The organism is Arthrobacter sp. R3-55, from assembly GCF_054161505.1.
Genome location: NZ_CP096423.1, coordinates 3,436,912 through 3,552,254, shown reverse-complemented (window position 1 = coordinate 3,552,254; position 115,343 = coordinate 3,436,912). Strand labels below are relative to the sequence as shown.

91 protein-coding genes, 3 pseudogenes and 1 riboswitch (2 of these 95 only partly in view) are annotated in these 115,343 nt (G+C 61.7%); of the genes and pseudogenes, 47 read left to right on the top strand and 47 right to left on the bottom strand.

Annotated elements, in window-relative coordinates; all coding sequences use genetic code 11:
* From M1D51_RS16215 to M1D51_RS16175, 9 genes and pseudogenes are all read right to left on the bottom strand, one after another.
* Window positions 1-2,320, bottom strand: partial view of a sigma-70 family RNA polymerase sigma factor gene (locus M1D51_RS16215; RefSeq protein WP_458107214.1) — the 5' portion only. It extends 191 nt beyond the left edge of the window; the window shows 2,320 of its 2,511 coding nt (coding positions 1-2,320); its start codon is at window positions 2,318-2,320; its stop codon lies off the left edge, out of view.
* 85 nt (window positions 2,321-2,405) lie between these two features.
* Window positions 2,406-4,094, bottom strand: coding sequence for an NERD domain-containing protein (locus M1D51_RS16210; protein ID WP_458107213.1), 1,689 nt, complete (start codon window positions 4,092-4,094; stop codon window positions 2,406-2,408).
* Window positions 4,095-4,098: 4 nt separating this feature from the next.
* Window positions 4,099-7,290: a UvrD-helicase domain-containing protein gene (locus M1D51_RS16205; protein WP_458107212.1), complete on the bottom strand. Its 3,192-nt coding sequence runs from the start codon at window positions 7,288-7,290 to the stop codon at window positions 4,099-4,101.
* On the bottom strand, window positions 7,287-9,929 hold the full coding sequence (locus M1D51_RS16200; protein ID WP_458107211.1) for a RecB family exonuclease: 2,643 nt from the start codon (window positions 9,927-9,929) through the stop codon (window positions 7,287-7,289). Before M1D51_RS16200 ends, M1D51_RS16205 begins: the two co-directional genes overlap by 4 nt.
* A 96-nt stretch (window positions 9,930-10,025) precedes the next feature.
* On the bottom strand, window positions 10,026-11,255 hold the full coding sequence (locus M1D51_RS16195) for a hypothetical protein (protein WP_458107210.1): 1,230 nt from the start codon (window positions 11,253-11,255) through the stop codon (window positions 10,026-10,028).
* Between the two features lie 221 nt (window positions 11,256-11,476).
* Entirely contained in the window at window positions 11,477-13,000 is a 1,524-nt protein-coding gene (locus M1D51_RS16190) for a TY-Chap domain-containing protein (protein WP_458107209.1), read from the bottom strand.
* A 5-nt stretch (window positions 13,001-13,005) separates the two neighbouring features.
* Window positions 13,006-14,007, bottom strand: coding sequence for a sigma factor-like helix-turn-helix DNA-binding protein (locus M1D51_RS16185; protein WP_458107208.1), 1,002 nt, complete (start codon window positions 14,005-14,007; stop codon window positions 13,006-13,008).
* A gap of 13 nt (window positions 14,008-14,020) precedes the next feature.
* Window positions 14,021-15,559, bottom strand: a pseudogene (locus tag M1D51_RS16180) (ADP-ribosylglycohydrolase family protein).
* 224 nt (window positions 15,560-15,783) lie between these two features.
* The gene (locus tag M1D51_RS16175) at window positions 15,784-16,506 is read right to left on the bottom strand and encodes an ARPP-1 family domain-containing protein (RefSeq protein WP_458107207.1); all 723 of its coding nucleotides are present in this window, start codon (window positions 16,504-16,506) and stop codon (window positions 15,784-15,786) included.
* A 50-nt stretch (window positions 16,507-16,556) separates the two neighbouring features.
* On the opposite strand from M1D51_RS16175, the pseudogene M1D51_RS16170 reads away from it, so the two are divergent.
* The 4 genes and pseudogenes from M1D51_RS16170 to M1D51_RS16155 form a co-directional block, all read left to right on the top strand.
* Window positions 16,557-16,838 (top strand): annotated as a pseudogene (locus M1D51_RS16170) (NUDIX domain-containing protein); the annotation flags it as partial.
* Between the two features lie 3 nt (window positions 16,839-16,841).
* Window positions 16,842-17,273: an NrtR DNA-binding winged helix domain-containing protein gene (locus M1D51_RS16165; protein ID WP_458109601.1), complete on the top strand. Its 432-nt coding sequence runs from the start codon at window positions 16,842-16,844 to the stop codon at window positions 17,271-17,273.
* A 70-nt stretch (window positions 17,274-17,343) separates the two neighbouring features.
* Window positions 17,344-18,552, top strand: coding sequence for a hypothetical protein (locus M1D51_RS16160; protein ID WP_458107206.1), 1,209 nt, complete (start codon window positions 17,344-17,346; stop codon window positions 18,550-18,552).
* Window positions 18,553-18,594: 42 nt separating this feature from the next.
* Entirely contained in the window at window positions 18,595-19,716 is a 1,122-nt protein-coding gene (locus tag M1D51_RS16155; protein ID WP_458107205.1) for an HNH endonuclease, read from the top strand.
* A 242-nt stretch (window positions 19,717-19,958) separates the two neighbouring features.
* Here M1D51_RS16155 and M1D51_RS16150 read toward each other — a convergent pair whose 3' ends face one another.
* From M1D51_RS16150 to M1D51_RS16140, 3 genes are read right to left on the bottom strand one after another with little or no spacing between them, the layout of a single operon-like run.
* Window positions 19,959-22,955: a restriction endonuclease gene (locus tag M1D51_RS16150; RefSeq protein ID WP_458107204.1), complete on the bottom strand. Its 2,997-nt coding sequence runs from the start codon at window positions 22,953-22,955 to the stop codon at window positions 19,959-19,961.
* Between the two features lie 2 nt (window positions 22,956-22,957).
* Window positions 22,958-24,865, bottom strand: coding sequence for a site-specific DNA-methyltransferase (locus M1D51_RS16145; protein WP_458107203.1), 1,908 nt, complete (start codon window positions 24,863-24,865; stop codon window positions 22,958-22,960).
* A gap of 55 nt (window positions 24,866-24,920) precedes the next feature.
* Entirely contained in the window at window positions 24,921-27,821 is a 2,901-nt protein-coding gene (locus tag M1D51_RS16140) for an SNF2-related protein (RefSeq protein ID WP_458107202.1), read from the bottom strand.
* Between the two features lie 566 nt (window positions 27,822-28,387).
* Between M1D51_RS16140 and M1D51_RS16135 the strand changes: the two genes are divergently transcribed.
* From M1D51_RS16135 to M1D51_RS16125, 3 genes are read left to right on the top strand one after another with little or no spacing between them, the layout of a single operon-like run.
* On the top strand, window positions 28,388-31,309 hold the full coding sequence (locus tag M1D51_RS16135; protein WP_458107201.1) for an McrB family protein: 2,922 nt from the start codon (window positions 28,388-28,390) through the stop codon (window positions 31,307-31,309).
* Between the two features lie 5 nt (window positions 31,310-31,314).
* The gene (locus tag M1D51_RS16130; RefSeq protein WP_458107200.1) at window positions 31,315-32,517 is read left to right on the top strand and encodes an McrC family protein; all 1,203 of its coding nucleotides are present in this window, start codon (window positions 31,315-31,317) and stop codon (window positions 32,515-32,517) included.
* A 58-nt stretch (window positions 32,518-32,575) separates the two neighbouring features.
* On the top strand, window positions 32,576-33,532 hold the full coding sequence (locus tag M1D51_RS16125) for a GIY-YIG nuclease family protein (RefSeq protein WP_458107199.1): 957 nt from the start codon (window positions 32,576-32,578) through the stop codon (window positions 33,530-33,532).
* Between the two features lie 16 nt (window positions 33,533-33,548).
* Here M1D51_RS16125 and M1D51_RS16120 read toward each other — a convergent pair whose 3' ends face one another.
* Entirely contained in the window at window positions 33,549-33,818 is a 270-nt protein-coding gene (locus M1D51_RS16120) for an HNH endonuclease (protein ID WP_458109600.1), read from the bottom strand.
* A gap of 720 nt (window positions 33,819-34,538) precedes the next feature.
* Here M1D51_RS16120 and M1D51_RS16115 point away from each other — a divergent pair.
* The 3 genes from M1D51_RS16115 to M1D51_RS16105 all read left to right on the top strand — a co-directional run bounded on the left by M1D51_RS16115 (window position 34,539) and on the right by M1D51_RS16105 (window position 36,239).
* Window positions 34,539-35,564, top strand: a complete 1,026-nt coding sequence (locus M1D51_RS16115; protein ID WP_458107198.1) for an APC family permease — start codon at window positions 34,539-34,541, stop codon at window positions 35,562-35,564.
* 7 nt (window positions 35,565-35,571) lie between these two features.
* Complete coding sequence (locus M1D51_RS16110) at window positions 35,572-35,910, top strand: hypothetical protein (RefSeq protein ID WP_458107197.1); 339 nt, start codon at window positions 35,572-35,574, stop codon at window positions 35,908-35,910.
* 128 nt (window positions 35,911-36,038) lie between these two features.
* Window positions 36,039-36,239, top strand: a complete 201-nt coding sequence (locus M1D51_RS16105) for a hypothetical protein (protein ID WP_458107196.1) — start codon at window positions 36,039-36,041, stop codon at window positions 36,237-36,239.
* A 12-nt stretch (window positions 36,240-36,251) separates the two neighbouring features.
* On the opposite strand, the gene M1D51_RS16100 is transcribed toward M1D51_RS16105, so the two are convergent.
* On the bottom strand, window positions 36,252-37,496 hold the full coding sequence (locus M1D51_RS16100) for a flavin-containing monooxygenase (RefSeq protein ID WP_458107195.1): 1,245 nt from the start codon (window positions 37,494-37,496) through the stop codon (window positions 36,252-36,254).
* Window positions 37,497-37,667: 171 nt separating this feature from the next.
* Between M1D51_RS16100 and M1D51_RS16095 the strand changes: the two genes are divergently transcribed.
* Window positions 37,668-37,874, top strand: a complete 207-nt coding sequence (locus M1D51_RS16095) for a hypothetical protein (RefSeq protein WP_458107194.1) — start codon at window positions 37,668-37,670, stop codon at window positions 37,872-37,874.
* 299 nt (window positions 37,875-38,173) lie between these two features.
* Window positions 38,174-38,377, top strand: a complete 204-nt coding sequence (gene cspE / locus M1D51_RS16090; protein WP_011773907.1) for a transcription antiterminator/RNA stability regulator CspE — start codon at window positions 38,174-38,176, stop codon at window positions 38,375-38,377.
* 76 nt (window positions 38,378-38,453) lie between these two features.
* Here cspE and M1D51_RS16085 read toward each other — a convergent pair whose 3' ends face one another.
* Both M1D51_RS16085 and M1D51_RS16080 read right to left on the bottom strand, forming a co-directional pair.
* Window positions 38,454-39,395, bottom strand: coding sequence for a hypothetical protein (locus M1D51_RS16085; RefSeq protein WP_458107193.1), 942 nt, complete (start codon window positions 39,393-39,395; stop codon window positions 38,454-38,456).
* Window positions 39,392-40,015, bottom strand: coding sequence for an ABC transporter ATP-binding protein (locus M1D51_RS16080; RefSeq protein ID WP_458107192.1), 624 nt, complete (start codon window positions 40,013-40,015; stop codon window positions 39,392-39,394). The genes M1D51_RS16085 and M1D51_RS16080 overlap by 4 nt, the downstream gene beginning before the upstream one ends.
* Window positions 40,016-40,498: 483 nt before the next feature.
* Between M1D51_RS16080 and M1D51_RS16075 the strand changes: the two genes are divergently transcribed.
* On the top strand, window positions 40,499-43,066 hold the full coding sequence (locus tag M1D51_RS16075; protein ID WP_458107191.1) for a LuxR C-terminal-related transcriptional regulator: 2,568 nt from the start codon (window positions 40,499-40,501) through the stop codon (window positions 43,064-43,066).
* Window positions 43,067-43,135: 69 nt separating this feature from the next.
* Complete coding sequence (locus M1D51_RS16070) at window positions 43,136-44,389, top strand: APC family permease (protein WP_458107190.1); 1,254 nt, start codon at window positions 43,136-43,138, stop codon at window positions 44,387-44,389.
* Here M1D51_RS16070 and M1D51_RS16065 read toward each other — a convergent pair.
* Window positions 44,386-45,657, bottom strand: coding sequence for an MFS transporter (locus M1D51_RS16065; RefSeq protein ID WP_458107189.1), 1,272 nt, complete (start codon window positions 45,655-45,657; stop codon window positions 44,386-44,388). The genes M1D51_RS16070 and M1D51_RS16065 overlap by 4 nt on opposite strands.
* Window positions 45,658-45,966: 309 nt before the next feature.
* On the bottom strand, window positions 45,967-46,380 hold the full coding sequence (locus tag M1D51_RS16060; protein WP_458107188.1) for a hypothetical protein: 414 nt from the start codon (window positions 46,378-46,380) through the stop codon (window positions 45,967-45,969).
* A gap of 104 nt (window positions 46,381-46,484) precedes the next feature.
* Here M1D51_RS16060 and M1D51_RS16055 point away from each other — a divergent pair, with 104 nt between their 5' ends.
* The gene (locus M1D51_RS16055; RefSeq protein WP_458107187.1) at window positions 46,485-47,735 is read left to right on the top strand and encodes a plasmid pRiA4b ORF-3 family protein; all 1,251 of its coding nucleotides are present in this window, start codon (window positions 46,485-46,487) and stop codon (window positions 47,733-47,735) included.
* Here the strand turns inward: M1D51_RS16055 and M1D51_RS16050 are convergent.
* The 3 genes and pseudogenes from M1D51_RS16050 to M1D51_RS16040 all read right to left on the bottom strand — a co-directional run bounded on the left by M1D51_RS16050 (window position 47,698) and on the right by M1D51_RS16040 (window position 51,085).
* A pseudogene (locus tag M1D51_RS16050) lies at window positions 47,698-48,480 on the bottom strand (tyrosine-protein phosphatase). The gene M1D51_RS16055 and the pseudogene M1D51_RS16050 overlap by 38 nt on opposite strands.
* Before the next feature lie 23 nt (window positions 48,481-48,503).
* Window positions 48,504-49,922: a UDP-glucose dehydrogenase family protein gene (locus tag M1D51_RS16045; RefSeq protein ID WP_458107186.1), complete on the bottom strand. Its 1,419-nt coding sequence runs from the start codon at window positions 49,920-49,922 to the stop codon at window positions 48,504-48,506.
* A complete protein-coding gene (locus M1D51_RS16040) occupies window positions 49,919-51,085 on the bottom strand; it encodes a glycosyltransferase family 4 protein (protein WP_458107185.1) in 1,167 nt (388 codons plus the stop codon). The genes M1D51_RS16045 and M1D51_RS16040 overlap by 4 nt, the downstream gene beginning before the upstream one ends.
* Before the next feature lie 157 nt (window positions 51,086-51,242).
* Here M1D51_RS16040 and M1D51_RS16035 point away from each other — a divergent pair, with 157 nt between their 5' ends.
* From M1D51_RS16035 to M1D51_RS16025, 3 genes are all read left to right on the top strand, one after another.
* The gene (locus M1D51_RS16035) at window positions 51,243-53,138 is read left to right on the top strand and encodes an FG-GAP-like repeat-containing protein (RefSeq protein ID WP_458107184.1); all 1,896 of its coding nucleotides are present in this window, start codon (window positions 51,243-51,245) and stop codon (window positions 53,136-53,138) included.
* A 94-nt stretch (window positions 53,139-53,232) separates the two neighbouring features.
* Complete coding sequence (locus M1D51_RS16030; protein WP_458107183.1) at window positions 53,233-55,104, top strand: FG-GAP-like repeat-containing protein; 1,872 nt, start codon at window positions 53,233-53,235, stop codon at window positions 55,102-55,104.
* Window positions 55,105-55,377: 273 nt separating this feature from the next.
* Window positions 55,378-56,007, top strand: coding sequence for an excalibur calcium-binding domain-containing protein (locus M1D51_RS16025; protein WP_458107182.1), 630 nt, complete (start codon window positions 55,378-55,380; stop codon window positions 56,005-56,007).
* Window positions 56,008-56,207: 200 nt separating this feature from the next.
* On the opposite strand, the gene M1D51_RS16020 is transcribed toward M1D51_RS16025, so the two are convergent.
* A complete protein-coding gene (locus tag M1D51_RS16020) occupies window positions 56,208-56,645 on the bottom strand; it encodes a MerR family transcriptional regulator (protein WP_458107181.1) in 438 nt (145 codons plus the stop codon).
* Window positions 56,646-56,787: 142 nt separating this feature from the next.
* Between M1D51_RS16020 and M1D51_RS16015 the strand changes: the two genes are divergently transcribed.
* The 4 genes from M1D51_RS16015 to M1D51_RS16000 all read left to right on the top strand — a co-directional run bounded on the left by M1D51_RS16015 (window position 56,788) and on the right by M1D51_RS16000 (window position 60,319).
* Window positions 56,788-57,210 (top strand): Hsp20/alpha crystallin family protein, encoded by a 423-nt coding sequence (locus M1D51_RS16015; RefSeq protein WP_458107180.1) that lies wholly within the window; start codon window positions 56,788-56,790, stop codon window positions 57,208-57,210.
* 32 nt (window positions 57,211-57,242) lie between these two features.
* Window positions 57,243-57,857, top strand: a complete 615-nt coding sequence (locus M1D51_RS16010) for a DnaJ domain-containing protein (RefSeq protein ID WP_458107179.1) — start codon at window positions 57,243-57,245, stop codon at window positions 57,855-57,857.
* A complete protein-coding gene (locus M1D51_RS16005) occupies window positions 57,854-58,231 on the top strand; it encodes a hypothetical protein (RefSeq protein WP_026547546.1) in 378 nt (125 codons plus the stop codon). Before M1D51_RS16010 ends, M1D51_RS16005 begins: the two co-directional genes overlap by 4 nt.
* A gap of 756 nt (window positions 58,232-58,987) precedes the next feature.
* Window positions 58,988-60,319, top strand: a complete 1,332-nt coding sequence (locus M1D51_RS16000; RefSeq protein ID WP_172324735.1) for a cell division protein PerM — start codon at window positions 58,988-58,990, stop codon at window positions 60,317-60,319.
* Window positions 60,320-60,376: 57 nt separating this feature from the next.
* Here the strand turns inward: M1D51_RS16000 and M1D51_RS15995 are convergent, their stop codons facing one another.
* Entirely contained in the window at window positions 60,377-60,826 is a 450-nt protein-coding gene (locus M1D51_RS15995) for a hypothetical protein (RefSeq protein ID WP_172324737.1), read from the bottom strand.
* An 11-nt stretch (window positions 60,827-60,837) separates the two neighbouring features.
* Here M1D51_RS15995 and purN point away from each other — a divergent pair, with 11 nt between their 5' ends.
* Window positions 60,838-61,407, top strand: coding sequence for a phosphoribosylglycinamide formyltransferase (gene purN / locus M1D51_RS15990; protein ID WP_458107178.1), 570 nt, complete (start codon window positions 60,838-60,840; stop codon window positions 61,405-61,407).
* 115 nt (window positions 61,408-61,522) lie between these two features.
* On the opposite strand, the gene M1D51_RS15985 is transcribed toward purN, so the two are convergent.
* From M1D51_RS15985 to M1D51_RS15975, 3 genes are read right to left on the bottom strand one after another with little or no spacing between them, the layout of a single operon-like run.
* A complete protein-coding gene (locus M1D51_RS15985; protein ID WP_458107177.1) occupies window positions 61,523-62,875 on the bottom strand; it encodes an MFS transporter in 1,353 nt (450 codons plus the stop codon).
* Window positions 62,876-62,926: 51 nt separating this feature from the next.
* Entirely contained in the window at window positions 62,927-63,877 is a 951-nt protein-coding gene (murQ, locus tag M1D51_RS15980; protein ID WP_458107176.1) for an N-acetylmuramic acid 6-phosphate etherase, read from the bottom strand.
* Window positions 63,852-64,796, bottom strand: coding sequence for an N-acetylglucosamine kinase (locus tag M1D51_RS15975; RefSeq protein ID WP_458107175.1), 945 nt, complete (start codon window positions 64,794-64,796; stop codon window positions 63,852-63,854). Before M1D51_RS15975 ends, murQ begins: the two co-directional genes overlap by 26 nt.
* A gap of 306 nt (window positions 64,797-65,102) precedes the next feature.
* On the opposite strand from M1D51_RS15975, the gene M1D51_RS15970 reads away from it, so the two are divergent.
* Window positions 65,103-66,032 (top strand): endonuclease domain-containing protein, encoded by a 930-nt coding sequence (locus tag M1D51_RS15970; RefSeq protein WP_458107174.1) that lies wholly within the window; start codon window positions 65,103-65,105, stop codon window positions 66,030-66,032.
* Window positions 66,033-66,390: 358 nt separating this feature from the next.
* The gene (gene purH, locus M1D51_RS15965; RefSeq protein ID WP_458107173.1) at window positions 66,391-68,061 is read left to right on the top strand and encodes a bifunctional phosphoribosylaminoimidazolecarboxamide formyltransferase/IMP cyclohydrolase; all 1,671 of its coding nucleotides are present in this window, start codon (window positions 66,391-66,393) and stop codon (window positions 68,059-68,061) included.
* Between the two features lie 109 nt (window positions 68,062-68,170).
* On the opposite strand, the gene M1D51_RS15960 is transcribed toward purH, so the two are convergent.
* The gene (locus tag M1D51_RS15960; RefSeq protein WP_172323262.1) at window positions 68,171-69,175 is read right to left on the bottom strand and encodes a trypsin-like serine peptidase; all 1,005 of its coding nucleotides are present in this window, start codon (window positions 69,173-69,175) and stop codon (window positions 68,171-68,173) included.
* A gap of 234 nt (window positions 69,176-69,409) precedes the next feature.
* Between M1D51_RS15960 and M1D51_RS15955 the strand changes: the two genes are divergently transcribed.
* From M1D51_RS15955 to M1D51_RS15945, 3 genes are all read left to right on the top strand, one after another.
* Window positions 69,410-69,964 (top strand): DUF2243 domain-containing protein, encoded by a 555-nt coding sequence (locus M1D51_RS15955; RefSeq protein ID WP_458107172.1) that lies wholly within the window; start codon window positions 69,410-69,412, stop codon window positions 69,962-69,964.
* Between the two features lie 3 nt (window positions 69,965-69,967).
* Window positions 69,968-70,828, top strand: a complete 861-nt coding sequence (locus M1D51_RS15950) for a cytochrome c oxidase assembly protein (protein ID WP_216659819.1) — start codon at window positions 69,968-69,970, stop codon at window positions 70,826-70,828.
* Window positions 70,829-70,943: 115 nt separating this feature from the next.
* On the top strand, window positions 70,944-73,166 hold the full coding sequence (locus M1D51_RS15945) for an NADP-dependent isocitrate dehydrogenase (RefSeq protein WP_458107171.1): 2,223 nt from the start codon (window positions 70,944-70,946) through the stop codon (window positions 73,164-73,166).
* A gap of 103 nt (window positions 73,167-73,269) precedes the next feature.
* Here M1D51_RS15945 and M1D51_RS15940 read toward each other — a convergent pair whose 3' ends face one another.
* The 5 genes from M1D51_RS15940 to M1D51_RS15920 all read right to left on the bottom strand — a co-directional run bounded on the left by M1D51_RS15940 (window position 73,270) and on the right by M1D51_RS15920 (window position 78,446).
* Window positions 73,270-74,379, bottom strand: a complete 1,110-nt coding sequence (locus M1D51_RS15940; RefSeq protein WP_458107170.1) for an FAD-dependent oxidoreductase — start codon at window positions 74,377-74,379, stop codon at window positions 73,270-73,272.
* A 166-nt stretch (window positions 74,380-74,545) separates the two neighbouring features.
* On the bottom strand, window positions 74,546-75,400 hold the full coding sequence (gene phnE, locus M1D51_RS15935) for a phosphonate ABC transporter, permease protein PhnE (protein ID WP_172323270.1): 855 nt from the start codon (window positions 75,398-75,400) through the stop codon (window positions 74,546-74,548).
* Window positions 75,397-76,260 (bottom strand): phosphonate ABC transporter ATP-binding protein, encoded by an 864-nt coding sequence (locus tag M1D51_RS15930; protein WP_458107169.1) that lies wholly within the window; start codon window positions 76,258-76,260, stop codon window positions 75,397-75,399. The genes phnE and M1D51_RS15930 overlap by 4 nt, the downstream gene beginning before the upstream one ends.
* Window positions 76,260-77,174, bottom strand: a complete 915-nt coding sequence (locus tag M1D51_RS15925; RefSeq protein WP_458107168.1) for a phosphate/phosphite/phosphonate ABC transporter substrate-binding protein — start codon at window positions 77,172-77,174, stop codon at window positions 76,260-76,262. The genes M1D51_RS15930 and M1D51_RS15925 overlap by 1 nt, the downstream gene beginning before the upstream one ends.
* Before the next feature lie 54 nt (window positions 77,175-77,228).
* Window positions 77,229-78,446, bottom strand: coding sequence for a TIGR03364 family FAD-dependent oxidoreductase (locus M1D51_RS15920; RefSeq protein WP_458107167.1), 1,218 nt, complete (start codon window positions 78,444-78,446; stop codon window positions 77,229-77,231).
* A gap of 163 nt (window positions 78,447-78,609) precedes the next feature.
* On the opposite strand from M1D51_RS15920, the gene M1D51_RS15915 reads away from it, so the two are divergent.
* From M1D51_RS15915 to M1D51_RS15905, 3 genes are all read left to right on the top strand, one after another.
* Entirely contained in the window at window positions 78,610-79,377 is a 768-nt protein-coding gene (locus tag M1D51_RS15915; RefSeq protein ID WP_458107166.1) for a GntR family transcriptional regulator, read from the top strand.
* Window positions 79,374-80,045, top strand: coding sequence for a phosphonatase-like hydrolase (locus M1D51_RS15910; protein ID WP_458107165.1), 672 nt, complete (start codon window positions 79,374-79,376; stop codon window positions 80,043-80,045). Before M1D51_RS15915 ends, M1D51_RS15910 begins: the two co-directional genes overlap by 4 nt.
* A gap of 68 nt (window positions 80,046-80,113) precedes the next feature.
* A complete protein-coding gene (locus tag M1D51_RS15905; RefSeq protein ID WP_458107164.1) occupies window positions 80,114-80,554 on the top strand; it encodes a DoxX family protein in 441 nt (146 codons plus the stop codon).
* A gap of 101 nt (window positions 80,555-80,655) precedes the next feature.
* Here the strand turns inward: M1D51_RS15905 and M1D51_RS15900 are convergent, their stop codons facing one another.
* Window positions 80,656-81,726 carry a Gfo/Idh/MocA family protein gene (locus M1D51_RS15900; protein WP_458107163.1) on the bottom strand — a complete coding sequence of 357 codons (1,071 nt, stop codon included), beginning with the start codon at window positions 81,724-81,726 and terminating at the stop codon, window positions 80,656-80,658.
* A 1,353-nt stretch (window positions 81,727-83,079) separates the two neighbouring features.
* Here M1D51_RS15900 and M1D51_RS15895 point away from each other — a divergent pair.
* Window positions 83,080-83,211 (top strand): hypothetical protein, encoded by a 132-nt coding sequence (locus M1D51_RS15895; RefSeq protein WP_458107162.1) that lies wholly within the window; start codon window positions 83,080-83,082, stop codon window positions 83,209-83,211.
* A gap of 87 nt (window positions 83,212-83,298) precedes the next feature.
* Here M1D51_RS15895 and M1D51_RS15890 read toward each other — a convergent pair whose 3' ends face one another.
* The 4 genes from M1D51_RS15890 to M1D51_RS15875 form a co-directional block, all read right to left on the bottom strand.
* Entirely contained in the window at window positions 83,299-84,396 is a 1,098-nt protein-coding gene (locus tag M1D51_RS15890; protein ID WP_172323286.1) for a substrate-binding domain-containing protein, read from the bottom strand.
* A 54-nt stretch (window positions 84,397-84,450) separates the two neighbouring features.
* The gene (gene mmsB, locus M1D51_RS15885) at window positions 84,451-85,719 is read right to left on the bottom strand and encodes a multiple monosaccharide ABC transporter permease (RefSeq protein ID WP_172323288.1); all 1,269 of its coding nucleotides are present in this window, start codon (window positions 85,717-85,719) and stop codon (window positions 84,451-84,453) included.
* Window positions 85,720-85,764: 45 nt separating this feature from the next.
* A complete protein-coding gene (mmsA, locus tag M1D51_RS15880; RefSeq protein WP_172323290.1) occupies window positions 85,765-87,321 on the bottom strand; it encodes a multiple monosaccharide ABC transporter ATP-binding protein in 1,557 nt (518 codons plus the stop codon).
* A 130-nt stretch (window positions 87,322-87,451) separates the two neighbouring features.
* Window positions 87,452-88,642 (bottom strand): ROK family transcriptional regulator, encoded by a 1,191-nt coding sequence (locus M1D51_RS15875; RefSeq protein ID WP_311213084.1) that lies wholly within the window; start codon window positions 88,640-88,642, stop codon window positions 87,452-87,454.
* Window positions 88,643-88,952: 310 nt separating this feature from the next.
* Here M1D51_RS15875 and M1D51_RS15870 point away from each other — a divergent pair, with 310 nt between their 5' ends.
* Window positions 88,953-89,756 carry a carbon-nitrogen hydrolase family protein gene (locus M1D51_RS15870; RefSeq protein ID WP_458107161.1) on the top strand — a complete coding sequence of 268 codons (804 nt, stop codon included), beginning with the start codon at window positions 88,953-88,955 and terminating at the stop codon, window positions 89,754-89,756.
* On the opposite strand, the gene M1D51_RS15865 is transcribed toward M1D51_RS15870, so the two are convergent.
* Together M1D51_RS15865 and alr are read right to left on the bottom strand one after the other, a co-directional pair.
* Window positions 89,753-91,363 carry a PucR family transcriptional regulator gene (locus M1D51_RS15865; RefSeq protein ID WP_458107160.1) on the bottom strand — a complete coding sequence of 537 codons (1,611 nt, stop codon included), beginning with the start codon at window positions 91,361-91,363 and terminating at the stop codon, window positions 89,753-89,755. The two genes, M1D51_RS15870 and M1D51_RS15865, sit on opposite strands and share 4 nt — an antisense overlap.
* Window positions 91,353-92,600: an alanine racemase gene (alr, locus tag M1D51_RS15860; RefSeq protein WP_458107159.1), complete on the bottom strand. Its 1,248-nt coding sequence runs from the start codon at window positions 92,598-92,600 to the stop codon at window positions 91,353-91,355. The genes M1D51_RS15865 and alr overlap by 11 nt, the downstream gene beginning before the upstream one ends.
* A 194-nt stretch (window positions 92,601-92,794) precedes the next feature.
* Between alr and M1D51_RS15855 the strand changes: the two genes are divergently transcribed.
* Window positions 92,795-94,225, top strand: coding sequence for an amino acid permease (locus M1D51_RS15855; protein WP_458109599.1), 1,431 nt, complete (start codon window positions 92,795-92,797; stop codon window positions 94,223-94,225).
* The gene (locus M1D51_RS15850) at window positions 94,222-95,925 is read left to right on the top strand and encodes a flavin monoamine oxidase family protein (protein ID WP_172325720.1); all 1,704 of its coding nucleotides are present in this window, start codon (window positions 94,222-94,224) and stop codon (window positions 95,923-95,925) included. Before M1D51_RS15855 ends, M1D51_RS15850 begins: the two co-directional genes overlap by 4 nt.
* A gap of 74 nt (window positions 95,926-95,999) precedes the next feature.
* Here M1D51_RS15850 and M1D51_RS15845 read toward each other — a convergent pair whose 3' ends face one another.
* From M1D51_RS15845 to purU, 3 genes are read right to left on the bottom strand one after another with little or no spacing between them, the layout of a single operon-like run.
* Window positions 96,000-96,518 (bottom strand): gamma carbonic anhydrase family protein, encoded by a 519-nt coding sequence (locus M1D51_RS15845; protein WP_458107158.1) that lies wholly within the window; start codon window positions 96,516-96,518, stop codon window positions 96,000-96,002.
* A gap of 41 nt (window positions 96,519-96,559) precedes the next feature.
* Window positions 96,560-97,258 carry a class I SAM-dependent methyltransferase gene (locus tag M1D51_RS15840; protein WP_458107157.1) on the bottom strand — a complete coding sequence of 233 codons (699 nt, stop codon included), beginning with the start codon at window positions 97,256-97,258 and terminating at the stop codon, window positions 96,560-96,562.
* Between the two features lie 21 nt (window positions 97,259-97,279).
* Window positions 97,280-98,131 carry a formyltetrahydrofolate deformylase gene (purU, locus tag M1D51_RS15835; RefSeq protein WP_458107156.1) on the bottom strand — a complete coding sequence of 284 codons (852 nt, stop codon included), beginning with the start codon at window positions 98,129-98,131 and terminating at the stop codon, window positions 97,280-97,282.
* Between the two features lie 35 nt (window positions 98,132-98,166).
* Window positions 98,167-98,252: riboswitch (ZMP/ZTP riboswitch) on the top strand.
* A gap of 128 nt (window positions 98,253-98,380) precedes the next feature.
* On the opposite strand from purU, the gene glyA reads away from it, so the two are divergent.
* The 11 genes from glyA to M1D51_RS15780 all read left to right on the top strand — a co-directional run bounded on the left by glyA (window position 98,381) and on the right by M1D51_RS15780 (window position 108,050).
* Window positions 98,381-99,676, top strand: coding sequence for a serine hydroxymethyltransferase (gene glyA / locus M1D51_RS15830; RefSeq protein WP_172325265.1), 1,296 nt, complete (start codon window positions 98,381-98,383; stop codon window positions 99,674-99,676).
* Between the two features lie 150 nt (window positions 99,677-99,826).
* The gene (locus M1D51_RS15825; protein ID WP_458107155.1) at window positions 99,827-100,720 is read left to right on the top strand and encodes a bifunctional methylenetetrahydrofolate dehydrogenase/methenyltetrahydrofolate cyclohydrolase; all 894 of its coding nucleotides are present in this window, start codon (window positions 99,827-99,829) and stop codon (window positions 100,718-100,720) included.
* 171 nt (window positions 100,721-100,891) lie between these two features.
* A complete protein-coding gene (locus M1D51_RS15820; protein ID WP_458107154.1) occupies window positions 100,892-101,821 on the top strand; it encodes an ABC transporter ATP-binding protein in 930 nt (309 codons plus the stop codon).
* Window positions 101,814-102,668 carry an ABC transporter permease gene (locus M1D51_RS15815; RefSeq protein ID WP_172325268.1) on the top strand — a complete coding sequence of 285 codons (855 nt, stop codon included), beginning with the start codon at window positions 101,814-101,816 and terminating at the stop codon, window positions 102,666-102,668. The genes M1D51_RS15820 and M1D51_RS15815 overlap by 8 nt, the downstream gene beginning before the upstream one ends.
* Window positions 102,665-103,498, top strand: a complete 834-nt coding sequence (locus tag M1D51_RS15810; RefSeq protein ID WP_458107153.1) for an ABC transporter permease — start codon at window positions 102,665-102,667, stop codon at window positions 103,496-103,498. The genes M1D51_RS15815 and M1D51_RS15810 overlap by 4 nt, the downstream gene beginning before the upstream one ends.
* A 139-nt stretch (window positions 103,499-103,637) precedes the next feature.
* Window positions 103,638-104,204 carry a hypothetical protein gene (locus M1D51_RS15805; RefSeq protein WP_458107152.1) on the top strand — a complete coding sequence of 189 codons (567 nt, stop codon included), beginning with the start codon at window positions 103,638-103,640 and terminating at the stop codon, window positions 104,202-104,204.
* A 10-nt stretch (window positions 104,205-104,214) separates the two neighbouring features.
* Window positions 104,215-105,048 (top strand): exodeoxyribonuclease III, encoded by an 834-nt coding sequence (locus tag M1D51_RS15800; RefSeq protein ID WP_458107151.1) that lies wholly within the window; start codon window positions 104,215-104,217, stop codon window positions 105,046-105,048.
* Between the two features lie 20 nt (window positions 105,049-105,068).
* Window positions 105,069-106,178 (top strand): tryptophan--tRNA ligase, encoded by a 1,110-nt coding sequence (trpS, locus tag M1D51_RS15795; RefSeq protein ID WP_458107150.1) that lies wholly within the window; start codon window positions 105,069-105,071, stop codon window positions 106,176-106,178.
* Between the two features lie 4 nt (window positions 106,179-106,182).
* Window positions 106,183-106,860: a 2'-5' RNA ligase family protein gene (locus tag M1D51_RS15790; RefSeq protein ID WP_172325273.1), complete on the top strand. Its 678-nt coding sequence runs from the start codon at window positions 106,183-106,185 to the stop codon at window positions 106,858-106,860.
* Window positions 106,787-107,872: a YihY/virulence factor BrkB family protein gene (locus M1D51_RS15785; protein WP_458107149.1), complete on the top strand. Its 1,086-nt coding sequence runs from the start codon at window positions 106,787-106,789 to the stop codon at window positions 107,870-107,872. The genes M1D51_RS15790 and M1D51_RS15785 overlap by 74 nt, the downstream gene beginning before the upstream one ends.
* A 25-nt stretch (window positions 107,873-107,897) precedes the next feature.
* Window positions 107,898-108,050 carry a glycine zipper domain-containing protein gene (locus M1D51_RS15780; RefSeq protein ID WP_172323851.1) on the top strand — a complete coding sequence of 51 codons (153 nt, stop codon included), beginning with the start codon at window positions 107,898-107,900 and terminating at the stop codon, window positions 108,048-108,050.
* Here M1D51_RS15780 and M1D51_RS15775 read toward each other — a convergent pair.
* Together M1D51_RS15775 and M1D51_RS15770 are read right to left on the bottom strand one after the other, a co-directional pair.
* Entirely contained in the window at window positions 108,047-110,263 is a 2,217-nt protein-coding gene (locus M1D51_RS15775; protein ID WP_458107148.1) for a hypothetical protein, read from the bottom strand. The two genes, M1D51_RS15780 and M1D51_RS15775, sit on opposite strands and share 4 nt — an antisense overlap.
* Window positions 110,260-111,183, bottom strand: coding sequence for a glycoside hydrolase family 43 protein (locus tag M1D51_RS15770; RefSeq protein WP_458107147.1), 924 nt, complete (start codon window positions 111,181-111,183; stop codon window positions 110,260-110,262). Before M1D51_RS15770 ends, M1D51_RS15775 begins: the two co-directional genes overlap by 4 nt.
* A gap of 110 nt (window positions 111,184-111,293) precedes the next feature.
* Here M1D51_RS15770 and M1D51_RS15765 point away from each other — a divergent pair, with 110 nt between their 5' ends.
* Complete coding sequence (locus M1D51_RS15765) at window positions 111,294-112,595, top strand: ABC transporter substrate-binding protein (RefSeq protein WP_172323853.1); 1,302 nt, start codon at window positions 111,294-111,296, stop codon at window positions 112,593-112,595.
* Window positions 112,596-112,673: 78 nt separating this feature from the next.
* Here M1D51_RS15765 and M1D51_RS15760 read toward each other — a convergent pair whose 3' ends face one another.
* From M1D51_RS15760 to sdhA, 3 genes are all read right to left on the bottom strand, one after another.
* Window positions 112,674-113,450 carry an alpha/beta hydrolase gene (locus M1D51_RS15760; protein ID WP_172323854.1) on the bottom strand — a complete coding sequence of 259 codons (777 nt, stop codon included), beginning with the start codon at window positions 113,448-113,450 and terminating at the stop codon, window positions 112,674-112,676.
* Window positions 113,451-113,564: 114 nt separating this feature from the next.
* Window positions 113,565-114,347, bottom strand: coding sequence for a succinate dehydrogenase iron-sulfur subunit (locus M1D51_RS15755; protein WP_026542862.1), 783 nt, complete (start codon window positions 114,345-114,347; stop codon window positions 113,565-113,567).
* Window positions 114,347-115,343: the 3' portion of a succinate dehydrogenase flavoprotein subunit gene (gene sdhA / locus M1D51_RS15750; RefSeq protein WP_026547511.1), read on the bottom strand. It continues 803 nt past the right edge of the window; 997 of the gene's 1,800 nt are visible here — the last part of the coding sequence; the start codon falls outside the window, past its right edge; the stop codon is at window positions 114,347-114,349. The genes M1D51_RS15755 and sdhA overlap by 1 nt, the downstream gene beginning before the upstream one ends.

Below are 115,343 nucleotides of genomic sequence, written 5' to 3'. Positions count from 1 at the left end.
AGCGCAAGGCCATTACCCCAGCCTCGCGCTCCGTCAGTGTGTCCAAAAGGGCATAAATTTCCTCTGTCAATTGTTCCGCGGCGATGGCTTCAACAACGTCCAACGGACAAGGATCAATCAGCTGGTTAGCAAGGCTCTCCATCCCGCCTCTGCCGTCCGGGACTAGAAAGTCCAAGGAGAGAACTGACCTGGACACGGTGAGAAGGTGCTCTACTTTTTCGACAGTGTTGTCCGAAAGCTTCGCAAGCTCCGCTACGTGATGTTTGATCCCGGCGCGGTCTGCTTCCCGAAGGATTCCCTGAATCTTGTTGACCTGCTCCACGATGTGGACCGGAAGCCTGATGAGGCGTGCCTGATCAGCCAAAGCCCGCGTAATTGCCTGGCGTATCCACCACGTGGCATAGGTAGAGAACTTGAAGCCAAGTGAGTAATCGAACTTACAGGCCGCACGATGCAGGCCGATGTTGCCTTCTTGTATGAGATCAAGGAAGTCCATGCCTTGTCCGGTGTGGCGCTTTGCTATGGAAACAACAAGACGGAGGTTGGCGCTGATGAGGGAGTGCATGGCGCTTTCCCCGAGCCGTGCGATTTGAGTTAGCTCGCGGGAGAGCTTCCTGCTGCGCCAAGCCGTATCGTCTAGTAAGTGCTGAGCGTAGAGACCGGCTTCGATCTCACGTGCGAGTTCAACCTCTTGCTGTGCTGTAAGCAAATCTGCTTGCGAGGCCCGCTTCAGGTAGTCCGCGACGCTGTCGTCGCTGTAGCCCGAGATGTCTCCGAGTCCTTCGAGCCAACCGTCATCTTGAAGATCGAACGCGGTGGGTGCATCTGATTCGGGCTCCATGGGGACAGCGGGGACAGTTGATGCAGTTTCTGCCACAGAAGTCCGTGGCTCAAAAACTGCCTGGCCCTCGGAAGCAATAGGGGCCGATACTTGCACCTTTGGACGAAGGAAGTCCTTCAGTTGGTCAAGTTCGTGCTTGATATCGAAGAACTCCACGTGATCAGCAAAGGGCAGGACTTTCCCTAGGAACTCTTCGCCCTGAATGTCAGGGTCTTCCACGGTGCCCTTTGAATAGAGGACGACGAGGCGGCCGGCGCGATTATTTGCCTTCTTGCGGATGACGCGGCCGAGCCGCTGCACCATCTGACGTTGACTTCGGTTGGCGGCGACGATGATGCCAAGGTCTGCTTCCGGGACGTCTATACCTTCGTCGAGGAGCCTTGGTGCCGCAAGAATCTGGGAGGCCCCGCTTCGGAAATCGTCCATCCCTTGACGCCGGTCCTCCTTTGCCATTCCGCTGAACAGCGCAGAGGCCGTCGAGCCCAAGGCCGTATAGAGCTCTTGAGCGCGCTTCGCAGAATCCTGTGTCTGAGTGAACACGAGTGTGCCGTTTGAGGAGTCAACGATCTCCTTGATGGCAGCGAGCGCATGATATTTGGTCTTTGCATCCGCCAGCAGGGTTAGCCTGGACGCCATGGCCCGCATGTACTTCCGCGACAGAGTTGCCTCGCGGCTCGGGGACTCTGACGCGGCCAATGAGGCGACCGCCGCAACGAACCTGTGAAATGGTCGGCGGGGGATACCGGCATACGATTCGAGATGTCTGGAGGTTTCAGACATCGTGTTTGAAAGGTCATCGTAGTTGACCTGTTCGCTTGGAGTCAGTTCCACACCGACAAGCGCGATATCGAAGGGGGCAATGACCTCGTCAGCCAGTGCGCGGTCGTACCAGAGGTTGTAGACGACCCCGCCAAAGTATGGAGTCAGCAGATTCTCGTGCTCGCCGTCAGCACGTTCGTAGGTTGCCGTCAGCCCAAGACGCCACGCGTAGCCTTCCTGCAACGCTCCGGTAAACATAGGGGCGGCGTACCGGTGGCATTCATCGGCGATGATCAAACCGGCCTTGTGGCTACGCAGCGTTATTCGATTGGAAGCCGAATGAACGATGGCGACGAGGACATCAACGTCGTCCAAGGTGTCGGTTCGACCATCGCCAAGAGCGCCTCGTCGGGCGGCGGGGAGGTCACGCTTGAGGGAGGACAACCACTGGCGCTGAAGTTCAGCGGTGGGCACAAGAATCAGCACTTTGATGCCCTGCCGAATCGCCTCGAAAGCTGCGGCGATTCCTACTCGTGTCTTGCCGGCACCAGTGACGGCCTCAACAACGCCGCGGCGGGCGTGGGAGTGCCAGGCTTTGAGTGCCTCTTGCTGCCAGGCGTACAAGAAGGCGTAGTCATAGGATGTGGAAACTGAGACCTGGTCAGTGTGGAGAGGCCTCTGAACTCGATCTGTCATTCCGTTCGACTCCGCGTCGACCAACTCCGGCATTTCATCCCCCATCGGACTGTGTGGTGCTTCCTTACTGAAGGCTAATGGAAGGCCCGGACAATATTGCTTGCGATGCTCATCCGGGCACCGCCAGCGAGTAGTCCCAAGCCTCAGCGCGCGCAAGGGAGTGCTTCAGTTCCCGTCCGCCCGCTTCTTCCAGGAGCTCCGAATCACCCACGACGACCAGCAAGCTCCGTGCCCGGGACAACCCGACGTAGAGCTGTTCGGCGGCTCGGGCCATGTCCTTAAAGCCGTTGACACAGAGTATGACGACGGATCTTTCAAGTCCCTTGAACCCCAAGACATGGCCGTAAAACTCCGCATCACCCGCATGAAATTCGCGCCAGTATTCCTCGGTGGCACCACGGTCAAAGTAGTCCAGATGAACGGGGTGCCTTTCCTTGGTGGTCAGTAGGGCTATCTGGTTATTTGCCCACCCTTCATCAATAAGCGCTTCTACACAGTCCCCCGCGACGTCGAGGGCTTCGTCGGTGGAGCAGTGGACCCTACGAACGGGTAGTCCGGTGCTGCCCCGCGGCGTGAAATGCTCGCCGGCAAACGGTTTGAAGGTTTCCGCAATTTTTCGGGTGTTCCGCAGATTCTCGTCGATGTGGATGGGGACAAAGGTTGCTGTAGGTCCCTGGTTGAGGTCGGCCGTGAGCCCGCCCCATCTTTTGTAAACGTCCTGGCGGTCGTCCATGAAGGCATAAACTTCGCCGTTCTCTGGGTCAGCAGTGCATGCCAGCAATGCTTCCCACCATAAAGGGGCGAAGTCCTGTGCTTCGTCCACGATCACCGCATCCAGTCGCTGGTGTGCAGGCATAGTGCCGGCCATTTCCCGGAGAAGCCGTGGCATCTCCACATCGAAGTAGTCCTGCCCCTTGCCATCAGGCACCCCAAGCCGGCGAACGTAGTCATGGAATTCACCTGTGAAGACGGGCTTTGCCTGGCGCCATGAGGAGACGCGGTTTTGCAAGTATTGCCCTAGTCCCTTGTTATAGCAGAAGAGACCGACGCGCTTCCCCTGTTTACTCAACATTCGAGCTTTCTCGACAGCAAGCCACGTCTTCCCACTGCCCGCCCCACCGGTAAAGCGAACGCGGGTAAGGGAACGCGTTGCCTGGAGCAAGACTGCTTGGCGCTCAGTTAGATGGTCTTGGGTGTCCTCGTCCTCCCTTGGACTCACGGGGGCGCCGGTACCGCTATCAAGTGACCCGGCAAGCTGTCGTTCGATACGTTCCATGAACGCGGTCGCCAGTGGTGAGGCACCGCCACCCTCTGTTTCTATGGCCCTCCGGACGAGTTCAGCCGGCGACTCGCATTGTCTGTCGTCCAGAAACAAAGTGCGGGGGCACCCGGCCATGCCCCACTCCTTTGGAACGGAGGTGTAGGGGAACGCGACCATGTAGGCGAAGCGACTGGTCAGCGGTGTACCGAGCTGCCGCCCCAGCCAGTTCTTCAGGGCGTGGTGAGAACTTTGAGACTGCACTACCGGGCTCTGAATCTTGTGGCTTCCGCCCCTGTCGGACTGTAACCATTGACCATTTTCCACGGAGATTCGGCCACCTTTGACTTCGATCGCCGCCATGCCCACCCCCGGCCAGAGGACCAAAATGTCGATCTCATGTTCTGCCCTGCCATCCCGCAGCTGAACGGAGTGGGCTAGCACAGCATCGTCCGGGAGGGTTCGATTGAGGGCTTCCCACACTGAACGTTCTGCACTCTGGCCCTCAGTGAAATGCGGTTCTTCGGGTATGAATCTCATTTACTCAGCCTTCCGTGGTGGGCTGGGCGGCTTCGGAAACGGGTAGTACTTCATAGATTTGGCCCAAAGCAGGAAGATGCATGAGCGTGCGGATCACGGGCATCCCGGCGGCCGCCAATGCATCACGGTAGGCTGCCATCTGGCCGAGGTATTTGTCTCGGATATGGCCCTCAGGGTCATTCCCGGGATAGGTCTTGTGATCGATGAGGACGCATCCCTCAGGTCCCTCGAGCAGAAGGTCTATCCACCCTTGCATCACTCTGTTCTCAGTCCGCCATCCAATGGCCGCCTCGCGATGGTATGTCCATCCCGGGTACTCCGTTTGCAGATACGTTTCGAGTCGGGCACCGGAGTCGATCAGCAGTTCCGGAGCTACTACATGACCTACTTTCCATCGCTCGATGATTGTCTCTGCAAGCTGAAGCTGGTCGGCGGAAGTAAGCGTTGAGTATTGCGTCCCCAAGTACGCGTGAACGGCGCTTCCCACTGCACCCCACTCTTCAGAACCGCGTGCAGCCAGTCTGGGACCGAGCTCTGTAGCCAGCAGGACTTTCACGTCATAGTCGGAGGATGATTCGGAGCTCGCGGTGAGTCGAGCCGGAGGGTAGACGGGCAGTGGCTGCAAGCTAGCTGGGTCTCTGAACTGGGCAGCGTTAACTGTCTGGTCGGTCCTGGTTTCTTGCACGTCAAACGAGGTAATTCGGGCGGGCAGGGGAGAACTTCCCGCGATGTTCAGCAATCCATCTTCATCCTCTCCTGACCAGGATATGAGCGAGGGGATCCCCAACAGGTTGAGGAGCTGTGGCTGATTCGACTTCGCAGTCAGGATGGTGGTTTCTTTGGCACGAGTCATCCCCACGTACATGAGCCGGCTCGTGTTGTTGCGCTCCCGAAGCTCCGCGTCTACGGCGACCTGGCTGGTCTGGCCGGCCGCGTCGAGCGGCGAAGCCTTATAGGGGAACGGACTTGGCCAGAATCTTATCCATCGGTCCTTGAGCGGCTGTTCCAGATCCAGCTCTCCGTCCTGTTCAACGGCAGTGCCGAAAGCGGCGAAGCGGACGTCCTTATCCAGGGCTTCCATAACGACCACGGGCCATTCCAAACCTTTGGCCTTGTGATAAGTCATTACATTGACGACGTCGGGGCCCGTGTTTTCCGCTGATTGGTGATTATCGGAAGCGAAAAATGTCAGGAAGCCGCGCAGTGTTCCGGGCGCCCGGAGTGCCCTGCAGTGCTCATAGTAATCTTCGATTGTGCCTCTCATGGCGTCGAGATTCCGGAGACGGGTTTCGGGAGACGTCCAAGACTTTATGTGATTTGTCAGCCCGACGGCGCCGATGACGGCCTCAAAAATCTCAAGTGGCGTTGCTGTGCCAGCGAGGTCACGGACCCGGGTCAAAGCACGTACCTGAGGCTGCTGGGCCCAGCTGGTGTGGACGGTTTCGGGCTCGACGGCGGATAACAGCTCCCGCTGCCAAGTTCCATTGGAGGGATGGCCAGGATGCAACGCCACCAACTCGGTGAGGGCAATGGTGTCTCGATCATCAGCAACATATGCCATGGCTGCGCGAGCAAGCTGAACTTCCCGGGCTTCATTAAGCTTGCGTGGATTTCGTGTTGCCCGAATACCCAAACCGTCCAGTGCAGCGGAGATGGCGTCAACGTCCTTGTTTGAGCGCGTCAGAACGGCGATGTCGCCGGGCTTCACGTTCCTACGACGGTTAAGGAGGTCGGCTACCCCGGCAGCTGTGGCCAGCAGCCGGTCGCCGTCGTTCTTCTGTGGACGGGCCCACGCTTCCAAGCTTCCCTTTGGCCAGTCCTTGTGTGCTTCCGGCATATCGAGCCGAACTGACGCAGCGGGCATCCCTAATGTTCCGAAAACAGGCTCAAAGACAGCGTTGGACAATGCGATGACAGACGAGCACGATCTCCAGGATTCTGAAAGCTGGCGCTTGTTCTCCACCTGATCCACAACGGTTTGCATGAGGTCAGGGTCTGTTCCACGGAACTCGTAGATCGCTTGCTTAGGATCGCCGACCCATACGGCTTCTTTGACCAAACCGCTCAGTTGCAGGAAAAGCTCAAGCTGGAGGGGACTCGTGTCCTGGAATTCGTCCACTACCAGGAAGCTGATCCTCCGAGAGAAGGAAGAGCGAAACGCATCGCTGGTGCGTGCCAAATCGAGGACGAGGGTCTCTTGATCGACGAAGTCCATCAAGCCATGGAGGCGCTTAAATTCAGCGTAGGTTTCCAGGCATTCTGCCGCGCAGGCAAATATCTTACGAATGTACTGTTCAATGTCCGAGTGAAATGCCGGATTGGACAATAGTCCTTCGTGTATCCGCGTCCGGAGATCCAGGAAGATTTGAGCTATTGGCGCAGCGGGTTTCGATGCTACGAAACCCCGCCATATCTCCCATGGGGTCTCATCCGGCGTCGTTGCGGAGTCAATTTTCTGGATGACCTTCGGATACTGTTCGACGAACACTCCAGTAGTGATCTTTGCTTGTCTGCCGGCGGCGTCGAGTCCTGTCTTGGCCAGTTCCTCCAGCTCTGCTCGCCCTGCGCGCATATCGCTCAGCCAAACGGGACGTTCATCCTCGGCGGGATCGTCGAGCAGCTCGCGGATGCCTGCCCACGATCTGTCTGCACAGGCTGTCAAGTCACTTGAGCGGAGCAGGTTGGTTCTGGCCGCATCGACAATTGACCGGACGGTATCCTGCCAAGTTTGCGAGTCATAGGGCGAGTCTTCGTCGGTTCCCATACGGCGGGCAATCGGTAGAATCCCCGTCGCATGGTCGGCCAAGACGGAATCGACGGCAAGGTGGAAGATACTCCTGAGTTGTTCTTCGGGGATGACCTCAAGTGCAGGAGATAGACCAGCGTCTATTGCGTACTCCTGCAGCAGTTGACCACAGACACTGTTAACAGTGCCAATAAGACTTGCTGGAAGTTGTTGAGCAGCAAGCTGTAGTGAACGGGCATGCGGACCGTCGGCAGCCCCGGCATGTTCCAATAGCCGAGCGCTGATTCGTTCCTGGAGCTCAGCAGCGGCTTTCTTAGTGAAAGTTGTGGCCATGATCTGGGTTGCCGTCAGTCCGGACTGGATGCGATCCGTGATCTCTGAGGTCAAATGGTACGTCTTGCCAGTGCCGGCGCTTGCCGAAACCATCGTCACATTGTCGAGGTTGGTCATGAAAAGTCACCTTTCAACCCGCAAAGCACTCCCAATGCACAGAAACGGCAGGGTGGCTTGATGTAGTGGAGGCCTCTGTCCCGCCATTCGCTTTCGCGGCCCGGTTCAGTCTCGGCCCGATTGTCCTCGACCACTTGGGTGGCGGTGACACGGCCGTTAACTACTTCGTCGATGCTGAATGTGATCGCCTTTTTCGCGCTGTCCCAGAGGTCGGTTGGCTTCACCGCGCTCTGAAGTGGCTGGCCGAAATGCGAGTCAGCAGAGATAAAAGATCCCTGCTTGAGCATGTAGTAGGCAGTGGGATCGTCAGTAGTGTCCGCACCCTCGTGCAGTGCCCATTGATACAGGGCAAGCTGTAGCGCGGTGCCGCCAGCAACTTCCTCCCGACGATACTTAGCATGGTTGGTCCACTTCAGGTCGATGACAACCCGTCGCCCATCGCCGTCAACCCCGACGGCGTCGGCGCTTCCACGAACTGTTACTAGGTAATTGTCCTGTGAACCGACAAGTTCAAGATTCTTCTCAAATTCCTGTTCAACCTCGTGAAGGGTGACTCCGCCCTTTGACAGTTGGCTGAAGAAGGCGTGAACCGAGTCAATCAGGATACCGACGATCGCGTCCCGACGTCGCTGCTGGCCAGGTAGCAACAGTTCTGCCGCGTACTGGGGCAGGACTGCACGAATGCAGCGGTGGATTTCTTCCTTTTCGGGAATGGCCCTGTTTTCGGCTCTGAGCTGGTGGTGGAGAACCTCCACCACCTTGTGAGAAAAGATGCCGAGCAACGTGTTGTCAGCGGGAATCAGGGCAGCGTCGGTGGCGTGCACATTCGACTTCTTCTCCAGCACCCAAGCGAAAGAACAACCGAGCAGCTTTGAGAGCTGCGAGAAGGACAATTGCTTCGGCTTCAACGACGGGTTTGCGCCGACGTCGTAAATTGCAGCCGGGTGAGTGGGCGACAGCTGGGGAGCGGCATCGAGCTTAGCCGAGCGGCCGGCAAAATCCCAGAGTCCATCAGCGGTTGTGAGTTGCTCCGGCACGGATCTCAGTTCACGCACACGGTCCGTCAGCGGCTTTGTCGCGTCTTCCGGATTTGTTGAGGGCTGCGCGGAAACAAGGGCTTCGAGCAACCCCTGTCCCTCCGTTCGTGCACCGTGTGCCTGCTCTACCTCGATAAGGATGAGGTTCTTACAGTGGGCGGCAGATGCCAGGGTCTGCTGGATGGCAAGAGCGGCTGCGTCCTCTGGAGCGGGCAACCTGATTCCGACCTTCTCCAGTGTTGCCACATCATGCGCTTCCCACCGTCGCCCGGGCGTAAGGGTTGCATTCTTGAAACCCCACCACAGGACATAATCGACGTCGTCGGAAAGCTCGCTGAGGTGAGCCAGCCGCATCCATGCGCTCGCTTCCTGAGCGACAATGGAGCTCGATTGCGGTGTGATGACCGAACTGACGATTCGTCGCACGTCCCGCCTCGATAATTCCGGGACAGTAGATAGAAGGTCAATGACCTGCAGGAGCTGTTCCACTGTCGGCAGGAGAGCAGACTTTTTCTTTGCGAGGCGACGAAGCTGTGCCGTCAGCCAGACCGCTTTTTCCACAAGGACGGACCCGGGTGCCGTGTCCCCGACAATGAGGTTTGTATTGAACAGCTGGTCGAGGTCAGAGGCCCACGAAGGACCCAAATCCTGATGATCTGCGATCTTATTCAGGGCCTCAAACCACGCCTCACTGCCCGTGCCGGGAGCTTGCTTGAGTGCTTGAAGCAGATACCCGGCGGCCACGTGCTTCACCGGAGTTCCAGGCAAAGAGAGAAACTCCGCCAGCAGCCGGACGTTGATTGGACCCCAGATCACCTCGAAAAACAGGGGGATGATTTGGTCATTGGCACGCCAACTGGAGCTTGCCCCGACACCCAAACGCGGAAGCCCTCTATCAGCGAGATAGTGGTCGAGGACAGACGTGTGGTCTGAGCACACAACTGCAGTTTTCGTATTGTCGCCGCAAGCCAACCAGCGAGCGACGTTTTCCGCGGCTTCCCACTCCGTTTCCGCCGTCAGAACGTGAAGCTGTGGTTGTGCGCCATTCACCACTTTCTCACTGACCAGAATTCCCCGCCCCCTAAGAAGCATAAAGATGTCCTGCCAGATTTTCGGAAAACTAAATTCAGCATGTTGAAGAATGACTTGATCGATCCCCAATGGCAGCGGTGAGAGCAGCGCAGCCGGCAAGCCCCGGATGTCATCGGCCAAAGCTGGAGAAACATCTCCGTTGGCGGTTTCGACCGCGGCCAATGTTTGCAGCAGAGGGGAGACCTTGGCTCCGGGCGTGGCGTCCACAGGCAGAACTCCGGACCACCCATTGCTCACGGCGTCGTCGCGGGCCTCCAGAAGTTCTGCAGCTGTGGACCACGGGTCAACTGCAAGTGAGCTGTGGAACCATTTGTCTTCGGAATCGATGGACAGCAGACGTTGCAAGTATTGCCCCACACGATCAGCGTGTGTGGTGTCCGGCCGCGTGAGTCCGAGCCTGGTCAAGAGAAGGTTGGTAAAACCCTTGCGTCCAACTCGAACCCGGTTCAGTCCCGGATTGCTGAATGCCCACGGCGCACGGTCCAGGAACCAGCCGAACTCGACGATCAATGTTGCCCCCATTTTGCTTGTTTGGTTGTTGTATCACGCTTTTGGATATCCGGCCCGGTTCGTCCACCTAGTGGGCTAACTGTCCTGAGACGCGTGTCAATCTGCATCCGAACGGATCGTCTGCCAGTGAATCTCGCCAGGTGTACGTAATCCGAAACCCACTCGGAGCGCGACAAGAATTTCATGGCCAGCGTTCATCGGATCTCCAAGGTTGTTTAACAAGTTGGATGTTGTGCAGTTCGATGCTCGCCAACCGCGACGTCCCAAACTTGGTTCGTCGGATATTTGCTCGCCTGCGAAGCCCCAGGCTGGCCTGATTTCACATAGCACGTCGCCCTTGACGATGCTGGCTTGAGCACGGAGAGGTGGGCCTTCCAAGGTCTCTTTCCCGGATTCGATCATCAGGGTCCAACCTTCGAACAGGTCAGCCAAAGCCTCATTGAGCTCTTCCCCAACGGACGCCCACTTCTGCTCCAAGCGGTTTTCAGCACGGAATTGATTCGAGAGACTGCGCACCTCATCGTCATCGGTGAAATACGCAGCTGAGATGACTTCTTCCCACGTATTGAAATGTCTCCTCATCTCGATGGGAGAAGGTCGCTCACGTCCCGCCGCTGCTTCGTTGATGACCCAGGTGTCGTAGGTGGAAACGTCTTTAGGAAAGAACGGCGACTCGTGATCCGAGCAGGCTTCCTTGAAGTCTTCAGCGGCTGCGTCGAAATCCGCGGCTTCAAACCTTGCTGCCGCCCCGTTCATGCTGAGGCCAACCGCGCGAAGAGTTTGTTCCCACGAGCCTTTACCTACCCGGCGTCGAAGATTCCGGGCGGAATAGGGCCACATCGTGCTGAGTTCAGCAGGTGAGGCCAGTGCTTGCAGAGCGTCGCCGTAAGCCGTAATGGAAGGACCATTGACCTTGTCGGCTTGGACCCTAAGGGTAGTAGCTTCGACGATGGCCAGTATCTCAGCTACGCGGGCGCTGCTGAGGAATGAGCCCAGATTGTCCCGGATTTCTTGAATGTCGCCCGGAGCCATGTTGGCTAACGCGGCCTTGTAGTCGGGTTCAACCCGGAGATGCACGCCCGCTATGTACAGCAGGCTGAACCGGTCCAGAATAGCGATGGGCCTGGCTGGCGTTGTCCGCTCCGAGTTGTTCGCCAGCCAGCGCCGATTGCAGAGCAGTGCCACGGCGATTTCACTGTCGACGGGAGTGCCCAAAGCCTTAAGGACTTTAGGGATCTCGGAGTGGTGTATTCCAGCAGACAGAAGCTGCTGGATCGTATTTCGCTGTTCAGCCAAGAGATGGGCCGTCTTCTGACTGCGCGCCATGAGTGACCGTGAACGTTCCAGTTCTCCGCGTTCGGCGATTCTGGGGCCCAGCTTTCGGAGCAGTTCATACCCACTGGCACTGGTCTCTTCAGCTATCGCGGACAGTGGTCTACCTGCCCGGTACGCTGCGGCCGCCTTGGCCTCGGGAGTAGGACCCATGCGCCTTAAGGGGAGCCTCATGGCGTGCTCTGAGTACGCTCCGTCGACGTTCATCTCAGGTTTCAACTCGCGTTCCTCAGGGTTTGAACCGCACCATTTAGCGCATCATCCAGGGTTACTCCTCCGTCAGGTCCGGGGCCCGGGGGGAACTCTCCTGTGGACCAGCGAAACTCCGTAACGTCAGCACACTTTCTGCCGTATCTCAAGGCTGAGACAATCTGATGCCCGGCATCGCGTGGTGAGACCTGGGATTTCCACCAGTTGGGAAAATCGGCGTCCGGTTCCGACCAGTCGTTACTTGCCAAGAATTCCCGGTCGATTGGCCAATCTGTGGCAGGCAAGAACTCCTCCGAAACGACCTCGCACCAGACTCCGTCCGCGCTAGGTGTTGCTTGTGCATAGGGGTTGGTGCCGTTGGTTCTCGTCCCTGCATACTCCACTCTTAGGAAGCTGTTCCAAGGCATTTGTGCGAGTAGGTCGCTGATGAGAACTCCCGCCCGGTGCCAATCGTGGTCGATAGGCTCCCCATCGCCGTCGGCGTCTATTGCGTGCTCATCACGGAGCGCTTGCAGCAAGAACTTTGATTGAAGCGGTGTGGCTGATATTTCGGTCACGTAACTGCCAAATACTTGATCAATGAGCTCGTCCCAAGAAACACCAAAGTGCCGCATGATTTCGTTCGCGGATGGTCGCTCGATCAGCATTCCCGCTTGCGAAAAGCCCCAGAGGTCGTAAGATTCTTTGCTCATTGCGTAGCCGCACAGTTCGCACTCATCGAGAAACGAGTCGAGGGCGTCTTGGTGTTCTTTCGTCCCGAATCGCCCCTCAGGTGTGCCCACGTTCAGTCGGATGGTGTCCAAAGCTCCCTGCCAACTGCCACCACCGTAGCGGCTGACGAGGTTGGCTATAGGTACTGGCCACGGGTCCTTCTCGTCGCGGGAAACTCTTCCCAGTCGCCGCGAGATCTGTTGGGCCATTTCGTCGTACTCGGAGTAAGTGAGGGTAGCAATCGACTTGGCATGTATGGCCAAGGCAGTGGTTTCAGCGACCGCCAGAATCTCTGCCAAGCGAGTGTAAGTAACCTCGGGCTTCACGAGCTCCCGAAAGGCAGCAACGGCATCCAACGGCATCTTTGCAAGTGCAAGCTGGTAGTCGGGTTCAATGCCGTGATGCTTCCCGACGACGTAGAGTAGGCTCAACCTATCGCTCAGCAGTTTAGGAGCGGGCTCCGCGGGTGCTTCGTCAGGAATGCCAAGGAATTTCAGAATAGCTACGGCTACATCCACGTCAATGTCGTTCCCGAGCGCACCGATCACCTTCGGGGTGTCCAACAGTGGGATGCCGGCATCATCCAACCGGCTGACCATTTCCACGTTGTTCCAAAGAGCGCTCATAGCTTTGACCGCTCGGCTGCCCACCGACCGGGCTCGCGCAAGTTCGTCGCTGGGCTTATCAGCAATAGCATCGAAAATGTCGCCGGCATCGACACTGTGCGCTGACGTTATTGTTTCCAGCGGATCTCCGCGACGGTATGCTTCCCGAATCACCGCGGCACGTGTTTCGCTGTCCTTGTCGTCCCCCATCATGATTTCTACTCCTGGACTGCCCGCACAGCGTCAAGCCAGGTGCCGTAGATGTTCCTGACTGCGGCACCTGAGGGCCGGGAATTGCCGGCATGAATCTCTTGCTTGACCCATGCGTCGTAACCTGCGAATGTCGGCTTGACTCCGCTGGACAGGGCGAATCTGTTGAAATTGCGCACGGCGTCTTCGTAGTCGGCCTGGGTGAACTTCAGGAGCCCTTTCGGCCGTCCTTTCGCAGCTGTTCCGATCCCCATTGCTTCGAGGCCCTCGTTCCACCCGCCGAAACGCTTGGTCACGGTCTGACGAGTAGGGGGCCACGGAAATGCTCCTTGGCGAGAGACGAGGCCCAGCGCCGGCACGAGTTCGTCGCGAAGATGCTCATATCGCTGTCCGGTGATACTGGTCTCGGGATTCTCTTGGAGGTATTTTTGCGCAGCTCCGATAACTCCCAGAATGGTGGAGACATCCTCGACGTCGGCTTCGGCAGACTCCAAGGCGGCTCGGAGCTCGTTCATCAGAGACAGCTCGATATTGACAGCGGCCCATTGACGGTCCGGAGCAAGCCCAAGGTTGGACCCCAACAGGTACCAGACACCTGCCGCCACCGCTTCTTTAGAGAAGATGTCTTCCATCTGTGACTTGTCGAAAACGATCGACGACGTCCGCAGGGCATCCTCGGCAAGCTCAGCGTCCATCGCGGGAAATAGTGCCTTCAGTTTGTCGATCGCATCAGGCTTGGTAACTCCGCGCCGGGCCATTTGGCGAGCCAAGTCGCCGTACGCCGCCATGAAGGCGTTGCGGGCGACCGTCGCTGCGGCTTCCTTTGAAGCAAGTCGGCTTTTGCGGGACTCTTCAGCGCTTGTGCCGCCAACTTTTGCAATGATCTGGCGGACTCGTTCGCGGGTGATGCCGAAGCTCTGGCCGATGGCATCTAGAGTCTCACCATCGGCATAGCGCTCCACCATTGCAGCGTCGCGCTCTTCCCGACTGAGTTCAGGAGTTGTGGTCATGGTCATATACCTATCAGGCGGTTCGGACATTATGAGGAAGGCCGCCGCGAGCCGAGGGTTTGTGACGGCCCGCGGCACAGCGGCCGGAACGTACGATGTCCAGGAACAGAGGATTCGGTGAGGCGTTGGGCAGTACATTCAGGACGTCGTCCAGTGCTGTTTCAGCGTCAATCCCCAACGAAGCAGCACTGTACAAAGCGGCAACAGTCGGGGTCCTGGACTCAGCTCTCACGCAGTGGAGCAGCACCGTCTTCCCTTCAGAACGGAACTGCTCGACGGCGGCAGCCGCTTCAGCGAGGACAAACGCCGCGTCAGCATTGTCGGATGGGTCCGGCGAATCGATAACCCAGAATGATGCATGATCTGACACCGCGATAGTGGACAGGTCAGAGGTGCCCAGGCGGCAAAGGGAAACAACTGCGTCGATCCCCAAAGCTTCCATCCGCCCCAGGGAACCGGCGCCACCCAACCACACACCGTCGTCGTGCGGGTGCTGTACCAGCACATCGGTGCGGCTCCACATGCTGTAGTCCTGATGCGCTGCGCCCGGCCAGGACTGTTCCCGTGTGCCTTCTCCGCGGGCGAGCTCCATTCCCAGTGTCATGAGGTCGCGGGTGCGTAGTCCGGGCCACCCATGCAAATGCCGTCGCCACTCGAAGGGCACCGAAGTGAAGCCGTAGGCCGCGCCCAGAAGTCCGCCGGCAATTGCCGCGACAGTATCGGTATCGCCGCCTCCCCGGACGGCTTCTTCCAGAGCCTCGCGGAGGTGTTCCGGCCCACGGGTTGCAGACACTGTGGAGTACATGGCGCTCCAAGCACCTTGGAACGCTTCCACAACCCACCCGTTCCGGTGAAAGTCCCGTGCACGTGACTGCTCAGCGGACTCGATGCGCGATAGCCAAACTGCGCTGCGGTCAGGGGGCAGCAGTGCCAGCCCCGCCCGCACGTTCAGCTTCCCGGTCAGGACCGCCTCCCTTATGGCAACGCACCAGAGACCGCATGCCTCCAAGGCGTCGGGATCCACGTGAGTCAGCGCGCTCACGCTGGCTGCCGCCGCCGTCAGCTCACCAGGCTCGCGATCGAGATAGGCGAGGGCAAGGGGAGCAGTGCGCATGAGTGAACCATTTCCGGCGCTGCGTCTAGTGCGACGGTGGAACGCTTTGGCGGCAGCTGTGAAGTCCGTGGCGGTCACCGGCCTCCCAGCGGAAGTTGCTGCATGGGTTGCGGCGGCAATGACCGCGCTGGTCTGGGCGCCGACATCTTTGGCGCCAGCAGCCCAGGCACTCCACTCGCGCACAACTCTGGTCAGCGCCGCGTCAGAGGCAAGTTCAGGTCCGGACTAGACAAGCGCTCTTGCTATGGGAACGGCCATGGATGTGTCGTCGGTCCACTCGGCGGGATTGAATCCGAAGGGACCGCCGCCTTTCATCAACACCGGCGTTTCGTCTGGCAGCGGTGGGCCGAATTCGTAAGCGGCGCCGAGAGCGTCTCCGGCCGCAAGCGCCACCAGAACGCCGGCCGCGCGGTCGTTTTGCAAAGGATTGAGTTTCATGCGATCTCCATCAGGGGGTGTTTGGTGTTCCAAACGGTCAGGTGCGCAAGCTCTGGGTTGCGGTGTGGAAGCTCGACGGCGATGCCGGCACCTTCCAGCCCGGCCTGGAGAGAGCTGACTGAACGGCTACGGAGGGGGCCGTGGCTTCGAACTCCGGCGAGTGGACCGCCGTCGAACGCTCCGAAATCCAGCCCCTGGGCAACCGCAGCGAAGTCCCGGGCCTGTTACCCTGACATCCGGCCGGATGCCATGACCATGGCCGGAAGCAGCTCCAGGTCCAGCAGGGCCGCGCGAATGAGCTGATGGTAGTGGCGTCGGAACATTGTGTGGGTGCCAAAAATCTCCAACACCAGCGGCTTTGTACCAATCCCGAACAGGACTCCGCGCTGGCCGTCGATTGGGGGTGGAGCGTCATTAGGGTCGAAGCTCGGGGCCAGTGTCTGGCGGTCAAGGTGGTCGACGAGTGAGCTGGTGGCTGAGACGCCACGGGCGGCGTCCAAACGGCGCACTCTTTCCCAGATACGGCCTTGACGGCTGTTTGAGTCCGAGGCCCCAGCGCGGGATGCCAGCTCTGCCCGGACGTTGAGGGGAGCGCGGCGACTCTGCCGCCGATGACTGCTCATGCCGGCTTCCCAGCGCCCTTCCTCAACACAGTAGGTCCCGATGGTTCGGGTCTCGCCTGCGCCGAGGATGACGTCGCGGGCGCAGGTTCGGTGTTGCTTCCCGCCTTCCAGGAGTTCGCCTTCCAAGAGGAGTGCGGGACGGGGACCGTTGTTGCTGACAGTCAGCTTGCCAACCTGGGCGCCGTCAGGCAGTTCGTTGACGGCGACGTTGGCATGGGCACCGGTGCTAATGGCCAAGTCACCATGGCCTGAGGTCCAGATCGGGAAGATGCTGAGTGGGCCCAAAGCGGTGCCAACGCCCAGATGTAGTTGTGGGACTTGCATTCGTGCCTCCTGATTCGATTTAGCTCACTTTTGCGCTAATTGAGTTCAGTATGCAGCGATTGCTTCTTTTGCGCAAGTCTGCGATAAATGATGATGTGAATGCTTCCCGAGGTCCCAGGCCACGCACACTGCTGGACTATCCGAGACCCTCAGTTGCAGTAGATGCGGCGGTCCTTACCGTGTCGGAAGGCGCGCTGAGTGTGCTGCTGGTTCGGCGTGCAAGCGGTGATAGGGCGGGGGAGTGGGCGCTCCCTGGGACCTTCCTCAGAGAGCGTGAGCTTCTTTCCGATGCGGTGCTCCGCTGTCTTCGCGAGAAAGCCGGGATCACTGGCCGCGTGCCTCAACAGCTGCACGTCTTCGATGATCCGGATCGTGACGACCGCGGCTGGGTCCTCTCAGTTGCGCACGTCGACATGGTGCCTCTTGCTGCGCTTGAGTCTGCGTTGACGTCCGACGGCGTCATGCTGGCTTCGGTATCGGCGGAACCGGACGTTGTGTCACGGTTGCCGTACGGCCACGCTGACATCGTGGCCAACGCTGTGGGAAGAATGCGCTTGGCCTACGCAGAGGCGCCGGATCCAGGGGCACTTCTTGAGGAGCCATTCACGCTCAAGGACTTGCGTGATCTCCACGAAGCAGTAGCCGGCGAAACGCTCATGAGGGATACCTTTCGGCGATTCATGGAGCCGAAGCTGGTGGGAACGGGAAAGATGTCGGATGGGACGCGGGGGAGGCCTTCGCGGTTGTGGGTGCGGACGAAATCTTGAATCGACTAACCTGCGCATTCGCTGATCCTTGCCTTTCATACGCACACAAACGCCGGACTGGAGAACGCAGATGACGGACCTTGTCTTCGAGGCGCGTGTCGCTTTGAGATTGGCTTTGCTGAAGCCAGAAGATGTCGCCACCCTGCGAGCCCTCGTTGATGGATTGCCGGTTGTGAGGGACCAGGTCGGAAGGCATGCCACAAGTCCGGCGAGTCACGTCTTTTGGGGCAAGCTTGATCGCTTCATATGTGAAACGATGTCGCCAGGCAATGCGCCGAAACTCTCTTCGGAGGAATGGGTGGTCCTGCGTCAGGAGCCAGCGCCGAATGCGGCCATGGTCTTGCGCGGTCTATCTGCCATGACTCAAACGAATTTGAGTAAGGATCCGATAAGTTCCGGGGCGCTGAACCTTCTCGGGTCCCTGTTGAAACGACTACAGAAAATTGCCGAGTCAATCCATGAGCCAAGGCGCACAAACGATCTTGGGTGGCAGTGGAATGATTTCAATGCGGGGTGGGCGTCAGGTCTAGCTAATTCAGAATATGACTTGTCCTCTGTGCTGAAGGCTGTAACTCAGCCACAAGGAGATTGGCTTCCCCCGCTAAATCCCATAGGGTCAGGGATCCTTCCGCCCTTCATCACTTATTGGTTCTCGATGTCGGCGGTCGTACTTGGCCACTTGGCATGGTCGGATCCTGTCCGGGGTGTGACCATGTGGGTTAATCTCGGAATGCCACCTGATGGAGCCGTCCTAACGAGTATGAAGCGGCTATTTGGGGCCGATTCTGCGGCGCTCATCCTCAATCACAACGTATCGGGAATTGCAGATCTTCTGTCAGGAACGCCTGATGACCTCCCTTCCAAGCAGGACCTTGCATGGCACTTGCGCCAGAACTTCGTTGGAGATAACGCTCCAGCTGCTCCGCAGATCGAATGGATTGACTCGTGGGCAGCGATGCTGTTCGGCGGCACAGATTCGCTGCATCTTGGCGTCCATTTGGAACAGATGCTGATGCATCCCAAACCACCACGCCCGAACATGACTTTTGCTCGCGAATCTGGTCCTGAGGTTCCTGCGCATCTGCACCTGCCCACCAGCTACGGCTGGTACGAAGCGTTGACACGCGCGGCGGCCGGTTTGCCTGAGCGCACCGACGGCCGCTCTTGGCGAGTTGACGTGACCACCGAAGACGTTGGGTTCATAGGCAGGTTCCGCATGTCTCGCGCAACCGGTCGATGGTTCTCGGGCAAGCATTCCTCCCACATGTTGGGCAACTAAAGGCTGAAGACTTGTAACCTCGCGGTCTTATATCCTGGCGAGATGACCCCTGTATTTCCCGCCGCCCCCGTGGTCAACGGACCCCACCTCAGCACTCGTGAAGCCGCGGAAATCATCGGTGTACATCAGAGGACCGTCATTGACTGGGTGCAAACAGGTAAATTCGCCAACGTCTACATTCAGTCGGGGGTAGGTGCGCACGGCGCCTTCAAGATCCCCGAAGCCGATGTGGCTGGTTTTATGGCCAGTAAGTCTGTGTCTTGGGATGAGCGAGTTCGGCAGGCAGCGCAGGAATGGTTGGCTGCGCGCACAAATGATGGCGAGGAGGCCGTCCACTATCTTGACCTTGAAGATTTCCATCTCGAGAATGAGCGAATTCCACTCAAGAGCAGACAGCGGGGCATCTGGAAGCCGCGATCGCTCGACGCGGCGTTGTCGATCACCACTACCTTTCGACGGGTCGGGAAGGAGCGACCCTATGAAGACGAAGTTGGTTCTGATGGCATGCTTCGTTACAAATGGCAGGGCGACGACGTGGATGCAGCTGACAACCGAGCCTTGCGGCGTGCCATGACCGATCATCTTCCTCTCATTTGGTTCTTCGGGATCGCACCAGGCGTTTACCAGCCCGTGTTTCCCGTCTACCTTATATCCGAAGAGCACGAGCATCAGCAATTTGTCGTTGACATAGATCCCCAACTTGGCGTGCTAAACGGTGATCACCTGGATCCTCAGGAACTCAAGATCGCTAAGCGGTACGGGACTCGGCTCGCCAGAACGCGATTACATCAGCGCCTGTTTCGTTCCAGCGTTATCAAGGCCTACGACACTCGATGTGCCGTGTGCAATCTGAAGCATCGGCAGTTGTTAGATGCCGCCCATATCATCCCTGATTCAGACGAAAATGGCATGCCCATTGTTTCCAATGGAATGGCAATGTGTAAAATCCACCACGCCGCCTTTGACGCCGGTATTCTCGGCATCCGCCCTGATCTGATTGTGCAAATTAGGAGCGATATCTTGGCAGAGGTTGACGGGCCAATGCTGAAATACGGGCTGCAGGAGCGACACAACAAGAAGCTCATGAGCGTCCCCTCGCGTCGGGCGAATCAACCAGATGAACACGCCCTTCGAACGGCTTATTCCCGTTTCACAAGTGCGTAGCGGTTGTCTAGACTGAGTCCTCCTTCATTGTTTCCTGTGGCTAGGAGGGGCAACTTTAATCCGACGGGCGCCGCAAAACCTGTACGTTTGTGCAGCTCAAGTTTGTGCATCCCCAGACGCCTCCTTATCGAAAACTATGAGCGTATCAAACGGTGGGGATTTTTTTAGTTCAAGTGCTGTGTATCAGAAGTTCAGGCCGCGCTTGGAGAACCCTCTCAGACTCTCCAAACGCAGTCCGAGTACTACAGATGCCAACTGCCGGGTGCTGCCCTCGCATAGTCCTCGACGCCAATTGCCGAGAAATGGCGCTTTGCTGCCTTGATCTTTGCAAGCTCCGTTGGCCGCAGCTTCGAATCATCCAGAGTACTCTTAGTCTCGCGGACCATATAGATTCGATCCTCGCCGTCCTCCTGTTTGATGATGGCCCAGTCTGGGTTGTATGGGCCCACAGGGGTGTCGATCTTGAACTTGGAGGGAAGCTTTGTGAACAGCTTGATGTCTTCCCGAGAATCGAGTAGCTCGGCGTACTGGCGCTCAACGTCGGAGTCGAACACGACGTAGTCGAAGTCCGTCTTCTGGGTGTGCTGCACCTTGTACATTTGGTCCAGGAAGCGCTCCTTCTCCTCCTCACCGTCCTTTTGCAGTTCACGAAGTTCGTAGACCGATCCCGCGATCTTCTCGTATTGGATGCCCTCGACCACGATCTTGGCCAGTTCTCCCTGGAGCGCACGCTTGACCATTGCGATGAAGTCGTTCGGATTGCCGATAAACTCGCCCAATCGACCACTGCCGATCAGTACGTCGACGATGGTCTTGCGTGTTAACGAGGTCGCCTCCTGGAGCTCCGTTATGATGTCAGGCAGGTCGTAGCTGCCCTTGAGATCGGCCGAGCGAGTGCCAAGTTCCTGACCCTTGGCGCCGCCTCGAAGGACCTTGACACCGGCGCGTGTGACTTGGATCCGCAGCGCATCGATGGCGGGAGCATCCTTAATCGCGGCGACCGCATTCTCGATGATCTCGTCGCGCCCGACGCGCACGCTGTAACTGGTCTTCTGGCTGATTTTCTCCCAAAACTCCTCGAACACTGGTGTTGCGTACAGCTGCTTATTGAACGCTCGCGGCTGGCGCTTGCTGACCGGCTTGACGTACTTGCCGATGTTTGCGCGGTCGACCAGCTCGATGATGATCGGCTCCGCCCAGACAAAGTCAACCGGCAGGTCGAGGCAGAAACCGAGCTGACTAGGTTGGAACTTTGAGGTGACGGCACCGTCGTTGTCGATGAAGCCTTTGTCCTTCAGATGCTCCCACACCAATATGGAGCGCTGGTAGCCGAACTGGTCATCTGTGAGTGCACCCGTCTCGTCCTGCAGCGTAATCTTAGAGAACTCAGCCCTCCGTACCCGCCCGATCTCGACCCCGGCGTCCTTGTACTCCTTCTGGAGCGCATCCGCGAACTTCGTGTACGACTCGTTTGCCACCACCGTCAGCGTAGCGACGCCACGGTCCGCGACACGGGCGTAGCCGTCATTGGTCTTTGCGACCGGGAGGCGCAAGCCGCGTCCAAGGGTCTGTCGACGTTCGGTGTCCGCGCCCATCTCGCGGAGGGTGCAGATTTGAAACACGTTCGGGTTGTCCCAGCCCTCGCGCAAGGCGGAGTGGCTGAAGATAAACCTTACGGGCTCGTTCGCGTCGAGCAGCCGTTCCTTCTGCTGCATGATCAGCTCGTAGGCGTCGTCATCTGCCTTCGTCGTACCGGACGAGTCCTGGAAGGTGGTCGTCTTTCCGCGCTTGATCTGGGAGAAATAGGCCCGACGAAGCTCACTGGGCTCCTGCGGCAGCAACTCTTGGTAGCGCGCGGACCTCGCGCGCTCCTCGAGGAAGACCTCATCGAACCACCGCACGAATTCACCGTTCGCGCCCTCGTTGTTCGTGCCGTCGCCCAAGAAGCTGGCGACCTTGTCGACAAAGAAGAGGCTGAGCACCTTGATACCCTTCGTGTGGAGCATCGATTCCTTGCGCAGATGTTCACGGACAGTCTCGCGGATCATCTCCTTATAGATCGCCCCTGCGGAGGCGCCGGTGCTCTCGCCCTCGTACAGGAAGCCATGGGTGGTGAGGTCGACGTAGGCGGGCTCGATGCTCATCTCGTTTATGCGCCAACCCTCGTAGATCGGGTTGTTCGTCAGACGCGCATCCGACAGCTCCTGGTGCTGCTTCACGCTCACGACCCGACGCTCAAGCGAGCCATCGGCTTTGCGGCAGGAAAGTTCCAGCCTGGCTGACCACGACGGTTCACGCCTCACCTCGACCAGCTTGATATACGGCGTCGCGTCTGCGCCCTGCTGGGCCACCTCGGCCACGACGATCTGCTTCACCAGACCGAGATCGTGGGCGTCGACCGGGTCGAGCCGGTAGACGACGTTGCGCTGCTTTTTGTGCGTCGCGCTGTAGCGCAGGGTGAATACGGGATCGAGTTCACCGACCGCCGACTGAGAGAGCTGCGACTCCATGTTCTGCGGCTCGTCCATGATGACAACCGGATGGGTCGCCTTCAGGTAGTCGATCGGTCGCAGCCCGTTCAGCTTGTCGCGCGTCTGGTGGATGATGCGGGTGTTCGCGTTGCCACGGATGGAGTCGATCGTCATGATCAGGATCTGCACGTTTGTGGACGTTGCGAACGACTGCACCTCCTCAGCGCTCTTGCCGCTGTAGATCGAGGCATCGAAGGTGATACCCTGCGGCTTGTAGAGGGTCTCGAAGTGCTCGCGCATGAGCCGGATGCTCGTGCTGACACCCTCACGGATCGCCACGCTCGGCACGAGGATCACGAACTTCGTGAAGTTGTACCTGACAGCCAGATCGAAGATCGTGCGCAGGTAGACGTAGGTCTTACCAGTACCGGTCTCCATCTCGATATCGAAGTCGAGCGCGTCGCCCGTGAGCGACGACGCAACCTCGAGGCCATTCCTATCCTGCACGCGCTGGAGGTTCGCGAGGATCAGGTCTCGATCGAGCACGAGGCTGTTGCCGACCGCACCGACCTCCTGAGTGAGATCGATGTCGAGCGCCGCCTGATCTGAGCTGGGAAGCACTGCAGCACCGCGCAGTGTCGTGACGAACTTCTCCGCATCCTTCGGCTGCCCGTCGAGGAGGTCAACAACGGAAGCGATCGCATCCAGCTGGTACGGCTGACTGGCGTCGAACTGGAACCCTGATCCGCTGGCTGTTCTGTTCTTCATACTCACGCCGTCCAGAGCTCAATGCCCTTGCTCTTTGCGAGCTGGGCCAGGTTGGTCTTGAGTTCGTCGTCGCCCTGGAAGGCGTCCTCGAGCACGATGATACGAGCCGAGGACTCGTCCACAAGCGCGCGGAGCTGCTCGAGCGTCGGCTTCGTGTGCTCGTTCAGGTACGCCAGCACAGCGACATCGCCGTCACTGTCGCGTACTAACCGAACGTCGAGCCCAGCGACCTCGGCAGGCGAGACAGCCTCGCTCAGCGAATAGCCCTGTTTGAGCAGGATCTCGGTTAGTAGTTCATCGACCGTAGCATCGTCGGTCGCGCTGTCTCGAAGACTGAGCAGGTGCTGCTGCAGCGCGCCTTCCTCAACATCGCTCGACACCCGCCACTTGGCGAAGTTGGTGTCGCCTAGTATGTACGCGCGGAAGCCAAGATCAGTCGGAGCATCATCAAGACCCTTTAGACCATCCGCTACCCGTCGAATCCGCTCACGGCTCACGGACGAGATGGTTGGATATCCAGCTCGTCCTGGCTCAGAATTATCACCTGTCGGTTCCGGCAGCTGCACCATAACGAAACGCCGCCGGCCACCATCTTCGGCATTCCTCTCAAGCACTGCATGCGCGGTTGTCGCTGAACCAGAGAAGAAGTCGAGAACGATATCGTCGGCGTCGGCCCTTGTCGCAAGGTCGAGGATGCGCTTAACCAACGACACAGGCTTTGGAGTTGAGAACGCGTCAAAGTCCGGGAACAGCTTGCGGATCCCACGCCTCGCTTGCTGATTGTCTCCCGCAAAGTCTCGCGTCCACCAGGTCGAGGGCGTAACGCCGTCATCAATCTCACTACGGAAGCGCTTCTGTCGTGGGAATCCCTCGTCGTTCCGACCGAACCATATGCGGTTCTCGTCGATCAGTCTCTGCATAGAAAAGCGTTCGTAGCGCCAAACCGTTTCACGGTTCGGCAGAATCTCACGCCCCGTAGCCGGGTTGACCACCGGGTAGTACAGGTTGGGTCGTTCCGATGCGTTCTTGTTCGAGGTCAGGTCAATGGATATCCACGGCCCTCTTGGATCCTCGTCGACGTTCTTGAACTTCTCCTCTTGCGCTGCTGTGCGCGCTAGCTTGTTCATCGCGAAGCCCTCGGGGTCAGACTTGTCTACCTTGCTCCGGCGCGCGTAGACCAGGACATAGTCGTGCATGGCTGACATATACGTGGCGTCGTTCTGAGGCGACTGCTTCTTCTGCCACACAATTTGTGCGATGAAATTGGCCTCACCGAAGATCTCGTTGCACAGCTTTCGAAGATTGTCTTGTTCATTATCGTCAATCGAAATGAAGATAACGCCGTCATCCGTGAGCAGGTTCCGCGCGAGCTTGAGGCGAGGGTACATCATGTTGAGCCAGTTCGAGTGGTAGCGACCCTCCGTTTCGGCGTTGGTCGTGATTTTCTTGCCTTCGTCGTTGACCTGGCGCGTCCACTCGAGGTAGGTATCGAGACCCTCTTTGTAGTTGTCCGGATAAACGAAGTCCTTTCCGGTGTTATACGGGGGGTCGATGTAGATCAACTTGATCTTGGCGTGGTAATGCTTCTGCAGGATCTTGAGCACTTCAAGGTTGTCGCCCTCAATGAAGACGTTCTGCGTCGTATCCCAGTCCTTCGAGTTCTCGAAGTCTGGGCGAAGCGTGGCCGTGCTCGGCTCCTGTGCCGCTCGGAGTGCGCGTTTCTTGCCAGGCCAGAACAATCCGAACCGCTCGCTGCTGTCGGCCACGTCGCCGTCGAGCAGTTCCTTGAGCTTCTCGACATCCACTTTGCCGTCAGCTATGGCCTCGGGAATCAGATCGGCAAGCTGCGCTGCCAGCTCGGTCTGGAAATTTGGCGTAGTGGATGGTGTTTCATAGATGTCGTCAGTCATTCGGGTGAATCTCTTTCATGTTTCTTCAAGGTGTGCGTCGGGTGTGGCCCATGATCTACGAGGCTATCCGCCAGCGAATTGTGAACAGGTGCTCGGTCTCCTGGGTTCCCTGTAGTGACTGCTCGATCAACTCTAGGTACTTGTCGGCTTCGGCGCGAAGCTTCTTGCGTGTCTCGCGGAAGTCCTCGTCGGCCACCTCGGCGCGCTGCTCCCACTTGCGGGCTTCCTTCTTGAGCCGCAGCTGCTCCATCGGGTCGTCGGCCTGTCGGGCTAGTCTGCGGGCTTCCTTCTCCTTAGCACGGTAGTCGCGTATGGCACCCTCATGCTCGGCCTTCCGGTCCTGCTGGTTGCGGTAGAGCAGTTCCTCTTGTTGGTCGTAGTAGCGCGAGTTACGGCCCTGGACTTCCTTCTGCAGCTCGGCCCGACGCGCATCGAGGTGCGGTGTGAAGCGGCTCTCTTTGATCGTCACTGGTTGTCTACCGACCTCGGTACAGGCCAGCTCGAGGATGTCCGCGACGTATTCCTCGTCGAGCCACTGGCCGTCGTCGGTCAGTGCCCCGGCGAGCATGTAGGACTCGGAGACGTCTTCGTCGCGCGCCTTCATGCGGAAGGTCGCGAGGCTAACGGACAGCTCGCCGTTAGTGCCCCCCAGTTCTCGGATCGCGCTGGTGACTCTCTCGGACTGCCCGAGTGAGAACGTCAATTCACGCGTCGGGGTGTCATGGGTTTTTGAAGTGTCGACGACGTACTGGGCGAGCGGGCCTGCGTAGCGGTACTGGTGGGCGTTATCCATTTGTTGGGACTTGAAGAAGTAGCGCCCGGTCGGCACACCGCCTACCGGCGACTCGTTGAGGACGAAAGTGCGTCCTTCGCCCTCGAAGGTGGCGAACCGGTCCAGTTCATGTCGTGTCACTGCGAGCAGCAGACGCTCGAACTTGTTCAGCACCTCACCGGTTTGCGTGTCGTACGCCTTGAGCCGATCTTGCACGTGTGGGTCGAGGTTATCGAATACCTTTGCCTTGGCGCTGGCCATCTCGTGGGAGATCTCACCCGCATATTGCGTCTCCAGCTCCTTGAATGCCAAGTCGAGTTCGTCGGCTGTCTTGCAGCGGGTGAGAATGTCGCTGATCGTCTTTTCGAAGTCCAGTCCATCTTCAATCGCGCCGAGCACCTCGTCGCTGGCGCCGAACACACTGGAGAACAGCTGGAACTTGTTCGTTAGGAGCTCAAGGATACGCTGCTCCGCGATGTTGCCCTTGTTTGAGAAGTTCACGACTACGACGTTGTGCTTCTGCCCGAAGCGGTGCACGCGGCCGATGCGCTGCTCGACGCGCTGTGGGTTCCAGGGCAGGTCGTAGTTGACGAGCATTGAGCAGAACTGCAGGTTGATGCCCTCGGCTGCCGCCTCGGTCGCGATCATGATAGTGCCCTCGGCGCGGAAGTAGTCCACGAGTGCTTTGCGTCGATCCACGGGAGCAATACCTGTGACCAGGTCGCCGTCTTTGTTCTTCGCCAGCCAAGCCTGGTAGATCGCCGTCTGCTCCGCCGAGTTGTTCGAGCCGTTGAACAAGACGAGCCCCTCCTCACGACCGGCCTCACGAAGCGTGCGGGCGATGTACTCTTGCGTTTTGGTCGAATCGGTGAAGATGATGGCTTTCTCTGGAGCGTTCAGCTCGCGAAGCCGCTCGAAGCCAAGGTCAAGCGCCTCGCCGAGTTTGACGGCCTTCTGATTCTCGGTGATCGAGCGGGCGAGCGCTGCATACTCACGCAGTTCGGCAACCTCGGCGCGCATCGCCTCTAACAGCGAGTCATCCAGTGGCAGCAGCGACGGGTGGGCGCCGCTGCCCGTTCCGTCGATCTCCGCGGCCTCCTCCAGCTCCTCGGTGGTGATCTCGTCATCAATCGCGAAGTCCGCGGCCACCAGACCCCCACGACCGTCTCGGCGCTGTCCGGCGGACACCTCGTCCGCCAGACGTGCGGCGATGTTCCCGAGCGTGCTGGCCACTGCATACGTCGATGATCCGAGTCGCTTTCTGATGATGAGGGCAGACAGGTGCCGCTGGCTGCCCGCGAAGGCGAAGAGATTATCGCGTTGCAGGTAGTCATTCACCAGGTCGTAGAGGCGCACCTCATCCGGCGAAGGGGTGAACTCGACCGTCAGCGGCAGACGCTTGGTGAAATGGATGTACTTGTCTGCGTCACGGCGCAAGGTCCGCTTCGAGACAGTCGCGACGCGCTCGACTAAGTCATCGTCGCCTCCGATGTCACGGTTCTTGACGTACCGCTCCCGGAAAGCGTCGAGGGAGTAGAAGTATCCAGGGTCGAAGATCGACACCAGCCCATATAGCTCCTCGAGCTTGTTCTGCAGCGGCGTCGCCGTCAGCAACACCGTCTTATGGGCACCCCGAACGATGTGTGCGACTGCCTCGGCGGCCTTCGTCTTACCTGTCCAGTAGTTCCGCAGCCGGTGCGCCTCATCCGCAACAACGAGGTCCCAAGCCTTGAGCAGGTACGCCTCGTGGCGGCGGGCGAACTCGTATGAGCAGATCAGGACTTGCGCTGAGTGTGGTCCAGATTGCGCAACTAATGCGTCCTTGGACTTCGGATCGAGGATCCTCGAAGGGATAAGAAATTTTTCGTGCAGTTCCTGCTGCCACTGCTGCCGCAGGCTGGACGGCGCCACGATCAAGATACTTCGTTTCCGTTCCGCCCAGTACTGCGAGATAACGATGCCCGCTTCGATCGTTTTGCCAAGACCCACCTCGTCAGCGAGGATTACGCCTTGGAGGAAAGGCGTCTGCAACGCGAATAGGGCAGCATCGATCTGGTGTGGCTTTGGCTCGACCTGCGCATCGAACAATAGGCCGGCCAGCTTGCCAACGTGGTCATTCGCATAGCTGCGATGCAGCTCATGTGCGTAGTACTTGGCCTGGTAGGGCGTAAGGGAGCTGTTCATAACGCGTCATTGCATAGCAAGCTCAAGGGCATCTCCAGTTGACGTTCTTTCTCAGGCGTGCTTATAGGCTGTTGGCATCGTTAGCTGCGCTCGCTTCGCCGGGCAAAAGGCGCGACTACGCAGGCTAATTCCGTGCTCTACCGTACAGCTGGCCACCCAGACTTCAGTAATTGCCGCGCCGAGAATTGAACAGGAGCGTCGAACCTGATCTGCCGGTCGAGGCGGCCGGACAGGAGAATCAATTTTGGAGAATTCATGAGGTTGGTCAGTCGCTGCCCGCGGCGCTGAGACATCGGAACACTGACGGGTGCGGTAATGCCCTCGATGTCAGTTGGAACCAAACTGTTCCAACTGACAGACCGACATATTGGCGCCGGGTTTGTGTCGTCTGCGGTTTTGCTCATCAGCGGTGCAAGATATAGAGGTGTCGTGGGCGCTGCGCAGAAACAGCCCGCGGGAGTCCGCGACCACGGCAGATTTGGGTTGGACTTACTGAACAGAGCACGGAGTTCGTAGATGGGTTGTGTTGATGGCAGATCTGTGGCGTTGTTTGTGAGGGCAAGGTCGTGAGCGATCCTCGATGGAAGCAATTTATGGAGTTTGGCGGACTGTTCGTCAAGACGGTAGACCTGGACGCCGACGAGTACAAATACAAGCTTGCAGTGGCCGAGAAGCTTCGAAGGACCAGGGAGATTTTCCTTCAGCACAACAACGGATGGTTCGAAGCTCTTCGCAGAGACATCGCCTCGTCGAATCTCATGAATCGATACTTCATGATGCGGCTTATCGACGTTGGCCGGTCCTCACCAGACGACCTCTGGAAAGTGGTTGCTTTGCTGTGGGAAGGCGACGTGGATGCCCGTCGCATTGACGACTTCACAGTCGCTCTCCGCCCACACAATCAGGAGCAGTTCTCGGTTGGCGGCATAATCGGATTTGCTTCACTCCTACTCATGGGTCGAGACCCCCTTCGTTTCCCACCGTATCGAGCCCAAGCAGCGAAGAAGTTCCTCAAACTTGTGGGATGGGACAGCAAAGGAGCTAGCGGGGAACCAGCTCGCCGATATGAACTTCTGCTGGAGGCGCTCGATGAAATCATTCGTCTGGCTCCCGAACATGGCATTCCACTTCGCGACCGCTTGGACGCGCAGGGACTGATGTGGACTGTCATGAATGTGGACCCGACTGATGAATGGAGCCCTGAAGACCGTGCTGCATTCCGGGCATGGAGGGGTGACAAAGTGAATGCAGCACCTCTTGATACGGTGCAGGCCGAGACTCCGGCCCAGCTGATCATTAGAAGCGGTCTCCGTGGCGAGCCTTCGCCCATGGACGGCCGCACGTACACCTGGACGTCGGAAACGGCCAAGGATCTTGCTAATCGGAGCAAGAACACCGACGTCGGTCCGGGCTCGTTCATGGCCAAGTTGGAGCGACAGCTGGCAGACGCCCAAAGGGAGACCGTCCTTCTCGCTGCCGAGCTGGTTTACCTACAGGTATTTCCGCTGGAGAACGTTACGCCGGCAACGAAGATCGCCCGGGTGGAGAAAGTCCTATCGTGGGTGCCCGAGGCCGATGCCGAGTTGCCGACGGTGCTCCGCCAAGGACTTCAAGCTAAAGGCTCCTTCAACGGGGGAGTAGGCTTCAACATCCAAGTCGCAGACCACGTCGGTTGGCTCAGCCGCTTCGTGGAGCATGTGACGGGGCAGCCTGCGAGCGTAATCAACGTGGCTCTGGAGGACCCGTGGGCATTTATGGCACTGACGCAGGCGGTACCCAAGGACTGGCCAACAATCCGTTACTGCATCGATTTTCTGGCGTGGCCCGATCACCTGCAGCCTATAGTCAGCCGTGATCATCGGATCAAAATCCGCAACGCGTTCGCGGGAATTATCGGGGGACCGAACGGGGATTCCGATCTCGATATTGCCAAGGACCTGCTCAATATCCGTGAGGCTCAGCAGGGCGATTCGGACGACTATGTCGAGTGGTATGCCGAACCGTACCTCAGCGAGTGGCAACCGTCGGATAATTCGGGGCGACGGGCCTGGCTGGTTCGTCAAAATCAGGGCGGCGTTGGGATGGTCGGTTCCTGGTTTGGAAATGACTTCGTCTCACTCAGGGCTCAGCACCTAGGCTCCCCTTCTCCTCGAAGCAATTTTGATGAGGTACAGGCCGCGGTAAATGCTGGATATCAGCACATCGACTACGCGGAACGTAAAGTCCGGGCCCAAGAGTTCTACCGATTCCTCAGCCAGATGAAGGTGGACGATTTCGTCCTGACAGCCTTCGAAAGAAACCTCTACCTGGGCGTTATCACCGGCGAAGCGGAGTACGTGGACGACGAGACATCCCGTTTGCGTAGGCAAGTCTCGTGGCGCCGCGAACCCATAGCCAATGATGATCTCCCGGCGCCGATGCCGCGGTTGTTGGAGGAACAGGGCTCCGTCGTCGACCTCACGGATGCGCTCTCCATCATCAGCGCGTGGTCCTCGGCCGAACCAGTGGTGGACGGCACCACACCGGGCCCGACCGCACCGCCGCAGCCCGCCGTCGTACCTCAACTGCGCGAGGCGACCGTTGATCTCGCAACCAAGTTGCACGTCCAGCGCGAGGACATTCAGGAAGTCATCCGTCTGCTGCAGACACGTCAGCAGATCGTTTTCTACGGTCCGCCTGGGACCGGCAAGACGTACCTGGCGGGCAAGATCGCACGGTTCCTTGCGGGGGGGGAACACGGAGATCACGTCAAGACGGTACAGTTCCACCCTTCGTACGCGTACGAGGACTTCTTTGAGGGCTATCGTCCCGCGAAGTCCGACGGCGGGGACGTTGGCTTCAGCCTGGAACCCGGACCTCTGCGGCGAATCGCCGCAGAGGCTTCGCTGGACGGGAACCGTGACAAGCCGTATTTCCTGATCATCGATGAGATGAACCGCGGGAATCTGGCCAAGATCTTCGGTGAGCTGTATTTCCTGTTGGAGTACCGTGACCAAGGAATCAACCTGCAGTACAACCCGCACCAGACATTCGTGCTGCCACCGAATCTGTTCATCATCGGCACGATGAATACGGCTGACCGCTCAATTGCCATGGTGGACGCCGCGATTCGACGCCGGTTCGCGTTTGTGGAGCTTCATCCGCAGGAAGGCATGATCTCGGGCATGCTTGAGCGCTTCCTGGAGACGACCGGGCAGCCGGCCCTGCGCGCCGACCTTCTGAATGCACTGAATAGCGAACTAGGCGACACGAAGCGCGACGTGATGATAGGGCCTTCATACTTCATGAAGGAGCATGCGGAAACTGACCAAGGCCTGGCCGAGATCTGGAAGTACGAGTTGTTGCCGTTGCTCGAGGAACACTATTTCGGACAAATGAGTCGGGAAAAGATCCGTGAGAAGTTCGGCCTCGCCGCCATTCGGCGCAAGGCGAGTGGCGACGTCGGCCCGAATGGGGATGTTTCGGACCCCGGCAACGCCCGAGACTAATGACGATGCAGATCATCCTCGACGAGCTTCAGGGCTACCCGGAGCCCGTCGTGCTGGAAGGCGATGTGGCGGCCACCCTGCGGGATACGGGTTTGGTTTCCGTTGTCCCGGCGCATCACGGTGCTTGGACAATTCTGCCTTCTGGCAAGGTTGGCGCCGTCCAGATCGATGACCTTCTGGTCAGGGTGAACCCTAAGGAAAAGGTGGGTCTCAGCAGGCTGCTCTTCCTGCTGGGCTATGCCGCCGACCCTGGGTTCAGGCCGGACAACGTGGCTGCGGAAGAGGACGAGGATCTCTTTGCTGTGCTGGGTGAATCGCTTGCACGGCACGGTGAACGGGCACTCGAACGGGGCCCTCTCAACGGCTACGTGCACGTGGAGGAATCACTGCGGACAGTCAGGGGGCGCATCCGCGTTGGCGATCAGATGACCCGCCGGCCCGGGATGCTCTTGCCATTGGAAGTGTCGTATGACGACTACACCTCGGACGTAGCGGAAAACCAGATTCTTCGCGCGGCCGTTCGGATGATGCTCCATGTTCCGCGGTTGACTGACTCGCTTGTTGTGCGCCTTGCGCATCTGGATTCAAAGCTCGACGGCGTTTCGGCCTTGAACCATGGAGCTCCGCTGCCGTCTTGGAGCGAATCTCGTATCAACGGGCATTACGTGCCGGCGTTGAGGTTGTCCGAGATCATCCTTCAGACCATGTCCGCCGAAGCTGGAATGGGTCACCGCGCAGTTGCGTCCTTTGTGGTGAATATGGCCACCGTGTTTGAGGACTTTGTTGCGACCGCGCTTCGGGAGGCGCTGGAGCCATACCCGGGGCTAACGGAGTGGCAATACGAAGCGTTCATGGACGAAGCAGAGCCCGGGTATACGAGCAGCGACAGAGTACGGATGTATGTGGACGTGGTCCATTCCGTGCGAGGACGACCGGCGATGATCTTTGATGCCAAGTACAAGGCTGCGTCAGCCAGCGGCTCCTACCCAAATGCGGACCACTACCAAATGTTGGCTTACTGCACCGCGCTTGGTGTGCCGCGCGCCTGGCTTGTTTATGCTGGTGCCGGAGACCCTCGTGTTCGTCGGATCCGAAACACGGGTGTGTCAGTAGTTGAATTCCCACTGGACCTTTCGCTGGAGCCGGAAGCGTTGTTGGCACGGGTGTGGAAGCTGGCCGAGCGGGCTTACGAATGCGTAGCCACATGACCTTGCATAAAGGCGGATAAGTTTCTTCAATGGCAGCGGCATAGGAGTTGAGCGCGAGATGGCACTTGGCAAACAAGTAAGATTGTTCTTGGTGGATGGAACACCTGGTGGGATGCTGACCGCCGAAATTATGAACTGGACAGGCCACATCATCGCCGCCGGCCGGTCGGACCTGCCAGAACTCCTAAAACGAGACGAGGTCAAAAGAACAGGTGTTTATCTACTCTTGGGCGATGACCCTAAAGAATCATATTCTACTGCCATATATATCGGTGAAGCAGACGAAGTAGGAGAACGTCTAAGAATTCACAACAGGTCAGAGGACAAAGGTGGCAAGGACTTCTGGAATCGTGCAATAGTCCTGACGAGCAAAGATGCTAATCTCACGAAAGCGCACGCAAGGTATCTCGAGAGTCGTTTGATTTCGATTGCCAAGAGCGTCGGACGTTCCAACGTGACGAACGGTACTGCCCCGACCCCACTTCCGCTTCCGGAAGCCGATGTCTCCGACATGGAGCAGTTCCTCGATCAGGCGCGCATCGTGTTGCCAGTACTCGGCGTGGACGCTATGCGCGCAGTCCCAACGCAAAGAACTGCCGAGCAGTCGCCATCCGCCCGCATTTCAACTTCCCCAATGTTCGAAATGACAGTGGACCGAGAGGGTATCTTTGCAAGGGCTCAGGAAACCGACGGCGAGTTCGTTGTTTTGGCTGGCTCTGGTGCCCGCGGAAACTGGGTTGGTGTTGGCCAGGGTTACTCGAAACTGCATGAGAGGCTGATTTCGGAACAAGTTTTGGTACCGACGGGGGCCAACGCCTCGTTCTCCAAGGATTATGTTTTCAAAAGTCCCAGTGCAGCTGCGGCGGTGATCACGGGGCGCGCCACCAACGGCCGGACGACGTGGAAGGACCCTGCTACCGGGCTTACCTACGGACAGTGGCAGGAACAAGGCGTTGAAGACGTCGCGACCACGGAGGATATCGCTTCGAAAGGCACGTCAATGGTGCCGGGATGAAACAACGACTACTCTCTCATTTTATGCGTCGCCGTTCGCCAACGGCAATATGCTCCGCCGTCACCACGTAACCTTTCCGCCTTCGCTCCAGCCGCAATTGCTCACCAGGGCTCGGAATGCGCGCGCCCTTCGACCGATTGCATCGGCTGCAAGCCGCAACCAAGTTCTTTAGCGAGGTCGCTCCACCTTTGGACCATGGGTAGAAATGATCTCCATGTTCTGCTGAGCGGGTGCAACGACTCCGTTGACGCGACTCGTGCTCACATTGCCCGTCTGCACGTAGCATTCCTTCGCGTATCTGGTAGCGGGTGAAGCGACGCCTGGGATCACGTCGAACATCGCTTATTCGCAATACGATAGCTACTGATAGCAGCACCGCAATGAATCCTGCGGGCGGTCCGGTGGTAATCCAGAAGCCACCGGATGAGTCTTTAAGGAAGATATCGATTGAGGCCCCATCGGCGACGGGACGGCCCTGCATTTCCTGAATGAATAGGTACACAGCCCATAGCAGCCATGCGCCTGCGACGACGACGAGGCGTCGAAGAGATTGGTGAATCCAATATATGCGGCGCAATGTAGTGCGAAATGACTGGACTCTGTCATGATGTGACCTTAGCAGCGATGTAGTCCAATAATTGTTAGGCATTCCGGGAGGTAGTCGCTCAAGATGATGTCGCAATTGTCGACGATTTCCGCGTCGCCGTAGGCAGGGGCATGCCATGGCAGCCGCGGCGGCGGAATTGGATGCTGTGGAGGTCGTCTGCGCAGGAGCCTCCAGAAGTGCCCGTCACATATTGACTGTGACGCGCCTCACCAGCACACTAAATGAACGCTATTCATTTCACGTTCCCAAGACCAGAGGCGTCCACCACGCGCCCCTGAGCCACCCCAGCACTTCAGGATCCCGGCCATCCCGTTAGATCCCGTTGCCGCTCGAAGTTCTGCTGCGTCGCAGCTTCCAAGCGCACGTCAGTACGACCACCAAGGATCCCCAAGGACCCCCATGTTTGAAACTGATACACCGGCAGGCGAGAAGCCTGTGGGGCCGGCTTCCGCGCAGGCGCCCTCCCAAGGTTGGCGCCGTGTCCTCGGCGTTCCATCCTTGGTCCTGCTGGGTTTGGTCTATATGGTCCCGCTGACCATCTTCAGCACCTACGGCATCGTGGTCGAACTGACCGGTGGGCGGCTCTCGGCTGCCTATGCCGTGACCCTGGTGGTGGTGCTGTTCACGGCCCGCTCGTATGGCCGGATGTCGCAGGCGTTCCCGTTCGGCGGATCCGCGTACACCTATGCAACCCGATCATTCGGGCCGGGCCTTGGCTTCATGGCCGGGTGGTCGCTCCTGCTGGACTATCTGCTGCTGCCGATGATCAACTACCTACTGACCGGCATCTATATGAATGCGGCCTTCTCGGCGGTGCCCTCGTGGGTGTTCATGATCGTCTCGATTGTGGCCGTGACCGTGCTGAACATCCTCGGCATCACTGCGATTGCCAAGGCCAACTTTGTGGTGGTGGGTCTACAAGCCCTCTTCATCGTGTTGTTTGTGGCCCTGGGGCTTTCCTTCATTACAGGTGCAGGCAATGTTGATCTTCTGGCGCCCTTCACCGGGGCCGAAGGTGCAGAGGGACTTTCGCCCGTCTTCGCCGGATCGGCAATTCTCTGCCTCTCTTATCTGGGGTTCGACGCCGTCTCAACCTTCGCGGAGGAAACAAAGGACCCGAAGCGGAGTCTGCCCCGCGCCCATCATGATCACCACCATCCTGGCCGGCATGATCTTCCTGGGGCTCGCGTACATCAGCCACTTGGTTCTCCCCGTCAGCACCTTCAACGACGTGGACTCGGCGGCCATAGAGGTCATTGGCGCAGCCGGCGGCGAGCTGCTGGTGGCCTTCTTCACGGCCGCCTACATTGCCGGCAGTCTCGGATCAGCGTTGACCTCCCAGGCCTCGGTCTCGAGGATTATTCATTCGATGGGCCGCAGCGGAGTGTTCCCTGCAGCGGTGGGACGGCTGCACGCCCGCTTTAGTACCCCCGTGTTGCCCATTCTGTTGACCTCTGCGGTGTCTCTACTGGCCTTCGTTCTGGACTTGCTGACGATTTCCTCGCTGATCAGCTTCGGTGCCCTGGTGGCGTTCTCTGTGGTCAACCTGGCCGTGATCAAGCACTACTACTTCGGCCAAAAGGCCCGCGGTGCTCGCGGCGCGATCCACAACCTCGTGCTTCCGGGTATTGGGTTTGTGCTAACGATCTGGCTGTGGACCAGCCTGAGTGGTTTGTCGTGCACCTTCGGCTTGATTTGGGCAGGCTCGGGATTGGCCTACCTGGCATTCCTGACGCGAGGGTTCCGGAACCGGCGCCACAGCTGGACCTGAAGGAGGCGTAGGCCCCTGAGCGGAAGCTCAGAGGATCTTCGCCAGCCGGGTGCATTCCTCCCAGAGCCACTCTGGGACCGGAGCCGTTAGGCTTCTTGGACGACATCGTAAGGGGAACGATTCTGGAGATGACTACTGCACGTAAGCTCCGCATCTTGAACATTGCATCCACAGTCCTGTTGATGACCGTCGTAATCCTGCAATCCACCCAACTGATCAGCATGTTCTGGGGCATGGCGCTCCTGGTACTCATCGGGGTCCCGACGACGGTCGTTTGGGTGATCCTTGAGCGGCGCCAGGGCGCCGAGAAGATGAGGGACGGGGCGTAACTGGTCAGACTGTCACGTTGCGGCGACCGTCCCGGCCACGTACTCCGAGTCCAGTCCAACTCCGCCGACTATTGCTGAGTAGTGCCTCGTCAGCCATGGCAGGCCCACCACGTATAGCCCTGGGATTTCCATGACGCCTCGCGAGTGCGTTGGATAGCCCCACTCATCTATCACTGACGTGTCAATGAAGCTGAAGTCGAGTTTGTACCCGCTGGCCCATATGACGGACGTGATGTTCGAGCCTGCCAGGTTCAGCTGAGCCGGCCCTGATGGGAGCCATTCATCGGCAGCTATGGGTTCCTGCTCTGGCGCGTCAATCCCCGCCGCCGAAATGTAAGCATCGATTGCCTTTCCTGATCGTTGCGCGAAGATCGACTCAACCATGGCGAGGCGGTCGGCGAGGTCATCGCTGAAGGTAATGTCGCCGTCGTCGATTGATTCCAGGTGGCCGTGCAAGTGCATGCCGCGGCGGCCGAGTTCGCGGAGGTGGATGGCGTGACCGCCGTCGGTACCCGAGAGCAGGGGGTTCGGCGCGAAACGGGCGGCGGGGGAGGGGAGCGCTTCCCGGGTGAGGGCGTTGACGCCGAACTCGGGGCCGTGCTTGCCGGTTTCGAGCATCCAGTAGATGAGGTCCTGGCCGCGGTATCTGCGGGGCGCTTCGGGGACGATTGAGACGGAGAGGTGGACTTCGCGGCCGGCGGCGTGGAGCTCCTCGGCGATCTGGCCGCCTGACTGGCCCGTGCCGACGATGAGCACGGCGCCGTCGGGCAGCTGCTCAGGATTGCGGTAATCGTGCGTGTGGAGTTGTGTCACGCCGGCGGGGAGCATGGCGGACAGGGCAGGGATCTTGGGGACTTGGTACGCACCGGTCGCGAGGACCACGTTCTTGGCCCGCAGGTTTCCGAGCGATGTCTCAAGGTTGAAGGCACCGTTCGGCGCGGGGGATAACCGGGCCACGTCCACGCCCGTGTGGACCGGAGCGGCAATGAGCTCTGCGTAGCGCCTGAACACGTTGACGACAGCGATGCGTGAGATGAAGGCGTCCCGATCGTCGCCGTCGCACGGCATGCCGGGGAGGTCCAGCGCAAGGTTCGGGGTGTTCATGTAGAAGCTGTCCCAGCGGTCCTGGAAGGTGCCGCCCAGGGAATCGCGTCGCTCCAGCAGCTGATGCTCGACACCGAATTGCGTGAGCCAGAAGCTCGTCGTGAGGCCGGCTTGGCCTGCGCCGATGATGACCGTATCCAGGGTCGGTCCCATGGGGTGAACTGTACGCTTCGGAGGCCTATAAGGGGATGGACGAAGACGGATTTCTACTGGCTGAGCACCTGAAACGGTTGCCTCTGGAACGACCCCGATGCGAGGTCGAGGATGCCGCGTGTGTCCAAAAGACATAGGCTTTCGGAACGTATCTAGGGGGATGATTCGCACATGTCGACAACAAAATTGATTAGGCTTCTCGACATCACAACGTGGGTGGTGATTGCGGTTAGCCTGTTTCTGCTCGTCAGCGGCCTATTGGACAACTTCTGGGCGACGGCGTGCCTTATAGCGACCGCTGCTCCGTCGATTGCCAGTTGGGTGATCAAAGACAGGCTCAATGCCACGACCAACGGTGACGAGCCGCGGCAGCGGTAGCGAGCTGTCTGTCCGGAGCCTGGAATCTGCTGAGGTGGACTCCGCTGCCCGGTAAAGAGTGGGCACTGAAGGCCTGTTTTCGGGCCTGCGGAAAACATCCACTGGATAAATATTTCCCAGCACTAGCTATCTGCTCAGAACTCTGTAGACTTGACGGTGTTGTTGTGTTTGGCATTTGGTAGTTCAGGCAGTCCCCACGGTCCCTCTGGATCGTGACCTTCTGAAGTAACGGTGGAGAACACCCCACACCGGAGACCCGAAAGTCGGGAGCATCTCCACCTTCAGTAAGGACTGAAAAAATGGCTACAGGTACCGTGAAATGGTTCAACTCCGAAAAGGGCTTCGGCTTCATCTCTCCTGAAGATGGCAGCCAGGACGTTTTCGCTCACTACTCTGCGATCAACTCCTCGGGCTACCGCTCCCTCGAAGAGAACCAGAAGGTTTCCTTCGACGTCGAGCAGGGCCCCAAGGGTCCCCAGGCAGTAAACATCCAGGCTATCTAGTCTTCGGGTAACAAAGAAGCAGGGCCGGTCATTGACCGGCCCTGCTTTTGTTTGCCCTCCCTCTGGTGTGTCCGGGCTAAACGAACTTCGACATCCGCGACCAGACCGCCGTCGAGACCAGAGCCACCAGCACCACGGCCGCTACGGACAGCAAGACCCCGAGTTCAGTCCACCCTGGAAAAGGCGCACGTGGGTTAAATCCGCCCCAGTAGTTGAAGACGCCTTCCGCTGCAGCCGTAAGGATGTTGCGGGGATCGTAGGGACCCGCGAAGGGTAGCAGCAGGAGCAATGCGCCGGCGGCCAAGCAAGGGATCAGCATGCTCCTGACCACGATTCCGACAAAGAGCCCTAACAAACCAAATCCGACGGCTACAGCACTGGCGAACGCGATCTGAATGATGGGGTTGCCAGCACCGGCGTCGTTGACTGAATAGATGAACTGCTGGCTACTGGCCTGTAGGAAGAGCGCCCTCAGTACTGGCGCTGCACCCAGGCTCAGCATTGCGCTGAGGACAACCGCCGCCACCGAAACAAGGGTGATAGTGGCCAGCTTCCCGGCCACGTAGGCCGCAGCGCCCTGAGCAACAATTCGATCCTTCAGAATCCGCCGGCGAACATCGCCCACGGCTGTCACGCATCCATAGATGAAGAAGAGCAGCGGGACGACCAGGAACGTGATCATCTCCAGTCCTGTGCCGATGGCATGAGTTCCCTCCATGGCGCGGTCGGCGAAGTAGGCGGCTTCGTAGTCAAAGCGGAGGGGATTGTCCACGATACGTTGGGCGCCTTGGATGAGGACGTTGTTGGGTTGTTCCATGGCTGCGCCTAAAGACAGGCCATTTTCCGCAGCGTGTGCCTCCGAGGTCTGCAGCCTCGACGATGTCGCCGTGACGTTGCTGATGCTCCCGACGAAGGCGAAGACCAGCGACGCTGCCAAACCGCCGATGGGCAAAACCGCGGCTTTGCTCCAGAGCTGGTAACGCAGTTCTGTTCTCAGGGATCGCAGATACTTGTTCATCGAACGAGTGCCCCTGGTTCCCGGTCGAGGCGGACTTTCCCTCTGTTGATGGTGAAGCTGGAAGAGGCAAGATCTCCGCAAGGGGAGTAGTCATGATCAAAGACCATGACACAAGTACTCGCTTCAACGGATTCGAGCGCTTGGCGAAGCGCACGCCTCCCATGCTCATCAAGGCCTGCGTTTGGCTCGTCCAGCAGGATGCATGGACGGCCACTCGCGAAAGCCGCTGCCAGCTTAAGCGTCTTTCGCTGCCCCAACGAGTAGGTGGACGATCTCCGATTCAGCAGATCGCGGCTGAGGAATGTCCTGATGGTGGGATGGGCAACGGCCTGACGCCGGGGGATGTCCAGGAGGACGCTCAGATTCTGCAGTCCCGTGAGGCGCTCATGAAGGGCGGAGTCAGCGAAGGCTGCAGTGACATAGTCGCGGAGGTCGCTTTTGTGCCAGGTCGCCTCTCCGGTGAACCGCTCCAGCCCCGCGAGGCACTTGAGGAGAGTGGTTTTGCCGGTTCCGTTTTCACCCCGGATGAGATGGATTCCGGTCGACGGAACTAGGAGATTGACGGTGTTGACCACGCGATGGCGGCCATAGCTCTTGGACAGGTTGGTGATGCGCAGCATTGATCCTCATTTGTCCCCCCACAATGGAATGCCCGAGAACCACCCCTTCACGCTGACGGATCCGGGGTGACTGAGCAACACTCTCATCCTGGGAGCTGGCCCGTGTCAAATGCGACGCGACGGCGGTGCCGTCCGTTGCTGGCCTGGGATGACCTGGTTAGAACATCTTTACTAGTCAAGAAAAGATAGTTCGAATACATATCCACATAGCAAATTACACCCATGTAACTCTCGCTCAGCCCTCCGTAGCGTGGGAGGTAATCCACCCACAGAGCTGAGGGAGCACCCCATGGATCACCTGACTACCGAACAGCCCCACCACCTAGACGAGTCCCGCCACCACCTAGATTTGCCCAAATCGCCACCTAGACGGTCCCAAATCGGCCTGTGCAAGGCCGTTTTGCCACCTAGTCCCGTTTTCTCGATCTAGCCTGCGAAGTGAGCCGCATGTCGGGCATCCACAGAAACAGAAGGTTGGGTCGAGTGTTCGATTCTGAGGTTCAGCGAATCCTCGACTACGTCGCACGCGGGATCGGCGTGAGGGTCGTCGGCGCACCGGGCAGCGGCAAGACGTCCGTAGTCCGCAGTGTCATGAGCAATTTGGAAAAGACCGGCGTAGCCGTCCACTTCATCACCGGACTCCGCACGCACCGCACCATCCCGTACGCGGCCATCAAAGGACTCGGGCTGGACTTGAGGCCTGGCCGCAGCGGCGTCTTCGACATCGCGGATGTCTTGACCAGCCAACTGGCCACCAACGGGAAGCACCTTCTCGTCGTCGACGATCTCCACTTGGTCGACAGCGAATCACTGGCAGTTCTGGAGGCGGTTCGACGCCGATCCACCTGCCCCATGGTGGCCACGGCCCCCGAAACCTGGGCCTTTTCCAAAGGGCAACTGGCCATCCTCAACAACGGCCGCGAAGCCCACCTGCAGCTCGACCCGCTCCACTACGAGCAGGTTCACATGCTGATCGCACATGTCCTCGGTGCCCCGGCAGATGCGGACACCACCGCTCGGATACTCACCAAATCTGCCGGCAACCCGCGCCTCATCGTGCGGATCGCCGAGACCGCGTCCCTCAGCAACCTGCTGGTCATGAAGGACAAGCAGTGGGGGATGACCAGCAACACTCTCTGGAACGAGCACCTGCGGGGCACACTCGAGTCGCTCCTGGCAGAGCTCAGCGCCGACGAATTCACGGCCCTACACACAATGGCTATCCTCGGAACCGCCCGTGTGGACGTCCTGCAGAAAGTCATCCAGCCCGAGGCCCTGGAAGGCCTCGAACGCAGGGGCTTCCTCTCCGTCATGGACGATCACCACAACGGCTCCATCGCCGCCATCAGCCCACCCGTCATCGCAGACTACTTCAGCGGAAACAAGAACCTCAGGGACCGGAAACTCCTGCGCCGAAAGATCGCCGGCGTACTGGAAGCCGTGCCGGGCGCAGAGCACGAGAACCGGACAACGGCAGACTGCCTCGCTCGGGTCCTGGCTACCTTGCGGGCAGAAAGGGGCGACGGCGACGCCGTCACCGCCCGCCACTTCCACGACCACAGCTCCGCAAGGGAACGTATCCGCTTCGAGCGGTGGGAAGCCAACAAGAACGCTGCCAACGCCGCGTCCGTGCTCCGGATCTATTGGGGTGCCCCTGTGGACGTCCGGCGGGTGGCCCGCATCTGTGACGAAACAACAACGTCCGACGCCGATCCCAAAGACCTCCTGTTCGTCACCATCACGCGGGCGATGCTCGCGGTGCACACAGGACTTGGTCCAGGCGCCGCCGTCGAGATTCTCCAAAGCTTCTCAGCCGATTACCCGCACCTTGCCGAAGAAGTTGACCACGCGATCACTTTCCTCAGTGCCTCGCACGGCCGGGTTCCTGCGGCCACACCACTCAATGCCTTGGAGCCTCAAACTTCCGGGATGGGCAGTTTGGTCCACGGGCTGTTGGAGCTCTACCGCTTCAGGCCCGCTGCAGCTTACGAAGCCGTCGAAGGCCAGAATGATGACGACGCCTTCTCCCACCTCCGGCCGTTCATCCGCGGCTTCGCTATGTTCGCTTCCGGACGCGTTGAGGAATCCCTTGTCTTCGCTCTGGACTGGCGGACCGAAGCACGCAAGAACCTGGACCAATTCGGCGTGATCACCAGCAGCTACATCGCCGCCCACGGACTGCTGTATCGCGGGCACTTTGAAGAAGCCGAATACCTCATGAGCAGCGTCTTCGCGATGGGCAGGCCTGGCTTCGTGGTCGATGCCCTTTACGATGCGATGCTGCGCCTCGCCGGCCTACGCCACGCAACCACTGCCACGCCGCCGGCCCTCTCAATTGCCGCGCAGGCGCGGACTGAAGTGCCCGACGTCGGACCCTTACCTGGTGTTGGAAAGGGCGCCTATGAGCTGGTTGCCCACAACAGCGCTCAGCCGTCCACGTTTGACCGCAAGGCCGCGAAGCTCGTCAGGCGCCAGCTGAAGAGTGGCTACGTTCTGGAAGCCCTGATGACGGCGCTGCTGTGCACTTGCCTGAACCCGGGGCGTCCGGTCCTGGATCTGTTGCAGAAGATCCTGCGGGACAGCGGCGTCACGATTCACGATCAACTCATCGGCATCGCAACCGCCGTGGTGGAAGGGGATCACAAGCTCCTCAGTCTTCTGCTGATGCATTACGAACCTGATATCGACACCTATCAAGTGGGAATGCTTCTCCGTGGCGCACTCAAGAGGCACGTCATAGAAGGGGACACTGCCGCTGCCGACGCCATGGCGCAGGCTTCGTCCATGTTCGCCGTCAGGTTCCCGGCAGCCAACGAGCAACTCTCCTTCAACTCGTTCAGGACCACACCGCTCACAGAACGGGAGATCGAGGTGGCCGTGCTGGCAGGACACCGCACCAACGTGGAGATTGCCGAACACCTGGGCATCAGCGCCAGGACCGTGGAGAACCACATCTCCAACGCGTTACGCAAGACCGGCGCAACGTCCCGCAACGGACTCTTCATGCTCGTCGGGAATTCACTTCCGCCGCGAGGAGCCGGGATAAGCTGAAAGCAATTCTCCCAACGCCGGTCTTGGACGCCATGCCCTGAGCCCGGTCCCTCAGCGTGAAGGGTTTCAGTGAATAACTCCCCGGCCTTGGCCCGTCGACTCGGCACGTTCGATGCCTCCCTCATTGGCTTGGGCTCCATGATCGGTGCGGGGGTGTTCGCAGCCTTCACGCCGGCCGCTGCTGCCGCAGGATCCGGGCTGCTCATCGGCTTGGTGGTGGCTGCCTTCGTCGCCTTCTGCAATGCGACGTCCTCAGCCCAACTCGCGGCCAGATACCCGACGTCGGGCGGTACCTACGTCTACGGGCGGGAACGGCTGGGAGCCTGGGCCGGGTTCCTTGCCGGGTGGGGCTTCATCATTGGCAAGACCGCCAGCGCTGCGGCCATGGCCATGACCTTCGCCGCCTACGCCGCACCGCAAGGTTGGGAACGCCCGGTGGCGATTGCCGCCGTCGTACTTTTGACCGCGGTGAACTATCACGGGGTGACCCGCACCGCAGGGCTGACGCGAGTCCTGGTGATTGCGGTTCTAGCTGCCCTGGCGATTGCCGTCACCGCAGCGTGGGGCGGGTCCGGTCCTGACTTCGGCGATTTCCTGGGCGAGGGTTTGCTGGCCGAAGGCTGGTACGGGATCCTGCAATCCGCCGGGCTCTTGTTCTTCGCGTTCGCCGGGTATGCGCGAATCGCGACCATGGGCGAGGAAGTCCGTGAGCCCCAGCGCACCATTCCCCGGGCCATCGGGATCGCGTTGGGCATCACGATCCTCATCTACGCCGTCATAGCCGTGACCTTGCTGGCTGCTCTTGGGCCCCAGGGTGTCGCCGGTACGCCGACACCGCTGGCCGATGCCGTCGGCGCAGGAACGCTGGCGTGGGCAGAACCTGTTGTCCGTATCGGAGCCGCTGTCGCCTCGCTGGGAGCACTGCTGGCACTGGTAGCAGGACTCGGCCGCACCAGCCTGGCAATGGCCCGCGAACACGACCTGCCGCACTGGCTCTCCGCTGTCCACCCCAAGTACAAGGTTCCCCACAGGGCCGAGGTGACACTTGCTGTGGTGATCTGCCTGATCATCGCCGTGGCCGATCTTCGCGGTGCCATCGGATTCTCGTCCTTCGGCGTGCTGCTCTACTACTTGGTGGCGAATATCGCCGCTTACACCCAGCCATGCGAGGACCGGCGATACCCGAAGTTCCTGCAGGTGGCTGGAGCGATTGCGTGTGTTGTTCTCGTCGCGACGCTGCCGCCGTTGTCAGTGGGGCTGGGCGTGCTGATGTTCGTGGTGGGTATCGCGTACAGGCTCATCCGGCTGCGGGTAGGCCGCTAGGCCACTGCCCGGGCCGGCACTGGGAGGAATCGGCGGATCGCAACCGCCGAGACTACCGCGATAACGCCAGTGAACAGCCACGGCGAGGCGGCCGCCGTCGAGGTTTGGTCAGCAAACTCGTAAAGCGGCGCCATAGCCGTGTTGCCGATCAGCACCATCGCGCCGCCGCAGCTGGCGAGGAGACCGTAATAGGCGCCGGTGGGTCGGCCGCCGGCGAAGTCGAGAACCAGCCGCATCGCTGTGGGATTCGCACACATGTTGCCCAGGCAGAGGCCCGTGACGAGAGCCAGAGCAGGTAACGCCGGGAGTGACGCAATGGGTGGCTGGGTGGCCAGTATTGCCACGGTTGTGAATCCTGCGGCTTTCAGGCTGAGGCCCAAGGTCAGGGCGTTGCGCTCGCCGAATCGGCGCATGAGCTTGGCGATGGGCCACTGCAACGAAACCGTCAACAAGGACGCGTACGCGAAGACGAAACCCAGCGCGCCGGCGTCGAGGCCGCTGCGTCGAAGTTCCACCGGAAGCCCGAAATACAGCTGATTGTGTGCCAGCAAGCTGACGCTGAAGAAGCAGGCGAACGCGACGAAGCGCTTGTCCCGAAGGCAGGCCAGAAGTTGGTGCTTGGGGACCGCTGCGTCTGTTGGATGTCCGCGGCGGTCGGCGCGCGGCAGGAACCGCCAGAAGACGAAGGCCATCACCGCGAAGATCCCAGAGGCGACGTAGAGAGATACTTCAAAGCCGAAACCCAGAAGCAGGCTGCCGAGCAACGGGCCTGCCACGGCCCCGAATTCTCCCACGATAACCAGCGAAGCGAACAAGGTTGGCCGGTGCTTTCCGGATGGTTCCCGCCGTTCCTCGGCTGCGGCCACCAGGCTTTCGAGGGCCGGTGAGAACAACGCACCACCGATGCCCGTGACGATGGCTCCCGCGAGGAAGAGGCTGAAGTTGTCGGCCGCGGCCAAGAGTAAATAGCCGCTGACCCGGACGATGCAGCCGGCGACCATTGTGTAGCGGGCACCCCAGCGATCGGAGATGGCGCCGCCCACCAGGAACATCCCTTGCTGGGCGAACGTCCGAGCTCCCAGGACAACTCCGATGGCTACCGCGCTCATGGCGAAGTCGTTGGCCATGGTGAGCGCGATGAACGGCACCACAGAGTAGAACCCGATATTGAAAATGAGTTGGCTTGAGAGCAGGAGCTTCGGGTTGGGGGTGGCTGGCCGTTCCCCGGTATGGCGTGCTGTCTGGGCGGAGCTGGTGGCGGGTTTCATGAACGGCTTTCCTTGGCGGCAGGCACGTTCGAGACTATCAATAATCGTTCTCGTGTACTCCTGTGACGGCTCACGGAGTCTCTGGCTGGGCACGACTCCACCTGGGGGTAGACGGGTGGAGCCGTGCCGCAGTGCCTCCTACGCCAAAGCGGGTGGGGCTCCCGCCGGACACCGGGACTCCCGCTTCGAAGGCACAACAGGAGACTATGGCCCGTTTTCCTGCACTAGGTGGCAAAAAGGGGCAACTAGGTGCCGTATCCGGAGAAATTAGGTATTGGTGCGGAAGAAATAGGTGGTGAGGGTGAGCGCCTAGGTGTTGGCCCGCCGTCGTGCGTTCCGTCGTTCCACCGACTCCATGTAGGTGACGATGCTCGCGATGGTCAGCGCGACCGAGAAAATCACAGCCAGCAAAGTGGAAGTGTCCTGGAAGGGAACCACTATCAAGGGGCTCAGCATCATGGCATTGCCGAACCCGGCTGCAGCAAAGACGCCCGCTTTGAGAAGCAGGCACTTGAGGGAGTCGACCATCAGCACGGCTATCGGCGCCACGACTCCCAGCGCCATGGTCAGGACGACGGCGATTGCCCTCAAATCTGCGGGGTCCAGGACGTCGAGGCCATCAGGAGGGGGCGCCGTACCAAGCAGGGTTGCCGACACAGCCGAGCAAACAGCGACGACGCACGTGATGATGCGAAGAGCCGCCGGGTAGAAATGCGTGATCACTGGTAAGTCCTTGTCCTCGTTGAGTTCGACCCCCTACATAGAGGTAGTGAGCGGAACTGGCAGCGAGTGACGCGGGATCGGGGGTGACTGGCAGAATTGCCGTTATGGATTCGCCTCAAACCGTTCCGGCGGTCGAGCTTCGCCTTTCGATCAGTGGCACGGAGCCCCTGATCTGGCGTCAGCTTGTCCTCCCGGAAAGTGCCACCCTCGCCGAGTTGCACGGTGCCATCCAGTGCGCGTTTGGGTGGAGGAATTCCCACCTTTACGCCGTAGCGGGCCACGACCGATCGGGTAAAAAGCGACTCTTCATGGACGTCGACGACGACGACGGTCCAGAAGGTGCCGAAAACCCGGCCGCCGCGCGGCTGCTGGAGTTGTTTGACCCTCAGAAGCCAGGAGTATCAGACCTCCTGTACGAGTACGACTTCGGCGACAGCTGGACACATGACATCGAGGTTGTTGGCCCGGCCGTGTTGCACGAGAACACCATTGTCTGTCTCGACGGAGCCATGAGGGGACCCCTTGAGGATTCCGGCGGAGTGGGTGGCTACGCGAACGTGGTTGCTGTTGTCTCCAACCCCAAGCACCCCGAGCATAGGGAAGCCGTTGAGTGGCTTGAATTCGTGACGCAGGAGAGTTTCTTGAAATTCGATCCGAAAGCTTTTGATCTGGTGGCAGTCAGCGGACAGTTGCGCAGTTTGGCGCAGCGGCTCTGGCCAGGCGAGGTGACGGTTGCGGACTACGAGGACGTTCTGGGCCCGATCCTATGGTTTCTCCAGGAAGCCCAGCACGACGGTCTGCCGTTGACCTCTGCCGGATACTTGAAGCCGTCCTTCGTCAAGCACGCCATGACCGAGCTTGGCTGGGACGACGAATGGATCTCGGCTGGACGGGTCGAGGTGAGCACGTTGCCCATCCGGAATCTTCGGGAGCAGTTGCAGGAGTGGAAACTTCTGCGGAAGCTCAAGGACAAACTGCTCCTCACGCCCAGGGGACGGAAACTGGCCGGGGATCCCGAAGCCCTGTGGGATTTCCTGGCAGACCAGTTCGCGAACCCAGGCAGCGATGCGGAACGCTTGGCAACGCCGCTGTTCGTTCATTGGGAGCTGACTGGCGACGAGCCGCCCTACAATCTTCGGGACCAAGTGATCCAGGCCGCCCTTCACCACAGCGGTTTGACAACCCGGACGGGTGGCGAGATTCCTCTGTCTTGGGCGAGCGACCTCTACTACGACGTCACACGTAACCTGCACCGACTGGAGCTATGGGAACGCCCAGGTTGGGTGCGGATGAATGAGAAGTTGTCCGACGCAGGGGTCAAGTTTCTCTTGGAGGTTCAGAGCCGGATGGACTGACTCCGGTCTCTACGACGCTGCCGCGCCAGCTGAACAGTGCGTCGCGGTCACTTTCGGGGAGGCCAGCTGCCTTGATGAAGCCGGGGAGGTCGAAGCCGGCCAAAGCCGTTCGGAAGGCACCTTCCGTGGTGGTTCCGTGGCGCTCGCAGAGCTCGTTGAGCAAGGATTCGGCACTGTTTCTGTTGCTGCTGGCTGCGCTGATGTCGCCCAGCCGCACGGTTTCGAGGTAGTCATCTACGATTTCCTCGGTACCGGCGTTCACGGCCGACAGCAGAATCATGGCAATAATTCCGGTCCTGTCCCTGCCACCCATGCAATGAAAAAGGACGCCGCCCGGCGGTGCATTGAGTATGGCTGAGATAGCAGCACCGGCTCGTTCGGGCATCTCATTGAGGTGGGGCAGGAAGTACAGAGCGGTGCCCACCAAACCGTTATCCCAGTAGCCGGTCCAGAAATCCGTGTTCTCAAGGCCATCGAGGTCCACGTTGATGGTGGTGAGTCAGGTTGGACGTTTCTGGGTATCCTTCTGCCGTTCACCCGGTTGGCGAAGATCTACGACGGTACGGATCCCGGCCTCGTGCACTTGCTGCCATCCGTCGGGGCTGATCCGGTCCACGTTGTCGCTGCGGAAGAACACTCCGCTCGGCGTCAGCGTTCCGTCAACGCGTTCCAATCCGCCGAGATCGCGCGCGTTGACCGTACCCTCGACTCTGAGGGCACGGTCCTTTCTTCCAGGCTCTTCCATGTTCCCAGTAAAGCAAAGGGGGCCTACGCCCGCGCGTGCTTCTTCCCACCGGCACGCCCGGCGCCGCCCGAACGCCCCGCCACAGCAACCCCAGCCCCGCCACCCTCGCCAGCCACAACCGATGCCCCCGCCCCCAACCCGCGGACCGTCCACCCCGCACTCCGCCAGGCCTCAGCGTCTAGGACGTTCCGAGCGTCCAGCACCATCCGGCGTCGTACGAGGCCTCCCACAACCGAGGGCGACAGCGCGACGTATTCGTCCCATTCGGTGAGCAGCAGCACCAGTTCGGCGCCTTCGAGGGCGCGTTTGGTGTCGGCTTCGAAGCGGATTTGCGGGTAGCGGATCCAGGCGTTGTTGATGGCTTTGGGGTCGGTGACGGTGACGTGAGCGCCTGCCGCAGCGAGTTGCTGGGCGACGTCCAGGGCGGGGGAGTCGCGGATGTCATCGGTGTCGGGCTTGAAGGCTGCGCCGAGGATGGTCACCGTGCGGCCGGACAGGAAGCCGCGGCACATCTCGCGGGCCACCTCCACGGCGCGGGACCGTTGGTCCAGGTTCACCGAATCAACCAAGGCCATCCACTCATCCACGGACGGCACCGAAAGTTCGCGTGCCTGTGCGCGGAACGACCGGATGTCCTTGGGCAGGCAGCCACCGCCGAACCCCAACCCGGCGTGCAGGTACCGGTTGCCGATGCGCGGATCCAAGCCCATCGCCTCGCTGAGTTCGCTCACGTCAGCGCCCGACGCGTCGCAAAGCTCAGCCATCGCGTTGATGAAGCTGACCTTCGTGGCCAGGAACGCGTTCGACGCCGACTTGATCAGTTCCGCCGTCGCGAAGTTGCAGACGAGCCGCGGGATGCCGGCGCTGATCAGCGGCTCGTACACCGCATCCAGCACGGCAGTAACCGGAGCGCCGGCCGCCGCACCCTTGCCACCCGGGACGCCATAAACCAGCCGGTCAGGGACCAGCGAATCCTTCACCGCTGTGCCCTGGCGCAGGAACTCAGGGTTCCAACCGAGCAGCACGTCCGAACGTCGGGCCAGAATCGCGCGGAGCGTTTCCACCGTGCCTACCGGCACCGTCGATTTACCCACGACGGCGGCACCCTTGGCTAGGTGGGGTAGGAGGCTCTTCGTGGCGCCCATGAGGTAAGAGAGGTCGGCCGTGTCCGACGTCTTGGACTGCGGGGTACCCACGCAGAGGAAGTGCACCTGCGCATCAGCTGCAGCGGAGAAATCCGTGGTGAACACGAGCCGGCCGGTGGTGCGGCCGTCCTGGAGGAGCTCGTCCAGGCCGGGCTCGTGGAAGGGGGCCACAGCCTTGTTGAGCTGTTCCACCTTGGAGGAATCGACGTCGATACCCACCACGTTGTGGCCCATCGAAGCGAGCGTTGCTGCGTGAACTGCGCCGAGGTAGCCGCAGCCGATCACGGAAATCTTCATGAGGAGGGTCCTTTGCTTGAGGTGAGTTCTGTGGGCCCGTTTTCACGGGAGAAGGAAGCGATGACTTCGGTGTAATGCCGCACCAGGTCGGCGCTGAGCACAGGCCACGTCCGCCCCTGGACCGAGGCGGTTGCTGCCGTGGCGAACGCGCGGCGCTTGGCGTCGTCGCCCGTCAGGTCCTGGACGTAGCCGCGCAACTGGCTGAGGTTCCCGGGCTCGTACAGCCAGCCGGTGCGGGAGTTTTCTACGAGATCCAAGGGGCCACCACGGCCGGTCGCCACCACCGGAACGCCCGAGGCCATGGCTTCCTGAATGGTCTGGCAGAAGGTCTCAAACTCGCCGGGATGAACAAACAGGTCAAAGCTCGCAACAGCCTCCGCGAGTGCATCCCCGCCAAGGAATCCGGCAAAGTGCGCGTTGGGGAGCTGCGCTTCGAGGGCCGCGCGCTGCGGGCCGTCACCCACAATCACCAGCTTCGTGTCGGGCAGGTCTGCCAGCACGGCAAGATCCTCAACCTGCTTCTCCACGGCGAGCCGGCCGACGTAGCCGATGATTCGGTGACCGTCGGGCGCTACCGAGCTACGCCACGCCGTCGAACGTTTAGCGGGGTTGAAACGGGCGGTATCCACACCGCGCCGCCACATGTCCACGCGCAGGATGCCGCGTCCACGCAACTGGTTCAGCGCGAACGTGGACGGCACAAGGGTTCGGGTTGCCAGCAGGTGGATGTTGTCCACGCGGTTCCAGGCCCAGTTCTCCAGGAACGGCACGCCATAACGGGCGGCATAGCTGGGAACTTCGGTTTGGTAGATCGCCACAGTCGGGATGCCGAGTTGGTGGGCGGCCTGCACGGCGCGCCAGCCGAGGACGAACGGGGAAGCGAGATGAACGACGTCGGGGGAGAAATCGGCAAGGATTCGCTTGACCCGATTCACACCACCCAACGCAACCCGCACATTCGTGTAACCGGCCAGCGGCACCGACGGAAGCCGGTGCACATACGCACCCTTCTCGACGCTCGAAACATCAGTGTCCGACGTCGACGGCGCGATCACCATCACCTCATCCCCGCGCACCTGCAGATGCTCCAGCACCCGCAGTATCGAGTGGGTTACCCCATTCATCAATGGCAGGAATGATTCGGCGACGATTGCGATCCTCACGCCTTCCACGGTGGTCGCGGCGGTTGGCGTGGCGGGTTCGATCCGGTGGCCTGTGGAGGAAGAGTTGGTTAACAGGTGGTTCTCTGTTTTGTCTCAGCGTCCGCGTAGACTTCCGGTATCCGACGTGCTGGGCGTCGAAAGTTCTGGGGGTCTTGCCATGGTTGCTGCTGGGGATAGTTCGCGCGCGCTTGGGGGAGTAAACGCACGACGACGGCGCCGGGCAGCGGCGGGTATGGTCGCCGTCGGCTTGGGGTTGGCTTTGGTGTCCGGGCCTTTCGGTCCGATCGTTACGCCGGCTGTTGCTGATGCCGTAACGGATTTTGTTCCGGTGGGCGAACGCCCGGGAAATATCGCCGTCAACCCGGTGACCAACAAGGCCTACGTGGCTTCCTTCGAAGGCGTTTCCGTCATCAACGGCGTTAGTGCCAGCGGAACCATAAACACCGGTGACATGCCCTGGGACGTCGACGTCAACACCGTCACCAACACTGTCTATGCAAGCCTGATCGGCGGAACGGTAGCAGTGGTGGACGGGGCCACGGAGCTTGTCAAAGCGTCAGTGACAGTGGGCAACGAGCCCTACACTGTGACCGTCAATGAGACGACTAACAAGATCTACGTAAGCGTCAAAGGTGGCGTCACCATCATTGACGGAGCCACCCTGGCCACCACGTTTGTACCGCTGGCCGGCGGAGCGCAGGACATCGTGGTGAACCCTGTGACCGGCAAGGCCTACGTCATCTCCGACGGAACCATCAAGGTCATTGGAGCAGGCGGCTTCGTGACGGGAACCATCGCCCCGAGCGGGAGCCCCGTCCTCAACGTGGCTGTAAACACCGTGACCAATAAGGTCTATGCGAGCACAGGGGCCACCTCGGGTGCCAAACTCCTGGTCATCGACGGAGCCAGCGACACTATCGACGCAACTCTTGCATCGTCCAGCCAACTCGGCCTCGTTGCTGTTAACACCGCCACCAACCGGATTTATGTTGCCGTGGACGGGCCGTCAACTGCTGGTGGCGTGAAGGTCTTCAACGGCTCAACCAACGCCGAGATCGCCACCATCGGGACCACTACCCGCGTGAACGAGCTAGTGGTCAACCCCACCAACAACAAGATCTACGCCGGCACCTACAGCGGCGGCACTACCGTCATCAACGGGCAGAACAACACCCATTACACCGTGTACACAGGCAACGAGCCCGTGGCCGCAGGGGTTAACACCACCACTGATAGGGTCTACGTGGTCAGCTACCTGCGGGCATCCGTGGGCATCATTGACGCAAACGTTGAGCCGCCGGTCAAGAACGACTTCAACGGTGACGGCTTTGCTGATGTCCTGGCCCGGGAAGCTTCGGGCGTGCTGTGGCTCTACCCGGGCAACGGCTCAGGTGGTTGGCTGCCGCGTATCCAGGTGGGCCAAGGGTGGAACGTCATGAATGCCCTGATTGCTCCCGGCGACTTCAACGGTGATGGCAACGCCGACGTCCTGGCCCGCGACACCGGCGGGCTGCTCTGGCTCTACCCGGGCAACGGTTCAGGTGGCTGGCTTTCCCGCGTTCAGGTCGGCACAGGCTGGTCCGGTATGACCGCCATCGAATCCGCAGGGGACTTCAACGGTGACTCCCATGTGGACATCGCAGCCCGAACCGCCTCAGGCGTGCTGATGGTGTACCGCGGCAACGGAGCCGGTGGCTGGCTGTCAGCCATCCAAGTGGGCACGGGCTGGAACGGCATGTCCGAGATCACCGGAGTGGGCGACTTCAACACTGACGGTGTCTCCGACCTTGTTGCCCGCGATAGCTCCGGCGCCCTCTGGCTCTACCCGCCCAACGGATACGGAAGCTGGCAGCAGCAGCGCGTCATCGGGCAGGGCTGGAACGTCATGAACTCCCTTGTTGGTCCGGGCGACTTCAACGGCGACGGCAATGCCGACATCCTGGCCCGGAACTCCGCCGGCGAGCTTTGGCTCTACGCCGGCAGCGGGGGAGCGGCGTGGCCCATGGCTTCCCGCGTTGGTACGGGGTGGGGCGGGATGACGGCGATTCTGTAGTTCACGTCACAGGCTGTAGACTCCGCTCATCGACGCGGCAGTCGCGTCTCATTTTCTGGGGGTCCCCTTGGGTTCTGTCGCGTCTGGTTCTACTGTGTCCGGATTGAAAAAGTTGGGTCGAAAGCGGACGACGGCGGCTCTTGCCGTTGTGGGTGCGATGGCCGTTTCGCTGTTGGTTGGGTCACCGGCGAAGGCTGACTCGACGTCGTTTGATATTGCCGTAGGCAAGGCCCCGCATGACATTGCAGTGTCAGGCAATGGGGACGTCTATGTGGCCACCGACAGCGGAGTCTCCGTCATCGATGCGGAAACCCGAAAAGTGACGACAGTTGACGTGGGTGGCGTCGCTCAGGGTGTTGCGACCTTGGGAAGCAGCACTGCCTACGTCAGCGTTGCAGGCAAAGCGGGTGCTGCAGGGTCCGTGGTCATCATGAATGAGGCCACGGTCGCGGGAAGGGTCAAAACAGGAGCCAACCCGCGAACAGTGGCCATTAACCAGGTCACCCGGAAAGTGTATGTTTCCTACAGTTACGGGATCACCGTCATTGACCCTTGGGCTGAACATGCGACGGTCGATATCCCCTACTACAACTCAACTCCGCGGAGCATGGTTGTCGATTCATCGCGAAACAGGGTGTTTGTCCCCACAGGCGGTGGCGTTCTCACTGTCATCGACGGACAGACGAACTTCAAGAACGTTTATGTGTTGGGCGGCGGCGATGCGATTGGTCATGCCGTCAACACCCGGACCAACGAGGTCTTTCAAACCCTTGCAGGAAGTTATCTAGGCCGTCCGCAAAGCGATTTGGGAATCGTTGAAGACTCCCCCCATGCGAGCTTTTTGTACCGGCAGGATGAGACTTTCGGGAAGGTGGCTGTGGATTCCTGGACCGGAAATGTTTCTGTCGAGTCCACGAATGCTGGTGGCAGTTCGTCGATTGTGCTGGTGAATCCAGCTACGGCGCAGAAGATCGCCCAGATTAGCGTTCCGAGCGAGCCGACCGCATTGGCCGTCGATTCCACGCGCCACAGAACATATGCTCCCTTGAGCCGTGGGGGTGTCGCCGTCATCGATTCATCCAACACCTCGTCAGTTGTTCGAACCGGAGTTCAACCTGTAGCCGTTGCGGTCCACGAGTACACGGGCGCAACGTACGTGGCGAATCAGGGAAGTGCCTCGGTGACGGTTGTGCAGTCCGCCGATCCCAGACCCGTGAAGAACGATTTCAACAATGATCGAAATGCAGACGTTTTAGCGCGTGACGGCTCCGGCATCCTCTGGCTCTACCCGGGGGATGGTGCTGGCGATTGGCTCGACAGGCGCCAAGTCGGCCAAGGCTGGAACGTCATGACGTCTATGGTTACTCCTGGCGATTTCAACGTTGACGGCTATTCAGATGTCCTTGCCCGCGACTCATCCGGCGTGCTGTGGCTCTACGGCGGGAACGGTTCTGCAGGTTGGTTGCCACGCGTGCAGATTGGCACGGGTTGGAGCGGCATGACCGCAATTACCTCTGCTGGTGATTTCAACGGCGACGGCAACCTGGATGTTGCGGCACGGGACGGTAGTGGCGTCCTGTGGTTGTACCCAGGAAATGGCAAGGGCGGGTGGCTGGCCAGGGTCCAGATCGGTTCTGGCTGGTCATCCATGGCGGACATCGTGGGCGTGGGTGACTTCAACACCGACGGCTCATCTGACGTGATGGCACGGGATTCCGGCGGTCGGCTCTGGCTCTACCCCGGAAACGGTGCAGGCGGCTGGTTGCCTCAGGTGCAATACGGCCAGGGATGGAATGGCATGACGGCGCTCTTCGCGACTGGTGACTTCAGCGGTGATCGAAAAGCGGACATCATGGCTCGCGATTCGTATGGCGCATTGTGGCTCTTCTCCGGCAGTGGCGGCGCAAAGTGGCCCATCGGAAGTGTCATCGGTCAGGGCTGGAACGGTATGACCGCGATTCTCTAAAGTGATGAAACGCCAAAACCCCCGGATGCAGTTCATGCAGTCGGGGGTTTTGGGTTTTGACGTTCCATGTCTAGACCTCGCTCCGAGAGCAGGGTGGGCAGTTAATAGTGGTTCGTAGCGCAGTCTCTGGGCGACGTGAGGCTGAAATTGTCACAATCAGAACCATTCAAATGTTGCATCGCTAGCGCTGATATCTTGTCTGCTAGCGAGCCCTCCGGAATTTGGCACTCAGGCCCTTCCAGAGTTTCGGCGTCGCTTCAAAAAGGGGACATTTTGAAGAAATTACTTGCACTTGTTGTGCTCACTGGAATTGCGTTGACCGGCTGCGGAAAGGCATCTTCTGCGCAACCTGTGGCCAGCACTACCGTAGCCGCTGAACAGAACATCGCGGTGCCGAACGTTGTTGGACTCACGCTCGACAAAGCTACTGATCAGCTCAAGGATCTCGGGCTCAAAGTTGAAGCCGAGGATGTGAACGACGGTAAGACCATCCTTTCCAAGAAGAACTGGGAAGTAGTCAGCCAAGATCCAAAGCCCGCAGCCCAGGTTGAAAAAGACTCTAAGATAAAGCTCGGAGTGCGACACCTCACCGACGAAACTGCGACGCCGACTCCCACGCCTACCCCCACGCAGGCAGTAGTCCCATTAGTGGCACCGCCCGCCCCGCCAGTCGTCGAGACTCCGGCGGTTGTTGTGCCGCCGCCGGTAGTTGAGGCACCACCAGTTGCTCCGGCCGCGCCTGCCAAACCACCTGTCCAACAGGCTCCACCCGCGGCCCCGGCGCCCTACTACAAAAACTGCGCGGCTGTCAGGGCTGCTGGTGCTGCCCCGATCCATATCAGCCAGCCTGGCTACGGAAGTCACTTGGACAAAGACGGAGACGGGTGGGGCTGCGACAAATAGTCGAGTCGGATCACCAGTAGTGACAGGTGCGGCCCTCCCCTATGTGAGGGCCGCACCTTATTGCGGACCAACTTCGAGGCAGTCGGAGCGGGGGATCGGGCACAACCTGAGGGCTTGCGAATCCACGGAACGGTCTTCGATACCTGCTCAGGCATCGAACCCTTTGCTTGAGGGCGCGTAGGGTAGGGACTTCAGTTCCTCTACTGCTCCCCACCCCGCGCCCGCTTCAGATCCTTCCGCAGCCCCCGGTTATCGGCCCGGAGTTCCCGGTTGTCATCAGCAAGCCCCCGGTTGTCCTCGCTCAACCCCCGGTTCTCAGCCTCCAACTCCAGCACCATTTTCACGCCGGCGAGGTTGAGCCCCTCATCCAACAAAACCCCGATCCTGCGAAGCGTCACCAGGTCGTCCTCGCTGTAGCGGCGTGTGCCGCCGTCGGTCCTGTCCGGAGTGACCAGGCCCTTGCGCTCGTACTGCCTGATGTTCTGTTGCCCCGTGCCAACAAGCTCCGCCGCCACAGAGATCGCGTAGACCCCGCGCGCGTCACGGTCGTCAGCAGAAGCGGGCGTGCCGTTTGCCGCGGAAGCAGCCGGGCCGCCGTCGTACTCTTCAGCGGCAGTCGTGCCATCCGGAGCTGCCATCAAAGACCTCCAAAAATCTACCGATGAACTACTTGCATCCACTCTCTCACCAGTGCTATAAAAAATCTATACCAGCTGATACAGATCAAGAGGCTGGCATGGACAACAAAATCAGCATCAAGATCTAAGGAGTGAGAACCAAATGCTGATGCGCACTGACCCGTTCCGCGAATTCGACAGGTTCGCCCAACAGGTTTTTGGCACAACAGCACGCCCGGCCGGAATGCCGATGGATGCATGGCAGGAGGACGGACAATTCGTTGTTGCCTTCGACTTGCCAGGGGTTGATCCGGAGACCGTGGATCTGGATGTTGAACGGAACGTCCTCACGGTCAAGGCCGAGCGCAAGTCGCCCGCGGGCGAGAACACCGAGATGCTCGCCGCCGAACGCCCCCAGGGCGTTTTCAGCCGCCAGCTCATCCTCGGCGACACCCTCGATACCGACGGCATCCAAGCCAACTACGACGCCGGCGTCCTGACACTCCGGATCCCGGTGGCAGAGAAGGCCAAGCCGCGGCGCATCGAAATTACTTCCAGCGGGCAGAGGCAGGAAATCAACGCATAACCCGTACGCTCCGCTGGAAGGCTCACCCGGGGGTGGCCCGCCAGCGGAGCGCCGGCCGGGAACGACGGAAGCGGCCGCATCGGATTAGTTGGGCGCAGGCTTCGCGCCACGTCACAGCGTTTTTTAGCGCACATGAAAGCGACCCCCGATGTCGTCTCCCGAGTGATGGCCCCCGGTTCAGCCGGGGGCCATCTCCAACTCCGCGGCAGAAACCGGAATCAGCAGTGAGTACCCAACCTGACCACTACGCGACTCTTCACGTGTCGCCGGACGCGACGACCCGTGAGATCACGCGCGCCTACCGCACGCTACTTCGGACCCATCACCCGGACACCCGCCAAAAGGTCGACGACGGCGACGCCACCACCGCGGCCGACCTCCAGGAACTGCACGCCATCATGCAGGCGTACGTCGTTTTGTCGGACCCAAGCAAGCGGGCGGCTTACGATCATTCGCGGTCCGGCACACCCGGCCCCCGGGGCGGAAGTTCGTCCGGAACCGAGGGTACGCCGGTGAAAATCCGGGTGCATCGTAATGAGACTTCACCCAAACCCGCCGGGAGCGCTCAGGAGTCACCGCTGACTTTTGGGCCGCCCCGCTGGGAGCCATCTGTCCGCAACTTGAGATCACCAAGGAGTCATTCATGAGCGCCTGGCGTCCGTACGACGGCCACATCATTCCTGCGTTCTACGAACGGTTCGAGAAACGCTGGGGGAGGGGAACCGCGCCCTTCCTTGACCCCGAAGTCCACGAACAGCCGATGCCCCGTGCCCAGTGGATCAATCCGGACACCGGCGCTGCGGTTGCCGTGGTGCCCATCTGGACCGACGACCCCGAGCACCGCTCCTTCGGCGTGTTCTACCTTCCGCCGGCCGGTGACATTTGGATGCTCCGGCCCGGACCCACGACTTTTCTGGAACCCAATGGGGGAGCCAGCAGGGAGCAAGTGACGCTCCGCAACGACGCCTTCAAGAAGGCCGTCAATCACGCCAAGGAGTTCATCTACGGGCCGCAGCTTTAGCGGGCGCCCGTGAGGGGTGAGCTCTCGGGAGTACGTGTGGGCTTCAAAGTGCTGAGATGTCGCCCCTCGGCGGGGGGTGGGGTGTGCGCTTGGGCTGGCTGGCCGCCGTCGTGCGTTCCTTCATTGAGGGGTGAGCTCTCGGCAGTAAGTGGGCTTCAAAGTGCTGAGATGTCGCCCCTCGGCGGGGTGGGGTGTGCGCTTGAGTTAGCCGGCCGCCGTCGTGCGTTCCTTGGGTGAGGGGTGAGCTCTCGGGAGTACGTGTGGGCTTCAAAGTGCTGAGATGTCGCCCCTCGGCGGTGGGGTGAGGTGAGGTGTGGTGGGGTGCGCACTTGGGCTGGCCGACCGGCGTTGTGGGTTGGTTAGCTCTCGGCAGTATGTGTGGGCTTCAAAGTGCTGAGATGTCGCCCCTCGGCGGGCTGGAGGTGGGGTACAGGAGACGCAAGGAGGGGGACAAAAAGAAGGCTGGTGCAGCCTATGGAGAGAATCCGTTGGCGGCTGCACCAGCTGCTAGTACGACTTTCTGTTATGAGTTGTGACACCTATCCATTGGCCGCTCCTAGTTCCCGGCTTCGTTTGTTTCCGGGCCTTGCAAAGTTTGTGCAGGTGGGGGCGGAGCTGAGGTGGTCGGTGAGGGCTCCGTGCCCCGGGAGAACACCTCCCATTTTACGGCCGCCGTAGGGAAAAAGCGCTGGAATTCGCGGTATTTCAGGGGCGCCTGCGGAGTGGGGGCGGCCTGCCGTGGCACGATAGATCACGATGAAACTGCGCGCTGATCAGACCGGAAACCGTGGCCTCCCGATGCCCCTTTGGCTCCAGGGTGGTTTGGAAGCGGCGCAGGCGGCGTTCATTTCGGCCATCGTGGTGGTGTTGCCGCTGGTGGGCGTGTGGGCAACCGATGGTTTCCAAGACCGCAACGTCGACTCCCTGGCCCGCTTGGGCGGACAGGCTTGGCTGCTGATCCACGGTGTTCCGCTGGAGCTGGCGCAGGTCAACATCGGTACTGCGGCCCAGCCGGGGTCTGGTCTGCTTTCCCTCATTCCGCTCGGGTTAACGCTCATCCCGTTCCTGCTGGCGTGGCGCGCGGGTCGTCGGCTCGCCAGGGCCTCCTACACCGACCAACTGTGGCAGGCATTCCTTGGCGCCTTCGTGGTGTACGCCGCGTTCGGGGCCGCCACCGGGTTCGTGTGCCGCACCCCTGAAGTGGTCATCAACCTCTGGTTTGCCATGACCATTCCGCTGATTTCATTCGGCCTGGGCATGATCGTGGGCGCCCGACGGGAGGCCGGTTCCTGGAGCCGACTCATCGGCGTCGATGCCGTTGCCTGGCTCGCGAAAACCAGCCAGCACTCGCGCTGGGCTGGCTCGTACGTTGGCTCGGCGTTGAAGGCGGGGTTCGTTGCGGCCATGGCTTCGGTCTGTTTGGCCGCACTGCTTTTGGCGGTGACCATCGTGTGGCATTGGACGGACATCATCGCCGTTTACGAAGGCATCCAAGCCGGCGCCCTCGGCGGCGCCGTCCTCACCATTGCGCAGCTGGGGTTCCTGCCGAACCTCGTCATTTTCGCTCTCTCCTGGTCCACGGGCGCGGGCTTCTCCCTGGGTGTAGGGTCCACCGCCGGTCCACTGGGCACGGCGGTCGGACCGCTCCCCGCAGTCCCGGTTCTCGGCGCCCTCCCCGCAGGACAGCTCGACGCCGGGGCCATGGCACTTGCGCTGCCCGTCATTGCAGGGATACTGGCCGGGTGGTGGTTCCTCCGCGAAGGCGAGAACCATTTTGACGAGTGGCTCTCCATCAAGATCAAGTCCCGCTGGTTCACGGCCACCGTTTCAACCTTGTTCCTGGGCGCCTTCGTTGGTGCCGTTGCGGGGGTCCTTGGCGGTGCTCTGGCTTGGATCGCCCGCGGCTCGGCCGGCATTGGGCGGCTCACCGAAATCGGACCCCACCCGCTGTGGACGGCAGTCTGGCTGGCCGCGGAAGTGGGTATCGGCGTCGTGATTGGCTACGCAGTGGGGCCATGGCTGGAACGCAGCCAGAAGCAGCGCGAAGCGAATCTCGACGAAGCAACGTACGACGACGAACACGCCTGAGCGGCTCGGCTCCCGTTAACGCCGGGCTGCTAACGCCGAGCTGCTCCGGCGAGGGATTTAGCGCAGCGGTCCCGGCATGGAGTTCTCGAGCTGCGTGAGGCACTGGGTTTTGGCGGATTCCGTCAGTGCCCCGCGGGAGCAATCCTGGTACGTGCTTACTTGGTTGAAGAAGAGCACCGACGTCAGGATGAGCAGGCACATCACGGCCGTAACAACCAGGCCGGAAATTGTCCCGAAAAGAATCAGCCGCGGGTGCTTGTACTTCAGCGTGCGCACCAGAACGACGATCCCCAACACCAAACCCGCGAGCGTCAAAATGGCGCTCAACCACACGTAGTTCACGTTCAGGGAGAACACGAAGAACGCGCCCAAAGCCGTCAAGAGGAATGCGCGGAACAGGATCTGGGTCACGCCGAGGGCGGACTTTTCGGCCTCGGAGCGGGGTTGCTGGCTCGGCTTGGGACCGACGTCGGGATTCATGTTTTCCAGCCTACGCGAGCCGCCCATAAGCTAGTGCAATGCGCATTGTTGTCCTCGTCTCCGGTACCGGTTCCAATCTTCAGGCAGTCATCGACGCCGTGAAGTCGGGTGAACTGGATGTCGAGATCGCCGCTGTGGGCGCCGACCGTCCCGATACTTACGGTGTGGAGCGCTCCGACGAAGCCGGCATCGAGACCTTCGTGGTGAACTTCAACTCGTTCGAAACCCGTGCTGAATGGGACGCCGCCCTGCGCGACAAGGTCCTGTCCTACGCGCCGGACGTCGTGGTGTCCTCCGGTTTCATGAGGATCGTCAGCGAAGACTTCATCAACGCCTTTGACGGCAAGTACGTCAACACACATCCCGCCTTGCTGCCGTCCTTCCCGGGCGCCCACGGAGTTCGCGACGCCATAGCCTACGGCGTGAAGGTCACAGGCTGCACCGTTCACTGGGCCGACGCCGGCGTGGACACCGGGCCCATCATTGCCCAGGAAGCCGTGACGGTGCTGCCGGAAGATTCCGAGGAATCCCTGCACGAGCGCATCAAAGTAGTGGAGCGCCGCCTGCTGGTCCAGACCCTCGCAGACCTCGCGGCCACCCCCGTGTAGCTCAGCTCCCGCGAGGCCCACACCGCATAGGCCCACGTCCAAGTACGTCGCAGATCAGGTGGTTCCCAGCCCCGGGAACCACCTGATCTGCGTATTAGTCGGGTGAAGCGGCGGTTTAGGAGAGTTCGCGCTGCTTCGTCTCCGGGGCGAAGAACGCCATCCACAGCACGGACAGCAGCACCAAGCCTCCAGCCATCGCGAACGACTGCGCCAACCCAAACTCGGGCCAGAAGAACGAGGCAAACACCAAGGGGCCAAAGCCTGCCCCGATCCTGGAGAACGTCGAAGCCCAGCCGAAGCCCGAGCCTCGAAGCTCCGTGGGGTACAACTCGGACACGTACGCATACAGGACCGGGATGGCCACCTGAACCACGAACCCGAACACCAGCAGCCAGAACACAGCAGCCGAGGGCACATCCACCACGAACGCCACGATCACCAGCGTCAACGCGGACAACGGGCCGGTGATGGCGAGGATCCACTTGCGGCCCACGCGCTCCACCAGCACCGCGGCAACCACCACGCCCAGAAGTCCGACGGCGGCCATGCTCGCCGTCGTGACGAACGCCTTGTACTCCTCGAATCCGGCGCCGATGAGAATGCGCGGCATCCACGTCAGCGACAAGTAATAGACCAACAGGATGCTGAAGAACAGGGCCCAGGCTGCGGTGGTGATCTTCCAGTTGAACTGCCAGATCCCTCGCAGCTGCGCCCACGCGCTGCCGGGGGAGAGGCGCGGCGCGGCCTGCGGTTCGGGCAGGCTGTAGGCCCGCGGCGTGGCGCCAGTGGCCTCCACCAAACCATCAATTACCGCCGCAGCCTCGGCACGGCGGCCCGCACGAATAAGGAACAGCGGCGACTCGGGAACCGAACGGCGCACCCAGAAAACGAGCAGAGCCGGCAGCACCATGATCAGCATCGTGAGCCGCCAATCACCGAAGGCAGCAACCAGGCCGGCGGAGACGAAACCACAGAGCGCAGCACCGATCGGCCACCACCCATCCATGGCCGTGAGCACCTTGCCCCGTTGCTTCCGCGGAGTGAACTCGCCCACCAACGCGTAATCCACGGGGATGCAGCCGCCCAAGCCGAAGCCGGCCATGAAGCGGAAGATGCAGAACCACACAATGTCCGGGGCGAACGCGCCCAGGACTGTGAAGATGCTGAAAATCAGGAGGGTGGCTGTGAACGCCTTTTTGCGGCCGATGGTGTCGGCAATCGTGCCCCAAGCGAACGCGCCCACGGCCATGCCAATAAGGTTGGCCGTGCCGATCCACGCCGCATCAGCAGCTTGCAGCGACCAGTGCTTGGACAGCAGCGGAATCAGGATGCCGTTGAGCGTGACATCCCAGGCATCGAACATGAATCCGAGCCCGCCGATCACGAAAATCCGTCCCTGGACCTTCCACCGCCAGGGCAGTTCCTGCACAACTTGCTCGCCGCTGGGCACGGCTGTGTATGTATTCATTGGGCCTCCTGCATGCAACTTTATGCGCTGTGCACGGAGCGGAAGTCCGCGTTACTTCTGGTTCTCGATGGCCCGCCGCAGGAAACCACCGGCCTCTTCCAAAGCACCCTTGGCCTGACCATCCTCGATACCTGTCAGGAGCACCAAAATGGCCGCCTTTACCGAACCACCCACGGAGTCCAACGCCGCGGCAGCTTCCTCGGCGGAGACCCCGGTGGCGTGTTGGACGGTGCGTTGCGAACGGGCCTGCAGCTTCTCATTCGTGGCGCGCAGGTCCACCATGAGGTTCCCGTACGTCTTGCCGAGCTTCACCATCACCAACGTGCTGATCATGTTGAGGACAAGTTTCTGGGCCGTCCCCGAGTTCAGCCGCGTGGAGCCCGCAATGAACTCCGGACCCACAACAACCTCAATAGCGGCGTCCGCGACGTGACTTACGGCCGAGCCCTTGTTGCACGCCAGCGATGCCGTGAACGCCCCCCTCTTCCGGGCCTCCTCCAGCGCGCCGATCACGTACGGCGTCCTGCCGGAGGCGGTAATACCCACGACGGCGTCCGCTTCAGTGACGTTGATATCGTGCAGGTCCCGCGCACCGGCAGTTGCGTTGTCCTCGGCGTACTCCACCGGGTGCTGGATAGCTTTGGTACCGCCTGCAATGAGTCCGACGACGAGTCCCGGCGGGGTGCCGAACGTCGGCGGGCACTCGCTCGCATCCAGCACACCGAGACGCCCGGCTGTTCCTGCTCCCACATACAAAAGGCGGCCACCGCGCTGGAGCCGCTCCGCAACGGCGTCGACCGTTTGAACAATTGCGGGACTCGCAGCCTCAACAGCAGCGTGTACTCCTGCACTGTGGGCAAGCATCGCGGCGACGAGTTCTTCAGTGCCAAGGATGTCCAAGTTGTCCAGGCCCTCGGCCGTGGCCTCGGTGGCCAGGCCGGCGAGTTCCGTGCGCAGGCCCGCAAGTTTGTCGGCGCTAGTCGGGCCAGTTTGTTCCGTCACGGTGGATGTACCTTTCCTGGATGAGCCCGCGGCGCGTCGCAGCGAGGGCAGCGCCGTCCAAGCCATCGCCGAGCGGTGCAACCACCTCAATCCCAGCCGAAGCGAGGGACTTGCGCAAGAGCGACGCGAAGAAGTCCGATCCCACCACTCCTCCCAGGAGCGCCACACGGGACGAACCGGACTCACTGCCGCTGGCAAGCTTCACGGTGTTGGTCAGGATGCGGCATGCCTCGCCGATGATGTCATGCGCGACGCCGTCACCCGCCTCCGCAGCGTGCAGAACCAGCGGCGCGAACCGGGCCATCGCACGGTAGGGGTTTTCGCTAGCGGCGAGCCAGCCTGGGAGCATTTCGGGCGACTCCACCAGAGCGCCGGCTGCGGCGGACAAGGACGTGGCAGGGCCGCCGTCGTGCGCTTCAAGAACAGCCTGCAGACCCTGCTGGCCGATCCAACGCCCACTGCCGCGATCGCCAAGATAGGGGCCCCAGCCGTCGGCACGGTGCAGGACTCCGGCTTCATCGAAACGGAAGGCCACGGCGCCGGTGCCCACAATGAGCGTGGTTCCCGGGGCGCCCTGGAGAGCGCCGAGCTGGGCTGCAGTGGCGTCGGAAAGGACGGCGGCGGGGACACTGAATCTTTGAGACAACATGGTGGCGAGTTCCTGCGACTTCTCCGCGGACGCCTCAACGCCGGCCACGGCGGCGCCAACGCTGGTAATGCTGCCAACGGGAAGCCCCGAGGGGAGCAGGCTGACCGTCTCGAGGAAGAGCTCGAACGCCAGCGTGGGTCCGTTGTCCACGTGCACCCCGGGGAAGCCGTGCTGATCGGCCGCGCCCAGCAACTCCGAACCGCTGCGCAACTCAACGCGGCAACGGCTCTTCCCAACATCGGCAACAAGAACAACCTCGGTGGCTTCCATGGATCAACCCTATGTTGTGGGGCCTGTTCTGCGTGCCTCGCGCCAGGGATGGAACGCAGAGTGGGCCTCGCAACGGGTGGGCCCCGCGTTGTGGGGCCTGTTATGCGTGCCTTGCGCCGGGGATGGAACGCAGAGTGGGCCTCGCAAAGGGTGGGCCCTGCGTTGTGGGGCCTGTTCTGCGTGCCTTGCGCCGGGGATGGAACGCAGAGTGGGCGCAACGCCTGTGGAGGAATAGCCAGAAGCGTCCTGACTGCGATTTCTGTGGATAACCGGATGCGAGCCATCATTTCCCGCAAGCATGGTCCCATGCGGAAACCCACTCCTTTGCCAACGGACGTCGATCCTCAAGGCTTCCTCGTCGCCGATGCCTACGCTGCCGGTGTACCGCGATGGCGACTCCAGGTAAGTGAATTGGAGACGCCGAGTCGTGGCATTCGTATCGCCAGGGCAAACGAACGCGACCTCGAACTGCTCGGCCGGCTGTACACAGCTGTCACTCCGCGGTGCGCGGTCAGTCATGTCACGGCAGCGTTGCTGTGGTCGATGCCGCTTCCTCTATATCTTGAGGAGGAGGGGGCCAGCGGTCAGATTCATGTAACGCGTCGGCAAGAGATCGGCAGGGTCAAACGTCGCGGGGTAGCCGGGCATCGGGCGCCGCTCTTGGCCCGGGATGTACGTGTGTTAAATGGAGTCCAGTTGACGTCACCCGAATGGACGTGGGTTGATTTGTCCCGGCATATGGGACGGTCTTCGCTTGTTGCAGCCGGGGATTTTCTGTTGGCGCGGGAGAATCCGCTGTCCTCGATGGAGGCGATCCAGGAAGTCATTGACCGGCGACCCAAAGTCAAGGGAATCAGGATGGCCCGGGAGATACTGCCGTTGCTGCGCGTTGGGGTGGACTCGCCCCAGGAATCCCGGCTGCGGTTAAAAATCGTCGACGCCGGTCTGCCGGAGCCAGCTGTCACCCAACCGGTCTTCGATGAACACGGTAGGTACATTTCCACGCCGGACCTCCAGTACAAGGAGTACAAAATTGCCATGGAGTATGAGGGTGACCATCATCGCTCCGACCCCGTGCAGTGGGGCAAAGACATCGAACGTGACGACCGGCTTCGAGCTATGGGCTGGATCGTGCTCAAGTTCTCCGACGTCCAGATGAAAAGTGGATGGGCCAACGCGGAACGTAAGGTGCGCGATGCGTTGGTGTCGCGCGGGTGGCGAGGTCCGGCGTCGTAGTTTGTCTTGGCCTCGCAACGCAAGGGGGGTGAGGTTGTGGGGCCTGGTGTGCGGGGTTTGCGTTGGGGTTGGAGCGCAGAGTGGGCCTCGCAATGCAGGGGGTGGGTTTGTGGGGCCTGGTGTGCGGGGTTTGCGTTGGGGTTGGAGCGCAGAGTGGGCCTCGCAACGCAAGGGGGGTGAGGTTGTGGGGCCTGGTGTGCGGGGTTTGCGTTGGGGTTGGAGCGCAGAGTGGGCCCCGCAACGCAGGGGGAGGGCAAAGACGCAAAACGGGCCCAACGTCGAAACGCGATAAACTCTCCGTATCCCACCACCCGCGAGACTACCCGCGACTTCTACGCGAACTAAGACGGAGACTTTTGTGAGCTTGACGCAGCTTGACCGTGTTCCCATCCGCCGTGCACTGATCTCGGTTTACGACAAGACGGGACTGGAGGAGCTCGCGAAGGGCCTGCACGCAGCCGGCGTCGCCATTGTTTCCACCGGCTCCACCGCCAAGAAGATCGCCGCCGCAGGCATCCCGGTCAAGGAAGTCGAAGAAGTCACCGGCTCCCCGGAAATGCTGGACGGCCGCGTCAAGACCCTGCACCCGCGCGTCCATGGCGGCATCCTGGCCGATCGTCGCGTCCCGGCCCACATGGACACCCTGGCCGGCATGGAGATCGAGACTTTCGACCTCGTGGTGGTGAACCTGTACCCGTTCGTCGAGACCGTGAAGTCCGGTGCGCCCCAGGACGACGTTGTTGAGCAGATCGACATCGGAGGCCCCGCCATGGTGCGTTCGGCCGCGAAGAACCACGCCGCCGTCGCCATTGTCACGGACCCGAACTTCTACGGCGCAGTGGTCGAAGCCGCAGCACAGGGCGGGTTCGACCTCAACACCCGTCGCCGCCTGGCCGCCAAGGCCTTCGCGCACACGGCCAGCTATGACAACGCTGTTGCTTCCTGGACCGCCAGCCAGTTCCTTGACGAAGACGGCGACGGCATCATCGACTGGCCCGCCTACGCCGGCCTGTCCCTTGAGCGCTCCGAGGTCCTCCGTTACGGCGAAAACCCGCACCAGCAGGCCGCGCTCTACGTGGACAAGGCTGCTCCGGCAGGCATCGCCCAGGCCGACCAGCTGCACGGCAAGGCCATGAGCTACAACAACTTCGTCGACGCCGATGCCGCCCTGCGCGCTGCGTTCGACTTCGCCGAGCCTGCCGTCGCGATCATCAAGCACGCCAACCCGTGCGGTGTGGCTGTCGGTTCCGCGGATGCCGCAGACCCGATCGCCGATGCCCACGCCAAGGCCCACGCCTGCGATCCCGTCTCCGCTTTCGGCGGCGTCATCGCGGCCAACCGCACCGTCACCGCAGGCATGGCCCGCACGGTGGCCGACATCTTCACCGAGGTTGTCATCGCCCCGGACTTCGAGCCCGAAGCCGTGGAGATCCTCTCCAAGAAGAAGAACATCCGCCTCCTTGCCCTGCCCGAAGGCTACGGCCGCTACCCTTCGGAGATGCGCCAGGTTTCCGGTGGCGTCCTGGTCCAGATGTCCGACAAGGTAGACGCCGACGGCGACAACCCCGCCAACTGGACCCTCGCAGCCGGCGAAGCCGCCGACGAAGCAACGCTCGCAGACCTCGCCTTCGCCTGGACCGCTTGCCGCGCCGCCAAGTCCAACGCCATCCTGATCGCCAACCACGGTGCAGCCGTGGGCATCGGCATGGGCCAGGTCAACCGCCTGGACTCCTGCCGCTTGGCTGTGGAGCGCGCCAACACGCTGGGCGTGACGGTGGAGTCCGACGTCGAAGGTGCCGGCGGTGCGTCCAACACCAGCGGTGCCAACGCACCTGAGCGCGCACGCGGTGCCGTTGCATCTTCGGATGCGTTCTTCCCGTTCGCCGATGGGCTGCAGATCCTGATCGACGCCGGTGTCCGCGCGGTCGTCCAGCCCGGCGGTTCCGTTCGTGACGAGGAAGTCATCGCCGCAGCCAACGCTGCCGGCATCACGATGTACTTCACCGGTGCACGCCACTTCTTCCACTAAAAGTTCTTCAGCACCACAACGCAACGGCGGCCGCCCCCGGTAGGGGACGGCCGCCGTCGTGCTTTATCCGCACGTACTCAACAGGGACGTGCCAACAAAAGATGGTCCGCTACGAAGCCGCTGCTGCGGTGTTGTACGTGGACTGGATGACGGTGCCCCAGTACGGGCCGTACATGGTGGTGGAGTTGCTGCCGTAGCCGTAGCTGTTCACGGAGTTCTGGTAGCCGGTGGAGCTGGTGCCGATGAACCACGGACCGCCCGAGGACCCGCCGGTCATGTTGCACGGGATTCCCTGGCTGTTGAACTGCGGGTTGTAGGGATCGTTGGTGGCCTTGCCGGAGCAGCTCTTGAGGGATTCGCCGTTGAAGGGCGAGCCTGCCGGGTAGCCGAAGGCCTTGTAGCTCAGGCCGCGGGCGGCGTTGAACTGGACACCGGAGGACCCGACGACGTCGGCGAGCTTCTGGCCGTTGAGGGTATTCATGACGGCGAAAGCGGTGTCGTACTGCATGTTGCCGTTGGAGGACCACTGGGTGGGTGCGTACAGCGCCTTTGCCGTCCACTTCCCGTAAGGTGCTGCGCCGTTCAGGTATGCCGGGACGAAGACGAAGTTGGTGGCGTAGGCGCCCGGGCCTTCGTTGAGGCAGTGCCCGGCGGTGGAAACGGTGCTCTTGTTCGTTGAGGTGACGGAGTTGCCGGAGCAAACGTAGTTGGAGCCGCCGAGGGTGAAGAAGACCTTGCCGATGTGCTTGACGGGGGTTTCGCTCTGGTTGACCTTGCGGTCGATGGACGTGGAGCCGGTGGTGGCTTGTTGGCCGGCGATGCTGCTGATGGCGCCCGGGGCTTCGGTGACCGGGGCTTTGCCGAGGTTCAGGAGCTTGCCGCGCTCGAGTGCTTTGGCCGCCAGGATTTCGCCGGACTTGGCATTCTTCATGCGCTCAGGAGTCCAGTAGTCTGCAGCGCCGGTGTCCGACACTACATGGCTGCTGACCGTAGCGCCGCTGGAGTCCGCGTTCTGTGCCGGTGCCGCGTTGGCGCTGGTGGTTCCGACCAGCGCCAGGATTGCGGCAGCGGACAGACTCAGCAGGCTTGTGGCCAGGGTCTTGGTTTTTGTCACGTTGTTCCTACCTATCGAGGGAGTGAGGCGGCCAGTGATGGCGACCGCCGACTGACGGAATTGAAGTTACCCAACGTATGACAAGTTTGTAAAGAGATGTTTCATAGTTTGTGATAATTTGCTGTCACTTCCTCGTCACAAGCCGGGGTCGATTTCGTGGTCGGTTGCACGACCTCTCGACCACATGAGGTACTAAGGGTACTGTTTATCTGGTTGTGGCGGAGGGGAGCAGGCATGGCCAAATCATCATCAGTCAAGAGATCCAACCGGGCGTCGGGCGAAATCCGCCTCCCGGGAATCATTCTGGGAATCGGCCTCGGTGGGTTCGTGGACGGCATCCTGCTCCACCAAATCCTCCAATGGCATCACATGCTCTCCAGCTCAGACACGGCTAACATCGACGTCGGATCTTACCCGGTGACCACCGTGCACGGCCTGCAAATGAACACCTTGTGGGATGGCCTGTTCCACACCGTGACTTGGCTGGCCGTACTGATCGGGCTTGGGATCCTCTACTCGCGGCTGAACGACACCCGCTCTCGGAACAGGGTCTGGGCCTCGCGCACCTTGTGGGGTTGGATGCTCTTGGGATGGGGTTTGTTCAACGTGGTGGAGGGCCTCATCGACCACCAGATCCTGGGCATTCACCACGTCATCAGTGGCGAATTCCAAGTCCTGGCCGACGTCGTCTTCCTGATATTCGGGGCGCTGTTGATGGTGGGTGGTTGGTTGCTTCAACGCAGCGCCCAGGCGCCTGGCAGTACGCAGGCCGCTCACCAGGAGCGCTGACGCTTGCACCAGGACCTGAACCTGCAGCACCACCAGCTGGAGCACCACGCCGAATCCGGCGCAACCGGAGTCCTGCTCATTCTCTTCGCACTCGCGGTCGTGTACGTGCTCCTGGCCATGCGGCAACGAAATAGCTGGCAGCGCCGGCGGACCGTTTTCTTCCTCGCGGGCCTCGGCGTCCTGGGGGTCGGACTGACCCCGCAACTCTCGCCGTTTCAGCCCGGCAGCCTACCCGCCCACATGTTCCAGCATCTTCTGATCGGCATGTACGCGCCGATCGCACTGGTCCTTGGGGCGCCTGTAACGCTGCTGCTCCGGAGCATCCCGCGGAAACAGGGCAGACGCCTGGGTCGGACGCTCCGTTCCAAACCCCTGCACGTCCTGGCGCATCCGGTCGCCGCGCTGGTCCTCAATGTGGGCGGTCTCGCCGTGCTCTACTTCACCCCGCTGTATGCGGCAACAACACAGCACCCCGCACTGCACACCCTCGTCCATGTCCACTTCATCGCGGCCGGAATCCTGTTTGCCTGGGCCATTGCCGGCCCGGATCCCGCACCACGAAGACCCTCCGTTCCCGCGCGCCTGGTGGTTTTGGGGATGGCAATCGCCGGGCACGCGGTCATCTCCCAATTGCTTTACGCGGGCCTCTTCGTCCAGGTCGGGGGTTCCTCCGCGGAGCGAAGGCAGGCGGGTGAGCTCATGTACTACGCCGGCGACATCGCCGAATTATTGTTAGCGTTCGCCCTCGTTTCGTCATGGCGGCCCGTGCGCCAAGCCGGGCGGGCCGGCGTTCGGGGAGCGGAAAGAAGCCAGCGCACGACGCCGGCAGGCAGCAGCGGTGGCCAGGCCGCCGTCGGGGGTTAATCACCGGAGAGTGGTAACGAACACGTGATCCCGGACACGAAGGGCCGCCTTAACCGTCTACTCGGGTAAGTTAGGAGATGTTGAAATCTGCAGACTTTCAGGGAGAACCCCGCCAATGGCCAAGATTATCTATACCCACACAGACGAAGCGCCGATGCTGGCAACGTACTCATTCCTGCCGATTGTTGAAGCGTATGCCTCGACCGCAGGTGTAGAGGTTGAGACCCGCGATATTTCGCTGGCCGGCCGCATCATCGCCGTGTTCGGTGATTTCCTGACTGAAGAACAGCGCACGGGCAACGCCCTTGCTGAACTTGGTGAACTGGCAAAGCAGCCGGAAGCCAACATCATTAAGCTGCCCAACATCAGCGCCTCCGTGCCGCAGCTCAAGGCTGCCATCGCCGAGCTCCAGGCCCAGGGCTACGCCCTCCCGGACTACCCGGACAACCCCTCCTCGGACACCGAGACGGATATCCGCTCACGCTACGACAAAATCAAGGGCTCCGCTGTGAACCCGGTGCTGCGCGAAGGCAACTCTGACCGCCGCGCACCCCTGTCGGTGAAGAACTACGCCCGCCAGAACCCGCACTCCATGGGTGCTTGGTCCGCTGATTCCAAGACCAACGTGGCCACCATGGGCGAGAACGACTTCCGCTCCAACGAGAAGTCCGTTGTCCTGGACGCCAACGACTCCCTGACCATCCAGCTGGTCAAGGAAGATGGCAGCACCAAGGTCCTGAAGAAGGACTTCCCCGTCCTGGCCGGCGAAGTTGTGGACGCTACCGTGCTCCGCGCCGACGCCCTGGACGAGTTCCTCAAGGCACAGGTTGCCCGCGCCAAGGAAGAAGGCGTCCTCTTCTCCGCACACCTGAAGGCCACCATGATGAAGGTCTCGGACCCCATCATCTTCGGCCACGTGGTCAAGGCGTACTTCTCCGAGCTGTTCGAGACCTACGGCAAGCAGCTCACAGCCGCAGGCATCAGCCCGAACAACGGCCTCGCAGCAATCCTCAGCGGCCTCGAAGACCTGCCGGAGGACGTCCGCGAGGGCGTCAAGGCAGCCATCACCAAGGGCCTCGAAGACGGCCCCGCGCTGGCCATGGTCGATTCCGATAAGGGCATCACCAGCCTGCACGTCCCCTCCGACATCATCGTTGACGCCTCCATGCCGGCCATGATCCGCTCCTCCGGCCACATGTGGGGCCCGGATGGCAAGGAAGCCGACACCCTGGCTGTCATCCCGGACAGCTCCTACGCCGGCATCTACCAGGTTGTCCTGGATGACTGCCGCGCCAACGGTGCGTTCGATCCCACCACCATGGGCACCGTTCCCAACGTGGGCCTCATGGCACAGGCAGCCGAAGAATACGGCAGCCACGACAAGACGTTTGAAATCCAGGCAGCCGGCACCGTCCAGCTCGTGGACAGCAAGGGCAACGTCCTGACCGAGCACCAGGTCTTCCCCGGCGACATCTGGCGCGCCTGCCAGACCAAGGACATCCCGGTGCGCGACTGGGTCAAGCTGGCCGTCACCCGTGCCCGCGCATCCCAGACCCCGGCCGTGTTCTGGCTGGACGAGACCCGCGCCCACGACGCCAACCTGATCGCCAAGGTCAACGAGTACCTCAAGGAACACGACACCGAGGGCCTCGAGATCAAGATCCTCTCCCCGGTTGAGGCCACGGCCTTCACCTTGGAGCGCATCCGTAAGGGCGAGGACACCATCTCCGTCACCGGAAACGTCCTCCGCGACTACCTCACGGACCTGTTCCCGATCCTCGAGCTCGGCACCAGCGCCAAGATGCTCTCCATCGTTCCGCTGATCAACGGTGGCGGCCTGTTTGAGACCGGCGCCGGCGGCTCCGCTCCCAAGCACGTCCAGCAGTTGGTCAAGGAAAACCACCTCCGCTGGGACAGCCTGGGCGAGTTCCTTGCCCTGGCCGTCAGCTTCGAGCACCTGGCCACCACCACGGGCAACGCCCGCGCACAGGTCCTTGCCGACACCCTTGACCGCGCCACGGGTACGTTCCTGTTGGAAAACAAGTCCCCGCGCCGCAGCGTCGGCGAGCTGGACAACCGCGGAAGCCACTTCTACCTGGCCACTTACTGGGCACAGGAATTGGCCAAGCAGAGCGAAGACACTGAGTTGGCCAAGGACTTCGCGGCAATCGCCGAAGCCCTGACCTCCAACGAAGAGGCAATCGTCGGCGAGCTGGCCGCAGTCCAGGGTCCCGCCGTCGACCTCGGCGGTTACTACCGTCCGGACGCCGCCAAGGCCGCTGAGATCATGCGCCCGTCGGCTACGTTCAACAAGGTCCTCGCAGATCTGAAGAAGTAGTCCCTCGAGCTCGGGTGCCTTTCACGGGCGCCCGAGCTCCGAGTTTTTGTACAGATAATGCCCCCAAGACGCGGTCTTGGGGGCATTATCTGTACAAAAACTCTTAGCGCTCGGCGCGGAACCGCTCCGGTGCCACGCCGCCGTCGACGATGTCCTTCAGCACCCGGCCAATAGCCGGCGTGAACTTGAACCCGTGGCCGGAGAAACCCGCGCCCACCACCAGCGGACCGAAACGGTCCAGCACAAAGTCCTCGTTGGGGGTGGTGGTGTAGGTGCAGCTGATGGGAACCGCGGTGGAAGGGTCGACGCCGGGAAGCCACTCTTCGGCGTACCGCACCAACGCTTCCATCTGGTGGGGGATTGGCTCGAACGTGCGCTCGTCCGGGTCCATGACCGGGCCGACGCCATGCCAGCCGGCTTTCACGCCCTCGCCCGGAGTGAGCATTCCGTACACGGGGCTGTACCAGTACTCGTAGAGTTCGTTGTTCGGGTCAGGGTCCGGGCTGTGGTTGAAGCTCGGCCACACCAGCGTGTTGTCCGTAGGCGTGAAGTGCGCGGGTTGCTCCTGGGTGACCACCAACGCGGGGAGCTTGGCGAGGCCGTTCAGGACCTTGGTGGTCCAGGCACCCGCTGTCACCACCACACGGGCTGCCGTGTATTCGATGTCCTCGGTCACTACCACTACCGATTCGGCGCCGTCGATGCGGATATCGCGGACCGGCGTCGAGTACTTGAAAACAGCGCCGTGGGCCTCGGCGGACTTTCGCAGCGCCACCAGGGCATCGGCTGAACGGATCCGGCCGGAGCCCGGCACGAAGAGGACATCGGTGGCGAAGTTCATTCCCCGCCAGCGGTTGGCGGCGTCGTCGGCGGAGATGAAGTAGCTCTCTATGCCGCGTTCCTCGTGGGCCTCCCTGACCAGTTTCAGGCGGTCGATGTTGCCGTGGTTCGCCAGGCCCACCATGTCCAGCAGCGGCGCGCCGTTCTCAGCGGCGAGTTCGTCCCAGAGGACCTTGGACTCGGCGAGGAGGTCCAGGTAGTCAGCCTCGGCGTACGCGGTGTTGAAGTTCCGGGTGGCACCGTGCGAAGCGCCGATGTGGTGTCCGGCCTCGAACTGCTCCAACAGGACCACGGAGCGACCCGCACGGGCCAGTTGCCATGCGGCAGCCGATCCCATGGCTCCTCCGCCAACAACTACAACGTCAACCTGCATGCCTGCTCCGTCCACACCCGGCCCGCTTCAGGACCGCGGCCACACTCTGGGGCCACCTCCCATTCTGCCCCCACTGACCCAACTGGGTGACAGCAGTGCGCGTTTTGAGTGCTGAAAACGCGCTCAACTGCGACTTAGACGGGTACAGAGATGGGTACGGAGTGCGTTATGCGGCCAGGCGCCTGCGGATCCACGCGGAGAACTGGTCCACCACGATGATCAGCACCAACACGATCAGGATGTGGGTGAGCATGGAGTCGAACTGGAATGACTTGATGGACTGGTTGATCAGCAGCCCGATGCCCCCGGCACCCACCAGCCCAAGGACCAGCGAGGACCGTACATTGACGTCGAAACGGTACAGCAGCAGCCCCACGAACTGCGGGACCACCATGGGCAGCGTGGCATTGGCGACCTGCTGGATCCGGTTGGCACCGGCCGTGCGAAGTGCTTCCTGCGGCCCGGCGTCGATTTCCTCCATGGATTCCGCCCACAGTTTCCCCATTACACCCGTGTTGTGGCAGATCAGCGCCAACACCCCGGCAAAAGGACCCAGACCCACGGCGGTAACGAAAATCAGTGCGAACACGATGTCCGGCACGGCACGGAAGAAGGACAGGATGGCGCGTGCAGCCTGGTAGACGAGCCGGTGCGGGCTGGTGTTCTCAGCGGCCAGCGCAGCGAGAAGCAGGGCGAACGGCACGGACAGTGTGGTGCCCAGCAGACCAATCCACAGGGTCACCAGCGTGGCTTCAAGCCCGGGCTTCAGCGTCTTTTCCCAGCTGAGGTCCGGCGGGAACGCGTCGCCAATGAACGCGGCCATGCCCTTCCAGCCGTCCACCAAGAGCTCAGGCTTGAAGTCCGTACCCTCGATGGCCACGGCATGAAGTCCGACGACGGCGGCCGCCACAGCCGCCGTCGTGATCCACCGCAGCGGCTTCTTCGGGCGGACCAGTGCCACGCGGGGTGTGCTGGTGGTCTCCCGGCGGGCGGCGGCCGGGGTCAAAGTGCGGGGAGTCATGCTGCCTTAGTCCTGTCTGCGGAGGGGGTCCTCACTGATACGTCCCGGTCTGATACGTCCCGGTCCGGGGCGTACAACGTGTCGAGGTGATCGGCTGTGACCTCTGTGGAGGGGAGGTCGAAGGTCATGGAGCCTTGGAGCAGCCCGATGGACCGGTCGGCGTACCTCAGCGCGAGATCGGGCTGGTGCAGCACAGCGGCCACGGCCAAACCTTCGGAGTGGGCGAGTTCGCGCAGCAAAGTCATCACTTGTTCGGCAGCGCGCGGGTCCAGAGCCGAGACGGGCTCGTCGGCAAGTACGACGTCGGCGCGCTGGCAGAGTGCCCGGGCTACGGCGACGCGCTGCTGCTGTCCGCCGGAAAGGCGGCCCACGCGGTCGAAGGCGCGATCGGCCAGTCCAACCCTGTCCAGGCAGTCGAGTGCTTCCTGCTGGACGTCGGCCGGAAACAACAGAGGGCTCAGTGAGCGAACCGTGGGAATGCGGGCCAAGGCCCCGGCACAGACGTTATCCAACGCAGTGCGCCGGGGGACCAAATGGATCTTCTGGAAAATCATGGCCATGCGTTGGCGGGCTTGCTGCAGGTCACGCCCTTGGAGGGTTTCCAGCGCAGCTCCATCGATGCTGATGCTCCCCGAGTCCGGGGATGTGATGCCCATGACGCAGCGCAGGGTGGTGGACTTTCCGGAGCCATTGGCGCCCAGGAATGCCACAAGTTCACCGGCAGCTACGGAGAAGTCGACGCCCTCAAGGACGGTCCGTCCGTAGAATGACTTCCGTAAACCCTGCACGGAGAGACCCTGCACGGAGAGACCCTGGCCGGAGAGACCCTGGCCGGAGGGACCCTGCCCCGGGAGCAGCATTACAGATCCTTCTCGGTGAGGCCCATGGTGTCCGCGAGCTCAAACAACGGTGTGTAGTTGTCCTTGGTGACCTCCAGGAGCGGACCAGGAGGGGTGACATCCAGGAACTCGCCCACCTTGGCGATGTCGGCGGGGTCCAGGCTCAGGAATGCATCCTTCACGGCGGCTTTGAACGCGGGATCGGCGTCGCCGCGTACGGTGATGGGATCGTTGGGAATGGGGTTGGAGGTCCACACCTGGCGGAAGTTCTCCGGAGTGAAAGTGCCGGCCGCAATCGCAGTGGCGAGTGTCTGGGAGTTGATCTGGGCTGCATCAACCTTGCCATTGGTCAGGGCCAGCAGGGCTTCGGGATGGCCGCCCGTGTAGTCCATCTTGATGTCGGCATCGGCGATTCCGGCTTCACGCAGGCCGAAGCGGGGCAGGACGTCACCGGAGGTGGATCCAACACTGCCCAAGGCGAGGGACTTGCCCTTGAGATCATCAATAGCCTGGATGGGGCTATCCTTGGGAACCCAGATTCCGGCCGTGTAGGGGCTCAGTTCCTTCTCAGCCGTGCCGAAGGAAACCAGTGGCTCGGCGCCGGCCTTGGCATCAGCGAACACGTAGCCCAGCGGGCCGAACTGGCCCAGGTCCAGCTTGCCGTTGCGCATGGCCAGGACCTCGGCGGCGTAGTCTTCCACCACCTGGACACTGACGGGGCATTCGAGCTTCTTGGACAGGGCTGCAGCCAGGACATCGTAGGCCGGCTTCAACTTTGCCGGGTCCTCGTAGGGCTCGATCCCGAACTTGATCTCGCCGTTGGGGCAGGTGGCGCTTGTGGCTTCGGGGGAGGACTGTGCCGGGCCGCCGCAAGCCGTGAGCGCCAGGACGGTGGCGAGGGCAAGCGCGGGACCGGTGAGAAGCGTGGTTTTCATGGGGATCCTTATGCGAAGGGGAGGGGTGAAGGGGGTAGTTCAGTACAGGGTGAGTCAGCGCAGACGCGATACGTTGCGGTGCGCCAAGCCGAAGGACAGCGTCATGCCAACCCCGGAAGTCACGGACACCACCGTGACGCCGGGCTTGACGTCGCGGACCAGGATGGGGGCCACATCGGAGGACGCGTAGATGCCCTGCCAGCGCTGGATGATCTCCAGCGGCTCACCGATGCGGCCTGTGATTTCGGTGTTGATGGTGTTGGTGACGGATTCGTCCAGGAATGGATCGGCCGTGCGGTGGTAGTGGTGTGAGTCGCCCAGGATGATGGTGCCGTCGGGGCGCTGGGTGAACATGACGTTGGCACCCATCTCCAGCAGTTCCGGCTGCTTCTCCATCACCTCGGAGCGCAGTGCGGCGGCAGCGGGCATGTCCGTGAACGCCGGATACCGGAGCATTGATGTCGCTGTGAGAACAGCCGGCGTGAACCCCACTCTGGAGGGCTTAGCCGCCAACGACATCTGCAAGGCACACCGCTGGATCCGATGCTCCTGGGCAAGATCCGGGAAAAGGTAGTCGACGTCGTGGCCGACGCACACGAACACCTGCTTGGCCTTGAGCTCACCGCGCGACGTCTGAACCGCCACGCCATCAGGGCCGGGGTTGAAGCCCAGTGCCGCGGTGTTCCAGTGAAGTTCGACGCCGGGCTGCCGGCTGAGCCATTCGGCCAACCGTGCCACCGTGGTGCGGGGGTCGACGCGCAGGTCGTCCCGGAGGAAGGCGCCGCCTACCAGACCGGGCCATTCCCCACCGGGGCGGGAGCCGTCGTCGTGCGCTTGTACCGTGGCGGACGTGGAGGCGCCCAGCCGGGCCCGCGTCCCGGTAGGGGAGAGCAGCTCAACCTGTCCCGGTTCCCGCGCAGCGGAGAGCTCGCGCAGGACATCCATTTCGGCTTCGGTACGGGCGAGTACCACTGCACCGGTTTCGGCGGCCCAGAATCCGGCACGTTCGGAGAACTCGAGCCAATACTTTCGGGAGGTCTGCGCCAGCTCGTACAGTTCCCCGGACTGCGCGGTGATGCAGCAGTGGCCGAAGTTGCGCACGGAAGCGCCGGCAGCGTGGTGGTCGCGCTCGATGATGGTGACCCTCAAGCCGTTGGCTACAGCATGCGCGGCGTGGGCCAGGCCCACGATTCCGGCGCCAACAATCACGACGTCGGTGGGCTGGCTTGGGCTGCTGGTGGCGGTGTTGGGGGAGGTGCTTGGGTTGTTCACACCACTGACCTTGGCTGCTCAGGAAAGCGGAATCAAGCCAGGATGCGACTTGTATATACAAGTTAATCTGAATTTAACGTTTGTTCATCTGAATTCACGCTGAGTTCATCTGATCTCTTGTAAATCCGGCCTGAACCGCGACATGGACTTGTATTATCAACTTGTGAGCACACAACAGAATGCACCCCTTCACGTCCGTCTCAGCGAGGAATTCATGCGCCGGATTACTGACGGGGACTGGCCGCCGGGATTCCAGCTGCCCAGCGAGGCGGAGCTGTGCCGCGAGTTCGGAACATCGCGCGGACCCATCCGCCAGGCGCTCGCCTTTCTGAGGTCTGAGGGTGCTGTGACTGGAGGACGGGGCAGGCCGCCCATGGTTCGCTCGTCCGTGCCATCCCAGTCGTTCTCAACATTCAACTCGTTCACCGAGTGGGCCAGCGGAATCGGCAGGAAACCGGGTCAGCGGACCCTTGAAGTGGCCAGGCGGGAAGCGAGCCCGGAAGCCGCGGAGGCGCTTGGCCTGATGCCAGGGACCACTGTGGTGGAAGTGTTGCGCGTCCGTTCCCTGGATGATGCACCGGCCATGATCGAGCGCACAACGTTCATCCTGGACGTGGGACGCAAGCTGTTCGACTTCGACACCGATTCCGGGTCCATCTTCGCGTTCCTCAAGGAACAAGGCGTGGACCTGCACAGTGCCCGTCACACAATCGACGCCGTCGCTGCCAGTGAGGAGGATGCCGAACTGTTGGAGCAACCCGAAGGTATTCCGCTCCTGCGTGAACGCCGCATCACCCGGTCCGCCGACGGGCAGCCAATCGAATATTCCGAGGACCGGTACCTTCCGGCATTGACCAACTTCACCATTGACAACACCGTGGAGCGCCGGGCCGCCTTGGTCCGGATCCACACTGAAGGAGCCACCCCATGATCAAGCTTGTTGCCTGCGATATGGCCGGAACCACCATCGACGAGCACGGCGATGTTTACGTAGCCCTTGCCCGCTGCGTCGAGGAAACCGGCGTGACCACCACACCCGAGGCTGTCCAGGAATGGATGGGTGCCGACAAAGTTGAGGCCATCACAGCGCTCATTAAAGCCGGGGGAGGGGCTGCCATGCCGGAGGTAGTCGCCGCCGCCTTCAAGCGCTTCAAGGAATTGCTCGTGGAGTTCTACGATGCCAACCCGCCGGTAGCACTCGAGGGCGTGGAAGAGGCGTTCCGGGAACTCCGCCGGCAAGGCATCAAAGTGGCCCTGACCACCGGCTTCTCGCGCGACGTCGCCGAGCCCCTCCTGGAGCGGCTGGGCTGGGGCGTCGACGACGATAACCTGCTGGACGCCGTCGTCTGCTCCGACGAAGTAGCCGCAGGACGACCGGCACCGCACATGATTCACCGTGCCATGGAACTGACCGGAGTCCAGGACGTCCGCGCCGTGTTGGCCGCGGGCGACACCGTCAATGACCTCGCTGCTGCCAACAACGCAGGCGTCACCGCCGTGGGAGTCCTGACCGGCGAACTGGGCCGCGTTGACCTGGCCGCGCACCCGCATCACCACATCGTGGACGGCGTGAAGGACATTCCGGCGCTGTTGTCCTGACCCTCGTCGTCCGGGCTCACAGTGTCCGGCGTTTGGCCCCCGGCTCCAGGCATGGAAGATTGGAACGCGTGAAATTCCTTCACCCCTCACCCAAGTCCTCCGCCCGTGGCATCACCATCCTGCGGGTGGTCTTCGGCGCGCTCATCATGGTCCACGGCATCCAGAAGCTCATGGCCGGGCATGCTGCCTTTGCTGCCTCGGTTGCCGCCATGGGCGTGCAGAAGCCGGAGATCGTTGCGTGGCTGGTGATCGCCGGAGAAGTGGGCCTGGGCCTGCTCCTGGTGCTCGGAGCCCTCACCCGCGTGGCCGGATTCCTTGCCGCGATCATGTTCGCCGGAATCTGGTTTGTCACTGAAGCGGGTAAGCCCCTGCTGACGGAAAGGGCAGGGGTGACCGCCGAACTCCTGATCATCTACGCCGCGATCTCGGTGGCCTTCGTGTTCCTTGGGCCCGGAGCGCTGTCCGTGGACCGCAAGCTGGCCAGGCAATCAGCCGGCCCACGGCGGTAGCTGTACTAGCCCGCGGGGAGATAACGCGGCTGCGTTAACTCCCGACGGCGATACTCGCCAGCGGGGTCGAGTCACCGCCGGGGCGCCTCACCGCCGGCACTTCACCGTACGTCGTTCGGGTATCTGATCCCCAGCTGGGACCGTACACCGTCAAAGAGGCGCATGACGTTGATGGAGTCTTCCAGTGGCATGACCGGGCTTTCAGTAAGGCCTTGCTGAATGCAACGGGTCACTTCGCGGAGCTCGTACGTGTAGCCGATGCCCACGGTCTCGAAATGCTCGTGCCGCGGCTCGTCCCAGCCAACCCGGATCATCAGCTCACGCGGGTTGTTCACTGAGCCCACCGTTTGCAGGAATCCGAGGCCGCCGGCGACGGTGGCTGTTCTGGGGCCGTGCGCCATCAGGGACGAAGTGAGCTGAACCTGCGCGCCACTGGAATAACCCAGGGTCAGGGCGTTCTGGGTGTCCACGCCGTCGTCATTCAGCGTGCCGATCGCGGTGACGGACTGCGGGAAACCCAGAGTTCCCAAAGCCCACAGCAAGGGGTACACGGTGATGTCCAGGAGAGCCCCGCCGCCGTCATTGAGGGCCCAGATGCGTGCCGAAGGATCATAGGGCGCAGGGAAACCAAGGTCCGCGCTGACCCACTGGATTTGTCCGAGCTCACCCGAGGCTGCGATCTCGAAGGCCCGCTGCATGCTCGGCAGGAAACGGCTCCACACGGCCTCCATGAAGAACACGTTATTCTCCCGCGCCAACTTGACCAGTTCGGTGGCTTCGCGGGCGTTGATGGTGAGGGCCTTCTCGCACAGCACGTGCTTGCCGGCCCTTATAGCAGCCGCGGCGATCAGGAAGTGCTGGGCATGGGGTGTGGCCACATAGACCACGTCCACGGCGGGGTCCCCCACCAAACGCTGGTAGCCGGGAACACCGCCGTCGTCCCCGTAGCCCTTGGCGAAACCCAGCGTGTGCGCGAACGCATCAGCGGCAGCCTGCGTCCGGGAACTCACTGCATACAGCTCTGCGTCTTCCAGCAGGGCCAGGTCCTGGGAAACACTGTTGGCGATATTCCCGGTGGAAACTACGCCCCATCGCAAAGGCCGGCCTGTGGCAGCCCGGGGATCCTGGTTGGTCTGGGAGGAAAGCCACGGCTTGGCGATAGGGAGTGTCATGCGTTTCATCCTCTCATTTCGGGCAAGCGGTGCCTCTGCGAGAACAAGGTGCCGCACCCTTTTTCGCCGCTCGCTCCCGTAACCACTGGTGCGCCGGGCGGGTACGGGTGCGCCCGCAGGGAACGTGGGGTGCGCCCGGCGGGTATGGGTGCGTCGTGCACGCCTCAGGGCGGGGCCGGCAATGAGGTGCGGGGTTTTGAGTTGGCATGGTGCCGCACCCTTTTACGCCGCTCGCTCCCGTAACCTCTGGTGCGCCGGGCGGGTACGGGTGCGCCCGCAGGGAACGTGGGGTGCGCCGGGCGGGTACGGGTGCGCCGTGCACGGCTCAGAGCGGGCCCGGCAATGAGGCGTGCGGGGTTTTGAGTGGGCATGGCGCGGCACCTTTTACGCCGCTCGCTCCCATAACCTCGGGTGCGCCGGGCGGGTACGGGTGCGCCCGCAGGGAACGTGGGGTGCGCCGGGCGGGTACGGGTGCGCCGTGCACGCCTCAGAGCGGGCCCGGCAATGAGGCGTGCGGGGTTTTGAGTGGGCATGGCGCGGCACCCTTTTACGCCACTCGCTCCCATAACCTCTGCTGCGCCGGGCGGGTACGGGTGCGCCCGCAGGGAACGTGGGGTGCGCCGGGCGGGTATGGGTGCGCCGTGCACGCCTCAGGGCGGGGCAGGCAATGAGGCGTGCGGGGTTTTGAGTGGGCATGGCGTGGCACCCTTTTACGCCACTCGCTCCCGTAACCTCTGGTGCGCCGGGCAGGTAGGGGTGCGCCCGCGGGGAACGTGGGGTGCGCCGGGCGGGTACGGTGCCCGCACAGCCAGGGCGGGGCAGGGAACTTGGGGTGCGCTGGGCGGGTACGGGTGCGTCCGCAGGGAACGTGGGGTGCGCCGGGCGGGTACGGGTGCGCCGCACAGCCAGGGCGGGCCCGGCAATGAGGCGTGCGAGGTTTTGAGTGGGCATGGTGCCGCACCCTTTTTCGCCGCTCGCTCCCGTAACCTCTGGTGCGCCGGGCGGGTACGGGTGCGCCCCACGGCAGGGAACGTGGGGTGCGCGAGGCGGGTACGGGTGCGCCGTGCACGCCTCAGAGCGGGCCCGGCAATGAGGCGTGCGGGTTTTTGAGTTGGCATGGTGCCGCACCCTTTTACGCCCCTCGCTCCCGTAACCTCGGGTGCGCCGGGCGGGTACGGGTGCGCCCGCAGGGAACGTGGGGTGCGCCGGGCGGGTACGGGTGCGCCCGCAGGGAACGTGGGGTGCGCAGGGCGGGTACGGGTGCGCCCGCTCACACAGTGCGCAGCAGGTCCGGACATGCTGGGCGCCTCGGCTGGGAAATACAGCTATTGGGGGAGTATGGAAACGAAAATTATGGGGCTTTCAGCGGGCCCGCGAGTTGCCGTCCTTGGAATCGGCGCGGCAGTCCTTGTGGGCGCAATCGCCGGAGCCATCCCCGCGCTCGTGGCCGTGCGCGTCAAGGTCATCGACGCGATCCGGTTCTGACCTCCCCGCTCAGCGGGCCGTCGGCGATCCAGTAAAGCGAAAGCCCCGGCCCGCCATTGGCGGACCGGGGCTTGCTTGTAAGGGGTGTTACTTGGTGATCGGGCCGAGTACCGGATCGTCAACGTAAGCGGTCTTAACGTTCTCTGCCGTAACGATCTGCGGCGGGAGGAGGTAAGCCGGAACGGTCTTGACGCCGTTCTTGTAGGAGTCCTTGTCGTTGATTTCCAGTTCCTTACCGGCCTGGAGGTCCTTCACCATGGTGATGGCGTGCTCAACGAGCTTGCGGGTGTCCTTGTTGATGGTGGAGTACTGCTCGCCGGCCATGATCGACTTGACCGACTCAACTTCGGAGTCCTGGCCGGTGACAACCGGGAGCGGCTTGCCGGCGGCCTTGACGGATGTCAGGACTGCGCGGGCCAGGGTGTCGTTCGGGGACAGGACACCGTCCAGGGAAGCGGTGCCGTAGCTGCCGGTAAGCAGCGTATCGGCGCGACGCTGGGCGTTTTCTGCCTTCCAACCCTGCGTGACAGCCTGCTCGAACGAGGTCTGGCCGGAGACTACCTTGAGGGTGCCGTCGTCGATCTTCGGCTTCAGGACGCTCATGGCGCCGTCAAAGAAGACCTTTGCGTTGGCATCATCGGGGGAGCCTGCGAACAGTTCCACGTTGTAGGGGCCGGTTGCCTTCTTGGCCTTCATGCCGTCCAGCAGGGCCTCGCCCTGGAGGACACCAACCTTGAAGTTGTCGTACGCCACGTAGTAGTCCACGTTCTCGGTGTTCAGGAGCAGACGGTCGTAGGCGATGACAGTGGCGCCGGAGTCCTTGGCCTGCTGGAGCTGGGTACCCAGCTGGGCGCCGTCGATGGCTCCCACGATGATGACCTTGGCACCCTTGGTGACCATGGCACTGATCTGGTTCTGCTGCTCGGATACGCCGCCGTTGGCGAACTGGACGTCCGGCTTGAAGCCGGCGCTGGTGAGGCCGTCGTTGAACAGCTTCTCCGCCAGGACCCAGTTTTCACTGGTCTTCTGCGGAAGGGCGACGCCGATCAGCGAGTCCTTGGGGAACGCTTCCCCGCCTGCTGTGCTGCTGCTTGAGCCGCTGTCAGCGCGGCCGCAGGCTGTCAGCGCCAGTGCCGCGATGGCAGCGACTGCTGCTGCCTTTCCTGCTTTACCAAACATTCGCATATCTTGGTTCACTTTCTGTGTGGGTGGGGTGGAGCGAGTCTGTCAGGGAGCGGATTACGCTTCCTTGGAGATGACCTCTTTGGTGGATGTGGTTTCGTCGGGCTTGATCTCGTTATTGCGCTGGAAGTTCTTCATCAACAGGCCAGTGATGGAGCGTTTGCCCTGTGACTTGTTGTAGACATCGAAGGCCACTGCTGCCAGGAGCACCAGGCCCTTGATGATCTGGGTGAGGTCGGCGCCAACGCCAAGCAACTGGAGGCCGTTGTTGAGGACGGCCATCACGAGGCCACCAACGATCGAGCCGATCACGGTGCCGACGCCACCGGTGACAGCTGCGCCGCCGATGAAGACTGCCGCGATGGCGTCCAGTTCCCAGCCGACGCCGTCGAAGGGGCCGGATGCGGTGGAACGTCCAACGAAGATCATGCCTGCCAGGCCTGCAAGGACGGACATGTTCATCATGACCAGGAAGTTGACCTTCTTGGACTGGACACCGGACAGCTCAGCTGCGTGGCGGTTGCCACCCACGGCGTAGACGTGGCGGCCAAGGACTGTCTTGTCTGCGATGAAACCGTAAATGAGGACCAGCACGGCGAGGATCAGGCCGGGGATGGGGAAGGAAGTGCCGGGGCGGCCTGTGGCGAACAAGTACGTGGCGTAGAGGATGGCGCCGCAGATCAGGACCAGCTTGGTGATTTCGACCCAGAGTTCGGGAACGTCGGCGCCAAGTGCCTTGCTGGTGGCTCGGGCACGCAGGGACATGATGACCACGAAGGCGACGGCGATCAGGCCGAGCAGTACCGTGAGGTTGTTGAAGCCGGTCTCCGGGCCAACCTCCGGCAGGTAGCCGGAACCAAGGAACTGGAACTCTTTGGGGACGGGGATGGTGTTGGACTTGCCAACAAACTGGTTGAAGCCTCGGAACAGGAGCATGCCTGCCAGGGTCACGATGAAGGCCGGTATGCCCACATACGCCACCCAGAACCCTTGCCAGGCGCCGATCACGGCACCCAGGACCAGGCCGAAGAGCACGCCGGCCCACCAGGGGAAGCCCCAGTCCCGCATTGCCAGGGCCACGAAGACCCCGACGAATGCTGCGACGGAACCCACGGAAAGGTCGATGTGCCCGGCGATGATCACCAGGACCATGCCGATGGCCAGGATCAGGATGTAGGAGTTGCCGTTGAACAGGTTGATCACGTTGCCGGGCGTCAGGGTGCGTCCGTCAGTGAAAATCTGGAAGAAGACGATAAGTGCCACCAGGGCGAAGATCATGCCGAACTGGCGGGTATTGCCACCAAATAGCTTCTTGAGCGCGTTCATTGTTTTGGTCCTTGTGTCAGGAAGGGGCGGAGCGGGGCCAAAGGGTCAGGCTGCTTTGCGGGCGGACGTCATAAGCTTCATCAGGCTTTCCTGGCTTGCTTCGTTCTTGTCCAGCACGCCCGTGATGGCGCCTTCGAAGATGGTGTAAATGCGATCGGACAGGCCCAGGAGCTCAGGAAGCTCCGAGGAGATGACAATCACTCCCTTGCCCTGGTTCGCCAGCTTCTGGATGATGCCGTAAATCTCATACTTGGCGCCGACGTCAATGCCACGGGTGGGTTCGTCCAGGATCAGCAGGTCCGGATCCGTGAACATCCACTTGGCAAGGACCACCTTCTGCTGGTTGCCACCGGACAGCTTGGCAACTCCCTCTTCCACGGAAGGGGTCTTGGTCCGCAACGACTTCCGGTATTCCTCCGCAACGGAGAACTCCTTGCGGGTATCCACCACCGAGTAGTTGCTGATCTTGTTAAGCGCGGCCGAAACCGTGGTGGTCTTGATGTCATCGAGGAGGTTCAGGCCCAGGGACTTGCGGTCCTCAGTGACGTAACCCAGTCCGGCGTCGATGGCTTGCTTGACGGTACGGAGGTGGACCTGCTTGCCGTCCTTGTAAACCTGGCCCTTGATGAAGCGGCCGTAGGAGTGTCCAAAGAGGGAACGGGCCAGTTCTGTGCGGCCGGCACCCATGAGGCCCGCGAAACCGACGATCTCGCCACGGCGGACAAAGAAGTTCGAACCCTTGCAGATGAGGCGGTCCTGGATCTGTGGGTGGCCCACCGTCCAGTCCTTGACCTCAAAGAAGACCTCGCCGATCTTGGGCTCGTGATCCGGGAAGCGGGACTCCAGGGTCCTGCCCACCATGCCCTTGATGATGCGGTCCTCATCCACGCCGTCACGCTTGACGTTGAGCGTTTCGATCGACTTGCCGTCGCGGATGATGGTGATCTCGTCCGCGATCTGTTCGATCTCGTTGAGCTTGTGGGAAATGATGATCGAGGTGATGCCCCGGCCTTTGAGGCCTAGGATCAGGTCCAGCAGGTGCTGGGAGTCCGATTCGTTCAGCGCCGCCGTGGGCTCGTCCAGGATCAGGAGCTTCACGGACTTGTTCAGTGCTTTGGCGATTTCCACGAGCTGCTGCTTGCCAACGCCGATTTCCTTGATGGGGGTATCGGGATCCTCGCGGAGGCCAACGCGGGCCAGGAGTTCGAGGGAACGCTTGCGGGCCTCGGCCCAGTCGATCACTCCCCACTTGGTGGGTTCGTTGCCCAGGAAGATGTTCTCCATGATGGACAGTTCCGGGATCAGCGCCAGCTCCTGGTGGATGATCACAATTCCGGCCGCTTCACTGGCCCGGATGTCCTTGAACTGCTGTGTTTCGGCCTGGTACACGATGTCACCCGTGTAGCTTCCGTAGGGATAAACGCCGGAAAGAACCTTCATCAGCGTGGACTTGCCAGCGCCGTTCTCGCCGCAGATGGCGTGGATTTCGCCGGCCATCACGCGCAGGCTCACATTCGACAAGGCTTTCACTCCAGGGAATTCCTTGGTGATGGAACGCATCTCCAAAAGGATGGGTTCACCTTGCGTGTCGAGGGATGTCATCAGCCCTTACGCCTCCAATGCATGACTTCGTTGTCGGCTCCGCAAACGTCGGAGCTGTCTGATGAAAAAGTAAACTGGATCACCCGTCTTGTCGTCAAGACTTGAACGCATGATCCAGCTAACGATTTCGTTACCTACCGGTAATGCCCGCGTGTTGGAACACCAAAGCGGCGGCACCCAAGGCCTCTGCGCGTGCCCCGAGCGATGACATTGCCAAGTGCGTCGTCTCTCCCACAACCGGCACGGCGTGACGTACCAAACCCCTGCGGATGGGGTCCAGCAGCAGGTCTCCGAGGCCTGCCAGGGGACCGCCCACCACAATCACTTCGGGGTTGATCAGGTTCGAAACGTTGCCCAAGGCGCGTCCGACGGCCAGTCCGGCGTCGTCCACTACGCGCTGCGTCGCGGAGTCGCCGGCGAGGCAATTGCGCACGATGTCCTGGGGCGTCAGGAGGGTCTCCTGGCCGCGTCCCAGCAGCTCGATCATGGTGGTGGTGGACGCTATCGTTTCGAGGCAACCCCTGTTCCCGCAGCGGCACACCAGTCCATGTTCATGGATGGTGGCATGGCCGATTTCACCGGTGATACCCACGTTGCCGTAGTAGGGGAAACCGTTGAGGATCAGGCCTGCGCCAATGCCTGAGCCGATCTTGAGGAACATCAGGTTGGAGACGCCGCTGTGGGGTCCCCACGTCACTTCGGACAAGGCGCCGAGGTTGGCGTCGTTATCGACAAATACGGGGCAATTCAGCGCTTCCTCCAGCCGGTGGAGGATATCGATGCCCACCCATTCGGGGAGGATGGCACCTTGGGCAACGGTGCCGGAGCGGCGGTCGATGGGGCCAGGAATGCCCGCTCCCGCGCCCACTACCGCAGTGCGGTCGATTCCGTTTTCCCGGAGCAGTTTTTCCAGCAGCAGCACCGCCGCCGCGATGCCTTCCTCGGCCTGGTGGCCGAGCGGTAATTCGATGTAATCCTCGGCAATGACGTGGTAGCCCAGGGAGGCCAGGACCACGCGCAGGTGGCGGCGGCCAAAGTCGATCCCGACGGCGACTGCACCGTTGCTGTTCAGCCTCACGTTGGTTGCGCGGCGGCCGGAGCTGGTGGTCGGCTCCGTGGATACAAGGCCGGCGTCCTGCATGATTTTGACGATGTTGGAGATCGTTGCCGTGGACAGCCCGGTCTGGCGCGAGAGCTCGGCTTGCGTTGATGGACCGCTCAGCAGGCACTCGATGATGCGCTGCTGATTGAGGTGGCGCAGTGCGGACTGCGAGCCGGGTTTTCTTGGATGGCTCTTCGTTGAGCGCTGCGTAGCGGGCATGACAAGAAGATTGCCCCACAAGCAACGTTGTAGTCAAGAAGTGAACACAACGAGTCAACTCTCCGCGACATACTCCAACGCAAGAACATGGGATATGTACCCGTTGTGGGGCCTGCTAAGCGTTCCATATCCACGTTGAGGGGCGCAGAGCAGGCCCCGCAACGCGAGAGCCGCGGGCGTTGCGTCCCGCGTAGCTCAGGTGCGGGTCCAAATGCCCCACCCTCCGCCGGGGTTCCGCGCCTACTCTGGAAGGAAGAAATGTCCGGGCCCTCGCGAGCTCCCGGACCAGGCGAAAACCTAGGTGGTAAAGATGCTGCTCTCCGTCCTGCAGGCGAATGCTTCCGTCATGGACGTCGACGCCAATCTCCAGACGATCGACGACGCCGCCCAACGCGCCTCCCAAGCCGGTGCAGCTGTGCTGCTCACTCCTGAGCTGTTTCCCGTCGGCTACGCACCGTTGCGGCTCCACGCTGAACTGGACCCTGCAACCCTTCCGGGCATCCGGGGCCGCCTCGCCGAGATCGCCCGCAGGCACACCATTGGTCTGGTCTACAGCCTTCCGGCGGTGGCCAATGATGAGGATGCCTGGCACATCACGGCTACCCTGCTGGACGCTTCCGGTGCCGAGGTCCTCAACTACGCCAAGGTTCACCTTTTCGGTGCGGAGGAGCGCAAGGCGTTCGTCGCCGCCCAAGAACCTCCCGCCGTCGTTGATTTCAACGGAGTACGGACCTCGATGCTGATCTGCTACGACGTCGAATTCCCGGAAGCCGTGCGGGCAGCAGCAACCCGGGGCGCCGAACTCCTGCTGGTGCCAACCGCCCTGTCCGCAGGGTTCGACAACGTTCCGCAGGTCCTGATCCGCGCCCGCGCCCTGGAAAGCCAACTCAACGTGGCTTACGCCAACCACAGCGGGCATGAGGACGTGTACACGTTCCTGGGCGGCAGCGTGGTGGCCGGGCCGGACGGATCGTTGCTTGCTGCGGCGGGGGACGGGGCTACGTTGCTGTTCGCAGAGGTCGGCACGGGCACGGTGAAAGCGGCGCGGGATGAAGTTCCGTATCTGCGCGAACGCAGGCCGGAACTCTATGAAGAGTGGGATCAGCGCAGCTAGGCGACAACCCCGTCTGCCCCGGAGCCGATCAACTCCTCCACGTACTGCAACGCAAACCACAGCTCGGCCCGCACCTGCGCCTGGTTGAGGTCCATGTCCAGCAGCTCGCCCAGCACGCCGATCTGCCGGCGCACGCTGTTCCGGTGCAGCCCAAGGAGTTTTGCCGAGCCGTCCCAGCTGCCGTTTTCACTGAGCCAACCGCGCAGGACGGCCAGCAGGGGATCGCGCCGGTCCGCCTCCAGGGAGAGCACCGGCGCAAGGAGCCGCTCCGCCAGCATGGTTCCGGCTTCGCGTCCCAAGAGTCCGGCAACAGACCAGGTGACTTCATCCACGCGCGCACTTTTACCGGTGGTCACCACGCGGCTCCGCAATGATGTGGCCCGCTGGTAGGCGGCGGCGAGCCCGGTGAGCTCGGTGGGTTCGCCCACCACCAGGCGCCATCCCAGTTTTTCGATGTCGGCCAGCAACGCGTCATCCACCTTCAACCGGGTGATTGTCGCGAAACCATATTCGGTGATCTCTACCAGCTTGGTATCGAAGAGCCTCCGCCACTGCAGCAGCTCACGAACAGGCCCATCGTCTGCAGCACCATCCACCCGGATGCCTTGCACCACGCGCATCTGGCCGGACCTGGTGGATGACAAGCTTTGGGCCAGCAGGTCTTTGAGACCGTTGAGGTGTTTGGTTGAGCCCGAGGCCAGCGAGTCCGGATGCAGCAGGACGGCCGTGGCCAGTTGGCTCGGGGCGAGCGAACCGCTGGTCCGCTGCCGCACCAGCAGTTCCAGCAAGCCCACCGCAGACTGGACCACATTGTTCTGCGCAGGCGTCAACGGTGCGTCCGAGCCAAGGATCAACGCTCCCAGGTTCGCGTCCTTGGTGCTGCGGAGAGGATGCCCGAACACCAGGGCCGAGCCCGGGTGCTCAAAGCTGTCCATCTCCACGCGTGGACCGCTGCCGGACAGCAGGCGCTCCAGCATGGGTGCCAGCAGTGAATGCTCGACGCCGGTGCTGCCGCCGGCACTGTGCCCGCGCGCCCGGACCCGTCCGTCGGCCCCCACCAGCACAGCCCATACCGGCACCCGTTGTACCAATGCGGCGAGGAGCTCATGTTCGGGCCTGGGGGAGAGGACGGCCCGCATGAGTTGGCGGTTGGTCTCGGCCAGTTGGCGGAAGACCCGTGCGTTGTCCGTCTCCAGGAGCTGGGAGAACTCCAACCCGATCGCCGCGAACGGAACCGACTCGGGAACCTCGAACAGAGTGAGATTGTGCTGGCGGCACGCATCCAGCAGGACGTCCGGGACGGCGTCGAAGTAGGGCCTGATGCCAAAACCCAGCGCAGCAACCTTCGCCTCCACCAACCGCCGCACATAGGCGTCCACCTTGGCCGCCGAGCCGCCCTTCCCCAGGAACGGCAGCCCGGAGGTCAAAAGGAACTCACCTTCAGGGAGGTACGGGGTGGGGTCCTCCAGCTCGCTCGGTTCAACCCATCGCAGCAGCGAGGCGCCGCTGCCGCCGTCGTGAAGCATTTTCAACTCCGGCGGCAGCTGCTCCACAAACTGTTCGAGCGTGACGAAACTCAGGCGGGCGGTGGCGGGCTCAGGCGACATTGCCCTGCCCGACGGCGGCCGGCTCCTGGTAGTCGGGGCATTCGTAGGCGCTGTCCTGGTCGGCACCGCTGGCGTACGCGCGCGGCAGGCGCGGTGCGATCCTGTTGATGATCTCGTCCCCGTGGCTGCCGATTGCGGCTCCCCAGTCGTCTGCGCTCGCCGCCCCGCACGCAGGGTCGCCGAACAACACCGCGGTGTCCCCGACGTCGATTCCCGAGGCGTCCGGGCCGAGGTCCACCATGAACTGGTCCATGCAGACCTTGCCGATCACGGGCACGCTGCGGCCAGCGATGTTCACCACGGAGCGCCCGCTGATGCCCTTGGGGATACCATCTGCGTAACCGAGCGGGATGAGCCCGAGGTAGCGTGGCTCGTAGGTGATGGCCTGGTGTTCGTAGCTGACTCCAGTGCCTGCGGGCACCTTTTTGACCATGACCACGGGCGCCGTGACGCTGAGCGCCGGGCGCAGGCCGAAGTCCGCTGGGTTCAGGTGATCAGCCGGGGCAAGTCCGTAGATGGCCAGGCCTGCCCGGACCATGTCGAAGTGGAATTCGGGCCGGTCCAGGATGTTCGCTGAACTGGAAACATGCCGCAGTTCGGGGGTCAGTCCTGCCTGGCGGGCTTGGCCCACTGCGTCCTCGAACTCCGCGACGGCGCTGGCGTTGCCGGGGTGCGCCGGGACATCGGCCCAGGCCAGGTGGGTCCAGAGGCCTCGAACACGGAGGGTCCCGTCGATTTCAGCCTTGCGGGCGGCGGCGACGAGTTCCGCCCAATCTTCCTTGCGTGCACCGCCGCGGCTAAGGCCGCTGTCCAGTTCCAAATGCACGACGGCGGGGCGGCCAACGCGGTCTGCGATGCCGGCCAGAACCTCGAGTTGCGTGACGCTTCCAAGGGAAACATCAATGTCGTTCTCCAGTGCTTCAAGAATGGTGGCACTTGTCTGGGATGCCAGATATAGCCACGAGAGGATGGGCACCGTGATGCCTGCTTGGCGGAGGGTGATTGCTTCGCTGAGCTGGGCGGTTCCCAGCCAATCCGCCCCCGCCTCTACTGCGGTCCGGGCCACTTCCACCAAGCCGTGGCCGTAAGCATTTCCCTTCACTACGGCCATGAAATACGGCGCCTCGGTGCGCTTTTTCAGTGCAGTGACATTGTCTGAAATAGCGGACAGGTCCACGTTGACCTGTCCGGAGAGGGCTGCGCGAGCACCCTCTTGATAGTGTGCATTACGTCTCATGGTTGAACACTATAGGTCATTTTGCACCGTGGTGAGAGGTGGCTCACATGCCAGTCTTGTGGAGGGGAAATCGAAACTACTTTGAAGGGACGTCAAGGGTGACTGTGCCTGTGAACACCAAAAACCCGGCGGCAGCAAGCGTCGCCAGGCCGAGCCTCGGCGCGCAACTCCTGCGCCGCAAGCCCATCGGCCAGATGGTCAGCGAGGCCGGGAAGGGCGAGGGCGGAAACCAGTTGGTCCGCAGCTTTGGCGTCTTCCAACTCACCATGATCAGCGTCGGAGCCACGCTCGGCACCGGCATCTTGGTGATCCTCGGCGAATCCGTGCCGTTGGCTGGTCCGGCTATCTGGATCTCCTTCGTCATTGCCGGCCTCGCCGCGCTGCTCTCCGCAGTGTCGTACGCCGAAATGGCCGGGCTGGTTCCGGTAGCCGGCTCCAGTTACTCGTACTCTTACGCCACCATGGGCGAGGGTATGGCATGGATTTGCGGCTGGTGCCTGGTGCTGGAGTACGCCGTCTCAGTGGCGGCCGTTGCCGTGGGCGCCGGCCAGTATGTGAACGAGACACTCGCCGCGTTTGGCCAGTTCCTGCCGGACGCGATGAGCCAGCCGCCGGGGGATGGCGGCCTGGTGAACGTGCCGGCCATGGTGATCGTGGTCCTGGCCATGATCCTCTTGGTCCGCGTAGCCCGCGAGAGTGCATGGATCAACACTGCGATTGTCATCGTCAAGGTGGGCATCCTGATCTTCTTCTGCGCTGTGGCCTTCACCGCCTTCAACGCCGGCAACTTCGAGCCGCTGCTGCCGATGGGTGCCGCTGGTGTTTCTGCCGCCGCATCCAGCGTCTTCTTCTCTTACATCGGTTTCGACGCAGCCTCTACAGCAGGCGAGGAAGCCAGGAACCCCAAGCGCGACCTTCCCCGGGCCATCATGCTCTCCATGGTCATCGTCACCACCATCTACGTCCTGGTTGCAGTTGCAGCCATCGGCGCCCGCCCGTGGGGTTGGTTCGACGGCACGGAAGCTGCACTGGTACAGATCCTGCACGAGATCACGGGCCAGCCGTGGATTGCCTTGGTCTTCTCCATCGGTGCTGTGCTGGCCATCGCAAGCATCGTGCTGACAGTTCTCTACGGCCAGACCCGCATCATGCTCTCCATGTCCCGCGATGGCATGGTGCCCAAAGTCTTTGGCCGCGTATCCCGCCGCACCGGCACACCGGTGGCCGGAACGCTGATCATCGGGACCGCCGTCGCCCTCACCGCAGGCTTGGTTCCGCTCGGTGCACTGGCGGACGCCACCAGCATCGGCACACTCTTTGCCTTCGCCCTGGTCAATGTGGCGGTCATCTACCTGCGACGCAACCGCCCCGACCTGGAACGCAGCTTCCGGGTCCCGCTGTACCCCATCACACCAATCCTGGGCACCCTGATGTGTGCCTACCTGATGCTCAACCTCGGCGCCGATACTTGGATCACCTTCGGTATCTGGATGCTGGTGGGCGTCGCCATCTACTTCGGCTACGGACGCCGGAACTCAAAGGTAGCCGCACTCAGCGAGCAGGACTACCGTGAACTAACCACCAGGGCAGTGAGCCCGGAATCTGTGAAAGCAGCAAAATCATGACCATCGCCACCGAACTCCCCCTGGTCGACGAACCCGGAGCGCCGGCCGGAGCCGGAGCCCCCATCACCATGCTGAACCCGGACTTCCCGTTCAGCTACGACCATTACCTGGCCCACCCCGATGGGCTCGGCTCAGTCCCGGAAGAGCTGTACGGGACCGAAGTGGCCATCATCGGCGCCGGTCTCTCCGGCCTGGTCACCGCCTACGAGTTGATGAAGCTTGGCCTCAAACCAGTCATCTACGAGGCCGACCAAATCGGCGGACGTCTCCGTACTGCCAGCTTCCCCTCGGCGCCCGGCGTGGTGGCAGATCTTGGTGGCATGCGATTCCCGGTCTCCGGCAAGGCGTTCTACCACTACGTGGATCTGCTGGGCCTGGATACCAACGAGTTCCCCAACCCCATGGCGCCGGCCACGTCCTCCACGGTGATCGAACTCGCCGGCAAGAAGCACTACGCCACCACGGCGGATGAACTTCCGGAGTTCTTCCTCGAAGTAGCCGATGCCTGGAAAGCGGCCGTCAACGATGGTGCTGCCTTCGCCCAGATGCAGGAAGCCATCAAGGCCCGCGACACCAAGCGGATCAAGGAACTCTGGAACGCACTCCTCCCGGAGCTGGACGAGCAAACTTTTTACGGCTTCATCGCCGCCAGCAAGTCCTTCAAGGAGGCAGGCTTCGCGCACCGCGAGGCATTCGGCCAAGTGGGCTTCGGCACGGGCGGCTGGGATACGGACTTCCCCAACTCCATCCTGGAAATCCTCCGCGTGGTCTACACGGATGCCGATGACCAGCACCGCTCCATTGCGGGAGGAGCGCAAAGGCTCCCCGAGGCACTGTGGAACCACGCGCCGTCGGGCCTTAAGTACTGGCCGGAAGGCACCTCGCTTTCATCACTGCACAGCGGCTCGCCACGCGGAGCCGTGGACAACATCCGCCGCGCTGAGAACGGCGACCTCCTGGTCCGCGAAAACTGGGGGCGCGAAGCCACCTACCAGGCCGTGGTGACCACCTGCCAGTCCTGGCTGCTGTCCACCCGTATCCACACTGAGGAAGCGCTGTTCCCGGCAGAACTGTGGACGGCGATCGAGCGCTCGCACTACATGCAGTCTTCCAAGACGTTCGTCATGGTAGACCGGCCGTTCTGGAAGGACATCGATCCCGAAACCGGACGCGAAGTCCTGTCCATGACGCTCACCGACCGCCTCAACCGGGCCACGTACTTGCTCGACGACGGTCCGGACAAGCCCGCGGTGATGCTCCTGTCCTACACCTGGAACGACGACGCCCTGAAGTGGCTTGCGCTGACGGCGGACGAGCGAGTGAAGCTCATGCTGCACTCCCTGGAACAGATCTACCCGGGCGTAGACATCGCCAGCCACATCATCGGACAGCCGATCACCGTGTCCTGGGAAGCCGACCCCAACTTCATGGGGGCCTTCAAAGCCAACCTGCCCGGGCACTACCGCTACCAGCAGCGCCTGTTCACGCACTTCAAGCAGGACCAGCTGCCGGAGCACCAGCGCGGCATCTTCCTCGCCGGAGACGACGTTTCGTTCACCGCGGGCTGGGCCGAGGGCGCTGTGACCACAGGCCTCAACGCCGTGTGGGGAGTGGTGAACCACCTGGGTGGTTCCTCCGTTGCCTCAAACCCGGGACCGGGCGACCTCCTGGACGAGCTCGGCCCGATTTCCCTGGACTAGTCCTTTACGTTGCGAGGCCCACTCTGCATCCCAAACCCCCGGGTTAGGGCGCAGAGCGGGCCTCGCATTCGGCGTTAGGCGTGCATTTCCCGGTGCGCTGCCGCGAGCTCCTTGTAATGGGCGGCGTTGTGCTTCACACCCTCGAACTCTTCGTCAGTGAGTTCCCGGCGGACCTTCGCCGGTACCCCGGCCACCAAGGAGCGTGGGGGAATGACGGTGCCTTCCAACACCACGGCGCCGGCGGCAATGAGCGAGCCGGTGCCGATCACTGCGCCGTTGAGGATGGTGGCGCTCATGCCGATCAGGCAGTCGTCCTCCACAGTGCAGCCGTGGACTACAGCGCTGTGCCCCACGGAGACGCGCTCGCCTACCGTGCAGGGGAAGCCGGGATCTGCGTGGAGGACTACGTTGTCCTGGAGGTTGGAGCCTGCGCCCACACTGATTGCGGCCGTATCGGCACGGACGGAGACGCCATAAAAAGCACTGGAGTCCTCGGCCAACGTCGCTTTGCCGATAATGGAAGCCGTGGGTGCCACGAAGGCGGATTCATGGATGGCCGGGGTGTCCCCGGCGAAGGTGTAAGAGGGAGCCATGCTGCCCAGCTTATTTCCCAACTGGGTAACAGCAAACGTCGCTATGGGCCGTCAGTGGGACGTTTGCTGTTACCCAGTTGGGGGCCAGGGGTGCGGAGGACCAGGAATTGGTAGTGCTGTACCCAGTTTCCCGCTCCCGGCCCTGACTCCACGCCCACACCCTCAGGCCACGTCCGGAAATGCTCAACCGAGCCATGCTCACAGAAAATCCTGAGCACGGTGTCATCGCTCCGGCGACTGAAGAAACGTCGCGGTTCCTCAAGGTCTTCCGGGTTCAGGACCTCATCATCCTCACCTGACCAGAGCCCGACGGCGATTGGCGCACCAGGTGCGGTGACCCGCACAAGTTCGCTGACGACGTCGTGAATTCCTCGGTTGGGGACGTGGAGCAGGGTGCTCATGGTCCATGCCGCTGAGAAGGCAGCATCCGGGAAGGGCAGGCTGCGGCCGCTGGCAACTGTGGCTTCCAATCCGGCCGAGCGCGCCAGATGGACGCTTTCAGAGGACAAGTCCACCCCGGTGTAGTGCAATCCGGCGCGGACAAACTCCAAGCCCTCAACGCCCGTGCCGCACCCCAATTCGAACAACGAGTGACGGTGCTCGGATTTCAGAAGGCTAACGAACCATTCCCGGCACTCCACCCGGTGTGGCGTGAGCGCGCGGGTGTTCCGGACAGGCGCTTGACGGTCGTAGTAGGCCGCCAAATCAGCCTCGTGCTCGGCGTGAGGGATGCCCCGCATACCCCCAGCATAGGAGCGGTGTTAGTTGAACACCACGGTCCGGGTGCCATCAAGGAGCACCCGGTGTTCGGCGTGCCACTGGACCGCCTGGGCCAACGTGCGGCCTTCGACGTCGCGGCCCATCTGGACGAACTGGGCAGCGGTGCGCGCGTGGTCAACGCGGATGACTTCCTGCTCGATGATCGGGCCCTCGTCGAGGTCTGCCGTCACGTAGTGGGCAGTGGCACCGATGATTTTCACACCGCGGGCGTGGGCTTGGTGGTACGGCTTGGCGCCCTTGAAAGAAGGGAGGAAGGAGTGGTGGATGTTGATGGCCTTGCCGTTCAACTCCGTGCACAGATCGTTGGAAAGGACCTGCATGTAGCGGGCCAGGACGGTGAGTTCCGCATCGTGTTCGGCGATCAGCTTCAGCAACGCCGCCTCAGCCTGTGGCTTGGTCTCGGCGGTCACCGGGATGTGATGGAACGGGATGCCGTAAAACTCCGCCAGTGGCTCAAGATCGCGGTGGTTGGACACGATAGCCGGGACTTCGATGGGCAAAGTGCCGCTCCGCTGCTGGAACAACAGGTCATTGAGGCAGTGCGCGTCCTTGGAGCACAGGATGATGGTGCGGACCTTTTCACCCACGGGGTTGATCTGCCACGTCATGCCGAAGGATTCGGCCACCGGCCGCAGGGCAGCGGCGAGATCCTCTTGCGAGGACGACGTCGATGCCTCGACGCGCATGAAGAAGTTGCCGGTGCTGGGGCTTCCGTACTGCTGGGAGTCGGCAATATTGCAGCCGGCCTCGAGAAGTGCTCCGGCTACCGCGTGGACAATGCCGGGACGGTCAGGGCAGGAGAGCGTTACAACGAAAGCGGTGGAGTCAGTCACACGATCAAGCCTACCTGTGCTGCGTTGTTGTACTGTTAACGGGTCGCAACTGGCGTTGGGTGGACTACCACCAGGGAGCGGCAATCATGAAGACCACGGATCGTACGCCTGGGCCGAGGGTCATGTCTTACCGCTGCACGCACGTGACCGATCCCTGCCGCATCAAGGGCTGTAACCAAGGGGACGCGGGAATGCTGCTGCCGGTAGCCTGACCTGTAGCACCACCCGTTGCCTAGCCAGGAGATCTCCGTGACTACCACAACCACTTCCGCGTCTGTCAGCAACCAGTCGCTCGCCGATCTCGATCCTGAGATCGCAGCTGTCCTCAACCAGGAACTCGGCCGCCAGCGCGGCACCCTGGAAATGATCGCCTCCGAAAACTTCGCCCCCCGCGCCGTCATGGAAGCCCAGGGCTCCGTCCTGACCAACAAGTACGCCGAGGGTTACCCGGGCCGCCGCTACTACGGCGGTTGTGAGTACGTCGACGTCGCTGAGCAGCTCGCCATCGACCGCGTCAAGGAACTGTTCGGCGCCGAGTACGCCAACGTCCAGCCGCACTCCGGTGCCCAGGCAAACGCTGCAGCACTCTCGGCCATGATCACCCCCGGCGACAAGATCCTTGGCCTGTCCCTGGCACACGGTGGGCACCTGACCCACGGCATGAAGCTGAACTTCTCCGGCAAGCTCTACAACGTAGCTGCTTACCAGGTTGAAGAAGAGAACTTCCGCATCGACATGGACAAGCTGCGCGAGCAGGCCATCGCCGAGAAGCCGCAGGTCATTATCGCCGGTTGGTCTGCCTACCCGCGCCACCTCGATTTCGCTGCTTTCCGCTCCATCGCCGACGAGGTTGGCGCACTCCTCTGGACGGACATGGCGCACTTCGCCGGCCTGGTTGCAGCAGGACTGCACCCCAGCCCGGTGCCGTACTCCGACGTCGTCACCTCCACGGTCCACAAGACCCTGGCCGGCCCCCGTTCCGGTGTGATCCTTGGCAAGCAGGAGTGGGCCAAGAAGCTGAACTCCAGCGTCTTCCCGGGCCAGCAGGGCGGTCCGCTCATGCATGTGATCGCCGCGAAGGCCGTTGCCTTCAAGATCGCCGGCGGCGAGGAGTTCAAGGAACGCCAGGAGCGTGTGCTCGAGGGTGCCAAGATCATCGCCGACCGCCTGAACCAGTCCGACGTCGCCGAAGCCGGCGTCTCGGTCCTCACCGGCGGCACCGACGTTCACCTGGTGCTGGTTGACCTCCGCAACTCCCAGCTGGACGGCCAGCAGGCCGAGGACCTCCTGCATTCGGTGGGCATCACCGTGAACCGCAACTCTGTTCCCTTCGACCCCCGCCCGCCGATGGTCACCTCCGGCCTCCGCATTGGCACCCCTGCCCTGGCTACCCGCGGATTCGGTGCTGCCGAGTTCACCGAGGTTGCCGAGATCATCGCCGCCGCGCTGAAGGCCGGTTCGGCTACGGACGTGGAAGCCCTCCAGGCCCGCGTTGACAAGCTGGCCGCTGACTTCCCGCTGTACCCGCAGCACGAGCAGTGGTAATCCGCATTTTCCGCGGATAGACAAGCACCACCCGGGCATTGAACCGGAGCCGACGGGATCCGCCGCCACACCTACGGCGGCGGGTCCCGTTGGCATGGGCCTCCTATGAGGCTTTTCCACGCAGGTCACCCACCAGAAAGAGCAGATGGAATGACACAGTCCACCGCACAGATCCTTGACGGCAAGGCCACCGCCGCAGCTATCAAGGCAGAACTGACCACTCGCGTTTCCGTCCTCGCCGCCAAGGGAATCGTCCCGGGCCTGGGCACCATCCTGGTGGGCTCGGACCCCGGCAGCACCTGGTACGTCGGCGGCAAGCACAAGGACTGCGCAGAGGTTGGCATCCAGTCCATCCGCCGCGACCTCCCCGAGGACATCAGCCAGGAAGACCTCCTGGAGGTTGTCCGCGAGCTCAACGACAACCCGGAATGCACCGGCTACATCGTCCAGCTGCCACTGCCCAAGCACATTGACCAGGACGTCATCCTCGAAGCCATGGATCCTGACAAGGACGCCGATGGCCTGCACCCCATGAACCTTGGCCGCCTGGTGGCCAACGTCAACGGCGAGATGACGTCCCCGTTGCCCTGCACGCCCAAGGGCTGTGTGGAGTTGCTCCGCCGCCACAACATTGAACTCAAGGGCAAGCGCGTCCTGGTGGTCGGCCGCGGCGTCACCATCGGCCGCCCCATCGGCCTGCTGCTGACCCGCAAGGAAGTCAACGCCACGGTCATTCTTGCCCACACCGGAACGGTGGACCTTCCCGCCGAACTCAAGCAGGCCGACGTCGTGATCGCCGCTGCCGGCGTGCCGCACATGATCAAGGCAGAGGACCTCAAGCCGGGCGCCATAGTGCTCGACGTCGGCGTCAGCCGCGTGGACGACGGCAACGGCAAGGCTGTTGTGACCGGAGATGTGGACCCGGCAGCTGCCGACGTCGCCGCCTGGCTGTCCCCGAACCCGGGCGGCGTGGGTCCGATGACCCGTGCCATGCTGCTCGCGAACGTCGTGGAGAGCGCTGAGCGCCAGGCCGGCATCGCCTAGTTCCGGACGCGTCTTTCGAGGGGGCTCTTGCAGGAATATCTGCAAGAGCCCTTTCACATGTCAGTGGGCACTACTAGTCTGCTGAGGGTGCACAATGAAGCAACCCGCTCTGCTACACCGTCATCAAAACCGTCACCAACACCGTCAGAATCGTTGCAGTCCAGCCTCGACATGAACCGACCCTCCGTCATCAGCGCGCGGAACCTCACCAAGGCCTATGGTGACCTCACCGCCGTGGACAACATCTCCTTCGACGTACCGGCGGGGGAGTCCTTTGGGCTGCTGGGCCCCAATGGTGCGGGCAAATCCACCACCATGAAAATGATCGGTGGCGTCTCCCAGCGAACCTCCGGCTCGCTGACCATCATGGGCTTGGATCCCGAGTCGCACGGCCCTGAGGTGAGGGCGCATCTGGGGGTGGTTCCGCAGCAGGACAACCTTGACGAAGAGCTGAAAGTCCGCGAGAACCTGATCGTCTATGGGCGCTACTTCGGCCTGCCCATGAGCTATCTGAAGCCGAAAGCCGATGAACTGCTGGAATTCGCGCAGCTGACGGACAAGGCCAATTCCAAGGTGGACGCACTTTCCGGCGGCATGAAGCGCAGGCTCACCATCGCGCGGTCGCTGATCAATGAGCCCCGCATCCTGCTCCTGGATGAGCCCACTACCGGCCTTGATCCGCAGGCGCGCCACATCCTCTGGGACCGGCTGTTCCGGCTCAAGGAAAGCGGCGTAACCCTGATCCTCACCACGCACTACATGGATGAAGCCGAACAGCTGTGCGACCGCCTGATCGTGGTGGACAAGGGCCGGATCATGGCCGAGGGGTCCCCGGCGACCCTCATCCGCGAGCACTCTTCGCGCGAAGTACTTGAGCTCAGGTTCGGGTCCGAGCGGAACGCGAGCATCGGCGTCGAGCTTCAAGGCATCGGTGAGCGGCTGGAGACGCTGCCGGACCGCGTGCTCATCTATGCACACGATGGCGAGGCCGCGCTGGAGCAGGTCACTGCCCGCGGGCTGCACCCGATGACCTCGCTGGTGCGCCGATCCTCGCTGGAGGACGTGTTCCTGCGGCTGACCGGCAGGAGCCTCGTTGACTGACAAACCACTTACGACGGCGGTGCCACCGTTGCGGGCCCACTCACCTGAGGTGTCGGCTGCCCGGGCGCGACGCTGGGGTTCCTTCTTCTACGCGGAGCAGGTGCTTCGCGTCATGCGCAACTACGGCTGGTCCGTGATCCTGTACAGCGTAGGGCAGCCGGTGGCGTACTTGTTCGCCATGGGGGTGGGGCTGGCCAGCCTGGTGGATGCCAACAGCGAGGCAGCATTCGGCGGCGTGAGCTACCTGGAGTTTGTGGCCCCGGCCCTGTTGGTCTCCGCAGCGGTGATGACGGCATCGGGGGAGTTCTCGTACCCCATCATGGACGGTTTCAAGTGGCGCCGGGTGTTCTACGGTCCGCACGCCTCGCCATTGATTCCGCAGCAGATCGCCAGTGGACACATCATGGCCAGTTCCCTGAGGTTCCTCCTGCAATCGGTGGTCTACTTCGCGGTGGTGGCCATGTTTGGCGCTTCGCCGAGCCCGTGGGGATGGGTATCGGCCGTCGTGGCAACGGTAGCGGCACTGTCCTTCGGTTTGCCGCTGATGGCCTACGCCGCAAGCATCAAGCAGGACAAAGGGCAGTTCGCGTTGGTGCAGCGGTTCATCGTCATGCCACTGTTCCTGTTCTCCGGGACGTTCTTCCCGCTCGATTCGCTGCCTATGGCTGTTCGTTGGATCGGCTGGATTTCGCCGGTGTGGCACGGAACCGAGTTGGGCCGGGTCTTCACCTACGGAATGGACCAGAATCCGTTACTGACCATCACCCATGTGGTGTTCCTGCTGGCCACAGCCACCGTGGGGTGGGTGCTGGTGCGCCGCCAATTCGTGAAAAGGATGGGCTCATGAGTGTCCTGACGGACGGCCACAGCGCCACGGACCTGGCCCGTGAGCGTAAGTTCGGTTCGCTCTACTCCCGCAACGCAAAAGCCGTGGTGGGCCGCGGGCTCATGGCGGCCAAGTCCAGCACCTGGCTGGTCATGGTCTCCGGGTTCTTTGAGCCGGTGCTGTTCCTGCTGGCCATGGGGGTGGGCATGGGCTCCATCGTGGGCACTGTCCAAGGTCCTGGTGGTGAGGAGATCAGTTACGCCGCCTACATTGCGCCGGCGCTCCTGGCGGTCTCGGCGATGAACGGGGCCATTTACGACTCTACGTGGAACGTTTTCTTCAAGATGAACTTCGCCAAGCTGTACCAAGGGATGCTCTACACCTCCTTGGGCCCGCTTGATGTGGCGATCGGGGAGATCTTCCTGGCCCTCCTTCGGGGTTTGCTCTACGCCACCGGATTCACCGCCGTCATGGGTGTTATGGGTCTACTCACCAGTTGGTGGGCCATCCTGGTTATCCCGGCCTCGGTGCTGATCGCATTCGGTTTCGCGAGCTTCGGGATGGGCATCACCAGCTTCATGAAGACCTTCCAACAGATGGACTGGATCAACTTCTTCCTGCTGCCCATGTTCCTGTTCAGCGCTACGTTCTATCCGCTCAGCGTCTATCCCCAAGTCATCCAGTGGTTCATCCAGGCCATGCCCCTGTGGCACGGAGTGGAGTTGCTGCGGCAGATCAGCGTGGGCTCCTTCAGCCCTGCCACGGCAATCCACGTGGGCTATTACGTGGTGATGATCGCGCTGGGAATCATGCTGACCACCGGAAGGCTGCGCCAGCTGTTCCTGAAGTGATGGAGTTTTTGTACAGCTAATGCCCCGAAAGCGGCGTCTTGGGGGCATTAGCTGTACAAAAACCCGGGGCTTGGGGGCCGGTGTTCGCCGTCCGTGGAAGCTGGCACGGGCACCTGCAGGCATTTGAGAGAATGGATCCATGCAATCTCTCGGTGACCCGCACCCGTCCACGTCTCCCGCCGGTAAAGGCATGTTCAAGGGCTTCCGCATTGGCGGCCTGGGGATGACCGTTGTCATCATCGCGTTCCTGGTGGCCGTGATCTTCGCGGCCAACCAGAACGATGTTGTGGGTTGGGTCGTCGCAGTAGTGGCCTTCGGTTGGTTGGCCCTGGCCACCTTCGTGGTGCTGAGCATCCGCAGGGCCGCGCAGCGTGCCGGCGCAAAGCTGACCGAAGCGCAAAACGCGTTCAACGCCGCAGCCGGCCGCGCGCCGTCGTCGTCCGCTGCCGACAGCGGCGGAACCCGGGTCGTCGCCGAACGCAGCAAGGCCGACGAGGTTCGCGACCTCAAGCTGGATCATTCCTTCAAGATTGTCCAGGTGCAGGTCCGCGTAGTGGACGAGGAACGCGCCAAGGGCGCTGAGGCAGATCAGGACACCATCAACCGCGCCCTGGAAACCATTGCCATTACGGCCACCAATGCACGCGACATGATCAAGTCCTCCGGCGGCTCGGACGAGCCCGTGGCCGGCACCATCATCGACTAGAGTGGACCGGGTGAGTACGGCATTGAAGAAGGACTTCCTTCGCATCGCGTCAGTTAACGTCAACGGCCTCAGGGCTGCCTACAAGAACGGCATGGCGGAATGGCTGGAGCCGCGCGAGGTTGACATTCTCTGCCTCCAGGAAGTCCGCGCACCTGATGACATCGTCAGGAAGCTGATCGGCGAAGGCTGGCACATCCTGCACACCGAAGCCGAGGCCAAGGGCCGGGCCGGTGTAGCGATTGCTTCCCGTGAAGAGCCCACGGCCACGCGAATAGGGATCGGCGATTCCTATTTCGACACTTCAGGACGTTGGGTTGAAGCCGACTTCACTGTGAAGAACGCGGCCGGTGAACCCACCACCCTGACCGTTGTCAGCGCCTACGTGCACTCCGGAGAAGTCGGAACTCCCAAGCAGGACGACAAATTCCGCTTCCTCGACGCCATGACTGTCCGCTTGCCCGAACTTGCCAAGCACAGCGACCATGCGTTGGTGGTGGGGGACCTCAACGTCGGACACACAGAACTGGACATCAAGAACTGGAAGGGCAACGTCAAGCGTGCCGGCTTCCTCCCGGAGGAGCGCGCTTACTTTGACCGCTTCCTCGGCGAAGAAATCGGATGGAGGGATGTCCACAGGGGCCTGGCAGGAAATGTCGCCGGCCCCTACACCTGGTGGTCCCAGCGCGGTAAAGCCTTTGACACCGACACAGGCTGGCGCATTGACTACCACCTGGCAACCCCGGACCTCGCTGCAGCCGCGTTCTCGGCTGTCGTTGACCGGGCGCCTTCGTGGGACACCCGCTTCTCCGACCACGCACCGCTGGTAGTCGACTACCGGCTCTAAGCTCCCTAAGGTATTCCTCCATGACTAGTTCCACCACGACTGAAACCGGCACTGCAGCGGTACCGCAAACCAGCACGTCCACCAAGCTTGCCGTTGGCGCCAAGCACCGCGTCCTCTCCGGCATGCAGCCCTCCGCTGACTCCCTGCACCTGGGCAACTATCTTGGCGCCTTGGTCAACTGGGTGCGGATGCAGGACGAGTACGATGCCGTGTACTTCATCCCGGACCTGCACGCTATTACGGTCCCGCAGGATCCGGCCGAGCTCGCGCGGCGCACCCGCGTTACGGCTGCCCAGTACATCGCCGGTGGCGTTGACGTGAACAAGTGCACCCTGTTCGTCCAGTCCCAGGTCCCTGAGCACGCTCAGCTCGCCTGGGTCCTGAACTGCATCACCGGCATGGGTGAGGCAGCCCGCATGACGCAGTTCAAGGACAAGGCGCAGAAGCAGGGATCGGACCACGCCAGCGTTGGCCTGTTCACGTACCCCATCCTTCAGGCCGCCGATATTCTCCTCTACCAGCCGCACGGTGTGCCCGTGGGTGAAGATCAGCGCCAGCATGTGGAACTCAGCCGGGACCTCGCCAACCGCTTCAACAGCCGGTTCGGGGAGACATTCCAAGTGCCCCAGGCCTTCATCCAGAAGGAATCGGCAAAGATCTACGATCTCCAGAACCCCACCGCCAAGATGTCCAAGTCAGCGGAATCGCCGGCCGGGCTGATCAATCTCCTGGACGACCCCAAGACTGTGGCCAAGCGCATCAAGTCAGCGGTGACGGACACGGAAACCGAGATCCGCTACGACCGCGAGAACAAGCCGGGCGTTTCGAACCTGCTGACCATCTACTCGGCCATCAGCGGAACACCGGTGGAGAAGATCGTGGCCGACTACCAGGGCAAAATGTACGGCCACCTTAAGGTTGACCTCGCAGAACTCGTCTCCGGGCACCTGGCACCCATCCGGGAACGGGCCAATGAGCTCTTGGCCGATCCTGCGGAACTGGACCGGCTCCTGGCCCTGGGCGCAGACAAGGCTCGCGAAATTGCCTCGGCCACCTTGGCGGACGTCTATTCCAAGGTCGGCTTCCTGCCCTACCGCGGAGATGCCCACCGCCACCTGGGAGCCCGCTAACTCCATGTGCTCCGCTGGCCAGCTCAACGTCAAGACCGACACCCGCAAGGGTGTCGGTCCGGACGACTCTCGCCAGACAGGTGTCTCCGGCAGCGACTGCGGCGATGGCGACACCATGTGTGTCGGTGTCATCCTCGGTTTCCCGCCGGAGATCGCCCGCGAACTGCAGGAATGGCGGGCCTCTTTCGGTGACCCCATGGCTGAGGTCATTCCTGCCCACATCACGCTGATTACCACTACGCCCACCCAGGATTGGGACGCCACCCGCGAGCATGTCCGGGAAGTAGCCCGGACCCAGGAACCCTTCCACATCACCATTTCAGGCACGGGTTCTTTCCGGCCCGTTTCACCGGTGGTGTTCGTCAACGTGGAAGAAGGCTTTGAAGAGTGCGTGCAGTTGCACGAGAAACTTCAAACCGGGCCGCTTGAACGGTTGCTGCCCTTCCCGTATCACCCGCATGTCACTGTGGCTCACGATGTTGCCCAGGAAAATCTTGATGAGGCCGAAACGGTCCTCAGAGATTACCGGGCCACCTTCCCTGTGGTTAGCATGGGACTTTACGAGCACGACACCAATGGAATATGGCAGCTACGGGAAGAGCTCGACTTTGGCGGCGATACTGACGAAGAACAGCAAGCGGATTCAGGCCACACAGGCGGACGTTCCTCCGCTGCCAACTGAGCTGGCCAAGCTCAAACTCGAGCTGCTCCGCAAGAGGCAGGACTGGGGCCACGCCAAGCGGGCCGGCGACGGGCTGCCGAAGAAGGCAGGAGCATTCTTTGCCCTCTTCATGGCCAGGCTGAACACCAACCGTGCCATGCGCGCATTCCAGCACTACACGCGGCAACATGGGCCCCTGCTGAGTGCCGGCATCGGATTCAACATGTTCTTCTCCGTGACGGGTCTGCTGACCACCGGTTTCGCGATCGCCGGCATCGTCCTAGGTGGCAACCCTGTGCTGGAAGACGCTGTCATCGGCAGTGTGGCATCCGCGGCGCCCGGTCTTCTCCAGGTCAATGGCGGTGAAGGCCTGGTGGACCCGCAAACACTGCTGAACCCGTCCGGCCTCGGCTGGACCGCGCTGATCGCTGCAGCCGTCACCATCTTCACGTCTCTTGGCTGGATTGCCAGCGTCAGGGAGGGGCTCCGTGGGGTGATGAACGCTGATCCGCTCATGCGCAACGGTCTTCTCCAAAAGCTCATCGACGCCGGCACCTTGGTGCTCCTCGGGGTCATCCTGATCATCAGCGCCGGCGCGTCCCTGATTTTCGGAACAGCGGCCGATTGGTTCATCGACCTGTTGAAGCTGGACGAGGCAGTGGCCGCACCTATCGCCTCCACCGTCAAGATTGTGGTTCCCCTCCTTTTGAACTGCGCGACGGCGGCAGTACTGTTCCGGATCGCAGGCGGCCTGAAGCTGGGGCGCCGCGCGTTCCTGGAAGGGGTAGTGCTGGCCGGCGTGGGGACCACTGTCCTCCAATTCTTCAGCACCGAACTTCTTGCCCGCTCCGGAAACAATCCGGTCCTGGCATCGTTCGCCATCATTATCGGCTTGTTGATCTGGTTCAACCTGGTAAGCCAGGTGTATCTCGTCTCAGCATCGTGGTCCGCTATCCGCGAGGCAGATACTGAATCAGGGGAGGCTCCACGCAAGAAAGTCCTGGGGTCCCGCCGCGTTATGCCCCGCACCTGACAGTCCTTTTCCCAAGGGAGACGCCATGAACAATCAACTGTGGATCGGCTGTCTCCTCGGGGCTGCCGTCGGCCTGATCGTGGGCCAACTGATCTTCAACTCCCCGTTCCTGGGCATCCTCATCGGAGTGGGGTTGGGGGCCCTCGTGGGCGCAGCCGTGGGACCCCGCCGCAGCTAGGGTGCCTGCACCAGCCCCTCCCAGGCAACGGTCCAGTCAGCGGGGAACCCGGGTGCGTGTCGTGCCGGGCCGTTGTCCCAACCGGCGGCCATGAGGGCCACAGCAGCCAGAAGCCCGCCATTGCCCGGAAGGTACAGCGGCAACGAGTCTGTCTGTCTGTTGTGGCCGTTGGCCAGGACTGTGTTCTTGCCGGCGTTCAGGAGCAGCGCATCAACGGCGGCTTCCGGATCCTCCAGCCGCGCGGCAGTCATGGCCATCACCGGATAGTCCCAACCCCAGGTGCTGCCCCAGTCCCAATCGGCCAGGACATCGGACAGTGTGGCCCGCATGAGGTCCGGATCAATGAGGTCGGTCTGCGGAAGGACCCCGAGCGCACAGAGCATGGAGGGGTGGTCGGTTCGTATGGTGAAGGGCTCCACGTCGATCGCGGCATACACGCCGTCCACCACCCGTGGTGGAACCAGGCCATCTGCTACCTCAGACCATGCCGGAACAGGTTCCAGCCCTAGCCTCTCCCGCCACGCCGAAGCCGTCCGCAGGCCCCACTGCCAATACGCCAATTCGAAGGTGGGATTGGTGACCTTGGACCGGATCGCGCCGTAGCTTTCCTGCGCCGGAATCAAGGGAGGCCCCAGTTCAAAGCCGCGCGAGGTGGGGTGGGCAAAGCTTGCCATGAAGGCGGCTGACTCAAAGACAATCTCCGCGAACTCCTCCAGCACCTGCCTGCCCGGGTTGGCCCGGTACACCAACTCAGCCAAGTGGATGGGATGGGGTTGCTGCCAGATCAGGAATGTGCCGATGGGGCTTGGGCTTTCCCGTCCGTCCGGGCCCACCTGTTTGGGCCAGCGGACGCCGTCGAATCCTTGCGTTTTGGCTGTTTGCCGGGAGGTTTCCAGCACGGTGGTGTACCAGCGCAACGATGGCAGGAGCAGTTCCACGCGGTTCCAGTGCGCAAAGTGCGCGGCATGCCACCAGTGCATTTCCAAGTGGAAGCGGCCACGCCACGAATTGCACACAAGCCCTGTCTCCTGCGGGGGTAGCGAGCCGGAGCAGTTGATCGCCGTCAGGTACTGGGACAGCACAATCCGCCGTTCCAATTCCTTGGCCCGCGGATCGTCGGTGGCATCGAGTTCGATCGCACCTCCCGAAGACCAGAACGCCGGCCAGTGGGTGGCAGAGGCCTCGATGACGGAACCTGCAGGTGAAAGTCCGACGCCGTTTCCCGCCTCCGCGGGGACGGTTTGCTGCTGTGCCTGGTTGGCGGAGCTGTTGTTGCCCCTGGGGATGCATTCGCCATCGCCCGCCGACAGGAAAGCCACGGAAAAGTCCAGAGCTGGTATGCCGGCACCAGTCCCGGACGAAACCAAGGCAAGGAGAAGTTCATGCCGGCCTACCTGTTCCACCGTCAGGTTCCCGCCTGTGATCACCACGTGGTAGCGGGAATCGTCCAGTTCCCGGTGAGCTGTCCAGGCTGCGGTTCCAGGGTCCTCCTTCACCGGTGTCGGCCCTGTGAGTTTGGTGGTGTGGGCGTCCGGTCGGTTCCAGTCCGCGGCGTCATGCCAGGCCTCGGACCCGTAGGGGAACCCGATGCCCACCCGTAGACCTGCCTCAAGGGCAGCCGACTCGACGCTAAAGCCCAGCTCATCCCGGTCCGGGTGGCACGCCGTCGTGACTTTGACCCGGTGGCCGGCCAGCATGAAGCTGCTGGTCACCGTGCCCGTCCAGAGGTCGAGCGTTTGTTCAGTATCGGCGATGTCCGCAGGCACGAGGGGTCGGTCAACGCCGCCCTCCCTCCAGCGGAAGCCGAGGCGCCCCAAGTCGAGTCGGTGCGCATTGGCCCTGAGCCAGGTTTCAGCGAGGGAGGTGTCCGTTTCGCGATCGTTGACTATGTCACCCACCATGTCCACATAGGGGACCGGGCCGCGGGGCGAATCGTAGAGGACAGTGGAGCCGGCGAGGTCATACGGTTCGAGCGGCGGGACGGAGTGCCAGCCCCACTGCGCTTGCGTCCCCAGGAGTGTTCCGGGCGGCAGCTCATCGCGTGCCCCCACGGGATAGTGGGCGGGCAATGATTGCAGGCCGGTGAGGTCCATGGTGAAGGCGAACTCGCCGTTGCCCACCGAGACGGGACTGCGCGGATCCAACCTGTTTTGGCGGACATTGTGTCGCCGGACCAGTCCTTTGCGATCGATGGAAGGGGGTGGCGGGTTCATGGCAGCCTTTCGGAAATGGTTGTACCGGCGAGTGTCACTGTGTCTTCACGTTCCTCGAGAGGGAAGAACGCTGCCCTCTCGTAGGGGGTCTTATTGGGCTGATGGAGCGTCAGGAAAAGGCTGCCGTCGAGGTCGCGGGCGATCATTCCATGGCCGCCATCAGTACCCCAGAGTGGTTCCGCTTCCTGGGTCCAGGGGCCCAGTACCGTTCCTGATTCACTGCGGGCTATACCCATGGCATAACCGTTCTCGCCAAAGCTGGACCACAGCATGATGAGGTTGCCGCTGCTGAGCCTGTGGAGGAACGGGCCATCGGTAACAAAAACAGGGAATTCCCGGTCACGGACGGAGGGAACATCGAGGGCGCGCGCCCATGGCGCCTCCGAGGCACTGAAGAGGAAGACAGGAACACCTTCAGCGGTCCGGAGGTCCGGGCTGAGGCGCTGTGCCATCATGGCGCCGTCGTGCACTTGCTTCCACTCGTGGCAGAAAACCATCCACGGGGTTCCCTCATCGTCCACGTGAAGAGTGCCGTCCAAGCACTGCCAGTTGGCGGGAGTTACCGGACCATCGCTCCATGGTTCATAGGGTCCTTCGGGCTCATCAGCGGCAAGGATCTGGGTTCCGCGAAGGTGGCCGGGGGCTATGAACGTAGCAAACATGAAGTAGCGCCCTTGGTATTCATGGACCTCGGGAGCCCAGTACTGCTCCTGGCTCCAGAATCCGCGCTGCGGCCTGAATGCCTCAAGGGGACCCTCCCAGGTGACCAGATCGCTGCTTCGGTAGCAGTCGAACCCGGTGGCTTGCCCGGACCAAATGTTCTTGTCCGTGCTGCCGAAGAGAAGGTAGCGGCCGGACGCCGGCTGGGTCAGCACAAAGGGGTCCCGGATCTGGATCTGGTCCAGGCGCAGGGTTTTCACAAGGTTCTCCTCGGTCGATAAAAATAGTTCATACCCCAAACTATTGACGAATATACACCTCCTTGATACGTTTCAGGAACCGTTTTCTGAGCCTGAAAGAAGCTTACCCAATGACGAGTAAATCCCTCCGGCGCATCCGGAAATCCATAGCTTTTGCGGCAGTTGTCAGCATGCTCGGCCTCACTGCAGCCTGTTCCGGCACATCCTCCAACCAACCCGAAGACGGGCCCGTGGAGATCCGCTTCTCATGGTGGGGCAATGCCACCCGTGCGGACCTGACCAACAAGGCCATCAAGGAGTTCGAGGCTGCCAACCCCAACATCAAGGTGAAGCCCGAGTACGGTGACATCGGCGGTTACTTCGACAAACTGGCTACCCAGGTAGCAGCCAACGACGCCCCCGACGTCATTACCATGGGTGGTGCGTACCCGGCTGAATACGCCAACCGCGGCGCCCTCCTGGACCTCTCCAAGGTGGAGGGTTCGCTGGATCTGTCCAAGATGGACCAGGGAGCCTTGGAAAACGGGCAGGTCCAAGGCAAGCAGTACGGCGTCTCCACGGGCGCCAACGCCTTGGCCATCGTGGTGAACCCTGCCGTGTTCCAAGCTGCGGGTGTGGCCCTGCCGGACGACAGCACCTGGTCCTGGGACGACTTCGCCAAGACCGCGGCTGACATCACGGACAAGAGCCCCAAGGGAACCTACGGCACGGCGACAGTCCTGACGCACGATTCCCTGGACGCCTTCGCCCGCCAACGCGGCAAGTCTCTCTACACCCAGGACGGCCAGCTGGGCCTGGATAAGGACACCGTGCAGGACTACTTTGACTTCTCACTGAAGCTCAGCGAGTCCGGCGCCGCTCCGAGCGCTTCGGAGACCGTGGAGAAACTGAACGTCAGCACGGAACAAACCCTCATGGGTATGGGGCAGGCCGGCATGATGCTGACGTGGACCAACTCACTGACCGCCCTGAGCAAAGCCTCGGGCACGGAGTTGAAATTGCTCAAACTTCCGGGGGAGAAGCCCACGCCCGGGATCTGGCTGCAGTCCTCGCAGTTCTACACCATCTCAGCCCGGAGCAAGCACACAGATGCCGCAGCCAAGCTGGTCAGCTTCCTCATCAACAATGAGGCCGCCGCAAAGATCATCCAGAGCGACCGCGGAGTGCCCAGCAACTCGGGCATGCGAACAGCCATCCAGGACCTCCTGACACCCCAGGGCAAGGCGGAGGCGGCCTATATCGACCAGATCGGCAAGATGGAGTTCGCGCCAACATTCATCGGTCCCACCGGATCCACGGCGGTTTCCGAGATCACCGCCCGCGTCAACACCGATGTCCTGTTCAAGCGGCTGAGCCCGGAGAAAGCGGCCGAGCAGTGGCTGAGTGAGAGCAAAGCCGCTATCGGCAAATAGGACCAACTAGGTGACAGCAAATGCCCTACTGAGGCGTCAGTGGAACGTTTGCTGTTACCTACTTGGGTGCAACGGCACTTAGACGGCGTCGGGGACTTCCAGGTACGGGTCCGCCCAGGCACTGATGATGCGCGCAACCCGTGCTGCCTGGCCCTTACCCGTGAGGAGGTGCTCACTGCCTTCCAAGGAGATGAAACTGCGTGGGTGCCGGGCAGTACGGAAGATTTCACTGGCGTTGTCGATCCCCACGGTGTTGTCGGTGGGGGAGTGCATCACCATCAGGGGCTTGTGGAGGGTTCGGATGCAGTCGCGCAGATCCGCGCGTTCCACGTCCTCCACAAAGTGGCGGCGGACCTCCATGGGCCGGCCGCCGAGGTCCACCACGGCACTGCCATCGCGCAGGATGTCTTCCATCTCGGTGTCGAACATGTGCTCAACATGCTTGGGTTCGTAGGGCGCTGCAACGGTCACCACGGCGTTAAGGCCTGGAACGTCGCGGGCTGCGGCGAGCACTGCCGCACCGCCGAACGAGTGGCCCACCAGCAAGGAGATTGCCCGGCCTTGTTCCCGCATGAACTCCGCGGCCAGGACGGTGTCGGCCACTTTGACGCTGAAGGACCCGGCCGACCATTCGCCCGCGGATCCGCCCAGGCCGAGGTTGTCGAAACGCAGCATCCCCACGCCCTGCTCCGCGAGTCCCTTGCAGATGCGGGATGCTGCGGGGCTGTCTTTGCCGAGGGTCAGCCCGTGCGAGTACAGGCCCCAGCCGCGGATGGGCCCCTCGGGCACGTCCACGATGCCTGCCAGGGCGTCGCCGGTGCTACCCGTGAAGCTGATCTTTTCAGAGCGTGACACGCTGATCTCCTTGCGTTGCGGAGCCGGTTGCGGCAGTTGATTAACGACGACGGCGCCCCTCACCATCAGTGGTGAGTGGCGCCGTCGTCGTGTGTTCTTGTGGTGAAACGCGAACTAGATCTTGCGGGACAAGATGGCCTGCTTGACCTCTGCGATTGCCTGGGTCACCTGGATGCCACGAGGGCAGGCTTCCGAACAGTTGAAAGTGGTGCGGCAGCGCCACACGCCTTCCTTGTCGTTGAGGATCTCAAGGCGCATGTCGCCGGCATCATCACGGGAATCGAAGATGAAGCGGTGTGCGTTGACGATCGCCGCAGGACCAAAGTACTGGCCATCGGTCCAGAAGACCGGGCAGGACGAGGTGCACGCGGCGCACAGGATGCACTTGGTGGTGTCGTCAAAGCGCTCACGGTCTTCGACGGACTGCAGGCGTTCCTTTGTGGGCTCGTGGCCCTTGTTGATCAGGAACGGCATGACTTCACGGAAGGACTGGAAGAACGGCTCCATGTCCACGATCAGGTCCTTCTCCACGGGGAGGCCCTTGATCGGTTCGACGGTGATGGGCTTGGTGGTGTCCAGGTCCTTCAGCAGCGTCTTGCAGGCGAGGCGGTTGCGGCCGTTGATGCGCATGGCATCGGAACCGCAAACACCGTGGGCGCAGGAGCGACGGAAGGAAACGCTGCCGTCAATCTCCCACTTGACCTTGTGGAGGGCATCCAACACACGGTCCGTGCCGTACATGGTCAGCTTGTAGTCGTCCCAACGTGCTTCGTCCGAGATTTCGGGATCGTAGCGACGCACACGCAGCGTGATGTGGAACGTGGGGATTTCACCGTCGCCGGCAACGCTTGCCGGGAGCTCGATCTTGGAAGCGGGCTCTGCCATTTCGGTCGTCATTAGTACTTACGCTCCATCGGCTCGTAACGGGTGAAGATGACGGGCTTCGTCTCAAGACGGATGCCCGCGACGGATTCCGCCGAGGAATCGACGGTGACGGAAGTGTCCAGGTAAGCCATGGAGTGCTTCATGAACTTCTCGTCGTTGCGGTCCGGGAAGTCCTCGCGGTAGTGGCCGCCGCGTGACTCTTCACGGTGCAGTGCACCAACGGTCATGACCTTGGCCATGTCCAGGAGGAAGCCCAGTTCCACGGCTTCCAGGAGGTCCAGGTTGAAGCGCTTGCCCTTGTCCTGAACGGTAACGTGCTTGTACCGCTCTTCGAAGGAAGCGATGTCGCGAAGGACCTGCTCCAGGGATTCCTTGGTGCGGAACACCTGCATGTTGGCGTCCATGGTGTCCTGCAGTTCCTTGCGGATCTGTGCAACACGCTCGGTGCCGTTACCCGTAAGGAGGCCATTGAGGATGCCACGGGTCATTGCCTCGGGGTCCTCCGGCAGCTCGACGTAGTCGGCTGTCTTGGAGTACTCCGCAGCAGCGATGCCTGCACGCTTGCCGAAGACGTTGATGTCCAGGAGGGAGTTGGTGCCGAGGCGGTTGGAGCCGTGCACGGAAACGCAGGCAACCTCACCGGCGGCGTAGAGGCCCGGCACGATCGTGTCGTTGTCCTGCAGCACCTCGGTGGTGATGTTGGTGGGGATGCCGCCCATGGCGTAGTGCGCAGTGGGGAACACCGGAACCGGATCCGTGAACGGTTCCACACCCAGGTAGGTGCGGGCGAACTCGGTGATGTCCGGAAGCTTGGCTTCGATGTGCGCCGGCTCAAGGTGGGTCAGGTCCAGGAGGACGTAATCCTTGTTGGGGCCACAACCGCGGCCTTCACGCACTTCGTTCGCCATGGCGCGGGCCACGATGTCGCGGGGTGCGAGGTCCTTGATGGTGGGGGCGTAGCGCTCCATGAAGCGCTCACCCTCCGAGTTACGCAGGATGGCACCTTCA

Bases quoted from the DNA above. Each gene is read 5' to 3' on its own strand.
- M1D51_RS16210 (WP_458107213.1), bottom strand. From the start codon at position 4,094: ATGAGATTCATACCCGAAGAACCGCATTTCACTGAGGGCCAGAGTGCA.
- M1D51_RS16205 (WP_458107212.1), bottom strand. From the start codon at position 7,290: ATGACCAACCTCGACAATGTGACGATGGTTTCGGCAAGCGCCGGCACT.
- M1D51_RS16195 (WP_458107210.1), bottom strand. From the start codon at position 11,255: ATGGCGCGCAGTCAGAAGACGGCCCATCTCTTGGCTGAACAGCGAAAT.
- M1D51_RS16190 (WP_458107209.1), bottom strand. From the start codon at position 13,000: ATGATGGGGGACGACAAGGACAGCGAAACACGTGCCGCGGTGATTCGG.
- M1D51_RS16185 (WP_458107208.1), bottom strand. From the start codon at position 14,007: ATGACCACAACTCCTGAACTCAGTCGGGAAGAGCGCGACGCTGCAATG.
- M1D51_RS16175 (WP_458107207.1), bottom strand. From the start codon at position 16,506: ATGCAAGTCCCACAACTACATCTGGGCGTTGGCACCGCTTTGGGCCCA.
- M1D51_RS16160 (WP_458107206.1), top strand. From the start codon at position 17,344: ATGACGGACCTTGTCTTCGAGGCGCGTGTCGCTTTGAGATTGGCTTTG.
- M1D51_RS16155 (WP_458107205.1), top strand. From the start codon at position 18,595: ATGACCCCTGTATTTCCCGCCGCCCCCGTGGTCAACGGACCCCACCTC.
- M1D51_RS16150 (WP_458107204.1), bottom strand. From the start codon at position 22,955: ATGAAGAACAGAACAGCCAGCGGATCAGGGTTCCAGTTCGACGCCAGT.
- M1D51_RS16145 (WP_458107203.1), bottom strand. From the start codon at position 24,865: ATGACTGACGACATCTATGAAACACCATCCACTACGCCAAATTTCCAG.
- M1D51_RS16140 (WP_458107202.1), bottom strand. From the start codon at position 27,821: ATGAACAGCTCCCTTACGCCCTACCAGGCCAAGTACTACGCACATGAG.
- M1D51_RS16130 (WP_458107200.1), top strand. From the start codon at position 31,315: ATGCAGATCATCCTCGACGAGCTTCAGGGCTACCCGGAGCCCGTCGTG.
- M1D51_RS16125 (WP_458107199.1), top strand. From the start codon at position 32,576: ATGGCACTTGGCAAACAAGTAAGATTGTTCTTGGTGGATGGAACACCT.
- M1D51_RS16120 (WP_458109600.1), bottom strand. From the start codon at position 33,818: ATGCTACGTGCAGACGGGCAATGTGAGCACGAGTCGCGTCAACGGAGT.
- M1D51_RS16115 (WP_458107198.1), top strand. From the start codon at position 34,539: ATGTTTGAAACTGATACACCGGCAGGCGAGAAGCCTGTGGGGCCGGCT.
- M1D51_RS16105 (WP_458107196.1), top strand. From the start codon at position 36,039: ATGACTACTGCACGTAAGCTCCGCATCTTGAACATTGCATCCACAGTC.
- M1D51_RS16100 (WP_458107195.1), bottom strand. From the start codon at position 37,496: ATGGGACCGACCCTGGATACGGTCATCATCGGCGCAGGCCAAGCCGGC.
- M1D51_RS16095 (WP_458107194.1), top strand. From the start codon at position 37,668: ATGTCGACAACAAAATTGATTAGGCTTCTCGACATCACAACGTGGGTG.
- cspE (WP_011773907.1), top strand. From the start codon at position 38,174: ATGGCTACAGGTACCGTGAAATGGTTCAACTCCGAAAAGGGCTTCGGC.
- M1D51_RS16085 (WP_458107193.1), bottom strand. From the start codon at position 39,395: ATGAACAAGTATCTGCGATCCCTGAGAACAGAACTGCGTTACCAGCTC.
- M1D51_RS16080 (WP_458107192.1), bottom strand. From the start codon at position 40,015: ATGCTGCGCATCACCAACCTGTCCAAGAGCTATGGCCGCCATCGCGTG.
- M1D51_RS16065 (WP_458107189.1), bottom strand. From the start codon at position 45,657: ATGAAACCCGCCACCAGCTCCGCCCAGACAGCACGCCATACCGGGGAA.
- M1D51_RS16055 (WP_458107187.1), top strand. From the start codon at position 46,485: ATGGATTCGCCTCAAACCGTTCCGGCGGTCGAGCTTCGCCTTTCGATC.
- M1D51_RS16045 (WP_458107186.1), bottom strand. From the start codon at position 49,922: ATGAAGATTTCCGTGATCGGCTGCGGCTACCTCGGCGCAGTTCACGCA.
- M1D51_RS16035 (WP_458107184.1), top strand. From the start codon at position 51,243: ATGGTTGCTGCTGGGGATAGTTCGCGCGCGCTTGGGGGAGTAAACGCA.
- M1D51_RS16020 (WP_458107181.1), bottom strand. From the start codon at position 56,645: ATGGCAGCTCCGGATGGCACGACTGCCGCTGAAGAGTACGACGGCGGC.
- M1D51_RS16015 (WP_458107180.1), top strand. From the start codon at position 56,788: ATGCTGATGCGCACTGACCCGTTCCGCGAATTCGACAGGTTCGCCCAA.
- M1D51_RS16005 (WP_026547546.1), top strand. From the start codon at position 57,854: ATGAGCGCCTGGCGTCCGTACGACGGCCACATCATTCCTGCGTTCTAC.
- M1D51_RS16000 (WP_172324735.1), top strand. From the start codon at position 58,988: ATGAAACTGCGCGCTGATCAGACCGGAAACCGTGGCCTCCCGATGCCC.
- M1D51_RS15995 (WP_172324737.1), bottom strand. From the start codon at position 60,826: ATGGGCGGCTCGCGTAGGCTGGAAAACATGAATCCCGACGTCGGTCCC.
- purN (WP_458107178.1), top strand. From the start codon at position 60,838: ATGCGCATTGTTGTCCTCGTCTCCGGTACCGGTTCCAATCTTCAGGCA.
- M1D51_RS15985 (WP_458107177.1), bottom strand. From the start codon at position 62,875: ATGAATACATACACAGCCGTGCCCAGCGGCGAGCAAGTTGTGCAGGAA.
- M1D51_RS15975 (WP_458107175.1), bottom strand. From the start codon at position 64,796: ATGGAAGCCACCGAGGTTGTTCTTGTTGCCGATGTTGGGAAGAGCCGT.
- M1D51_RS15970 (WP_458107174.1), top strand. From the start codon at position 65,103: ATGCGGAAACCCACTCCTTTGCCAACGGACGTCGATCCTCAAGGCTTC.
- M1D51_RS15955 (WP_458107172.1), top strand. From the start codon at position 69,410: ATGGCCAAATCATCATCAGTCAAGAGATCCAACCGGGCGTCGGGCGAA.
- M1D51_RS15945 (WP_458107171.1), top strand. From the start codon at position 70,944: ATGGCCAAGATTATCTATACCCACACAGACGAAGCGCCGATGCTGGCA.
- M1D51_RS15940 (WP_458107170.1), bottom strand. From the start codon at position 74,379: ATGCAGGTTGACGTTGTAGTTGTTGGCGGAGGAGCCATGGGATCGGCT.
- phnE (WP_172323270.1), bottom strand. From the start codon at position 75,400: ATGACTCCCCGCACTTTGACCCCGGCCGCCGCCCGCCGGGAGACCACC.
- M1D51_RS15930 (WP_458107169.1), bottom strand. From the start codon at position 76,260: ATGCTGCTCCCGGGGCAGGGTCCCTCCGGCCAGGGTCTCTCCGGCCAG.
- M1D51_RS15925 (WP_458107168.1), bottom strand. From the start codon at position 77,174: ATGAAAACCACGCTTCTCACCGGTCCCGCGCTTGCCCTCGCCACCGTC.
- M1D51_RS15910 (WP_458107165.1), top strand. From the start codon at position 79,374: ATGATCAAGCTTGTTGCCTGCGATATGGCCGGAACCACCATCGACGAG.
- M1D51_RS15900 (WP_458107163.1), bottom strand. From the start codon at position 81,726: ATGACACTCCCTATCGCCAAGCCGTGGCTTTCCTCCCAGACCAACCAG.
- M1D51_RS15895 (WP_458107162.1), top strand. From the start codon at position 83,080: ATGGGGCTTTCAGCGGGCCCGCGAGTTGCCGTCCTTGGAATCGGCGCG.
- M1D51_RS15890 (WP_172323286.1), bottom strand. From the start codon at position 84,396: ATGCGAATGTTTGGTAAAGCAGGAAAGGCAGCAGCAGTCGCTGCCATC.
- mmsB (WP_172323288.1), bottom strand. From the start codon at position 85,719: ATGAACGCGCTCAAGAAGCTATTTGGTGGCAATACCCGCCAGTTCGGC.
- mmsA (WP_172323290.1), bottom strand. From the start codon at position 87,321: ATGACATCCCTCGACACGCAAGGTGAACCCATCCTTTTGGAGATGCGT.
- M1D51_RS15875 (WP_311213084.1), bottom strand. From the start codon at position 88,642: ATGCCCGCTACGCAGCGCTCAACGAAGAGCCATCCAAGAAAACCCGGC.
- M1D51_RS15870 (WP_458107161.1), top strand. From the start codon at position 88,953: ATGCTGCTCTCCGTCCTGCAGGCGAATGCTTCCGTCATGGACGTCGAC.
- M1D51_RS15865 (WP_458107160.1), bottom strand. From the start codon at position 91,363: ATGTCGCCTGAGCCCGCCACCGCCCGCCTGAGTTTCGTCACGCTCGAA.
- alr (WP_458107159.1), bottom strand. From the start codon at position 92,600: ATGAGACGTAATGCACACTATCAAGAGGGTGCTCGCGCAGCCCTCTCC.
- M1D51_RS15855 (WP_458109599.1), top strand. From the start codon at position 92,795: ATGGTCAGCGAGGCCGGGAAGGGCGAGGGCGGAAACCAGTTGGTCCGC.
- M1D51_RS15850 (WP_172325720.1), top strand. From the start codon at position 94,222: ATGACCATCGCCACCGAACTCCCCCTGGTCGACGAACCCGGAGCGCCG.
- M1D51_RS15845 (WP_458107158.1), bottom strand. From the start codon at position 96,518: ATGGCTCCCTCTTACACCTTCGCCGGGGACACCCCGGCCATCCATGAA.
- M1D51_RS15840 (WP_458107157.1), bottom strand. From the start codon at position 97,258: ATGCGGGGCATCCCTCACGCCGAGCACGAGGCTGATTTGGCGGCCTAC.
- M1D51_RS15825 (WP_458107155.1), top strand. From the start codon at position 99,827: ATGACACAGTCCACCGCACAGATCCTTGACGGCAAGGCCACCGCCGCA.
- M1D51_RS15820 (WP_458107154.1), top strand. From the start codon at position 100,892: ATGAACCGACCCTCCGTCATCAGCGCGCGGAACCTCACCAAGGCCTAT.
- M1D51_RS15810 (WP_458107153.1), top strand. From the start codon at position 102,665: ATGAGTGTCCTGACGGACGGCCACAGCGCCACGGACCTGGCCCGTGAG.
- M1D51_RS15805 (WP_458107152.1), top strand. From the start codon at position 103,638: ATGCAATCTCTCGGTGACCCGCACCCGTCCACGTCTCCCGCCGGTAAA.
- trpS (WP_458107150.1), top strand. From the start codon at position 105,069: ATGACTAGTTCCACCACGACTGAAACCGGCACTGCAGCGGTACCGCAA.
- M1D51_RS15790 (WP_172325273.1), top strand. From the start codon at position 106,183: ATGTGCTCCGCTGGCCAGCTCAACGTCAAGACCGACACCCGCAAGGGT.
- M1D51_RS15780 (WP_172323851.1), top strand. From the start codon at position 107,898: ATGAACAATCAACTGTGGATCGGCTGTCTCCTCGGGGCTGCCGTCGGC.
- M1D51_RS15775 (WP_458107148.1), bottom strand. From the start codon at position 110,263: ATGAACCCGCCACCCCCTTCCATCGATCGCAAAGGACTGGTCCGGCGA.
- M1D51_RS15765 (WP_172323853.1), top strand. From the start codon at position 111,294: ATGACGAGTAAATCCCTCCGGCGCATCCGGAAATCCATAGCTTTTGCG.
- M1D51_RS15755 (WP_026542862.1), bottom strand. From the start codon at position 114,347: ATGACGACCGAAATGGCAGAGCCCGCTTCCAAGATCGAGCTCCCGGCA.